Below are 114861 nucleotides of genomic sequence, written 5' to 3' on the forward strand. Positions count from 1 at the left end.
ATTGAGAACGGCGCGGACGCACTGGAGCTGGGCATCCCCTTCTCCGATCCGCTGGCGGACGGTCCTACCATTCAAAACGCCACGCTGCGCGCCTTCGCCGCCGGCGTAACGCCGAGCCAGTGCTTTGAAATGCTGGCGGCCATCCGTCAGAAGCATCCCGATATTCCTATCGGCCTGCTGATGTATGCCAACCTGGTGTTCCATAAAGGCATCGATAATTTTTATCAGCGCTGTGCCGACGTCGGTGTGGATTCGGTGCTGGTCGCCGACGTGCCCTTTGAAGAATCCGCGCCGTTCCGCGCCGCCGCGCTGCGTCACGATATCGCGCCGATCTTCATTTGTCCGCCGAATGCCAATGACGATCTGCTGCGCGAGATTTCGTCTCACGGGCGCGGTTATACTTACCTGCTGTCCCGCGCCGGGGTCACCGGCACCGAAAGCCGCGCGCAGCAGCCGCTGAACCACTTGATCAATACGCTCCGTGAATATCATGCCGCGCCTGCGCTACAGGGGTTTGGTATTTCAGAGCCGTCTCAGGTGCGTGAGGCCTTGCAGGCCGGTGCTGCCGGCGCGATTTCCGGCTCCGCCATCGTGAAAATCATTGAGCAGTACCAGCAACAGCCGGCAGAGATGCTCGCCAAGCTGGGCAAATTCGTCAGTGAGATGAAGGACGCCACCCGCGGCTGAACCTTGCTTTACCGGGTGCGCCCCACGCACCCGGCTTTAAGAATAACCTCATCATATTTCCCAATATCCGATTGACTAATCTGTCCTTTGTTTCACACTAATGATGGCTGCGGCAATCCGTACGCCAACGTAGTCTGTCGTTAAAAAAATAACATGGCATGGAGAGTAACTATGAAGCTATTTAAAACCCTTGCGGCACTGTGTATGGCCGGTGTGATGGCGCTGGCGGTAACGGCCTGCGCGCCGACGGCGAAATCAGAGGGAACTGGCGGCTATATTGACGACACAGTAATCACCACCAAGGTGAAATCGGCGCTGCTGGCGGATAAAAACATCAAATCGCGGGAGATCAGCGTCGAAACCTTTAAAGGGCGCGTGCAGCTAAGCGGTTTTGTCAGCACCAGCGCAGACGCCAACCGTGCGGTGCAGGTTACCCGCGGCGTCGCCGGCGTGAAGTCGGTAGAAAACGTGATGCAATTGAAGTAAAACCCAAGGAGGCGCCGCAAGGCGCCTCCCCGTGAAACACGCGCTGCTTAGAAACGGTAGCCGGCACCAAACATGAATACCCACGGATCCAGGCGCGTATCAATGCTGTGATGGCCGCCGGACGCATCGTCAAAGCGGGCTTTGGTTTCGATGTTCATCCACCACACTGACATGTTCAGCATCCAGTGCTCATCCAGGTTATAGTCCAGGCCAGCCTGCGCCGCAACGCCCCAGGAGTCTTTCAGGCTCAGGTTGCTCAGACCGGTGTCCTTGCCTTTCTGATTGAATTTTTCATCAAAGAAGGTGGTGTAGTTGACGCCCACGCCCAGATAAGGACGCAGCTTATCCTGACGGTCGCCAAAGTAATATTGCGCCATCAGCGTCGGCGGCAGGTGGTGCACGGTAGCGATATCGCCGCTGACCGCCTGGCCGCTGAGCGACACTTTATGGCGGAACGGGGTTGCCGCCAGCAATTCAACGCCGATGTTGTCCGTTACCATATAGCCGAAAGTCAGCCCAAGCTGGGTATTGTTACTGGCGTCGAATGAGCCCTGACCCAGCACGTCATCCGAACCGGTGGTCGGACGCACCGTCGCCGCGCCAGCGCGCAGCAGGAAATCCCCGGCCTGATGCGCATTTGCCGCCATTGGCACCATTGGCGCGACCATCGCCGCCAATACCGCTAAAGTAGTCTTCTTCATCATCATCCATTCCATATGTGTGGTTTCTAGCCCTGCCGAATATACCTATTACAAGGTATTTTTGATCGCATAGAGATCACATCTTATGTGTAAAACTATTAATTCGCACAAAAATCAGGGTTACCTAAGCGATTAATAAATCAAGAATTGATCTAAATCAAAAAAGGTCATTTGTTGTGAAAATGTAAACAAGTGAAATATCAGTTGCAGAAATGCGCGGCGCTGAGTAATTTTTTCGCTCCGTGTTGGTTTTGGTTGGTGACCGTTAGGAGATGGTGGCAATCAAGATGAGCGAAATTCTCAATCCCTGTGTTAGCTGTGGCGCGTGCTGCGCCTATTTTCGAGTGTCATTCTATTGGGCTGAAGGCGATGACGGCGGCGGCGTGGTGCCAAGCGCGCTCACCGAGCCGTTAACCCCGTTCCTGCGCTGTATGCAGGGAACCAACAGCAGGTCTCCGCGCTGCACCGCGCTCGACGGTGAAATCGGCCAGGCCGTATCCTGTTCTATTTACCTTAACCGGCCGACGCCGTGCCGCGAATTTGACGCCTCGGGCGAAAACGGGCTGCGCAATGAAGCCTGCGATCGCGCACGCGAACGCTACGGCCTGCCGCCGCTGCCCGTTCCTCAGCCGCTGGCGCTGCCGGAAACGATAATCGCTGAAGAAATCAGCGCCATAGCGCTTGCGGGGTGCCACAGCGAGCCGGAACAAGGTACAATCCACCACTGATTATCTCTGTTCCCGACGCCAAGGAGTCTGCATGTCCATCACGGCTAACACTGTGTACCGTGACAGTTTTAACTTTTTCCGCAACCAGCTGGCTACGATTCTGCTGCTGGCGCTGCTGACCGCGTTTATTTCGATACTGCTCGATCAGGCATTCCAGCCCGACGCCGAACAGCTCAAGATACTGGACGCCGCGTTTAATGAGCTATCTACATCCACCGGGATGGGGCTGCAGGAGTTTGTGGCGCAGATGACCCCGGAACAGCAAATGGTGATGCTGAAAAAATCAGCCGCGGCCACCTTTGCCGCGCTGGTGGGGAATTTACTGTTGGTCGGCGGTATGCTGACGCTGATCCGTCTGGTTTCTCAGGGGCAGCCGGTCAGCGCGCTGCGTGCGATCGGCGCTTCCGCGCCGGAGTTGCCGCGCCTGCTGCTGCTGCTGTTTATCTGCACCTTGCTGATTCAGCTCGGCCTGACGCTGTTTGTCGTGCCCGGGGTGATTATCGCCGTCGCATTTTCGCTGGCGCCGGTGATTTGCTCTGCAGATAAGCAAGGCGTGTTCGCGTCGCTGCGGCAGAGCGCCAAGCTGGCCTTTGCCAACGCCCGGCTGATTGTACCGGCCATGATGCTGTGGCTGGCGGCCAAGCTGCTGGTGCTGCTGCTGGTCAGCCACCTGTCGGCGCTGGCGCCAAGCGTTGCCGGCGTGGTGCTGACCGCGCTGAGCAATCTGGTGACCGCGCTGCTGCTGGTATATCTGTTCCGTCTGTATATGCTGCTGCGCAACTGATTACGGCCGTGGAACGCTTTAAGGGCACGCTTCGGCGTGCCCTTTTATTTTCACCGTCGCGCACGGCGTCCCATAAAGTGACAATGTCACTATAATCCTCCCCTCCACAACCCTGCCTCCTCCGACGTTCTGATGCCAACCACTTTCCATGGTAAATTATCAACGGACGCTATTGCGCCAGGTAGACAGCCGCGGGCGGGATGCCCTTTGGTAATTTTATGCAAATTCTTGCCCGGAAAGCGGAAATCCGCGGACAAAACGCCGATAATCAGCGCCCTCCGGCGGTACACAGATCCGGCCGAATCCGGTATAGTCGGCCGACGAACAGATGATGGATTGATTTATGAAGCAGTTTCTTGATTTTCTCCCGTTAATTGTCTTTTTTGCGTTTTATAAGCTTTACGATATTTACGTCGCTTCCGGCGCGCTTATCGTGGCGACCGCACTGGCGTTGGTGTTCACCTGGGTGAAATACCGCAAGGTAGAAAAAATGACGCTGATCACTTTCCTGATGGTGGCGGTATTTGGCACGCTGACGCTGGTGTTCCACAGCGATCTGTTTATCAAATGGAAAGTCACGGTGATTTATACGCTGTTCGCCATCGCGCTGCTGGTCAGCCAACTGATGCTGAAAAAACCGCTGATCCAGCGGATGCTGGGCAAAGAGCTGACGCTGCCGGACCGTATCTGGAGCAACCTCAATCTGGCCTGGGCGCTGTTCTTCCTCGCCTGCGGGCTGGCCAATATCTATGTGGCCTTCTGGATGCCGCAGAGCGTGTGGGTCAACTTTAAAGTATTCGGCCTAACCGCGCTGACGTTGGTGTTTACCCTGCTGAGCGGCGTCTATATTTATAAGCATATGCCGGAAGAACAGAAAAAATAGTTACAAAATTGTTAATGCCCGCGGCGGCAACTGCGGGCAATATAATGTGATCCACTTCTCAAAAAAATAAACGACTATGACACAACAACGACCTTTACCCAGCGGGGAGCTGGTGCTCCGCACGCTGGCCATGCCGGCGGATACTAACGCCAACGGCGATATTTTTGGCGGCTGGCTGATGTCGCAAATGGATATCGGCGGTGCGATTCAGGCCAAAGAGATCGCCGAAGGACGCGTTGTTACGGTGCGCGTCGACGGCATGACGTTCCTTAAACCGGTCGCCGTCGGCGATGTGGTGTGCTGCTATGCCCACTGTATCCGCACCGGCCGCAGCTCGATTACCATCAATGTTGAAGTGTGGGTGAAGAAGGTGTCCACCTCGCCGATTGGCCAACGCTATCGCGCGACCGAAGCGCTGTTTACCTATGTGGCGGTGGACGACGAAGGCAACCCGCGCGCGCTGCCGGACGGCAAGATGAACTTCCGCGTCGGCTTTGAAGAGTAAGCCGCAACAAACGCAAAAATAACAAGGGTCGCTAACTAGCGACCCTTTTTCTTTAGCTGTTTGCCGGCATTAATTCAGCGAGGCGGTGCCGTCCAGTTTGAACTGAATATTGACGATGCGGTCTTTCGCTGCTTTCGGTTCATAACGCCATTTACGCATCGCCTGTTTCACCTCACGCTCGAACATATTGCGCGGCTGGGCCGACAAAATGCGTACGTTGCTGATGCGGCCATCGCTGTCGACGTCGAACTGTACCCGCACTCTGCCCTCAATCTGCAGCGCCTGTGCACGCGGCGGGTATGATGGCGCCACGCGGCTCAGCGGCTTCGGCCCGGTATCGGTTGAACGCCCCTGCACCGGCGCTGCCGGCGCCTGCTTCACCGGCGCTTTATCGACCGGTTTGGCCGGCGCATCATTTTCAAACGGCGAAGGCTGACGCGGCTCGGCTTTCTTCGGCTCGCGTTTTACCGTTTTTTCCACCTTCGGCTTCGGTTTTGGCTTAGGCTTTGGTTTCGGCTTCACCGGTTCCGGCTTGGGAATCGCTTTCGGCACCGGCGGCGGCTCCGGGATCGGTTCAGGTTCCGGCTCTGGTTCTACCTGCGGCTCAGGCTCCGGCTCGGCAGGCGCCGGCGGCGGCGGTTCCGCCAGCGCGGCGGTATTGACCATCATGACGCTGATCGGCGCATCCTCTGGCTTGGGCGGCATCATCACCTCCTTGACGGAGGCATAGAGTAAAGCGGCCACCAGGGCGCTGTGTAAGCCAACGGAGAGGACAATCGGCACTGACAAACGGCGAATTGGGAACATCTTTTTTAGCAGCATAATGGTTCAGTTTCCTCTGGTTCGCCAAGTTTAAATGCAAATAGCAATCATATTCAATAACGAACGGCAAACTATCGCTGTAATCGGCATGATTCGTCACTTCCGCCGCCAAAAACGCAAAATGGTTAACTGACCGTTAGCCTTTATACGCCGCTGCTACACGTTTTTTTAACCTGTGTTTCTCCCGCCGGGCACAAAAAAACCGCATCAAGCCTGCGTATAAATGACGCAGGATGTAAAACCAATAAATTAACAGCTGCAGGAAATATGACGTTGTGGAGGGAACTGCAGATACCGTTGGTGTACGTCATTCGTGATGCGCGCCAAGTCGCAACGCATCACGAATCCGCGAACAGATAGGCCAGGTCAGCCGACCGTTTCATCTGGCGGCGAGAACCTGGCCGCCGCGCTCAACACCGCCAGTACCGAAGCAGTGACGATGTTCGCGTGTTGACCCACGCCAAAACGTGAGCCGGGCACGCCGGGCATGGCAGCCTCCACAATGGCCAGCGCCGCCGCACCGGAACCCGCGCCCAGGCAGCGCTCCTCATAGCTATCGATGCGTAACGATTGGCCTAACGCCGCTACCGTCGCGGCAATCGGGCCGTTGCCTGTCCCCTCGACCGTCTTGATATTGCCCTCCGCATCCGCCATTTCCAACGCGATACCTTGCCCGTCCGCGTGCTCGAACAGGCGATGCCCGCGATAAATGAAACGGGTCTGTTCCCATGTCGGGGCAAGATAAGTGCGTTCGAACACCGCCCATATTTGCTCGCTGGTCAGTTCCGTTTCGCTGCCGTCGGCCAGTGCCTGAACGATGGCGCTGAACTCCACCTGCATGCGGCGCGGCATGGTGATGCCGTGATCGCGTTGCAGCAAAAATGCGATACCGCCCTTTCCCGACTGGCTATTGACGCGCACGATGCTGTCGTAGGTTCGGCCCAGGTCTTTGGGGTCAATGGGCAAATAAGGCACACGCCAAATCGCATCACCCTTTTGCGCGTTCAGACCCTTGGCGATGGCATCCTGGTGCGAGCCGGAGAACGCCGTGAATACCAGGTCGCCCACATACGGATGTCGCGGGTGAATGGGCAGCGCGGTACACTCCTCGGCCACGCGGGCAATCGCCGCAATGTCGGAAAAATCTAACCCAGGCGCGATGCCTTGCGTATACAGGTTCAGCGCCAGCGTCACCACATCGAGGTTGCCACTGCGTTCGCCATTGCCAAACAGGCAGCCTTCGACCCGTTGCGCACCGGCCAGCATGGCTTGTTCGGCGCAGGCCACGCCCGTCCCCCGGTCATTATGCGGATGCACGGACAGCACAATGTGCTCGCGCCGTTCCAACCGCCGATCCATCCATTCAATCTGGTCGGCGAAGACGTTGGGCGTAGAGACTTCTACCGTGGTTGGCAGGTTGATGATCATCGCGCGCTGCGGCCCGGCATCCCAGGCACGAATAGCGGCGTTGCAGACGGCCAGTGAAACATCCAGCTCGGCCATGCAGAAAGTTTCAGGCGAGTATTGCAAGACCCATTCGGTTTCCGGATGGGCATCCGTCAGTTGCCTGAACAGCGTAATGTGGCGTTCTACCATTTCGATAATCTGCGGTACGCCCATGCCGAACACCATCTCGCGCCATGCGGGTGCGATGGCGTTGTAGAAATGCACGATCACGCGCCGCGCGCCTGCCACACTGCGCACCGTCTCGGCGATCAGATCATCCCGCAGTTGCGTCATGACCATCGGGGTGACGTCATCGGGGATCTGCCCTGCGTCAATAAGGTGGCGAACAATGTCAAAATCAGTGCGCGATGCGGCGGGAAAACCGACTTCAATTTCTTTGAAACCGATGCGCACCAATTTGTGGAACAAGCGCAGCTTGCGTTCGCGATTCATCGGCTCAAACAACGCCTGATTGCCGTCGCGCAAATCGGTGGACAGCCAGATCGGGGCCTGCGTCAGGGTACGTGATGGCCATTGACGCTCGGCAAGAACGACCGGTGAGATGGGACGGTATTTTTGGGAAGGATCGGTCAGCATAAAAACACTCCAGGGGAATCGTTGACACCCGATTCCCCTGGCTCGGAACAAGCTGACTATGGTCGGGGTCAGGGGGAATCAGGATGGGTCATGGCGCGAACGGGCGCGCGCAGACCCCGACCGGGAGCCAGTGTTAGTAGCCGTTGCAAAAGCCCAAGTGCGTGCATGAGTAAATAGTCCCGGTAGATTGCCTGCCTTCGATATTAGGCTTGCGCACCTCGGCCATCTACATAAAAATAGACATATTCTTTATTTATTTGGACAAACTGCAGCGATATGGGTTTTTCCTCTCCTGAAGACGGTGGTCACGCGCTCGACCTGAGCACCAAAGATACCTGCGGCCTGCCGGTATTTGGCGTAGCCGTGCGCTACCCTGCGGGCCATATCGTACCCTTGCATAAACATGCGTATGGTCATCTGATATATGCCAATCACGGTCTGTTACGTGTGGAAGCTGAAAGCGGGCAATGGCTGGTGCCGCCTACGGCGGCGGTCTGGCTGCGCTCTGGCGTGGCGCACCGTCTGGTTGCCCCCGTGGCGCTGCAAGCATGCGGCCTGTTCGTGCGCGAAGATGTCTGCCCCCGCCTGCCGGAGCGCGATTGCGTCGTCCATGTCTCCGGCCTGCTGCGCGAGTTGATCATGGCGCTGGCCCAGGCCGACCACCAGATCATACCGTCGAAACGTATACATTTGCTCGGTGAGCTTTTGGTTGAAGAACTACATACCCAGCCGGCGCTGCCGCTTCATCTGCCGTGGCCAACGGGCGATGCCGGCAACCCGGTGCAGCATGTATGCCAGGCGCTACTGGATAACCCAGGCGATAGCGCCACCGCCGTCGAGTGGGCAAACAGGCTGGCAATGGGCGACAAAACGTTCCACCGGCGTTTTCTTCAATCAACCGGTATGACCTTCGGCAAATGGCGTCAGCAACTGCGGTTGATGTCGTCGTTAACGCTATTGATGCAGGGAATACCGATCACGCAGGTGGCGCTGGCGAGTGGTTACGATAGCCACAGCGCCTACAGCACGGCATTCAGTAAGCAATTCGGCCGGCCGCCTTCGGTATTTGCTGCGAATCTATAATTCGCCATTCCCCGCCTCGTTCAGCCTGACAGAGCAGGATTATTCCTCGTCATCACCATAATACAGTACGCCCAACTTGATTAACGGGCGTCCCTGCGCTTTGCGGTGCAGGTTGGTATCGCGCAGCGAATAGACGCAGCCGCAATATTCCTGCTGATAAAAACGTTCGCGTTTGCTGATGTCGATCATGCGCGACGCGCCGCCCTTCTTGCGCCAGTTATAATCCCAATACGTCAGTTCAGGATATTTCTGCGCCGCGCGAATGCCGCAGTCGGTGATTTGCTGCATATTTTTCCAGCGCGAAATACCCAGTGAACTGGAGATCACGTCATAGCCATGCTCATAGGCGTACAGCGCCGTACGTTCGAAGCGCATATCGAAACACATGGTGCAGCGGATACCGCGTTCCGGCTCGTGCTCCATCCCTTTGGCGCGCGCGAACCAATTATCGGTATCGTAGTCAGCATCAATGATCGGCACCCCATGTTTCTCCGCAAAACGAATATTTTCCTCTTTGCGCAGCAGGTACTCTTTTTGCGGATGAATATTGGGGTTATAGAAGAAGATGGCATAATCGATACCGGACGCCTGAATCGCCTCCATCACCTCGCCTGAACAGGGTGCGCAACACGAGTGCAGCAGCAGTTTGCTTTTCCCCGCCGGCAGATTGAGTTTTTCCCGCACAAATTCCGTCATACTTTCACCTTAATTCTTCTCTCGTCCCGATGCGGGCCGCACTATACGAATAAAAACTAGCGCCTTCAAGGCATTAACGCCAGTCTCCGCAAAAATCATTTCTTTGCCGATGCTTTTAGGCTACTTTGGTTTACCCCTGATATAACGATGATTTTAAAGGTGAAACATGCTGTATCTGATCTATGCGCAAGACCTGCCCGGCACGCTGGAAAACCGTCTGGCGGTGCGCCCGGCGCACCTCGCCCGCCTGCAGGCGCTGCGCGATGAGGGCCGTCTGGTGGTGGCCGGGCCGAACCCCGCCATCGACAGTAACGATCCCGGCAGCGCCGGCTTTACCGGTTCGACGGTGATCGCCGAGTTTGAGTCGCTGAGCGATGCGCAGCAGTGGGCGCAGCAGGATCCCTACGTTGCCGCCGGCGTGTACGGCGACGTGGTGGTCAAACCCTTCAAACAGGTATTTTAGGCAAAAAAAAGCCAGCGCGGAGTCGCTGGCCAAGTGGGTTCTTCGAGGGAATATGTTGTGGTGTAAACATACTCCGCCGCGCCGGGCATCGCCATCTATCGGTGCGATAGGCGATGCCGCCGCGTTATGACGCCGACTGCGTATCCAGAATATAGCGCTGCATATCGGCAAACATGGATTCCCACTCCTGTTCCGAGATATCCATCAAACCAAAGTAACGCAGCATAAAGGCACCTTCAGTGGCCAGGAACGCCAGCCGGGCGCGTTTATCCTCTTCGCAGGCCAGATCGAGGCCGTCAATCCGCTCGCGGTACCACTCCCGACTGCTCTGCAGATGTTCCGGCGTTTGTATCAGGGTCGCCATCAGGCCTGCCGCCTTGGCGCTGGAGGTGTGATCGGAGTTGCAGGTCGCCAGCATATGCGCCCGCACCCTGGTCAACGGTGCAGGGTCGTCGCCAGCAATCTGGTCGAAAACGTTATCATACGCCTTGCCCCAGCGGTCAAACATGGCGTCAATCAGCGCATCCTTACTGCCGAAACAGTACTGTACGCCGCCCTTCGAAATCCCCATTGCCTTCGCCACAGAATCAATCGTCAGGCCGGATGCCCCTTGCGTTGCAATGATTTCTTCCGCCGCATCCAACACTCGATCGCGATCGATACTTCGCTGTCGCCCCATTGCATTCCCCTTTTCAATACGAACGTATGGATTTATAGTATGCGCGTTAACCCCACCAAAACTTGGGGATAGGTTACGGCGGCGTTTCGCCGCCCCGTTTCTATTTAGGATGTCATTATGCACGCAAATAACCGCTGGTTGATCCTGGCAATGATCTCCAGCGCGCTTTTTTTAATTATCATTGATATGACCGTGCTGTACACCGCGCTGCCGCGGCTGACGACGGCGTTGGAAGCCAGCGCATCGGAAAAATTATGGATCGTTAACGCCTATCCGCTGGTGGTCGCCGGTCTGCTCCCGGGCGCCGGCATGCTCAGCGACCGTATCGGCCACAAAAAAATGTTTATCGCCGGTCTGCCGATGTTTGCCGTCGCCTCGCTGTGCGCCGCCTTTGCCCCCAGCGCCGCAATGCTGATTGCCGCCCGCGCCTTTTTGGCCGTCGGTGCCGCCATGATGATGCCAGCGACGCTTTCTATCGTACGCCACGTATTTACCGAGCCAAGCGAACGGGCGCTGGCGATCGGCATCTGGTCGGCGGTCGCCTCCGGCGGCGCGGCGGTCGGGCCGGTAGTCGGCGGCATCTTGCTGGAATACTTCTGGTGGGGATCGGTATTTCTGATCAACGTTCCGGTGGTATTGGTCGTGCTGCCGCTGGCCTGGCGGCTGATTCCCCAGTGCGGCGGCAACAGCCAGCGTCCCTTTGACATGGCGGGTTCGCTGCAGATTATGGTGGGGCTGGTCAGCAGCATTTATGCGTTAAAAGAACTGAGCAAGACCCAGCCGTCACTGCCGATTCTGGCGCTTTCCGCTACGTTGGGGCTGCTGTTTTTAATCCTGTTCGCGCGTCGGCAGCGTCGGGCGGCATCGCCGATGATTGATTTCTCGCTGTTCAGCAACCGGCTGTTCGCCAGCGGCGTCACCGTGGCGGTGATCTCGATGATCGCGCTGGTGGGCATTGAGCTGGTATTGAGCCAGCGCCTGCAACTGGTCAGCGGCCTGACGCCGCTGCAGGCCGGGCTGTTTATCCTGCCGATTCCGCTGGCTTCCGCCCTTTCCGGCCCGCTGGCGGGGCTGCTGCTGCCGCGCTGGGGAGAGCGGCCTCTGATACTGGGCGGTCTGCTGCTGACCACGCTGGCCATCGCCGGACTGATTGGGTGTTATCACGGTGCGCCGCTATGGCAACTGGCGCTGCTATTTGCCGCCGGCTTTGGTCTGGGTGCCGCCATCACCGCCGCATCCACCGCCATTATGCTCAATGCGCCGGAAGAAAAGTCCGGTATGGCGGCGTCGATTGAAGATGTGGCCTATGAGTTGGGCAGCGTTTTGGGCATCACGCTGCTGGGTGGCCTGATGACCGTGGTTTACAGTTACAGCCTGCTCCTGCCTGCCGATCTACCGGTGACGCAGTTGGCCTATGACAGCCTGGATGAGGCGTTACGCCAGGCCGGTGAACTGAGTGCGGATCAGGGAGCGACGCTGATTAAACTGGCGCGCGCCTCCTTTGACCAGGCCTTTATCGCCGTGCTGGCCGCCGCTGCCGCCCTGATGGCCATCGGCGCCGCTGTGCTTTCCCGCGCGATGAAAAAGTAACGCCCCAACGAAAAACAGTCCCGTCAGGGACTGTTTTTATCGCTCTCGCCGTCGCTTCACCATTCGCAAGACACAGTAAACAGCAAGGCTCGCCGGTGCTGATTATCCAGGAGCCGCCGCACCTGCATAATATGCCGATACCCTCTCGACTGGCGTTCCAGCCAACGGTGCCTGCGCCGCTGATTCTGTCGCATCATCCGCCAACGGGCCACTTCATTTCTACTGCGTCTCATAATTTTACCACTTATACGTCATTGCCAAACGCGGGGCATTATATACCTTTCGCCCCCCCGGCTGCACCCCGTCTGGCCGGCAGTGATGCAATGAAACAGTAATAAACGGCGCGTTATGCCAAATAAAAAGTTATTTCCACGCTGTACATCCCGTTTCTCTTCGACACATTTATGTCACTTAAGATCCGGGAAAAGGTTTCCCCTTTGATGATCTGTGCGTACACTCATCGTTGGTGGTTTGCGAACGGGATTTTTCGCCTTTATGACAACATTTTATACCGTAATCAGTTGGCTGCTGGTGTTCGGCTACTGGCTACTTATCGCCGGTGTTACCCTGCGTATTTTGATGAAACGTCGCGCCGTGCCTTCGGCTATGGCCTGGCTGTTGATTATCTACATTCTGCCGCTGGTCGGCATCGTCGCCTATTTATCCTTTGGCGAGCTGCATTTGGGGAAACGTCGCGCCGAGCGCGCCAAGGCCATGTGGCCTTCCACCGCGCGCTGGCTGAATGAGCTGAAGGAAAGCCGTCGTATTTTCGCCACGCAATACAGTGAAGTGGCGCGGCCGCTGTTTCAGCTCTGCCACCGGCGTCAGGGCATCGACGGCGTCAAAGGCAACCAGCTGCAGCTGCTGACCACCACCGACGCCACGCTGAAGGCGATGATTCGCGATATTGAGCTGGCGCGCCACAATATCGAGATGGTGTTCTATATCTGGCAGCCCGGCGGGCTGGCCGATCAGGTTGCCGAGTCGCTGATGGCCGCCGCGCGCCGCGGCGTCCACTGCCGGGTGATGCTCGACTCCGCCGGCAGCCTGCAGTTCTTCCGCAGCCCTTATCCGAACATGATGCGCAACGCCGGCATCGAAGTGGTCGAAGCGCTGAAGGTGAATCTGTTCCGCGTATTCCTGCGTCGCATGGACCTGCGCCAGCACCGTAAGGTGGTGCTGATCGACAATTACATCGCCTATACCGGCAGCATGAATATGGTAGACCCGCGCTATTTCAAGCAGGACGCCGGCGTCGGTCAGTGGATCGATCTGATGGCGCGTATGGAAGGCCCGGTTGCCACAACAATGGGGATTGTGTACGCCTGCGACTGGGAGATTGAAACCGGCAAGCGGATATTACCGCCACCGCCGGATATGAATATTATGCCGTTCGAGCAGGAAAGCGGCCATACCATTCAGGTGATAGCCTCCGGCCCCGGCTTCCCGGAGGAGATGATCCACCAGGCGCTGCTGACGGCGGTCTATTCTGCGCGCGAGCAGCTGATTATGACCACCCCCTACTTCGTGCCGAGCGACGACCTGCTGCATGCCATCTGCACCGCCGCGTTGCGCGGCGTTGAGGTCAGCATTATCGTACCGCGCGATAACGACTCGATGATGGTGCGCTGGGCCAGCCGGGCCTTCTTCTCCGAGCTGCTGGAGGCCGGGGTGAAAATTTACCAGTTCGAAGGCGGCCTGCTGCATACCAAGAGCGTGCTGGTCGACGGCCAGCTGAGCCTGGTGGGCACCGTGAATCTGGATATGCGCAGCCTGTGGCTGAATTTTGAAATCACGCTGGTGATCGATGATGACGGTTTCGGCAGCGATCTGGCCTGCGTTCAGGACGATTATATCGCCCGCTCCAGACTGCTGGAGTCCAAAGAGTGGCTGAAACGGCCATTCTGGCACCGTATCCTTGAGCGCGTATTTTACTTTTTCAGCCCGCTGCTGTAATTAGCGCCGGGCATGGTTTACTATTTGCCACATCATTTATGACTGGAATTTTTTATGGATTTGAATAACCGCCTTACCGAAGATGAAACGCTGGAACAGGCATACGATATCTTCCTCGAACTGGCCGGCGACAATCTGGATCCGGCGGATATTCTGCTGTTCAACCTGCAGTTTGAGGAGCGCGGCGGCGCCGAGCTGTACGATCCGTCGGAAGACTGGCATGAGCATGTCGATTACGACTTAAACCCGGACTTCTTTGCCGAAGTGGTGATTGGCCTGGCGGAAAGTGACGGCGAACCGATCAACGACGTGTTTGCCCGCGTGCTGATCTGCCGCGAGAAAGACCACAAGCTGTGCCATATTTTGTGGAAAGAGTAACCACAAGGTACTGATAAAAAAACCTGCCAAACGGCAGGTTTTTTTGTTTTTCCGCCGTTAGTTACAGCGGGTCCACCTTCAGGCAGGAGACCGCATGGCGGAAACTGCCCTCCAGCAGCGGACGCGTTTTGGCGCACTCCGGCCCGGCAATCGGGCAGCGCGTACGGAATACGCAGCCGGAAGGCGGATTAATCGGCGAAGGCAGCTCCCCTTCCAACAGCTGGATTTGCTTGTCCTGCTCTTTATCCGGATCGGGCACCGGCACCGCCGACATCAGCGCCTTGGTATAAGGATGCTGCGGGTTGTGATACACCTCGTCATAGGTGCCCAACTCCACCGCATGGCCGAGATACATCACCAGCACGCGGTCGGAGATATGCTTCACCACCGCCAGGTCGTGGGCGATAAAGATCAGCGACAGCCCCATCTCACGCTGCAGTTGCTGCAGCAGATTGACCACCTGCGCCTGAATGGAGACGTCCAGCGCCGATACCGGCTCATCGCAAATCACCAGCTTCGGCTCCAGAATCAGCGCGCGGGCGATGCCGATACGCTGACACTGGCCGCCGGAGAACTCGTGCGGATAACGGTTGACCAGGTTCGGCAGCAGGCCGACCTTCATCATCATCGCCTTGACCTTGTCCCGCACTTCCTGGCGCGGCATCTTCGGATAGTAGGTGCGCAGCGGCTCGGCGATGATGTCGCCGATGGTCATGCGCGGGTTCAGCGACGCCAGCGGGTCCTGGAAGATCATCTGGATATCGCTGCGCGCCTTGCGCCAGTCGGTGTCGCTCATGCCGAGCAGATCTTTGCCCAGCCAGGCCACCCTGCCGCTGGTGGCCTTGACCAGGCCGATAATCGCCCGGGCAAAGGTCGACTTGCCGCAGCCCGATTCCCCCACCACGCCCAGCGTCTCCCCTTCAAACAGGCGCAGCGTCACGCCGTCTACCGCTTTCAGCGTTTTCGATGGCTGCCAGAACCACTTTTTGTCATCATTAATATCAAAGTGCACCTTTAAATCGGCCACCTCGAGCAGAACGTTCTTTTCGGTTGCTGTCGTCATACCAAGGCCTCCACCGGCTTGAAACAGGCGCGCAGGCGCCCTTCACCAAACGGCTCCAACGCGGGAGCGCTCGCACACTGATCCATGGCATACGGGCAGCGCGGCTGGAACGGGCAGCCTTTCGGCAGCCGCAGCAGGTTCGGCGGATTGCCGGGGATGGTCAGCAGCGATTCCCCTTCGGCGTCAAGACGCGGCACCGCATTGAGCAGGCCAATCGAGTACGGATGGCTCGGCCGGTAGAACACGTCGCGGGCGCTGCCGTACTCCATGGTGCGCCCGGCATACATCACCAGCACCTTGTTGCAGATGCCGGCAACCACGCCCAGATCGTGGGTAATCATCACGATCGCGGTATTGAATTCGCGCTTCAGCTCGTTCAGCAAGGTCATAATCTGCGCCTGTACCGTCACATCCAGCGCGGTGGTCGGTTCATCGGCAATCAGCAGTTTCGGCCGGCACAGCAGCGCCATGGCGATCATCACCCGCTGACGCATCCCGCCGGAAAACTCATGCGGATACATGCGCATGCGCTTGCGCGCCTCCGGCATTTTAACCGCATCCAGCATCCGCACCGACTCTTCAAACGCCTGGCTTTTGCTCATGTTCTTATGCAGCATCAGCACTTCCATCAGTTGTTCGCCCACGCGCATATAAGGATTGAGCGACGTCATCGGATCCTGGAAGATCATCGAAATCTCTTCGGCGCGCAGTTTGTTGAGCTGCTTCTCCGGCAGGTTGAGAATTTCCCGGCCGTTAAAGCGTGCCGAGCCGCCGATACGGCCATTGGCCGCCAGCAGTCCCATCAGGGCGAACGCGGTTTGCGACTTGCCGGAACCGGATTCGCCGACAATGCCCAGCGTTTCACCGGCGCGCAGGTCGAAGTTGAGATCGTTAACCGCCGTCACGTCGCCGTCCGGCGTCGAAAACGTCACGCGCAGATCGCGCACGTCCAGCAGCGGCGCGCCGTCGGCCGCCTGTGCGGCCGCAGCTTGCGGATATTCAAGGGTAGTCATGATGGCGCTCCTTAACGATCTTTCGGGTCGAGGGCGTCACGCAGGCCATCGCCGATAAAGTTGAAACAAAACAGGGTGACCACCAGGAAACCGGCCGGGAACAGCAGCAGCCACGGTGAAACCTCCATCGAGTTGGCGCCGTCGCTGAGCAAGGCGCCCCAGCTGCTTAACGGCTCCTGCGTCCCTAACCCCAGGAAGCTGAGGAAAGACTCAAACAGGATCATGCTGGGCACCAGCAGCGAGGCATACACCACCACCACCCCCAGTACGTTCGGCACAATATGGCGCAGTACGATGTTGCGGGTGGAGACGCCGCACACCAGCGCCGCTTCGATAAACTCTTTACGCTTCAGGCTCAGCGTCTGGCCGCGTACGATACGCGCCATATCCAGCCACGACACCATGCCGATCGCCACGAAGATCAGAAAAATATTCTGACCAAAAAAGGTCACCAGCAGGATCACGAAGAACATAAACGGGAAGGAGTTGAGGATCTCCAGCAGGCGCATCATCACCGAGTCGACTTTGCCGCCCAGATAGCCGGACAGCGAGCCGTACAGCGTACCGACCACGACGGCCACCAGCGCCGCCGCCACACCGACCATCAGGGAAATACGCCCGCCGATGGCCACGCGCACCAGCAGGTCGCGACCGGAGGAGTCGGTGCCGAAATAGTGGGCGGACTCCAGATCCGGCGGCGCCGACATCATCCCCCAGTCGGTGTCGTCATACGCAAACTGCGACAGCCACGGCGCGATAATCACAAACAGGGTAATCAGCGCCAGCACGATCAGGCTGCCCAGCGCCGCGCGGTTATGCATAAAGCGCCGACGGGCGTCCTGCCACAGGCTGCGCCCCTCGACCTCCAGCTTTTCGCTGAAGTTTTCCAGAGCTTCGCTGTTCTTTTTGGTCAACATCATTGGCGTGCTCCAGATTAATAGCGAATTTTCGGATCGATAACGGCATACAGCACGTCAACAATCGCATTGAACAGAATCGTCAGGCCGCCGACCAGGATCGTCAGGCTCAGTACCAGCGAGTAGTCGCGGTTCAGCGCGCCGTTGACGAACAACTGCCCGATGCCCGGCAGGCCGTAGATGGTTTCAATCACCATCGAGCCGGTAATGATGCCAACAAACGCCGGGCCCATATATGACAGCACCGGCAACAGCGCCGGTTTAAGCGCATGGCGGAAAATAATGCGCCGCATCGGCAGGCCTTTGGCGCGCGCGGTACGGATAAAGTTGGAGTGCAGCACTTCAATCATCGAGCCGCGGGTAATACGCGCGATGCTGGCGATATAGGCCAGCGACAGCGCCACCATCGGCAGGACCATAAATTTGAAGGCGCCGCCGTTCCAGCCGCCGCCCGGCAGCCACTTCAGCGTGATGGCGAAGATCAGCACCAGCAGCGGCGCCACCACGAAACTGGGTATCACCACCCCGGTCATGGCGAACCCCATCACCGTATAGTCCCATTTGGTATTTTGCTTCAGCGCCGCGATCACCCCGGCGCTGACGCCCAGGATCACCGCCAGCAGAAACGCCGCCGCCCCCAGTTTGGCCGATACCGGGAATGAACCGGCCACCAGATCATTCACCGAATAGTCTTTGTATTTAAACGACGGGCCGAAATCCCCTTTTGACAGCTGCAGCAGATAATTGCCGTACTGTTTCCAGATGGGATCGTTGAGATGATATTTGGCCTCGATATTCGCCAGCACTTCCGGCGGTAACGCGCGCTCGCCGGTAAACGGGCTGCCGGGCGCCAGGCGCATCATAAAGAATGAAATAGTAATAAGGATAAATAGTGTCGGGATCGCCTCTAACAGGCGTCGAAGTATAAATTTCAGCATTGCCCTAACCCTGTGCTACAGCCTGATAACGGCTTATTATTTTGACCGGGCCAGTGACAACGTCACCGGCCCTTACCGTATCAATGTTTAATGATGTACAGATTTTTATCGTACACGTTATCAAGCGGGTCTTTACCGGTATAACCGCCCACGTAAGGTTTCACCAGACGGGCGTTCACATAGTAATAGACCGGCACGATGGCTGAGTCTTTATCCAGCTGCACTTCCGCCTTCTGGTAGAGAGCAGCGCGCTCATCTTTGCTTTTCGCCGTCAGCACATTGGCCATCAGCTTATCGAAGGCTTCGCTCTTATAGTGCGGCGTGTTACTGCTGCTGTCGGACAGCATCATATTCAGGAAGGTGCTCGGTTCGTTATAGTCAGCGCACCAGCCGGCGCGCGCCACGTCATAGTTGCCCTGATGACGGGTATCGAGGAAGGTTTTCCACTCCTGGTTAACCAGCTTGACGTTGACGCCCAGATTTTTCTTCCAGATGGACGCGGCGGCAATGGCCAGTTTTTTATGCAGATCCGAGGTGTTATACAGCAGGCTGAAGGTCAGCGGCTTATCCGGGCCGTAGCCGGCTTCCGCCAGCAGTTTTTTCGCTTCTTCGTTGCGTTTGTCCTGCGTCCAGCCGAACCACGCCGGCGGCGTCAGTTTCGCCCCGTCGGTATACGGCGGCGTAAAGCTGTAGGCCGGCAGATCGCCCTGGTTCTTCACTTTATGCACGATAATGTCGCGGTCGAGGCCCAGTTTCAGCGCCTCACGCACGCGCGCATCGGTAAACGGCGCTTTCTGGTTGTTGATTTCGTAGTAGTAAGTGCACAGATAAGGATCGACGTGCACCTCTTTCGGCCGCTCTTTTTTCAGTTTCTGGAACAGTTCGATCGGCATATTGTTGTAGGTCATGTCGATCTCGCCGGTGCGGTAACGGTTAACGTCGGTCACCTCGGAAGAAATCGGCAGGAACGTCACTTTATTGATGATGGTTTTGGCGTCGTTCCAATACTCCGGGTTGCGCTCCAGCACGATGCGTTCGTTAACCACCCAGTTCTTCAGCTTATACGCGCCGTTGCTGACATAGTTTTGCGGTAGCGTCCACTTCTCGCCAAACTTCTCCACCGCCTCTTTATACACCGGCTTCATGGCGTAGTGCGGCGTCATTTCCACCAGATAAGGCACCGGTTCGGTCAGCGTCACCTGGAAGGTATGGTCGTCCAGCGCCTTCACGCCCAGGGTCGATTTATCTTTTTTACCGGCGATAATGTCATCGACGTTTTCAACGTGCGCGTACTGCAGGTAGCTGGCATATGGCGAGGCGGTGTTCGGGTCCACCAGACGCTGCCAACTATAGACGAAGTCCTGCGCCGTTACCGGTTTGCCATTCGACCATTTGGCGTCTTTGCGCAGGTGGAAAGTCCATACCTTATAATCCTTGTTGTCCCAGCTTTCCGCCACGCCCGGCTCAATGCCGCCGTCCGGCGTATTGTTGGCCAGGCCTTCCATCAAATCGCGGGTGACGTTATTTTCCGGCACCCCTTCAATTTTATGCGGATCCAGCGACTGCACCTCAGAGCCGTTATTTTTAACGATCTCCTGTTTGTCAGCCAGTTGAACCCCCGCCGGCACCTCGGCGGCGAACGCGCCGGCGCTGATGCCTAGCGCGGCCATAATCCCCGCGGCCAGCAGGCTTTTCTTTGTGATGTTGGTCATATTATCCACTCCAGTTTTTTATTATCACCGGCTCGATGTCGAGACGGCGTGGCCCGTTATGCGGGCCGTGTATCCAGCCGTCGCGGAACGACTGCGGCGGCTGGCTTCTCCCCCGTATTACCCGCCGTTGCCGGCATGGTGTAATACCCATTACTGCTTGATCATGTACAGATTTTTCACATCGATATAATCGAGCGGATCTTTACCGGTGAACCCACCCACCGTCGGCTTGATCAGGCGCGCACTGACGCGGTAATAAACCGGCACCAGCGCTGAATCTCTATCCAGCTGCGTCTCCGCCTGCTGATACACCGCGGTGCGCGCGGCGGCGTCCGGCGCCTGCAGGCTGGCGGCCATCAGCGCGTCAAAGTGTGCATTTTTATAGAACAGGGTATTGTTGCTGCTGTTGGAGAGCGCCAGATTCAGGAAGGCGCTCGGTTCGTTGTAATCGCCGCACCAGGTGGCACGTGCAACGTCAAACTCCCCCTGATGGCGACTTTCCAGTGACGTTTTCCACTCCTGGTTTCTCAGGGTAACGTCTGCGCCGAGGTTCTTTTTCCACATCGACGCAGCGGCTATCGCCTGCTGTTTGTTTTGATCGGAAGTGTTGTACAGCAGCGAGAATTTCAGCGGGTTATCCGCACCGTAGCCGGCTTCGCTCAGCAGTTGCCTGGCGCGTTGATTGCGCTGGGCCTGTGTCCATGTCGCCCACTCAGGCACGGTGAAGTTGCCACCCTCGGTAAAGGTTGGCGTAAACCCGTAAGCCGGGATCTGTCCCTGCCCCATAATTTTGTTGGCGATGATGTCGCGGTCCAGCGTCAGCTTCACCGCTTCACGCACCCGCGGATCGGTAAACGGCGCCTTCTTATTATTGATTTCGTAATAGAACGTACACAGGTAAGGATTGACGTGCAGTTGCTCAGGGATTTCACGTTTCATCTTGCCAAACAGCGTTGGCGGAATGGCGCTGTTACTGATATCGATCTCACCGCTGCGGTAGCGATTAACGTCGCTGACTTCTGAGGCGATCGGCAGGAAGGTGGCTTGCTCAATCACCGACGCCGCATTGTTCCAATAGGTGTTGCTGCGTTCCAGCACGATGCGCTCGTTAACCACCCACTGCTTCAGCCGGTAGGCGCCATTGCCGACGTAATGCTGCGGCAGCGTCCATTTATCGCCAAACTTCTCTACCACCGACTGCTTGACCGGTTTCATCGAGGTATGCGTCAGCATACTGAGCAAATAAGGCACCGGCTCGCTCAGCGTCACCTGCAGGGTGTGTGCGTCAAGGGCTTTCACGCCCAGGTCCTGCGGCGGCTTTTTACCGCTCAGAATCGCGTCGGCATTGGCAATCTTGGCGTACTGCAGGTAGCTGGCATAAGGCGACGCGACGTTAGGATCCGCCAGACGACGCCAGCTATAGACGAAATCTTCCGCAGTCACCGGGGAGCCGTCGCTCCAGCGTGCCGTATTACGCAGATGAAAAGTCCAGACTTTAAACTGCTCATTCTCCCAACGCTCCGCAACCGCCGGCACCACATGGCCGTTGGCGTCGGAACTCACCAGCCCTTCCAGTAAATTGAGAATTATGTTGCTTTCCGGGTTGCCCTCTACTTTATGCGGATCGAGCGACGCCACTTCCGAACCATTATTCACCACAATAGTTTGCTGCGGTGCCAGTTGAATACCGGCAGGCACCTGAGCCGCCTGGCTGACATTCAGCGCAGAAAAAAACAATCCGGTAATAAAAACGGCTAAAGGCGTACGCGTTACGACTTGCTGCATAGTCGGGGGCTCCTCGCTATCAATAAGCATGACTTATGGAATTTTGTGAAATGCTTATAATTATTTTAAATAAACGGATACCAGCAAAAATCATTCCTGTTTGTCAGCGACGCGTGCAAACAGCGCGGAAAAGTTGCTCGGAAATTAGCAGATGCCAAAATCCACCGCCAATAAATTTTATAAAAATGTTAAGCAATTCTCTTTTGTTAGCGGCATCCTCAGCGCTTCCCATCAGGTCCCCATAGAGAAAAGTCACATTATCACAATGATTTTACTGATAAAACCAACAAAGATAGCCATCCGGCACACCGCCAACACGTCGCGCGCCACCTAAAACAAACATTAAATTAACAAATAGAACATTCAAAGAATAAACATCTGGCAATGCGAGCCTAGTCACTAATATCACCTGGATGAGGCCGAGACAAGCCCCACAGAATGATGTGATTAAATTAACAACAAAAGTTCACCAGATAATCAAAAACAGCGGGGAAGGCGCAAATAAAGGTTAAAAAAATAACGTGATGGGTACTTTATCGCCAAATAAAGTGAGAGCTATGCCACAAAATAGTGCATTGGTATAAAAAACGGACGCATCGTGCACCCTATTAATGCATTAATTAAATAAGTTTAAAGTTTAAAAATAATTTGAGCCGAAAATGACGCTTCCGGCTCAAATTACACCCTCAGAGTAAACCGGGGAAAATAGCCTTCACGCCGGTAACAATAAATTCAATGCCCAACGCCATCAGCAACAGGCCCATAATGCGCGTGATTACATTGATGCCGGTCTGCCCCAATAGACGGACTAATAAAGGCGCGGCGCGAAAAAGCAGCCAACAGCAGAAGGCAAACAGCGCGATCGCCAGCGTAAACCCCAGCAGGTTCTGCCAACTGTGGTAGCGGGAACTCCAGACAATGGTCGAACTGATGGCGCCCGGCCCGGCCATCAGCGGCAGCGCCAACGGCACCACGCCAATGCTTTCGCGAATCGCGCTTTCCGACTTCTCCTGCTTGTTCTGTTTATCTTCCCCCAGCTTGCCGCTGATCATTGACATGGCGATGGTCACCACCAGAATCCCGCCGGCAATACGAAACGAATCGATAGAGATACCGAACAGGCGCAAAATCCCCTCGCCGATAAACAACGACGTCCACAGGATAATCGCTACGGAAAGGTTGGCGGTGAGATTGGTTTTATTACGTCCGGCTTCCGCCTGGTAGCTGGTCATACTGATAAAAACCGGCAAAATCCCCACTGGATTCACCAGCGCAAACAGGCCGACAAAGAATTTGATATAGCCGGAAAAATCCAACAATGATTGCCCCACAAGAACTCCGCATTAATCGCTGTATTAGGGCGCACTGCCCCATGCGCGCTAATGTAATGGAAATAGTACGGCTAATCCATCCGCCGAAGACAGCATTTTTCTTTCAGACAAGGTTTGTAATAACCACCTTGCCAACATGTTATCGCAATGTGTTTTTTAGTGGTTTTTATGTTTCAAGAAGACAGCAATGCGCTTCAAATAAGAATTTTCTCGATAACGCCAAGCTGAAAGGTGTCAGCTTGCACTTTTTGTGATTTAAATCATAAAAACACTACCCAAGAGTAGTTAAGCTTTTAGTCGTAGTCAGACAGCGTGCAACTTCCGCCGTTGCCTGAGCGACATCAAGTTCCTGAGCAAAGCTCTTTAAGCAAATCAGCATCATAGGTAGCTGACCAGTAAAGAAAACCGACGTTTTCCATGGTGTTCCGATACCTGACTATACTTGCTGCTTACACGGCTTATTTACTGAAAGAGTTTAACATTATCAGGAGAGCATTATGGCTGTAACAAATATCGCTGAATTGAACGAGCTTGTTGCACGTGTCAAAAAAGCCCAGCGCGAATACGCCAACTTCACCCAGGAACAGGTTGACGCTATCTTCCGTGCTGCTGCCCTCGCCGCTGCCGATGCGCGTATTCCGCTGGCCAAAATGGCCGTTGAAGAATCCGGTATGGGGATCGTTGAAGACAAGGTGATTAAAAACCACTTTGCCTCCGAGTATATCTACAACGCGTATAAAGATGAAAAAACCTGCGGCGTGCTGTCCGAAGACGATACTTTCGGCACCATCACCATTGCCGAGCCTATCGGTCTTATCTGCGGCATCGTGCCCACCACCAACCCGACCTCTACGGCCATTTTCAAAGCGCTGATCAGCCTGAAAACCCGTAACGGCATTATTTTCTCGCCGCACCCAAGAGCCAAGAACGCCACCAACAAAGCTGCAGATATCGTGCTGCAGGCGGCAATCGCCGCCGGTGCGCCTAAAGACATCATCGGCTGGATCGATCAGCCTTCCGTCGAGCTGTCCAACCAACTGATGCACCACCCGGATATCAACCTGATTCTCGCCACCGGCGGCCCGGGGATGGTCAAAGCGGCCTACAGCTCCGGTAAACCGGCCATCGGCGTCGGCGCCGGCAATACGCCGGTGGTGGTCGATGAGAGCGCCGATATCAAGCGCGTCGTCGCCTCTATTCTGATGTCGAAGACCTTTGACAGCGGCGTGATCTGCGCCTCTGAGCAGTCCGTGATCGTTGTCGATGAGGTGTATGACGCGGTGCGCGAACGCTTCGCCTCGCACGGCGGCTACCTGCTGCAGGGTAAAGAGCTGAAGGCGGTACAGGATATTATTTTGAAAAACGGCGGCCTGAACGCGGCCATCGTCGGCCAATCGGCGCCGAAAATTGCCGAAATGGCGGGGATCAGCGTACCGGCCAGCACCAAGGTACTGATCGGTGAAGTCAAACTGGTGGACGAATCCGAGCCTTTCGCCCATGAAAAACTCTCACCGACGCTGGCGATGTACCGCGCCAAAGATTTTGCCGACGCCGTCGACAAGGCGGAAAAACTGGTGGCGATGGGCGGCATCGGCCATACCTCCTGCCTGTACACCGACCAGGACAACCAGGCGGAACGTATCGCCTTCTTCGGCGATAAGATGAAAACCGCCCGTATCCTGATCAACACTCCGGCCTCGCAAGGGGGCATCGGCGACCTGTACAACTTTAAACTGGCGCCTTCGCTGACGCTGGGCTGTGGCTCATGGGGGGGCAACTCCATCTCGGAAAACGTCGGTCCAAAACACTTGATCAACAAAAAAACCGTAGCGAAGCGAGCAGAAAACATGTTGTGGCATAAACTTCCGAAATCTATCTACTTCCGCCGTGGCTCTCTGCCTATCGCGCTGGAAGAAGTGGCGGCCGATGGCGCAAAACGCGCGTTTATTGTCACCGACGGCTACCTGTTCAATAACGGCTATGCCGACCAAATCACCAGCGTGCTGAAGTCCCACGGCATTGAGACAGAAGTATTCTTTGAAGTGGAAGCCGACCCGACGCTGAGTATCGTGCGTAAAGGCGCTGCACAGATGAACGCTTTCAAGCCGGACGTGATTATCGCGCTGGGCGGCGGTTCGCCGATGGATGCGGCCAAAATCATGTGGGTGCTGTACGAACATCCGGAAACCCACTTCGAAGATCTGGCGCTGCGCTTTATGGACATCCGTAAACGTATCTACAAGTTCCCGAAAATGGGCGTGAAGGCGAAGATGATCGCCGTTACCACCACCTCCGGCACCGGTTCTGAAGTTACGCCATTCGCCGTGGTGACCGATGATGAAACCGGCCAGAAATACCCTCTGGCGGACTATGCCCTGACCCCGGATATGGCGATTGTCGATGCCAACCTGGTGATGAACATGCCGAAATCGCTGTGTGCCTTCGGCGGCCTGGATGCGGTAACCCACGCGCTGGAAGCCTATGTGTCGGTACTGGCGAACGAATATTCCGACGGCCAGGCGCTGCAGGCGCTGAAACTGCTGAAAGAGTATCTGCCGGTCAGCTATAAAGAAGGCGCGAAGAACCCGGTGGCGCGTGAGCGCGTGCATAACGCGGCGACCATCGCCGGCATCGCCTTCGCCAACGCCTTCCTCGGGGTCTGTCACTCCATGGCCCATAAACTGGGCTCTGAGTTCCATATTCCGCACGGTCTGGCTAACGCCATGCTGATCAGCAACGTCATTCGCTATAACGCCAACGACAACCCGACCAAGCAGACGGCCTTCAGTCAGTATGACCGTCCGCAGGCTCGTCGCCGTTATGCAGAAATCGCCGACCACCTGGGCCTGAGCGCTGCGGGCGACCGTACCGCACAGAAAATTGAGAAGCTGCTGGCATGGCTGGACGAGCTGAAGACCGAGTTGGGTATCCCCGCCTCTATCCGCGAAGCGGGCGTACAAGAGGCCGATTTCCTGGCGAAAGTCGATAAGCTGTCCGAAGACGCATTTGACGACCAGTGCACCGGCGCCAACCCGCGCTATCCGCTGATTGCCGAGCTGAAACAAATCATGCTGGATACCTTCTACGGCCGTGAGTTCAGCGAAGCTGAAGAAGCCGTAAAAGCGCCGGCCGCCGCCAAGGCGGAGAAAAAAGCCAAGAAGTAATCTTCCGCGGCTAAACACAAAAACCCGCCGTCAGGCGGGTTTTTTTATGCGATATCACGCTGCAGATTAATCCTCCGCGTGCATCGCCTCTTTGTAATGTTTGCGGCACACCGACACATAGCTCTCATTGCCGCCAATCACCACCTGAGCGCCCGCCTGCATCGCTTTGCCGTGTTCATCAAGCCGCAACACCATATTCGCCTTACGGCCGCAGTGGCAGATGGTTTTCAACTCCACCAGCTTATCCGCCCATGCCAGCAGGTACTGGCTGCCGATAAACAGTTCACCGAGAAAATCGGTACGCAGACCGTAACACAATACCGGAATATCCAGCTGATCAACCACGTCGCACAGTTGCTCGACCTGCGCTTTACTCAGGAACTGACTTTCGTCCACCAGCACACAGTGTACCGTCTGTTGCTGGTGCTCCTGATTAATCATGGCAAACAGCGACGTGTCATTATTATACAGCTGCGCCTGTGATGAGAGACCAATCCGCGAACTTACCTTCCCGACGCCAAAGCGGTGGTCAATCTCTGCAGTGAACACCAGCGTACGCATACCACGTTCTTGATAATTATATGAAGATTGCAACAGCGCGGTGGATTTCCCCGCATTCATTGCCGAGTAATAAAAATAAAGTTGAGCCATGAGCCAGCAATTCCAGGTGGTATAAGAAATATTCAGATATCGATTCTGAGAATCAAGTGTATCACAAGCTGACGATGCGCCAGTATCGATAACCGCGTAGCGTAAAACGCCCTGCTGTCCCTCCCCCCCTTTAGGCTATTTACCGCCGGAGGATGGCCCACACACTATTAATTAATGCTAATGGTTTGCCCTGAGATAAAAGATACGGGCTACCCATTACGTTTAGATGTAACGCCGTATAGCCCAGACACCATCCTTGTTAGCTAAATAAATTACCCACAGGGCGCGAACTGCTATTTATAGTTCGTCATCCTCAAACATCACATCCTGACAAAATCTTTACGCATATACCCCTATTGTTTACATACCATCATGTCGGATTGACTCGTCAATGCAGAGGCTAATATCGATATAAAATGCAATTATTTCCCGGCAATGAAAGCCTGCAGCTCACAAACATGCACAATTGCTGTTGAAAAATTGGCTTAAAAAGCCCACCATTAAAACCGAACATAAAGCGGTGTAATAACCCGGACTGTTCCGAGTAATGGTTTTTAAATGGCATATTTGGGGACTCTTCGCAATTTGGCTATTGCAGAAAAGAAAAGAGCACTCTATTATTATCCAGACGCCCCCACCAATATAAATTGAGACTAGGACAATGAGCGAAGCCTTAAAAATTTTGAACAACATCCGTACTCTGCGCGCGCAAGCCAGAGAATGCAGCCTGGACACTCTGGAAGAGATGCTTGAGAAACTGGAAGTTGTTGTGAACGAACGTCGCGAAGAAGACAGCCAGGCTCAAGCAGAAATCGAAGAGCGTACCCGTAAACTACAGCAATACCGTGAAATGCTGATTGCAGACGGTATTGATCCTAACGAACTGCTGCAGACCATGGCCGCTAAATCCGCTGGTAAAGCAAAGCGTGCTGCACGTCCGGCTAAATACCAATATAAAGATGAAAACGGCGAAACCAAAACCTGGACTGGCCAGGGCCGTACTCCAGCCGTGATCAAGAAAGCTATCGAAGAGCAAGGTAAATCTCTGGAAGATTTCCTGCTGTAATAGCGCTGCTTAATCGCATTAAAAAGGCTCCTGCGGGGGCCTTTTTGCTGTCTGTCGCCCTCTCGCAATATCACGTTTCGTTACGTGAAATGAGCCAGGCATGTCAAATGATGCCATAAGCGGAAATAGAAAAAGGGGCCGTAGCCCCTTTAATTTTCGCAGTAAGCAGCTTGTTTACTGCACGTGATAAAACGCTTTATACCAATCGACAAAACGCTTCACCCCTTCCTCGACGCTGGTCGCCGGCTTAAAGCCAATCGTGCTATACAGCTCCTTGGTATCTGCACTGGTATCCAAAACGTCGCCAGGTTGCATCGGCAGCATATTTTTATGCGCCGTCACGCCTAACGCATTTTCCAGCGCGCTGATATATTCCATCAGCTTAACCGGTGAACTGTTGCCGATATTATATACATGGTATGGCGCGGAACTGGTGGCCGGAGACCCCTGCTCAACGCTCCACTCGGCGTTCGGTTGCGGAATGATATCCTGCAAACGCACTATGGCTTCGGCAATATCATCGATGTAGGTAAAATCACGATGCATCTCGCCGTGATTATATACATCGATACTTTCACCGGCCAATATTGCCTTGGTAAACTTGAACAGCGCCATATCAGGGCGCCCCCACGGGCCATAGACGGTAAAGAAACGCAGGCCTGTGGTAGGTAAGCCATATAAATGCGAGTAGCTGTGTGACATCAGCTCATTGGCTTTTTTCGTCGCTGCGTACAGAGAAACCGGATGATCGACAGAATCCTCCGTAGAGAACGGCAGCTTGCGATTAAGGCCATAAACCGAACTGGAAGACGCGTAAAGCAAATGCTCAACGTTATTATGCCGACACCCTTCCAATACGTTTAAATGACCGATCAAGTTGGAATCGGCATAGGCCATTGGATTATCCAGCGAATAACGTACCCCGGCCTGAGCGCCAAGGTGAATCACCCGCTGAAACTGGTGTTCGGCAAACAATGTTGCGATCCCTTCACGGTCCGCCAGGTCCAGCTTGATAAACTGAAAGGCCGGATACCCGGCCAAAAGGTCAAGACGCGCGACTTTCAGGCTGACGTCATAGTAGTCATTCAGGTTGTCGATACCGACAACCTGATGCCCTGCGGTCAACAAACGCTCGGCAACGTGATAGCCAATAAACCCAGCGGCGCCTGTAACCAAAAATTTCATACTCACCTCTTAAATGACCGGCTGCACCGATGCACCACGGCCAATCGCATAGTATGTGAAGCCACGGTTTTGCAGACGCTCAGGATCGTACAGGTTACGGCCATCGAAGATCACCGGTTCCTTCAATGCGCCTTTAATCGCGTCAAAGTCCGGCGCGCGGAAGTTCTGCCATTCGGTGCAAATGACCAGTGCATCGGCGCCTTTCAGCGCTGCTTCTTTGGTCCCCATCAGTTTCAGATCGTCGCGGTCGCCATAGATGCGCTGCGTTTCGTTCATCGCTTCAGGATCATAAGCCTGCACGCTGGCGCCTGCTTCCCACAATGCTTCCATCAGTACACGGCTGGAAGCTTCACGCATGTCGTCGGTGTTCGGCTTGAACGCCAATCCCCACAGTGCGAAGGTTTTACCACGCAGATCTTCACCGAAGTAGTGTTTGATAAACTGCACCAGTTTGCTCTTCTGCTGGTAGTTCACCTGCTCCACCGCCTGCAGCAGTTTCGGCTGGTAGCCAATATTTTCAGAGGTGCGGATCAGCGCCTGCACATCTTTCGGGAAACAGGAACCGCCGTAGCCGCAGCCCGGGTAGATAAAGTGGTAGCCAATGCGTGAGTCGGAACCGATGCCCTGACGCACTTTTTCAATATCGGCACCCAGCAGTTCCGCCAGGTTAGAGATTTCATTCATGAAGCTGATTTTGGTCGCCAGCATGCAGTTAGCCGCATATTTGGTCAGCTCGGCGCTGCGGATATCCATCAGAATCATACGATCGTGATTGCGGTTAAACGGCTCATACAGCTCACGAATCGGCTCGATAACATCTTTGTTATCCGTACCGATAACGATACGCTCCGGACGCATACAGTCGGCAACCGCCGCCCCTTCTTTCAGGAACTCAGGGTTGGAAACCACGTCGAAGGTCAACGTGCTGCCACGTTTTTCCAGCGTCTCGGCCATTACCTGGCGCACTTTATCTGCAGTGCCGACCGGCACGGTAGATTTGTCAATCACCACTTTATGATCGGCCATATGTTCTGCAATGGTACGGGCTACTGCCGTCACATATTTCAGATCGGCAGAGCCGTCTTCATCCGGCGGCGTACCTACGGCGATAAACTGGATGATGCCGTGTTCAATACCGGCTTTGGCATCGGTAGTGAAGTGCAACCGGCCAGCTTCATAGTTCTGCTGCACCAACGGGGTCAGGCCCGGTTCAAAAATAGGGATGTTCCCTTTCTTCAAGTTTTCGACTTTGCGCTCATCAACGTCAATACACATTACGTCATGACCAACCTCAGCCAGCACCGCAGCCTGTACCAAGCCTACGTAGCCAATACCAAAAACGGTTACTTTCATGGGAAATCCTAGTTTTTCAAATTAAGACGGAAAATGGATCAGATCTTTTCAGCGGCGGCAAACTGCTGCAACCACTGGGAAAATTCTTTGCCCAGGCTGGCATGGCGCAGCCCGTACTCGACAAACGCCTGCATATAGCCCAGTTTATTGCCGCAATCGTGGCTTTTACCCTTCAGGTGATAAGCCTCAACCGACTCTTTACGCATCAGCATATCGATAGCGTCAGTCAGCTGGATTTCATCACCGGCTCCCGGTGGGGTGTGAGCCAGCAGCGCCCAGATATCGGCAGACAACACATAGCGCCCGACGATCGCCAGGTTGGACGGCGCCTGCGCCGGCGATGGTTTTTCTACCACGCTGACCATTGGCGCGCTTTCACCCGGCTGCAGATCGTAACCTTTACAATCGGCCACGCCGTAGCTGCCGACGTTTTCCTGCGGTACCGGTTCAACCATAATCTGGCTGGTGCCGCTCTGTTCGAAACGCGTCAGCATGTCATGCAGATTGTCTTTGGTCAGATCCGCGCTGTATTCATCCAGAATGACATCCGGCAGCACCACCGCTACCGGCTCATCACCGACCAACGGATAGGCGCACATGATCGCGTGGCCCAAGCCTTTCGCAACCCCCTGACGTACCTGCATAACCGTTACGCCTGGCGGACAAATAGACTGAACCTCGTCAAGCAACTGGCGCTTCACGCGTTTTTCCAGCATGGCTTCCAGTTCAAAGCTGGTATCAAAATGGTTTTCGATAGAGTTTTTAGAGGAGTGCGTTACCAGAACGATTTCGTTGATCCCAGCGGCAATACATTCATTGACGACGTATTGGATCAGAGGCTTATCCACCAGCGGCAGCATCTCCTTCGGTATCGCCTTTGTTGCCGGTAACATCCGTGTGCCTAATCCAGCCACCGGGATCACTGCTTTTCTGACTTTCCGATTTAAAGCAGACATTATTCCTCTCTTAAACTACGCTCAATTTATGAGCTTTTATCCGTTATACAAAACTCTCGGAGTATACCAGCTAAATAGCAGCGAGCATTACCCCTTATTGAAATCGGGAGAAATTAGGACAATTACCCAAGTACCGGGTTTACGATGATTATTAACCCTTAATTGCGTGGTAAATTATGTCGAATATATGGACACAATTGCGTATTCATTCCGCACTGAGCATCAAGCGTAATCGGCCGCCCGTCCCCCACACCTGACACTGCCAAGCCGCGCAGCGCTGGCTGATTTGGTTCATGTAGGCCGCGCCCAGGGTGCCCAGCGGCACGCCGTTGCTCAGTTGTATTTGATTATCACCGGTATTGACGTTGGCGTGCAGGCCGGCAGAAACCAGAATCAGGTTTTTATATTCGGCATGGTAGTAACCAAGAAGCAGGGGAAATTGCCCATCCAATTTCCCCTGACGCAATAATTGATTAACTTGTTTTAACAGTGTTGACATTTGCGGCAGACGGTGACGCTGATTAGCTAAATGATCTTGTAACAAGCCATTAAATAAAGCGCGCAATAATAACGCGGCCAGCACGCCATTATCGCCGGCGCGAGTGACATCCAGACAATAAAACGCCAAATCGTTCTCTGACAGCGCCGCGATATCCAATACCAGGCCGGGATTCTCACCGGTGGTCAACTGACGGTAATTTATACGACAATGGGCAATCGTCTGTTGAACCGGCGGCTGCAGCTGCTTCAGCAAACGCGCCGCCTCGGAAGGGTTCTTACTCAGCGCATCCCAGTCCTGCAGCAGGTCGGCTTCCTCTAACGCCGGTGAGGTGAACATATTGGGGTATAGGCAGGCCAGCACCGCTTCGCGCAGGCGATTAAGATCGGTTAACGGCTTCAGTAGTACATCCTGGACGCCCAGACGCAGCACTTTAGCGATATCCGCCATTTTATCGGTGGCCGAAATCACCAGAATCGGGATCTTGTCCCCTTGCAGACGCAGATGCTCAACAAACTCGATCCCGCCCATTTCCGGCATCGCCAGATCGCACAGAATCAGATCGGGCTGCACATCCTCAACGGCACTCAGCGCCTGTAACCCATTACTGGCCTCATGCGATTGCGCGCCCAACGATTTCAGATAGCCGACAAGCACCGAACGAAAGACCTGTTCGTCTTCAACAATCAAAATGCGCTTGCCTGTCAGTGGTAGTGCCATTAGCCGAGCCTCTTCCCTTTTCATGTTGTAATAGTGGCTCAAAATGGCCACTTGCGCCTGCCGGAAATCAGCCTGACGTTGCGTTTTGCCGTGAATCGCGGTAACTATTTTTGTTTTATCAACGGCAACAGCTGCTCAAGCTGTTTTTCCACCGCCAGGCTTCCCGCGGCGATAGCTTCCTCCGCCCGATGAAAATCCAGCGTGGATATTTGCGGACAGTAAGGTTGGATCAGGACATCCGGCGGATCGCCCGCCATACGGTTTCGTTTCAGACGATTCTCTAACACTTGAATCGATGTGCTCATGATTTCCATCGCGGTCGGCGTAAAGTTGGTTTTTTTGATGCGCATTTTACCGATACGCTCACGCAACCGTCCGCGCCAGTTATCCGCCATCGCCACCGGCTCCTCCGCTTCGCTGCGTACCGAAAACAGATCCTGCTGCATTAGATGCGCATCATGCTGCAAATCAACCGCGATGACGATATCCGCCCCCAGCGCACGGGTCAACGAGATAGGCACCGGGTTCACCACCGCGCCGTCCACCAGCCAGTAACCGTCGAACCAAACCGGCGACAGCAACCCCGGCATACTGCACGACGCCCGCACGGCCTGATGAATATCCCCCCGGGTTAACCATAATTCGCGGCCGGTGCTGAGGTTGGTGGCCACCGCGCCAAATTTCAGCGCACACTGTTCAATGTCGTTAATATTCAGCAGTTGCCCCACCGCATTAAAGACCCGTTCACCGCGCAGCAGGCCGCCGCGCCGCCAGGACAGATCCATCAGACGAATCACGTCCCAGTAGCTGAATGAGCGTACCCATTTCTCCATCGCCGGCAGCCGGTGACAGGCATAAGCCGCACCCACCAGCGAACCGACGGAACAACCGGCGACAATATCAGGCTCGATCCCCATTTTCTTCAGGGCATTGATGACGCCGATATGCGCCCATCCTTTGGCCGATCCCGCCCCTAACGCCAGTCCAATTTTGATTTGTCGCATGATCGTCCGCCTTCTGCCGGTGAAATTGTTTTGCACATTGTCTTAAAGGGTACATTGTCACCAATAAATATTGTTAGGTAACATATGCGCTCAATGTGTCTGAATATCGGCCAGTATCGACAATGGCCGCAGGTTTTAGGAGTTATTTTGTCTGAATTATGCCCCTGCGGCAGCGGCGCCGGGTACAACGCCTGCTGTGAGTCTTATATCAGCGGCGTTGCAACCGCACCAACGCCAGGCAAGCTGATGCGCTCGCGCTATACGGCCTATGTCAAGCAGCAGGTCGATTACCTGATCGCCAGCTGGCATCCGGATTGCAACGCCGCACAGTGGCGCGACGCTATCGTCGAAAGTTTTCAAACCACCCGCTGGCTGGGCCTAACGATTGTGGCGGAACAAAACGGCCGAGACGACGATGAAGGCTTCGTCGAGTTTATAGCCCGCTTTACCGACGGCGACCATGCCAGCCCTCAGGCCATGCATGAACGCTCCCGCTTCCTTCGCCAGGAGCAACGCTGGTACTATATCGACGGCACCCGGCCGCAACCGGGACGAAACGACCCTTGCCCCTGCGGCTCGGGGAAAAAATATAAAAAATGCTGCGGGCGTTAAGTTCGCGGTGAAAAGTACGCTGACGCCGGCAATGACCGGCGCTTCAGTATCAGACAGGATCCTCATCCATGCCACACCAAAATATACAACGTAAAGTATTACGCACTATCTGCCCTGACTCGAAAGGGCTGATCGCCAAGATCACCAATATTTGCTACAAGCATCAGCTCAATATTGTGCAAAACAATGAGTTCGTCGACCATCGCACCGGGCGTTTCTTTATGCGCACCGAACTGGAAGGCATCTTCAACGACAGCACGCTGCTGGCCGACCTGGACGACGCACTGCCGGAAGGCTCAGCGCGCGAATTGCACAGCGCAGGACGCCGCCGCATCGTGGTGCTGGTCACCAAAGAAGCCCACTGTCTGGGCGATTTGCTGATGAAAAGCGCCTACGGCGGCCTGGATGTTGAAATCGCTGCGGTGATCGGCAATCACGATACCCTGCAAACGCTGGTGGAGCGCTTCGACATTCCTTTCCATCTGGTAAGTCATGAGGGGTTGACGCGCGAGCAGCATGACCAGCAGATGATCGCCCAGATCGATCAATATCAGCCCGACTACGTGGTGCTGGCCAAATATATGCGCGTGCTGACGCCGGCATTCGTCCAGCATTACCCTAATCAGGTCATAAATATCCACCATTCGTTCCTGCCGGCGTTTATCGGCGCGCGCCCTTATCACCAGGCCTACGAGCGCGGGGTTAAAATCATCGGCGCCACGGCACACTATGTGAACGATAATCTGGATGAAGGCCCAATCATCATGCAGGACGTGATCCACGTCGACCACACCTATTCTGCCGAAGACATGATGCGTGCCGGGCGCGACGTAGAGAAAAACGTTCTCAGCCGCGCGCTGTATCACGTGCTGGCGCAGCGGGTGTTCGTCTACGGCAACCGAACCGTTATTCTGTAATCGTTACCCCGCCATCTCCTGCCGCTTGGTCGGCGGCGGGAGATTGCATAAAAACATCGCACTCTGTTCACAGATGCAGCGCCAAGAATAAAAAAACGGCAAACAATTCATTTTCTGCATTTCAATGCTTTACACCGGCGCTTCATTTGATATGATGCGCCCCGCTTACCGAGACAGCGCTTACGCAGCCAAGGTAGCAAGGGAAGTCGGTCAGCTTCCTGGTAGTTTAAAATTCGTAAAATCCACGAATTTCGTGGTGGGGTTCCCGAGCGGCCAAAGGGAGCAGACTGTAAATCTGCCGTCACAGACTTCGAAGGTTCGAATCCTTCCCCCACCACCATCTTCCTCTTTTCAAGAGGATGCTTAGCAAGCATTATGATGCAGTGCACTCATGTGCGTTACACCTTCTATGTTTGCATCTACAATTTGTAAATCCATGAATATCATGGTGGGGTTCCCGAGCGGCCAAAGGGAGCAGACTGTAAATCTGCCGTCACAGACTTCGAAGGTTCGAATCCTTCCCCCACCACCATCTCTTCAAAGCTCTCAACGCATACCAGCGTCTCAAAAGCCACATAATTCTCCGCACTGGGGAAGGATGAGAAGCTTCGACAAGGTTCGCGACGCGCGCTGTTTTGCGTGCCAAACATCGCGAAACGGCAATATCCTGACCACTTTCCTACGCCCAAACTTGAACTCCCCGGCGCAATTAGCTATACCACATGCTTCTTTTACGCAGTAAGGAAAGGAAAAGTGCATGCGTCATAATATTTGCGTTTTTTGCGGCGCCAGTGAAGGCGTTAATCCCGATTATGCCGAGCACGCCCGCAAGCTCGGACACGCTTTAGCCACTCAGGGACGACGTTTAATCTATGGTGGCGGCAAGAAAGGCTTGATGGGCATTGTCGCGGATGCGGTACTGGAGGCGGGAGGAGAAGCCATTGGCATTATCCCTGAGCGTTTGGTCGAAGCGGAAACCGCGCATCGCGGCCTGACCAGCCTGGAAGTGGTGCCCGATATGCATACCCGTAAGGCGCGCATGGCCGCACAGGCGGACGCGTTTATCGCCCTGCCGGGCGGCATCGGCACGTTGGAAGAACTGTTCGAAATCTGGACCTGGGGCCAAATCGGCTATCACAATAAACCCGTCGGGCTGCTGGATATCAATGGCTTCTACCGCCCTTTAAATCACTTCCTGCAGCACGTTGCCGATCAGGGCTTTATGCGCCATGACTATCTCGGCACCCTGCATACCAGCGACTCAGCGTCTACATTGCTGCAGCAGTTCGATGACTACCAACCGAAAAATTACGATCGCTGGGCAAAATAATGGCCGACGGCCAGCGGCGGCGGTCGCTGGCTTACGTTACATTTAGCGCCAAACTCTGCTACTATCACAACACATTTTTCTCGTGAAAACGGCACCGCTCATGAAGTTTGTCTCTTTTAATATCAATGGACTGCGCGCGCGTCCCCATCAGTTGGCCGCAATTATCGAACAGCACCAGCCCGACGTGATCGGCCTGCAGGAAACCAAAGTTCACGATGACATGTTTCCGCTGGAAGAAGTCAGCAAACACGGCTACCACGTGTTCTACCACGGTCAGAAAGGCCACTACGGCGTCGCCCTGCTGACCAAAGAGGCGCCTATCGCCGTACGTCGCGGTTTCCCGACCGATGAAGAGGATGCGCAGCGCCGCATTATCATGGCCGATCTGGCCACGCCGCAGGGCACGCTGACGGTGATTAACGGCTACTTCCCGCAGGGCGAAAGCCGCGACCATCCGGTAAAATTCCCGGCAAAAACCCGCTTCTATCAAGATCTGCAAGACTATCTTGAACAGCAGCTGTCGGTAGAGAACCCGGTGCTGATTATGGGCGATATGAATATCAGCCCAAGCGATTACGACATCGGTATCGGCGAAGAGAACCGTAAACGTTGGCTGCGCACCGGCAAATGCTCCTTCCTGCCGGAAGAACGCGAGTGGATGGCGCGTCTGTTGAACTGGGGCCTGGTTGATACCTACCGCCATGCCAATCCAGAGCGCAACGATGAGTTTTCCTGGTTCGACTATCGCTCCAAAGGTTTCGATGACAACCGCGGCCTGCGCATCGATCTGCTGTTAGCCAGCACGCCGCTGGCGGCACAGTGCGTGGCTACCGGCATCGATTATCAGATCCGCGGTATGGAAAAGCCATCCGACCACGCGCCCGTATGGGCCGAGTTCTCGCTGTAATCATCCCACCCCGGTAACTTTGCCGGGGTCTTATTCAAAAAAAGTATGAAAACCATAGACGTGGTTGCGGCCATTATTGAACGCGACGGCAAAATTCTGTTGGCACAACGCGATGCGCAAAGCGATCAGGCCGGCTTATGGGAGTTTCCCGGCGGAAAGGTCGAGGCCGGCGAGAGCCAGCCGCAGGCGTTAGCCAGAGAGCTGGCGGAAGAACTGGGCATTGAAGCGGTTATCGGCGACTATGTCGCCAGCAATAACTGGCAGACGGGTGAACGCCTTATTCGTCTGCATGCCTGGCGGGTTGGTGCGTTCAGCGGCGAATTGCAGCAGCGCTGTCATTCGGCGCTGGTTTGGGTAGAGCCGCAACGGGCCGGCGCCTACCCGCTGGCGCCGGCGGACATTCCGCTGCTGGCTGACTATCTGCGCGGCGAAACGCCACATCACTCGTGACACCGTCACTTGCTCAGGCGCACCCAAATCAACGAATGGGTGCCTACCTGTGTTTTATCACGCTGACACTGCAATAACTCACCCTCAACCTTCAGCAGCGCCCCTTCCGAATAGTTCTGATCTTGATATATACAGCAGCGCAGGCATGGCGCAGGTGCCGCCGTACTCTTCGCTGCGCCCCAGATCTCCGGCGCGACCGGCAGCACCACGTCTACGTCGCCGCGGTGTGCCCCGGCCATTGAGGAAAACAGCATGCCAGCGACGGCGATCGCCAACGGCATCGGGTAATTCATTCGCTTTTCCCCCGCGCCTTGGCGGCGCTTTTTTTGCGTTTTTTACCACCGGCGCTGGCCGGCGGCGGCAACCCGCGAAACGCCAGGCTGGCTCTGCTCTGTTTAGCCTGATAAATCAGCTCCTGCAAGGTACCCTCCAGCGGCTGCATAAAATCCTGGTAGCGACAGGATTTCTCACTAATCTGCGTCAGGGTTGCCTCCCAGTGCGCGGTCATATCCGGCCTCGCCGCCAGCTCCGGTAAAGAGTGAATCAACGCCCGCCCGGTTTCCGTCGAATGGATATAACGCCCCTTTTTATACAGAAACGAGCGCTTGAACAGCAGTTCGATAATACCCGCACGCGTGGCTTCAGTACCTAAACCATCGGTCGCCCGCAGGATTTTCTTTAACGCTTTATCCTGTACAAAACGCGCGATGCCGGTCATCGCCGATAACAGGCTGGCGTCGGTAAAGGGTCGCGGCGGCTGGGTCTGCCGCTCCACCACTTCGCCGCGTTCACACAGCAGTTCATCACCTTTGGCAACCACCGGCAGCGGCGCGCCCTCGTTCTCCTCATCCCGCTCTTTACTGCCTAACAGGGTACGCCAGCCGGCCTCGGCCAGAAAACGCGCCTTAGCAACAAACTTGCCGCCGGCAATGTCCAGTTCGATCACGCATTTACGGAATACCGCATCCGGACAGAACTGCAGCAGATACTGTCGTGCCACCAGCCCGTACACTTTCAGCTCGTCAGTGCTGAGGTTGGCCTTACTGGCGCGCGCGGTAGGAATAATCGCGTGGTGCGCATCGACTTTTTTATCATCCCAGCAGCGGTTGCGGCGTTCGCTGTCGATCACCTCCTGAGGGTAGAGATCCGGCTGGTGAACGCTGATGGCGTTCAGCACCGCATGGCGGCCGGCAAAATGCTCCTCCGGCAGGTAGCGGCAGTCGGAGCGGGGATAAGTGATCAGTTTGTGGGTTTCATACAAGCGTTGGCAAACGTCCAGTACCTGCTGGGCGCTGAGGCCAAAACGCTTCGCTGCTTCAATCTGCAGGGTAGAAAGCGAAAACGGCAGCGGTGCGATATCGGACTCACGCTTATCGTTATAAGCGGTAACCAGCACCGGCTGTCCTTCAATGCGCTTCACCACGTGATCGGCCAGCGGACGGTGCAGTAAGCGCCCCTCTTCATCCTGGTATGGCTCACAGGATTCGCTCGGCTGCCACAGGGCGACAAAACGCGCTTCCTGCGGCGTGACAATATGTGCTTTTACGTCGAAGAAGTCTTTCGGTACAAAGTTTTCAATATCTTCGTCACGGCGTACCACCAGCCCCAGTACCGGTGTCTGCACCCTGCCTACCGACAGCACGCCGTCGTAGCCGGCATTACGCCCCAGCAGCGTATAGGCGCGGGTCATATTGATGCCGTACAGCCAGTCGGCGCGTGAGCGCGCCAGCGCCGACACGCACAGCGGGATAAAGTCCCGGTTATCGCGCAGACGCTCAACCGCCCGTTCAACCGCCTGCGGGTTAAGATCGTTAATCAGGCAGCGGCGCACCGCCTGACGCTTTTCCGGCGTCAGCGCCAGATAGTCCAGCACCTCGTCCACCAGCAATTGCCCTTCGCGATCCGGGTCGCCGGCGTGTACTACTTCATCCGCCTCCAGCAGCAGCTTTTTAATCGCATTCAGCTGCTTGCTGACCGACGGGCGCGGCTGCAGCTGCCATTTTTCGGGAATGATCGGCAAGTCTGCCAGCGACCAGCGCGCAAAGCGGCTGTCGTAGGCATCAGGCTGGGCCTGTTCCAACAGGTGGCCGACGCACCAGGTGACCACATCATTCTTGCCACAGGCGATAAAACCATCGCCGCGGCGGTGGGGTTTGGGTAACACATCAGCAATGGCGCGCGCCAAACTCGGTTTCTCGGCTATAAACAGTCGCATTATTCACCGTTTTTCTGGCTATACGTCATCAGGAATTCTCTTACTTCAGCATAGTTGCCGCGGAACACAATCCGCCGGGCTTTCTTTTCCAACTGGAAACGGTACATCGGGTCGTAATAGTACTGCAGCAACGGCACTAGCCACTCCTGGTGGGCGTTACTGCTGCCGCTGGCTAGCTGGAACTGCAGCGCCCATTCCAGCCGCTGCGTCAGCAACTGGTAGCGCTCCATGCCTAAACGACGCCGAATGGCGAACAGCCCGTGGTGGAGATATTCGCCGTAGCGCTGCCAGCCGTCCTGTTCGCCGTAGGCCTGGGTAAATGCCTGGCGCATATCGTCAATATACTCCGCCTGCAGACGCGCCAGACGCACGTCGAACGGGTCGTCAATCACCACGACCGGCGCCTGCTGCATACGATTGAACATCGGCAGCGGTATGCTGTTGGCGCCAATCAGGCGGCTCTCATCTTCCAGCACCCACTGACCGCAGCCACCATGCTGTTTTTTCAGCAATAACACAGCCAGACGATTCTCAAAATCGATCTGTGCACTTTGCCCGGTCAGCGTGCGGCCAAATGATGACCCGCGATGGCGCGCCAACCCTTCCAGATCGATACCGGTCGACAGCTCATTCACCATCAGGGTTTTGCCGCTGCCGGTATTGCCGCCGACGATCACCATCGGCAGCTCGGCGCTGTATTCGAGGATATTCAGCAGATAGTGGCGTAACGCCTTATAGCCGCCGACAATGCGCGGGTAGTCAACGCCCGCTTCGTGCAGCCATTGCTGCACCAACTGTGAGCGCAACCCGCCGCGGAAGCAGTAAATATAACCCGCCGGCCGTTCGGCGCAGGCGGCCAGCCAGGCTTCGGTTCGCGCCTGGCGGAGTGCGCCGTTCACCAGGCTATGGCCCAAGGCAATCGCCTGCTGCTGGCCATGCTGCTTATAACAGGTGCCCACAGCCTGCCGTTCCCGGTCATTCATCAAAGGCAAATTCACCGCCTGCGGGAACGCGCCGGCGCTGAATTCAACCGGTGCGCGCACGTCAATCAGCGGCACATCCTGCAGGAAAATCTGGCGGTAGTCGTTGCAATCCGCCCTGCTTTGTACCGTCACCGCTACTGAACCTCGATCATCGGTTTACCGGCCACCGCGTCGTGCAGTTCGCCAACTGCTTCCAACCGCAGATCGTGGCGCGCGGCAATCGCCTGCACCTGCGCTTCGCCCTCCGGCATCACCGCCAGCAGCAGTCCGCCTGAGGTCTGCGGATCGCACAGCAGCTGACGCTGTACGTCGCTCATCGGGCCTATCAGGTGGCCGTAACTGTCAAAGTTACGGCCGGTGCCGCCCGGTACGCAGCCTTCGGCGATATAGCGTTCAACGTCCGGCAGCTTCGGCACCCGGTCAAACCAGAGCGTCGCCTGTAGCCCGGAGCCCTGACACATTTCGCTCAGGTGGCCCAACAGACCAAAGCCGGTCACATCAGTCATCGCACTCACGCCGTCGACCTCGGCAAATTCAGCGCCCGGCAGGTTCAGCCGGCACATCACCTCGGTCGCCAGCCCAGCGTGTTCTGGCCGCAGCTGGCTTTTCTTCTCGGCGGTGGTGAGCACGCCGATCCCCAGCGGTTTGGTCAGGAATAATCTGGCGCCGGCCTGCGCAGCGCTGTTCTTTTTCACCCGTTCGGTGCTGACGATGCCGGTGACCGCCAGGCCAAAGATCGGCTCCGGCGCATCGATGGAGTGGCCGCCGGCCAGCGCAATCCCCGCCTGCCGGCAGGCATAACGTCCGCCGTCGATCACCTGCTGCGCCACTTCTGGCGGCAGTTTGTCCACCGGCCAGCCAAGAATGGCAATCGCCATGATCGGTTTGCCGCCCATGGCATACACGTCGCTGATGGCGTTGGCCGCGGCGATACGGCCGAAATCAAATGGATCGTCGACGATCGGCATAAAGAAATCAGTCGTGCTGATCACGCCGGTGCCGTTGCCGATATCGTAAACCGCCGCATCATCGCGGGTTTCATTACCCACCAGCAAACGCGGATCGACGAATTTGGCCTGTTCGCTGTGCAGAATAGTTTCGAGTACTTGCGGAGAAATCTTGCAGCCGCAGCCAGCACCGTGGCTGTACTGGGTCAGGCGGATGGTTGGCGATGTCATAGTCCACTTCCTTCGGTTAACAGCCTTCAAGATAACATATATGCCGCGATGCCAGCCCGGTGCATCACCCGGCTGAAGGCGCATTGATATGCCACCTGGGTACAACTTCAATCAATTGGAATATAGGGTAGCGCTTGCCGGAGGGATTGATAAGAGCAAGCCGACGATAATGCGTCGACCTGCTCATAAACAGTACAAAAACACAGGGTATTGCGCGTTTTTTGCGTCTCGCCCGGAAAAATTTAGAAGTAGCTGACGAACGGCGCGCTATCCGGCGCGACAACTTTGCTGGCCGCCTTCAGCTGCGGCGTGCCCAGATACAGGAAACCGACGATTTCGTCCTGCTCACGGCAGCCGAACGCTTCACGCACCTGCGCATGCGCGGTCCAGGCGCCGGTGCGCCAGATACCGTTAAATCCTTGCGCCAGCGCGGCCATCTGCATCGCCTGCACTGCGCAGCCGGCGGACACCACCTGCTCCCATTGCGGTACCTTGGGGTTGTCGCTGCAATGGGCGATCACGGTAATAATCAGCGGCGCGCGGAACGGCGCCTGTCTGGCCTTGTCAATCGCCGCATCGTCCAACCCATCCTGTCTGGCGGCCGTCTGCAACAGCTGGCTGAAACGCTCGAGCCCCTGCTCTTCAATCAGCACGAAACGCCAAGGCTGCAGCGCGCCGTGGTCGGGCGCGCGTAAACCGGCATTGATAATATTTTGCCGTACTTCACCACTCGGCGCAGGGGCCGCCAGGCGAGCGGCCGAACGGCGGTTCAACAACAGATCCAGCGCATCCATCACAAACTCCTGATAACAATTTTCATTTTCATCACGGTAGCACAGCTAAACAGCAAGTTACAGCATTGACAATAACGGCTGTCGACAGTGATTTAAAGCTGACATTTGGCTGGCCGCTCATTAGGATAACGGGACATCCTCAGCCCATGTTTGGAGAAAACATGCATACTTTGTGGCGTATTATTGCCGGAACGTTCAGGTGGACATGGCGTCTGCTGAATTTTGTCAGAGAGTTTATTCTCAACCTGTTTTTAATCGTGCTGATTTTGATCGGCGTCGGCATCTATTTTGCCTTCCAGAGCACCCCGCCGGCTGAAAGCACCCGTGGCGCACTGTTGGTCAACCTGAGCGGCGTGGTGGTCGATCAGCCCAGCATGAAAAACCGTCTGCTGCAACGCAGCCGCGAATTCCTCGGCGCCTCCGCCAGCGAGCTGCAGGAGAACTCTCTGTTCGATCTGGTCGACAGCATCCGCAAGGCTAAGGACGATAAAAACATTACCGGGTTGGTACTGCAGCTGAATGATTTTGCCGGTGCCGATCAGCCATCGCTGCAATATATCGGCAAAGCGCTACGGGAGTTCCGCGACAGCGGCAAACCGATCTACGCCATTGGCGATAGCTATAACCAGACGCAGTACTATCTGGCCAGCTACGCCAACAAGATTTACCTGTCGCCGCAGGGCAACGTCGACCTGCACGGTTTCGCCACCAACAACCTGTATTACAAGACACTGCTCGACAAACTGAAGGTCAGCACCAATATCTTCCGCGTCGGCACCTATAAATCGGCGGTTGAGCCGCTGCTGCGCGACGACATGTCGCCGGCCGCGCGCGAAGCGGACAGCCGCTGGATAGGCAACCTGTGGCAGAACTACCTGGACACCGTGGCAGCCAACCGCCAAATTACGCCGCAGCAGCTGTTCCCCGGCGCTGCCGGCGTTCTCAGCGGTTTGCAGGCCGCCCAGGGCGACACCGCCAAGTATGCGCTCGACAACAAACTGGTGGATGAGCTGGCTTCACGCACAGTAATGGAAAATAAGCTGGTCAAGGCCTTTGGCTGGAATAAACAGACCAACGATTTTAACGCCATCAGCATTTACGACTACCAGCCTGCGCCAACGCCGGAGCAAGGCGGCCAGATCGCCGTCGTGTTCGCCAATGGCGCCATTATGGACGGCCAACAGACGCCGGGCACGGTCGGCGGCGACACCACCGCTGCGGAACTGCGCCAGGCGCGTCTGGACCCGAAAGTAAAAGCCATCGTACTGCGGGTTAACAGCCCGGGCGGCAGCGTCAGCGCTTCCGAGGTGATCCGTTCCGAACTGGCGGCCGCCCGCGCCGCCGGCAAACCGGTGGTGGTCTCGATGGGCGGCATGGCGGCCTCCGGTGGTTACTGGATCTCTACGCCGGCGAATTACATTATCGCCAGCCCAAGCACCCTGACCGGCTCGATCGGCATCTTCGGCGTGATCAATACCTATCAGGACACGCTGGGCAGCATCGGCGTGCACACCGATGGCGTGGCGACCTCACCGCTGGCCGATCTGGCGGTAACCAAAGCGCTGCCGCCGGAGTTTGCGCAGATGATGCAGCTCAACATTGAGAACGGCTACAAGCGCTTTATCGGCCTGGTGGCGGACTCGCGCAAAATGACGCCGGAACAGGTGGATAAAATCGCACAGGGCCACGTCTGGACCGGCAGCGACGCCAAAACCAACGGTCTGGTCGATCAACTGGGTGATTTCGATGACGCGGTGAAGAAAGCCGCCGAGCTGGCCAAACTGAAGCAGTGGCAGTTGAACTGGTTTGTTGACTCGCCGAGCATGGCGGATATGGTGCTCAGCCAGTTTGGCGTCTCCATCCACGCCATGCTGCCTGCCGCCATCCAATCCATGCTGCCGGCGCCGTTGGCTTCGGTGGCGATGGCGATGAAAGAGCAGCCGGGATTGTTCAATAACATGAACGATCCGCAGAACCGCTACGCCATTTGTCTGACCTGCGGCGAAGTCCGATAAGTCATTAATCTTCAGCCCGGCGCAACGCCGGGCTTTTTTTCTGGATTTATCGTCCTATAATTCAGCCCATCTTATTCTCTACCGATTCCCTGCCATGCAAAAAAAATCCATTTACGTCGCCTATACCGGCGGCACCATCGGTATGCAGCGTTCCGAACAGGGCTATATCCCCGCCTCTGGCCACTTACAGCGCCAGCTGGCGCTGATGCCAGAGTTCCATCGCCCGGAAATGCCTGACTTCACCATTCATGAATATGCGCCCCTGATCGATTCCTCCGATATGACCCCGGAAGACTGGCAGCATATCGCCGACGATATTAAAGATAACTATCACCGTTACGACGGCTTTGTGATCCTGCATGGCACCGACACCATGGCGTTCACCGCTTCCGCGCTCTCCTTTATGCTGGAGAATCTGGATAAGCCGGTAATAGTGACAGGGTCACAAATTCCACTGGCGGAACTGCGCTCCGACGGGCAAACCAACCTGCTGAACGCGCTGTATCTGGCCGCTAACCACCCGGTGAACGAAGTCAGCCTGTTCTTCAACAATAAGCTGTTCCGCGGCAACCGCACCACCAAGGCGCATGCCGACGGCTTTGACGCCTTCGCCTCGCCCAACCTGCCGCCGCTGCTGGAAGCCGGTATCCACATCCGCCGTCAAAGCGGCATCGCGTCGCCGGCCTGTCATGGTGAGCTGAAGGTGCACAATATTACGCCGCAGCCGATCGGCGTGGTGACCATTTACCCTGGCATCTCCGGCGCGGTGGTGCGTAATTTCCTGCTGCAGCCGGTCAAGGCGCTGATTTTACGCTCCTACGGCGTTGGCAACGCGCCGCAAAAAGCTGAACTGGTCGATGAACTGCGCGCCGCGTCCGAACGTGGCATCGTGGTGGTCAACCTCACCCAGTGCATGTCCGGCCGGGTAAATATGGGCGGCTACGCCACCGGCAACGCGCTGGCGCATGCCGGCGTCATCAGCGGTTTTGATATGACCGTCGAAGCCGCGCTGACGAAACTGCACTATCTGCTGAGCCTGCCGCTGACGCCCGCCGAGATCCGCCAGCAGATGCAGCAAGACTTGCGCGGCGAACTGAGCGCCGCGGGCTAAAATACCGGGAGAGACGATGAACAGCGCCCTGTTATTGATTGATTTGCAAAACGACTTCTGCCCCGGCGGCGCATTGGCGGTCACAGATGGCGATGCCGTCATCGCAGTGGCCAACCAGGCGATCGCCGCCAGCCACGACCGCGGCGACTGGGTGGTTGCCAGTCAGGACTGGCATCCGATGCAGCATCGCAGTTTTGCCGTTAATTCATCAGGGCTGGTCGGCGAATTGGGTGAGCTGGAAGGATTGCCGCAGGTCTGGTGGCCGGTTCACTGCGTCCAGGAAAGCGCCGGCGCCGAGTTTCATCCGCGCCTGCAGCAGCGGCAAATCGATGCGGTATTTCGCAAGGGACAGGATCCGGCCATCGACAGCTACAGCGCGTTTTTTGATAACGGCCACCGAGCAAAAACCGCGCTGGATGATTGGCTGCAACAACGCAACGTCAGCACGCTGACGATCATGGGGCTGGCAACCGACTACTGCGTAAAGTTCAGCGTGCTGGACGCCCTGCAGCTGGGTTACGCCGTTCAGGTCATTAGCGACGGCTGCCGCGGCGTCAACCTGCAGCCCGATGACAGCGATCGGGCGCTGCAGGCAATGCAGCAGACCGGCGCGCAATTAGTGACCTTGTCACAATTTCTGCAGCGCTAAACGACAAACGGGCGATCTGACATCGCCCGTTTGCACACTGCGCCCTGCCCGCCGCTTACTGCGGTTTCAGCTTAATCAGCGGCTCTGCGGCGAACTGCTGCTTCAACTCTTGCTTGCTCTTCATCACGATCTGGCCGTCGGTGCCGATGCTCATATGTTGCGGATCGTGGTTATGCATTGCCTGCCACAGCATCACCGCCTGCAGGCTGTTTTCTTTCTGTTCCGGCGTCAGCGCCACGCCGTCCGGCCATTTACCCAGCTCAACCGCCTGCGCCAGGCGCTGGTAAATCTCCGGCGTCATCGCCGCAACCAAATCCTTCACGTCCATCAGGGCCGTCCTTCACTTATTCCTACTGCCGTTGAATAATAGCTGAATCGATTTTTCTAAAAAATTCGCTCAGCCTGCCGTCTTCTCGCCGTTGGCGGCGTCGGTAAAACTCAGCGAGGCGGAGTTAACGCAATAACGCTCGCCGGTCGGCTGCGGGCCGTCGGGGAACACGTGGCCCAGGTGCGCATCACAGTTACCGCAGCGAATCTCAACTCGCTGCATATTATGTGAATTATCATCAAGATAGCGGATGGCATCGTCGGACACCGGCTCATAGAAACTTGGCCAGCCACAGCCGGAGTCATACTTGCTTTCGGAATAAAACAGCGGCGCATTACAGCAGAGGCAATGGTAGAGACCATCGCGTTTGTTCTGCAGCAATTTGCCGGAATACGGCGCTTCCGTACCGTGTTCCTGGGTCACATAACGTTGTATTTCATTCAGTTCCGTGACCGGGGTGTGGGGGGCGTGATCTTTGCTCATAGATGCGATTCCCGAAATATGGATAATGTCAACGAAAACAATGATTAATGATAACAAAAAATTAACAGCGCTGCAGGCCTTTTTAGCCTAAACTGTAGCGCATAAAGTCCACGCCGGGGCGTTATGTGATGGCGATCACATATCTGACCCAAGCGCTCTTTAAACTCGGCGGTTTGCCCCCATTTGTCCCAATGAGGCCGAACGCAAACGGAATGTACAATAAGCGTGCAAACTCAGCTCTCAGCTTTGACTTGCCGCAAGAATTGACACGATTCCGCTTGACGCTGGGTAAGGTTTTTGTAATTTTACAACCAACCTTTTATTCACTAACAAATAGCTGGTGGAATATATGACTATCAAAGTAGGTATCAACGGTTTTGGCCGTATCGGCCGCATTGTTTTCCGTGCTGCTCAGGAACGTTCCGACATCGAAATCGTTGCAATCAACGATCTGTTGGACGCGGAGTACATGGCTTACATGCTGAAGTATGACTCTACCCACGGCCGTTTCAACGGTACGGTAGAAGTTAAAGACGGCCACCTGGTTGTTAACGGCAAAACTATCCGTGTTACCGCAGAGAAAGACCCGGCTAACCTGAAGTGGAACGAAGTGGGTGTTGACGTTGTTGCTGAAGCCACCGGTATCTTCCTGACCGACGAAACCGCACGTAAACACATCACCGCAGGCGCGAAGAAAGTTGTGCTGACCGGCCCTTCCAAAGATGCGACCCCAATGTTCGTACGCGGCGCCAACTTTGAAAAATACGCTGGCCAGGATATCGTTTCCAACGCATCTTGCACCACTAACTGCCTGGCTCCGCTGGCTAAAGTCATCAACGACAAGTTCGGCATCGTTGAAGGCCTGATGACCACCGTTCACGCTACCACCGCAACGCAGAAAACCGTTGATGGCCCGTCTCACAAAGACTGGCGCGGCGGCCGCGGCGCATCCCAGAACATCATCCCTTCTTCTACCGGCGCAGCAAAAGCGGTAGGCGTTGTTCTGCCTGAACTGAAAGGCAAACTGACCGGTATGGCGTTCCGCGTTCCGACTCCAAACGTATCTGTGGTTGACCTGACCGTGCGTCTGGAAAAATCTGCCACTTACGAAGACATCAAGAAAGCCATCAAAGAAGCCGCTGAAGGCGAGCTGAAAGGCGTTCTGGGCTACACCGAAGACGACGTGGTTTCTACCGACTTCAACGGTGAAGTGCTGACTTCCGTATTCGATGCCAAAGCAGGTATCGCGCTGAACGACAACTTTGTGAAACTGGTTTCCTGGTACGACAACGAAACTGGCTACTCCAACAAAGTACTGGATCTGATCGCTCACATCTCCAAATAATGGCGTGATGTACAGCTGATTGACGAGGGCGACATTAATGTCGCCCTTTTTTATTGGTTTTTCTCCCCTGCTCAGCAAGAGTATATGGCGATAGATAAGGTGACTCGATGAACGAAAAAGTTTTCACCCTGCCCATTAGCAAACAGATTTCTCCGTATATCAGCCAACGACAGCTGGACGAGTTAAGCGTCGTGGTGGTGTCTCACCCCAAAGTTCGCGCGGCGGTAACGCTGCAAGGCGCGCATCTGATCGGCTGGCAGCCGAGCGGCGAACGGCCCGTCATCTGGTTGAGCGAAAACACGCCGTTTAAAGCCGGCAACGCCATCCGCGGCGGCGTACCGATCTGCTGGCCATGGTTCGGCCCGGCCGGCAAGCCTTCGCACGGCTTTGCGCGTAATCAACCCTGGCGCCTGACCGCACATGACGAAGATCAGGATGGCGTCATCCTCACTTTTACGCTGCAGGATAACGAACAGACCCGCAAGCTGTGGCCGCACGCCTTTACGCTAATCGCCCGCTTCAAGCTGGGGGAGAGCTGTGAAATCGAGCTGGAATCACACGGCGACTATCAGGCCACTGCAGCGCTGCACAGCTATTTCCAAATCGGCGATATCGCCAGGGTCAGCGTTGCCGGGCTTGGAGAAACGTATCTGGATAAAGTGGCAAACGGCGCTGAAACCCGCCAGAGCGGCGATGTGACCTTTAGCGGCCAGACCGACCGTATTTACACCCAGCCGACGACATGCAGCCTGATCAAGGATCCGGCGCTGCAACGCACGATTGAAGTGCAACACCACTATATGAGCGATGTGATCGCCTGGAATCCGGGCGCTGAACTCTCCTGCAGCATGGCGGATATGGCCAACGACGGCTACAAAACCATGGTGTGTGTTGAAACCGGACGACTCAGCAAGCCGCTGCTGGCGCAGGGCGAACAGCCGGCCCGTCTGGCGGTGACCTTCCGCTGCCGCAAAGACGCCTAAGTCCGTGCCGGACGGCAGATAAGCAAAAGGGGCGATAGCGCCCCTTTTCTCTTGGCGTACAGCCGCCGTCAGAAGGTATACGTGACACCGCTCCACAGCATGCCGTCGTAAGACGAGTCCACCATCGGGCTGTCTTTAACTTCATCAGACAGGCGCACGTAGCGTCCCATAAAGAAGGCGTTCCAGCTCTTGTTGATCTGATAGTTCGCCGTCAGCTCCAGGTATGGCGCCCAGCTGTCGCTTGGCTTGTAGCTGTTCAGGCCGCTGCGGCGCGACTCGTTGTCGCTCACGCCGTAGTAGTATTTATTCTGGTTTTTGCTGCTCCAGGTCACGCCGACGCCCGGGGCCAGGCTCCAGTCGCCCAGCTGGAACTTGTACAGATAGGCCAGATCGCCGACCAATCCATTGCTGTTATCCAGCGTATCGCCGCTGAAGGCCGCACGCAGCGTGCCCCACTCGGCATTATGCGAATAGGCCATCCCAGCCATCAGCGTGCCGCGACGTTTGTCCAGCCGTTTCATGCTATCGTCATCGCTGTCGCCGGGCTTAAAGTGCAGCGGTGAATAGTACGCCATCACGCTGAGTTTGTTGACCTCATCGTTCCACAGGTAATAACCGGCGGTCAGCGTATGGAAGTAAAAATCCTCGCTGTCATAGTTGATCACCGGCACCGGATACAGGCGGGTGTTGTTGCCCTTGTAAGGGTCCGGCGTCAACAGCGCCGATGCCCCCAGCGACCAGGTTCCCGCCTGAGCACCCTGCGCGCAAAGCAGCGCACCGGCGATTGCCAACGTTTTGAATTTGAAAATTTTCACCCGTTCGATTCCCCTCGTTGTTCTTGTATAAACACGTTGCGTCGCCAGCCCGGCAACGCGCTCCCCGATACAGACGTCCCTAGGCCATCCGTGATACTGCGTTGTCATGCCATGCTCGGATCGGAGCCGTTAAAATAGCGTCATATTCTAGGTGAAATTTTAGTGACGCGCTTTATCTTTACATGTTAAATCACGCCGGATCGGCAACATTAATGTTGAAATATGTATAAGGCATGTCAGAAACATGACGTTTCCCCCCTCAGGCCGCAGCCAATAAGGCCCTCCGTTGACCCTGAAATAACTGAGTCATTGATATGACTTAAAAAAAGCTTTTTCGCTGACAGGAAATTTTCCGCTATGCCAACTAAGCTTAAATCAGAAGCTGAAATTACCCTGAGCCCAGTGGCAATACAGCGCAACTCGCGATAATAAGCGCAACAGGTTGGCATACGGGTTGCTGTACTCAGGTTTTAACTTCTTCTTTCGGGGGCCGGAATGGGTACTCAATGTTATTGAGTTGCGGCGCTACGGCCACAGTCTCAATCCCAACGGGTCTATCACCTGCTCCCTTTAACCTGTGCTAATAACGAAAGGACGGGCATCGCCATGAACATATTTGACCACTATCGCCAGCGCTATGAAGCTGCCAAGGACGAAGAGTTCACACTGCAGGAATTTCTTACCATTTGCCGGGAAGATCGCAGTGCCTACGCCAATGCCGCGGAACGTCTGCTGATGGCTATCGGTGAACCGGTCATGGTCGACACCGCGCTTGAGTCCCGCATGTCGCGCCTGTTCTCCAACCGCGTGATCGCGCGCTATCCGGCCTTTGAAGAGTTCTACGGTATGGAGGAGGCTATCGAGCAGATCGTCTCTTACCTGAAACACGCCGCACAGGGCCTGGAAGAGAAAAAACAGATCCTGTATCTGCTGGGGCCGGTCGGCGGCGGTAAATCCTCGCTGGCCGAACGGCTGAAAGCACTGATGCAGCTGGTGCCTATCTATACGCTAAGCGCCAACGGCGAACGCAGCCCGGTCAATGATCATCCGCTGTGCCTGTTCAACCCGCAGGAAGACGCCGGCATCCTGGAAAAAGAGTACAACATTCCGCGCCGCTACCTGGGCACCATTATGTCGCCATGGGCGGCGAAACGCCTCAATGAATTTGGCGGCGACATCACCAAGTTCAAAGTGGTGAAAGTGCGTCCGTCGATTCTCGAACAGATCGCCATCGCCAAAACTGAACCCGGCGATGAAAACAACCAGGACATTTCCGCTCTGGTCGGTAAAGTGGACATCCGTAAACTGGAAAACCACGCGCAGAACGATCCCGACGCCTACGGTTATTCCGGCGCCCTGTGCCGGGCCAACCAAGGGCTGATGGAGTTCGTCGAGATGTTCAAGGCGCCGATCAAGGTGCTGCACCCGCTGCTGACCGCCACGCAGGAAGGTAACTATAACGGTACCGAGGGCATCTCCGCCCTGCCGTTTAACGGCATCATTCTGGCCCACTCCAACGAATCGGAATGGGTGACGTTCCGCAACAACAAAAACAACGAAGCCTTCCTTGACCGTGTCTATATCGTCAAGGTGCCGTACTGCCTGCGGGTGTCGGAAGAGATAAAAATCTACGACAAACTGCTCGATCACAGTGAACTGACCCACGCGCCGTGCGCGCCGGGCACGCTGGAAACGCTGGCGCGCTTTACCGTGCTGTCACGGCTGAAAGAGCCGGAAAACTCCAGCCTCTACTCAAAAATGCGCGTTTACGACGGTGAAAGCCTGAAAGATACCGATCCGAAGGCCAAGTCGTATCAGGAATACCGCGACTATGCCGGCGTGGACGAAGGGATGAACGGCCTGTCGACCCGCTTCGCCTTCAAAATTTTGTCACGCGTGTTCAACTTCGATCATACCGAAGTGGCGGCCAACCCGGTGCACCTGTTCTACGTGCTGGAACAGCAGATAGAACGCGAACAGTTCCCGCAGGATCTGGCGGAAAAATACCTGGAGCATCTGAAAGGTTATCTGATCCCGAAATACGCCGAGTTTATCGGCAAAGAGATCCAGACCGCCTATCTGGAGTCCTACTCCGAGTACGGTCAGAATATTTTCGACCGCTACGTGACCTATGCGGACTTCTGGATTCAGGATCAGGAATACCGCGATCCGGATACCGGCCAGCTGTTTGACCGTGAATCCCTTAACGCCGAACTGGAGAAAATTGAAAAACCTGCCGGCATCAGCAATCCGAAGGATTTCCGCAACGAAATCGTCAACTTCGTGCTGCGCGCCCGGGCAAACAACAATGGCCGCAATCCTAACTGGACCAGTTATGAGAAGCTGCGCACGGTTATCGAGAAGAAAATGTTCTCGAATACCGAAGAACTGCTGCCGGTCATCTCCTTTAACGCGAAAACCTCCACGGACGAGCAGAAGAAACACGACGACTTTGTCGATCGCATGATGGAAAAAGGCTATACCCGTAAGCAGGTGCGTTTACTGTGCGAATGGTATCTGCGGGTCAGAAAATCCTCCTGATAACGCGCTGCGAGTGACGTCGTAGAGGGATGCCTTAATAAGCCCGCGGGCTGCGGTTCGCGGGCGCCAGGGCATAGAAAGTTGGCAATGGTTGGGGGAACTATGGCTTATTTCATTGATCGACGGCTGAACGGCAAAAACAAAAGCATGGTGAATCGCCAGCGCTTTTTGCGCCGCTACAAGTCGCAAATTAAACAGTCGATCGCCGAGGCCATCAACAAGCGTTCGGTCACCGACATAGACAGTGGCGAATCCGTATCGATTCCCAACGCCGATATCAACGAACCGATGTTTCATCAGGGGCGCGGCGGCACGCGCCATCGCGTCCACCCCGGTAACGATCATTTCGTACAGAACGATCGCGTCGAACGGCCACAGGGCGGCGGTGGCGGCGGCAGCGGTCAGGGCAACGCCAGCCAGGACGGTGAAGGTCAGGATGATTTCGTTTTCCAGATCTCCAAAGACGAATATCTCGACCTGCTGTTTGAAGATTTGGCGCTGCCGAACCTGAAAAAAAATGAGTACAAACAGCTCACCGAATTCAAAACCCATCGCGCCGGCTTCACCGCCAACGGCGTGCCCGCCAACATCAGTATCGTACGCTCCCTGCAAAACTCGCTGGCGCGGCGTACGGCAATGACCGCCGGCAAACGCCGCGAACTGCGTCAGTTGGAAGAGCAACTGACCACCATGGAAAATACCGAACCGGTGCAACTGCTGGAAGAGGAGCGGCTACGTAAAGAGATTGCCGAACTGCGGCAGAAAATCGAACGCGTTCCCTTTATCGATACTTTCGATTTACGCTACAAGAATTATGAACGCCGTCCGGAGCCATCCAGCCAGGCGGTGATGTTCTGCCTGATGGACGTTTCTGGTTCAATGGATCAGGCGACGAAAGATATGGCCAAGCGTTTTTATATCCTGCTCTATCTGTTCCTTAGCCGTACCTACAAAAACGTCGAGGTGGTGTATATCCGCCACCATACGCAGGCCAAAGAAGTCGACGAGCAAGAGTTCTTCTACTCGCAGGAAACCGGCGGCACCATCGTTTCCAGCGCGCTGAAGCTGATGAGCGAAGTGGTGGAGGAGCGTTACAACCCGGCGCAGTGGAACATCTACGCGGCGCAGGCGTCGGACGGCGACAACTGGGCCGATGACTCCCCGCTGTGCCATGAGTTACTGGCGAAAAAACTGCTGCCGATCGTGCGCTACTACAGCTATATCGAAATTACCCGCCGGGCGCATCAAACTCTGTGGCGTGAATATGAAAACTTACAGGCCAGGTTCGACAACTTTGCCATGCAGCATATTCGTGAACCGGACGATATCTATCCGGTATTCCGCGAGCTGTTCCACACCCAAACCGCCTGAAGGCCGTCTCTCAGGGCCGGGTATTCCCCGGCCCTCCTCTTCCATCAGGAATCTTTGGTCTGCACCCAAAACGCATGAATCAGGCCCGGGAAATATCCCAGCAACGTCAGAATAATATTCAAAATAAATGCGCCGCCTAATCCTTTGCCCAGCAGCACGCCCAGTGGCGGTATAAGGATGGTAAATACGATACGCCAAAAGCCCATAATGCCTCCTCAGTGTGCTTGTTCCCTGCCAACATATTATATCTGCTTAATATTTTCAAAAAGTTATCAGCACTGTATCTCTTTTTCGGCGTAGTCTTACGCCCGGTGATAGCTTGTTGTTTATAGGGATATATGACCCCAGGGAATAACGCGCGCCATGATTAGTCGGCGCTGGTCGTTGATTATACGTGGCGATACTCCTAAAATGCGCGCTGAGAAATATTACTGGAATGGGTTTCATGTCGTCGCTGTGGGTTGCAACACAATATTTTTATTTGTTTGGCTTTTTATTCTCTGTGGTTTTTACTTATCTGGTCAGCCGGGATACGATTAAAATTCGCTGTCTCAGCGCCCTCACCATCGGCCTCACCTGGCCGCTCAGTTTACCGGTCGTGCTCATGTTTTCCCTGTTCTGAGCACCCGCCGAGATCGCCGCGCCGTCCATCCATGCCGGCACGGCGATGCCCATCAGAAGTCGTAACCGACCGTCGCGACCACGCTGCGTTCCTGCCCCCAATAGCAATAGCTGGTGCCGTAACAGGCCGCAACATACTTTCTGTCCGCCAGATTATTGACGTTCAGCTGTACGTACGCCCCTTTCAGGCTCGGCGCCACCTGCGCCAGGTTCATACGTACTGATGCGTCCAGCAAGGTCACGGACGGAATGCGTTGGGTATTTTCATTATCCGCCCACTGCTTGCCGATATAACGCACGCCCGCGCCAAGATTCAGCCCGTAGCCCGCATCATATTGTCCCCACAGCGTCGCCATTTGGTTCGGCGCCAAATATGGCGTATTGCCGTTATTGCCGTCGATGGCGTCTTTAAATTTCACCTTGTTATAGGTGTAACCCGCAATCACATTAAGGCGATCGGTCACCTGGGAACGCGCTTCCAGCTCAATCCCCTGCGAATGCACCTTACCGGCAGGTTCATAATAACTTTGCTGCACCACCCGGTTCGCCACGTCCTTTTGCGTGAGGTCATACAGCGACACGCTGTACAACGATGTGCTGCCCGGCGGCTGATACTTCAGGCCGACCTCATACTGCTTGCTGGTGCTGGGTTTCAGCATATGGCCGTCATTATCCGCCAGCGCCTCTGGGGTGATCGCCGAGCTGTAGCTGGCGTACGGCGAGAAGCCGCTGTCGAAGTGATACAGCAGCGAGGCACGACCACTGAAGTGGTGATCGTTACGCGAATCGGTGCTGTCGGCGGTCAGATTGGTATTTTTACTCTCCAGGCGATCGTAACGGCCGGCCAGGTTGAGATACCAGTTGTTCAAGGCGATCTCATCCTGCAGGTAGACGCCGGTCTGCTGATAGTGACGGCGCGAGTCGGTGCGCACCACGTCGGTCAGCAACGGCTCCCCCGCTACGCCGGTATAGGGATTCAACGGTGACGCTCCGCCGCTTTCATCCCACAGATTATTGCGGAAGCGCTGGTAGTCCAGCCCCAGCAACACTTTATGGTCCAACGGACCGGTGGCGAACTCGGCTTCCAGCTGGTTATCCACGGCATAGGCGTCCAGTGAGGTGCTGGATCCGCTGTAATAGCGATTCAGCAAGGTATGCTCTTCATTCCAGCCCGCCTGATACACCTGCTCCAACTCGACGTTCGAATGGGTGTAGCTGGCGTTTTGGCGGAACGTCCAGACGTCATTAAACCGGTGCGAGAAGGCATAGCTGTAGATCTGCTCCCAACGCTTGAATACGTTATGGCGGCTGTCGCCGTCAAAGAACCCGCGCCCCAGTTTGTCGCCCTGACTGGCATACAGGCTGCCGTCCGCCGGCACCGCACTGTGATAGCCGCCGGACGGATCTTTTTGCAGGTAGGCCTTCAGCAACAGCGAGGTATCTTCACTCGGTTGCCATAACAGCGACGGCGCAATCGCGTAGCGTTCTTCACGTTGGTGGTCATACATGGTATCGCTGCTGCGCGTCATGCCCGTCAGGCGGTATGCCCATTGATCCGACAGCGCACCGGTCACGTCAAACGCGCCGCCCTGGGTATGGTGATTGCCGCCCGTCAGGGTGAGGTGCCCTTCGGTGGCAAACTGCGGCCGCTTACTGGTCAAGGCCACCAGACCGCCAGGAATGCTTTGGCCGTACATTACCGAAGACGGCCCTTTAATCACGTCAACCCGCTCCAGGAACCAGGGATCAACCTGCAATGCGTTGTAACTGCCGCTGTCGCTCAGCAGCCTCAGCCCGACCAGAAAAGTGTTATTCACATCGCCGCCGTGAAAGCCCCGCAGCGCAATGGTGTCATAACGCGTCGCCCCGCCGGCAAAGTTGGTGAACACACCCGGCGTATACTTCAACGCATCATTGACCGTTAAGGCATTTTGGTCGGTCATCTGCTGACGCGTCACCACCGATACTGCCTGCCCGGTTAAAATCAGCGGTCGGTCGGTTTTTGTCGCCCCCTGGCTGGTGCCGGCGGTATAACCATGAGTTGCCGAATCCGCCGTGTCCGCCGGCTTGGCGGTCACCAGCAGCGTATCCTCCGCCCAGGAGGACAGCGGTAAAAACAGGGCAATAGCGCATAACAGACGGGAGCGTTTGACAGGAAAAATCCCAGACATAGCCGTAATTCCTATTGGAAGCCGTAAAATGTACACCGCAACAAGACAAGACAATTTCGATGACAGTCTGGTCAGAACGTGATGCGGTGCGCTGGTGTTAAGAAAATGAAAATATTGGTAAAGATAATAACAATGATAATTATTATCTTTTATAGGTAGGGAGTTCAAGTACGCCTGGCGTTTGCCATCAGAAAATTACGAGGACTATCGCAGTAAAATCAAGGTGAGGAACAAAAGGCAGGCGATTACTTCGCCGGATGTGGCGGCGTTTTGGAGATATGTGGTTCAGAGATATCCACCATGCGGCAGATTTTGCTGTAGTTGCTGTAACCTTCGCAGACTTTGTCTGCCACAAAGGTGCCCAGATACCCCAGCACCAGCGCATACCCCAACATGCAACAAATAAAGATCAGCGTTCTCACTCCGGCAGCCACCTTCAACAAAACCTATGCGTATCATACCGTGATTCGCCCTTTTTCGCCTGCCTGGAATTGACGCTGCGCGGCAATGCCGGCTTTGTAGTATCCTGTCACTCTCTTTTGGCGAGCAGAGAAACCTGATGCACCATGTGATGTTGGATATAGAAACGCTGGATGTGAAGCCAAGCGCGGTCATTCTGGTGGTTGCCGCCGTATTTTTCGATCCCAAAACCGGTCAGTTGGGCGAGGAATTTGAAGCGGCCGTCAGCCCGCAGAAGGAGCAAGACGGCAGGACAATAAGCTTGGACACCGTCGCCTGGTGGGCCAAGCAATCCGATGAGGCGCGTAAATTGGCCTTTGGCGGCAGCGACAGCTTAAAACGCGTGCTGACCAACCTGAGCCGCTTTATTCATATGCACAGCAGCGACACGGTAAAAGTCTGGGGCAACGGCAAAGAGTTTGACTGCGCCATCCTGGAGCACGCCTTCCAGCAACTGACGATGCCCTGCCCGTGGAAGTTTTGGCACACGCAGGATGTCCGCACCCTGGTGACGCTGGCAGAACTGCACGGCTTTAACCCCAAAAAGGCACGGCCGTTTGAAGGTACGCCACACCGGGCGCTGGACGATGCCAAGCATCAGGCCAGATATGTCGCCGACGTGGTGGCCAACTGCTATTTCCGCCACGATGCCGCACTGCTGCCCTGATCCGGACAGGCGCTGTTCCGCTGCCGGCATCGCGCCTGCCGCTCTCTCTGTATAACAACCTGGTGCACCGCCCTTTCCATTTCACTGCGAAGGCACTACCCTAAGCCACTTTGTCACTTGGATGTGCTATTTTTCATTATGCAAAAATTTCTCCTTCTCCTGCTGAGTCTGGTCTTGCTGGGCCCGTTAGGCATCGACCTCTATCTGCCGGCGATACCGGCCATCGCGCTGGGCCTGAACAGCAGCGAAGCGGTGATCCAATCCACCATTTCGCTGTTTATTCTGGTGCTAGGACTGGGGCAGATCGTCGCCGGGCCGCTGGTCGACAACTACGGACGCAAGCCGGTCGCGCTGGCCGGCATTATCCTGTATATGATCGGCGCCGCCATGGCCGCGCTGGCCAACAGCCCGGCGCTATTTATCGCCTCACGCCTGCTGCAGGGCATCGCGGTATGCTGCACCGCCGTAGTGGCGTTTAGCGGCGTGCGCGACCGTATGAACGGCGACGATGCCGCGCGCGCCTTTGGTTTCCTCAACGGTACGCTGAATATTATCCCGGCGCTGGCGCCGCTGTTGGGCGGATTACTGGCGGAAGCGTTTGGCTGGCGCGCCCCTTTCTGGTTCCTGGTCGGCTACGCGCTGCTGGTCTTCGTGCTGATCGCTCTGCGCCTGCCGGAAACCCGACCGGCAGATACGCGGCCGGTCAAAGGGCTCCCCGTACGCCAGTACGCACAGATCCTGCGTCAGTCACGCTTTCTCTCTTTCGCCGTGGTCAATGCCGGGGCCATGGGCATGGCGCTCACCTACGTGTCGCTGGCGCCTAATGTGCTGATGGGTACCGCCGGCCTGACGCCGCTGCAATTTTCCCTGGCGTTCGGCGCCAACGGTTTCTGGATTATGCTGGTGAGCTTCTTCGCCAACCGGGTGATTCGCAAGGTCGGCCGGCCGTTTTGTCTGGCAACCGGCGGTGTGCTGATGGGGCTGGGGTGCCTTGCCCTGCTGTTTGATATCACCTTCCTGACGGCCGATGCGCAAACCCACTGGCTGGCCTATATGCTGCCGGTTGCCATCGGCTGCGCCGGGCTGGCGTTTGTGATGGGCCCGGCCACCAGCTATGCGCTGGAGCCGTATTCCAACGAGGCCGGAGTAGCCTCGGCGCTGGTCGGTTTCGTACAGATGGCCGGCGGCGCTGCGCTGGGACTGCTGGCGATGGCGCTGCCTCTGCAACCGAAAATGGCGCTGGCGCTGGTGATGGCGGCGGGCTGTTTACTGGCGCTGCACGCCCGGCAGCGCAGTAAACAATTAAAGGGACAGTTAAACCGGATCGGCTGAGCTTATGCGCCGGCTTCCACCGGCACCCGCGGCGTCAATGCCGTCAGCAGCTCGTACCCCAGGGTACCGGCTGCGGCGGCCACGTCATCCACCGGCAAATGCCGCCCCCACAATTCCACCTCGGCACCGATAGTCGCCTGCGGGCACGGCGTCAGGTCCACCGCCAGCATATCCATCGATACCGTACCTACGGTGCGCGTCAATACGCCGTCAACCCAGATAGGCGTGCCGCTCTGCGCATGGCGCGGATAACCGTCGGCATAGCCGCAGGCGACAATGCCGATCCGCTGTACGGCACTGGCGGTATAGCGCCAGCCATAGCCGACGCTGTCGCCGGATTTTAGCGTCTGCACCGCGATAATCTCACTGCGCAATGACATCGTCGCCTGTAGCCCCGTCGCGGCAATATCCGCCGAGTTGCCGCTCGGCGATGCGCCGTACAAGATAATGCCCGGCCGCACCCAACTGCCGTGCGTATCCGGATGCCACAGCGTAGCCGCCGAATTGGCCAGACAGCGCGGCAGCGGCAGTTCCGCCGCCGCGCGATCAATGGTCGTCATTTGCTGCGCTACGCCACGCGCATCATCGGCAGTCGCGAAGTGGCTCATCAGCGTCATAGCGCCGATATTGGCGATGCCCTGCGCCCGTTGCCAGACGCTGCGTATCCGCTCGGGCGCAAAGCCCAGCCGGTTCATGCCGCTATTCAGCTTCAGATAAATATTCAGCGGCGCCGCGAGCCGTGCCTCGGCGATCGCCGCCAGCTGCCAGTCGCTGTGTACGGCGGTGGTCAACTGATAGCGGTCAATCAGCGCCAGGTCCTGCGGCTGAAAGAACCCCTCCAGCAGCAGGATCGGCCCCTGCCAGCCGGACTCGCGCAGCAGCACCGCCTCCGCCAGATCCAGTAACGCAAAGCCGTCAGTATTCGCCAGGCTGCGCCAGACGTGTTTAATACCGTGGCCATAGGCATTAGCCTTCACCACCGACCAAACCTTCGCAGCGGGCGCATGGCGGCGGATAACCTGTAGATTGTTGTCGAACGCCGCCAGGTGCAGCGTTGCGGTAATTGGGCGGGGCATGGGCTCTCCTTCAGCCGGTTTGACGCCGGCCGCAGTCTGCCGCTGCGGCCGGCGATGAGGATTAACGCGCCGGATGCACGTCGTTCAACGGTGCACGCCGCGAATGGGTCACACCACCGCTGTAACGCGCCACGGAGAGATCGTCAAATGGGATCGCCGGCGTGATGCCGGAGATCAGGTCGGCAAGCAACTGGCCGGAACCGCAGGCCATCGTCCACCCCAGCGTGCCGTGGCCGGTATTGAGGTACAGGTTCTTCAATGAGGTGCGGCCGACAATCGGCGTACCGTCCGGCGTCATCGGCCGCAGTCCGGTCCAGAACGTAGCCTGTTCAACCCGGCCGCCGTTGGGGTACAGATCGCGCACCACCATCTCCAGCGTCTCGCGTCGCTTCTGCTCCAGTTCGGTATTAAAGCCGACGATTTCCGCCATACCGCCAACGCGAATGCGCTGGTCAAAGCGGGTAATAGCGACTTTATAGGTTTCATCCAGCACCGTTGAGTACGGCGCCGCCGTCTCATCGGTAATCGGGATGGTCAGCGAGTAGCCTTTCAGCGGATAAACGGGGATCGCCACCAGCCCGCGCAGCAGCGCGGTCGAATAGGAACCGAAGGCCACCACATAACTGTCCGCCGTCAAAGTCTGCCCGCCGCACTGCACGCCGGTAATTTTATCGCCATCCACCAGCAGGCGATCGACGTGCTGGTCATACAGGAAGGTCACGCCCGCCTGCTCCGCCATTTTGGCCAGGCGCTGTGTAAACAGCTGGCAATCACCGGTTTCATCATTCGGCAGTTGCAGACCGCCGGTCAGCTTGTGCGCCACCTGCGCCAAAGCCGGCTCCGCCGTGGCCAACTGGCTGGACTCCAGCAGTTTGTAAGGCACGCCGGCGTCTTCCAATACCGCAATATCTTTCGCCGCATTCTCAAACTGCTGCTGCGAACGGAACAGTTGCAACGTGCCGCGCTGACGCCCTTCGTATTCGATACCGGTGTCCTGACGCAACGCCTTGATGCAGTCGCGGCTGTACTCCGCCAGACGCACCATCCGCCCTTTGTTGGTGGCATAATGGGACGTATTGCAGTTTTTCAGCATCTGCCACATCCAGTTGATCTGAAAGCCGGTGCCGTCCAGGCGGATAGCCAGCGGCGCATGGCGTTGGAACATCCATTTGATGGCCTTCAGAGGTACGCCGGGCGCGGCCCATGGCGCAGCATAACCCGGCGAGATCTGACCGGCGTTGGCGGCGCTGGTTTCCAGCGCCGGCCCTGGCTGACGATCAACCACCGTCACTTCATGCCCGGCTTTCGCCAGATACCAGGCGCTGGCTACGCCAACCACTCCACTACCTAAAATCAAAACTCGCATCACTGACTCCAGCCCGAGGTTTAACAAAGCATAATCTTCTGTTGACGGCAAATTAACTCAGTAGAAAAAACCATCCAACAAATTAGTTTTTAATCGTGACAGATTTCACAATTAATTTATCGTTCAAGCCGCTTCCTTTTGCAATAGCCGGATTTAAATAGCGATAACCTGCGGTGAAAGCCGGTTTCTGGAGAGAATAGCGCCCCCTCATGCAATCAATGACTGCATTGAAGTCACTAAAAATCGCCCTCATGTGCAACAGGTTGTTAACAGAATATAAAATCAACCCTGCCATACAAAACAAAATATTAATCTACAAAAAACGCAAAACATCAACATATCCTGCGAGGAAACATCGGCGGCAAAACAGCAGAAAAAACTCACCCGCTATCCGCTCCTCCCGTTAAGTTCAGACAGGACGTTGAATTTTTAGGCTTTATAACCCCCTCGCCCCGTTCTTTTTTGAGCTACGATTGATTAAGGGCCGCCGTAATGAGCCTGGCCCGTACAAAACGAGGGTGCGCTGATGACAACTTCAACACATGATCAAATTATGGATGAAAAACGTCTGAGCGATGGACCAGACTGGACGTTTGAGTTGCTGCAGGTCTATCTGGAGCAGATTGACCGCGTCGCCAAACATTACAAACTGGATACCTATCCGCACCAAATTGAGGTCATCACCTCTGAGCAGATGATGGATGCGTATTCCAGCGTCGGGATGCCGATTAACTATACGCACTGGTCATTCGGTAAAAAATTTATCGAAACCGAACAGCTCTACAAACATGGGCAGCAGGGGCTGGCCTATGAGATCGTCATCAACTCCAATCCTTGTATTGCTTACCTGATGGAAGAGAACACCATCACCATGCAGGCGCTGGTGATGGCGCACGCCTGCTACGGGCACAACTCATTCTTCAAGAACAACTACCTGTTTCGCAGCTGGACCGACGCCAGTTCGATCGTCGATTACCTACTGTTCGCCCGCCATTACATCAGCGAATGTGAAGAGCGCTACGGCGTAGAAGAGGTAGAAAAACTGCTGGATTCCTGCCACGCGCTGATGAACTACGGCGTGGACCGCTATAAACGTCCGCAAAAAATTTCACTGCAGGAAGAGAAAGCCCGTCAGAAGAGCCGGGAGGAGTATCTGCAAAGCCAGGTGAACTCGCTGTGGAAAACGCTGCCGCGCGTCGAACGCGAAGACGCGCCGGAGCAAGAACGTCGTTACCCCAGCGAGCCGCAGGAAAATATTCTCTACTTTATGGAAAAAAACGCCCCGCTGCTGGAGCCGTGGCAACGGGAAATCCTGCGCATTGTGCGCAAGGTCAGCCAGTATTTCTACCCGCAAAAGCAGACGCAGGTGATGAACGAAGGCTGGGCCACCTTCTGGCATTACACCATACTCAACCATCTGTATGACGAGGGCCGCGTCAGCGAGCGCTTTATGCTGGAGTTCCTGCACAGCCACACCAACGTGGTGTATCAGCCGCCTTACAACAGCCCCTATTACAACGGCATTAACCCGTATGCGCTGGGCTTCGCCATGTTCCAGGATATCAAGCGCATCTGTCAGTCGCCAACGGAAGAAGATCGCTACTGGTTCCCGGATTTTGCCGGCAAAGACTGGCTGGAAACGCTGCATTTCGCCATGCGCGACTTTAAGGACGAAAGCTTTATCAGCCAGTTCCTGTCGCCGAAACTGATGCGCGACTTCCGCCTGTTCACCGTGCTGGATGACGACCGCAACAACTATCTGGAGATTTCGGCCATCCACAATGAGGCGGGATATCGGGCGATTCGCCAAGAGCTGTCGGCACAGTACAACCTGAGCAATCACGAACCCAACATCCAGGTCTGGAACGTTGATCTGCGCGGCGATCGTTCATTGACGCTACGCTATGTGCCGCAGGAACGCGCGCCGCTGGATAAAAGCCGCCGCGAGGTGATGAAACATGTGTACCGGCTGTGGGGGTTCGACGTGATTCTGGAACAGCAAAACGAAGACGGCAGCGTCGAACTGCTGGAACGCTGCCCTCCGCGCCCCAGCGCGCTGTAACACGCAGCAAAAAGGGCGCATGATGCGCCCTTGTTTTTTACCAACGCGACGCCGCCGTTAACGGCGCGCTTCGGTCAGATCGCTCGGCATGGTGCCTTGCATGCTTTGCCAGATCGCGCCGCTCTCCTTGCCATAATTACGCACGGTATCCATCACCTGGTCGTACATTTTCTCATGGCACAGCATCGACAGCTTACTGTAGAACGAACGCGCCAGCTTGCGCGCTTCCGGGTTGGAGAAGTAGTAACGGCCAACGCGGGTATACAGCCCTTTCAGACCGTTGAAAATCAGCCCGTAAATCGGGTTGCCGGACACGAAGGCCAGACCGCGGAAAATTTCATAATCCAGCGTATTGAACGCCTCGGCCTGATCTTCAACCTCCGACGCCTTCGCCAGGACGGCCTGCGCTTCCTCAGGGTGGTTACGCACCGCAGAGCGGATAAAGATAGAGGCAATATTGGTGCGCACCGACAATAAATTATCGATCAACTGCGGGACGCTGTTATGATCGAGGCGCGCCAGCGTTTCCAGAATGTTGAGGCCGGATGTTTCCCAAAAGTTATTCACTTTGGTCGGCTTGCCGTGCTGAATCGTCAGCCAGCCATCTCGCGCCAAACGCTGTAAAACCTCGCGTAACGTGGTGCGCGTGACACCTATCAGTTCAGATAGCTCACGCTCCGCGGGCAAAATAGAGCCAGGAGGGAAGCGATTATTCCAAATACTTTCAATAATGTACTCTTCCGCAAAACCGGCTGGACTCTGTGCCTTAATGACCATGTGTTTGACGTTCCGTTGCAACGATATCAGTAATAGTAGTCCGCTGATCATACCAGATCATGCTGGTATGACATAGTGCGAGCGGGAAACTATAAACGAAAGTGTGCATAACCTGGCAAAAAACAGCCGAAAACGGCGAAACCCATGAATTTTAGGTTGAAATTTCTGCCGCAGTTGCATCGCAACCGCCGGCGTTGGTAGGGTAGCAACAATTTTTCTTCAAGGTAGTAAGACATATATGGAAATGACAACACGCAGCGCCGTTGTGAAAAATTTTCTCGGCCAATCCCCTGACTGGTATAAATTAACCATCCTGATATTTTTGGTTATCAATCCGCTGGTCTTTTTCCTGATAAGCCCCTTCGCTGCCGGCTGGCTGCTGGTCGCGGAATTCATCTTCACCCTGGCGATGGCGCTCAAGTGCTACCCGCTACAGCCCGGCGGCCTGCTGGCGCTGGAGGCGGTAGCTATCGGCATGACCAGCCCGGCGCACGTCGGTGAAGAGATCGCCAACAATATTGAAGTGCTGCTGCTGCTGATCTTTATGGTGGCCGGCATCTACTTTATGAAACAGCTGCTGCTGTTCGTATTTACCAAGCTGCTGCTGAACATCCGCTCCAAAATGCTGCTGTCGCTGGCGTTCTGTCTGGCTGCGGCGGTGCTCTCGGCGTTTCTTGACGCCCTGACGGTCGTCGCCGTGGTAATCAGCGTCGCCAGCGGTTTTTATTCTATCTACCACAATGTCGCCTCCAACCAGCCGGAAGACGCGCATAACGTGAACGACGACAGCGGCATCGACGGCGATGACCGCAAACAGACGCTGGAACAGTTCCGCGCCTTTCTGCGCAGCCTGCTGATGCACGCTGGCGTCGGCACCGCGCTCGGCGGCGTGATGACCATGGTCGGCGAACCGCAGAACCTGATTATCGCCAAAAGCGCCGGCTGGGGCTTTATTGATTTCTTCCTGCGTATGGCGCCGGTTACCCTGCCGGTCTTTGTATGCGGCCTGGTGGTGTGTCTGCTGGTGGAGCGCTTTGGCGTTTTCGGCTATGGTGCGCAACTGCCTGAGCGCGTGCGCGAAGTATTGACCGAGTTTGACCGCCAGGCCAGCGCCAAGCGCAACCGCCAGGAAAAAGTCAAACTGGTGGTGCAGGCGCTGATCGGCATCTGGCTGGTGGCGGCGTTGGCTCTACATCTGGCGGAGGTCGGTCTGATTGGCCTGTCGGTCATTATTCTCGCCACCTCGCTGTGCGGCGTAACCGACGAACATGCCATCGGCAAGGCCTTCCAGGAAGCCCTGCCGTTCACCGCCCTGCTGACGGTATTTTTCACCGTGGTGGCCGTAATCATCGAACAGCATCTGTTTAGCCCGGTTATCGCGTTTGTGCTGCAGGCCGAGCCGTCGGCGCAGCTGATGCTGTTCTACGTGTTTAACGGCTTGCTGTCGGCGGTTTCCGATAACGTCTTTGTCGGCACGGTCTATATCAACGAAGCCAAAGCCGCCCTCACCAGCGGCGCCATCTCGCTGAAGCAGTTTGAAATGCTGGCGGTGGCGATCAACACCGGCACCAACCTGCCTTCGGTCGCTACGCCAAACGGCCAGGCGGCGTTTCTGTTTCTGCTGACCTCGGCGATCGCCCCGCTGGTGCGCCTTTCCTATGGGCGTATGGTCTGGATGGCACTGCCATATACCATCGTTCTGGCGCTGGTCGGGCTGCTGTGCGTTGAGTTTACCCTGGCGCCCGTGACCGACCTGCTGACGCAGTGGCACTGGCTCACGCTGCCGCATCTGGAGGCTGCGGGGCACTGATTCAGCCCCCGTGACGTTGCCAGCCATACTTTGTTACCTCGAAAAGGGTCTCTGATGGCTGGCAACACGGTTGAATTGTGGTTTACACTGCCGGTTCAATTGCTTACTGCATGGAAGACTCAAAATATGTTGCGATTCTTTAAGCGCTGCTCACAAGGACGCCGCGCCTGGCTGTTGATGGCTATCACCGCGCTGGCGCTGGAACTGACTGCGCTCTATTTCCAGCACGTTATGCTGCTGCAACCTTGTGTGATGTGTATTTATGAGCGCTGCGCGCTGTTTGGCATTCTGGGCGCTTCACTGCTAGGCGCTATCGCGCCGAAAACGCCGCTGCGCTATGCCGCCATTCTGCTGTGGATCTACAGCGCCTGGGAAGGGCTGCAGCTGGCGTGGAAACACACCATGATTATGCTGCACCCTTCACCGTTCAATACCTGCGACTTTTTCGTCAGTTTCCCTTCCTGGCTGCCGCTGGACAAGTGGATGCCGGCCGTATTTCATGCCTCCGGCGACTGTTCGGTGCGCCAATGGCAGTTCCTGACGCTGGAAATGCCGCAGTGGCTGGTCGGCATCTTCGCCGCCTACCTGCTGGTCGCCGCGATCGTGCTGCTCAGCCAGATAGTGCGTTCACGTCAGTAAAGCTGACGCAGAGTAAAACGTATCGGTATCAATCTGAAAGGCGCCTGACGGCGCCTTTTTTATAGGGGCTATTCTGCACGATGAGACGGCGGAAAAATCACATAAAGAGAAGCGATGCCCCACGGGGCGTATGGTTTGTCGGGTTTTATCGTCCGTGATGCAAGACGGCGTACAACGATGATTAGCATTATTGTTTTAGTGTTTCCCTGGTAAATGCAGCTCTTTATCTTTTTGGACACGGCCAAGGATGATCCAGACCGAAAAACGATAATCCAAACGTCAGTACAATATAGGCAAGCAATACAGCAAACATCAGAACAGCCATTTTCTCCAGCAGATTAAGACGTTTATCATCAGTCATACTTCACATCTCCTTGTAACTACCCACAATAAACACGCCTTTAAAACTTAGGCAACTATGCCTTCCACTTCAATAGCCACACATAAAATGAAACATTATTAATAAGATTGGTTAATGGTTTGTACATATTTACACCAACCGGCATGCTCCCCCGCGTTGTTGTAAAGTATTTACTCTTGCCGATTAGCCGGGTATGTTGCGCCATCGTTTCCGCCTGAGTGGCAAACCGCACCTTATCTGACGACGTTGATAGGCGTCTGGCACCGTCGGGCAAGCGCATAACTCTTGGTTATCCAGCAACAGATACTATGAACAGAATTGAAATTGCCTTGGTGGTAGTCTGCATCATTCTCACCACCCTACTGTTTTCCAAATCGGGTGACGTCATGCGACGCAGCAGAAGCCGTTATGAGGTGATCGCCGAAGAGCCGGTGTACAGCTCCCGTATAAAACTGCGTTGACCCCCGACTCAACGCGACCGACCATACCTGCTACGTTCAGTATATCCAGCAAAATATATAGTCCGGAAACAACATCAGTGGCTCTGCACCAGAGTGAAATAAAATAGGAAAAATTATTAGCGCAAGACAAATCGCGCCCTCTCAGGTTTGAGTCGTTTTGCGCTAATGTTTACTCTATAGATGTCACAGACTGAGACTACATTAAGCGAATAGCATTATAGTAAAGCGTTCTGGTTGACCCGGAGCTCTGGCTTAACATTATTCTGTGATTTTCAGTTGTAAGAGTGACATATCCAGAATTCTCGCTGATGAGCTTGGCAAAGCTTGAGGTATTGGCCACGGTAAACTCACCATAGATATTGCTGTCCGTGCTGGTAACATAGATTTTCCACATCGACACCGGCGTATTTGAACCAGAGTTTAGCGATAATGCCCATACCGGCGTATTATGCTGAACCACCACATTCCCCGCCGTCCCCTGTAATTTGTTTGTGCTGTTGATTGTCAGGTTTTTATTTAGTTGGAAATCGCTGTCCGTCACCGCGGCAAAAGGCAACCTGACATTATGCTGTGTCGAATACATCTCTAACTTAGATGCTGTACCACCAACGCCTAAGCCACGATACGACATGTTTCTAACGTTTTGTGCAGAGCTTGGCCCCCAGATATCGCTGGTGAACAGGTTGTGTCCGAAGATACCACCGACATAATCAGCAGCTACGCGAACCTTGCTAAAATCGCCCTTTCTGTTGCTGATAATAATATCCATATAGATAGTGGTCTTTTTGCTTGGCACTGTGATCTCTGCAACCGTTGCAGAAAAACCTGGCGCCGTGATCACATCACCAACAGCAAATTTGGATTCCCCATCGGTGATATCGGAGTCCTCGGCAACAACGAGCTGCCATTTGTTTTCATATCCCCGCATGATGCTCGATAACGCAACCGATTTTTTAGTACCACTCACAATATCATAACCAAACTCAACGCTATATGCGTCCTCGGTCACAATATCGCTCAGGGTAAGAACGGATGTGTACTTACCGTTATAATCATAAGTACCATTGTTTATATTCGCGTATTGGCTGCGATCCTGTAGTGAAATACCACCAAATCTATGCGTTGCACACCAGGTAATATCAATATTGTGGCATTCACTGTTCCCGCCACCTTTACCACTACCACCAATCAAGCAGGCGATATACCCGGTCTGCCAGTTTTTTCCCCGAATTTTATTCATACCGGATTGTTTTTCTGGATCCAGATAATTTTTAAATCCGATAATATGCCCGCGCATTTCATCACATGAGATAGTACTTGTAGATAGCCCTTTGCCTTGAACTTTAAAAAACGTTGCTCTGAAGTTACCGAAGAACTCACTCACATTTAAGTTAAAATTCTCCGTTGAACCGCTCCCAGCAGAATAGAATGCCCCCTCGGCATCCCACCATTTTTCTGGTAAGGCCGGGAATTTATCACCAACAATGACGACATTTAACGTAAGATTAAAGCCGAAGCGGTACATTGTGCCATTATCATTCTTATTAAGACCAGAGAGACAAGGAATACCCTTATCAATCCGGTAAATACCATCACCACGCACCGCATTTATACCAGTATTGATTGCATGCTTCATTGCATCGATAATGGCACCAGCATCATCAGCGCTGCCATCACCCACTGCGCCAAACATTTCCGGCGTAATGTACTTTACAGCGTCTTGTACCGTACCACCCTGATCCAGAATAACTGATTTCGCGTTAATATCTTCCACGTTATTTCTCCTGTCTTATGCAGATAAATAAAATGACGAACGAGTAACCGGATACTTACCGTATAAATAATCGATTCGCTGCGTTCTGTGTAAGATATTAATCATTGTCAGCATTGATAATAAACCGAAACCCGTTGTGCCATTGCTCAGCGCATTTTTTACGCGTATCTTTACGAACGTACGTAACTTTATTTCTTTCCATTCGGGAAGATAACGGTGTGGCAAATGTACAGGGGCTTTAATCAAGACGTGGTCGAGTGGCGGAATAGCCGATAAAAATGGGGAGAGATCTGCCCGAACAGGGCAAAACCCCAATGCGCGCATGCGCACAGCGGGGTTATCAGGATTACAAATGCAGATGGCCGGTAACACGACCTGCTGACGATGTCAGACACTATTTCCGCGTCGGCGATATCCATGTCTTGGGCGCCAACCTCGTCAGTTCACGCCTTTCAATACGGTCAATCAACGCGCCCAGTCCGGTTTATTGAGGATATGGTCCTGCCAATCCACCACCTCACTCTCGCGCACGGCAATATGGCGTACGGTAATACGCTCACCATGCATCGCTGCCTTTGAACCGCTGATCAGCGGATGCCAAGGGTATAGAGGCTTGCCTTCGCCGATCAGACGATAGGCGCAGGTTGGCGGCAGCCAGTCGAAAGTCACCAGATTTTCCCGCGTCAGTTTGATGCAGTCTTCTTCCAGTTCGAAACGTCGTTCATAGTTGCGGCACTGGCAGGATTTAATATTCAGCTGGTTGCAGGCAACGTTGGTAAAATAGATTTCGTCGGTATCTTCGTCGATCAGTTTATTCAGACAGCACTGCCCACAACCGTCGCACAGCGATTCCCACTCTTCTTCTGACATTTCCGCCAGCGTTTTGCTCTGCCAAAAAGGACGTTGTGACATGTTGAAATCCGGTATAACCCCTTAATACCTTCAGCCAGCCCGGCATGCTTGCCCGAGCCGCGCGATCGGCGATTAAGGATGAGTAAATGAATGTTAGCCTGCATACAGACTGCGAGGGGCACTATATAGACATTTTAGCCTGCAGATGCAAGCCTTGCCGCCGTTTTTACACGACGGCCGGCAGGATCAGATCACGCGCGTAGTCAGCGTCTTGTCGTTCAGAGAGATTGTCAGCATATCGCCCGAGGCCATCGGCCCGACGCCCTGCGGCGTGCCGGTGAGAATGATATCGCCGGCGCGCAGCGTGAAGAAACGGCTCATGTAGGCGATCAACGGCAGGATCGGTGTGATCATATCGCGCGTATTGCCCTGCTGGCGGATCTCGCCGTTAACGTTCAGCGTCAGTTCAGCATTTTGCGCGTCGCCAAACTCGGCGACCGGAATAAAACCGGAGAGAGGGCAAGAGCCATCGAAGCCTTTGGCCTTTTCCCACGGCTGGCCGGCTTTCTTGAACCCCGCCTGCAAATCACGCAGCGTCAGATCCAGCGCCACGCCGTAGCCGGCGATCGCCCGCGCCACGCGATCTTCATTGGCCTGCTTCAGCGGCGTACCGATCAGCACCGCCAGTTCAACCTCGTGGTGCACCGCGCCAAGATCTTTCGGGATCGCCACCGGCTGGCGGATATCGCACAATGCGGTTTCAGGTTTGATAAACAGCACCGGCTCGGCGGATTTGGCGCTGCCCATCTCCTTGATGTGATCGGCATAATTGCTGCCGACACACACCACTTTGCTTACCGGAAAATCCAGCAATGCCCCCTGCCAGTCTCGATGTTGATACATTCCGTTTCTCCCTACAAATCATGTAGGGGCTCAGCCCGCAGGCCAGGCCCGTTGTCGTTACAGTAGCGCCGTATCGCTGACGGCCCGCCGGTGCGGCTTATTGGCCAACGGCATCCGCCATCATACCCACGCTGATGGCAAAATAATATGAACGGTTCCAGTGCATGATGGTACGGAAATTATCATACACCAGGAACGCTCGCCCCTGCGCATCGTCCGGCGTAATGACCCAGCTGCGTAGCGTAGCATCCGGCAGCGCGGCGCCGTCAGGCTGCGTGACGCCCATTGCCGCCCACTGATTAACCGTGCGTCCGCGGGTTTTCAGCCCCAGATCGGCAGCGCTGAAACCTGCCGGCAGTTTGACTTCACGCCCCCAGCTGCTGCCTGCCTGCCAGCCTTCTGTCGACAGGTAATTGGCCGTCGAGGCAAAAACATCATCGACATTGTTCCAGATATCAATGCGTCCATCGCCATCGCCGTCAGCGCCATAGGTCAAGAATGAGCTGGGCATAAACTGGCTTTGCCCCATCGCACCCGCCCAGGAGCCTGTCAACTGTCCGGCCGTCACGTGTCCCTGCTCAATAATCTGCAACGCCGCCATCAGCTGCTTGCGGAAAAACGCCTCTCTGCGCCCTTCAAACGCCAGCGTCGCCAGCGCGGAAACCACATCTTCCTTACCCTGAATCTTGCCGAAATGACTTTCCATCGCCCACAGCGCCACGATATAGCGCTCCGGCACGCCGTAACGCGCCGTCGCCCGTGCCAGCTGCGGCTGGTATTTACGCATCATCTCGCGCCCCTGCCGCGTTTTACTGGCCGACAGCACGCGCTGCAGATAAACGTCCAGGGTTATCTTCTTTTCCAGCTGATTGCGATCGGATTTAATCACCCTATCGACAAAATGGATATTGACAAAGGCGCTGTCGACCGTTTTCCGGCTCAGTCCCTGCGCTAATGCCTGACTTTTAAGTTGTTCAACATAGGCGGGAAACTGCGCCGGGTCGCGACCGGTAGCGGCCAGCGTATTCGCAGCCGGCGCTCCGGGACTGCCGGCCGCAGGCTTCAGCATCCCTCCCGACGCAGGCGGCGTGGCGGTTGGCGCCGCTAGCGCCTGGTTCTTATGGCTGGCACAGCCGGCCAGTATCAAAGCCGTCAGTGTCAAAGCCGTGGTCGACAATCTCATCGCGGTGTCCTTTTCTGCAACTCAATTCCGCCCCGCTCAACATGCGGGGCAGACGACAATTATTTCCCGCCGCCCAAATGCTGGCTCAATAAATTCTCAACCGGCGGCGGCACCTGCAGATAAAACCCTTCTTCCTTCAGGGCCTCTCTCACCTTGTCAATATTCGCATTGGCTAATCTTTTCCGTTCATCAAGATTAAGCAACATAGCGAACTGCGGCGCGCCAAAACTTTTCAGCAAATCCTCCGGCACGCGCGAGAAGTCGTCTTTTTTTTCGACATAAAGATAAGTTTGATCGCGTTTTGAACTTCTATAGATCACACAAAGCATATTTTTAACTCTATTTAATTGGGGCAGTGTCTTGCCTGGATATAACTCTGACTATAACATGCTTCTAGTACATCGGAATATCGCACCCCGAGTGGAATTCCGGGGATTTAAAGTTGCTGAAACTGAGTCAGGATAGATGTCACAATCGCCAATTGAGCTAAAAGGCAGCAGTTTTACCCTATCGGTTGTTCATTTGCATAATTCGGAACCCGAGGTAATTCGCGAGGCGTTGCAAGAAAAAGTGGAACAAGCTCCCGCTTTTTTGAAAAACGCCCCTGTTGTTATCAACATTGCAGCGCTTAACGGCGACGCAAACTGGAAAGAACTCCAACAGGCGGTCGCAGCGGCAGGTCTGCGGGTGGTTGGCATCAGCGGTTGCAAAGATGAGCGGCAAAAACGGGCGGTTGCCCGTGCCGGTCTGCCGTTGCTGAGCGAAGGAAAAGGCCACAAAGTGGCCGCTGCCGAGGTGCCGGCTCCGGCTCCCGAGCCGGCAGCCGACAACGCTCCCGCCAAAACACGCGTCATCAGCACACCTGTCCGTTCCGGCCAACAGATTTATGCCCGTAACTGCGATTTAATCGTAACCAGCAGCGTCAGCGCCGGTGCAGAAGTGATTGCCGACGGCAATATTCACATCTACGGCATGATGCGCGGTCGTGCGCTGGCTGGCGCATCCGGCGATGCCTCATGTCAGATTTTTTGCACGCATCTGGCCGCTGAGCTAGTCTCTATCGCAGGGCAGTACTGGTTGAGCGACCAGATCCCGTCCGACTCGTTCGGGCAGGCAGTACGACTCAGCCTGTTGGATAACGCTTTAACCATACAACCTTTAAATTGAGCCCTTTTGACAAGGAACCACTTCATGGCACGCATTATTGTTGTTACATCGGGTAAAGGGGGGGTTGGTAAAACCACCTCGAGCGCAGCCATCGCGACCGGTCTGGCCAAACAAGGCAAGAAAACCGTCGTTATCGACTTCGATATCGGTCTGCGTAACCTTGACTTGATTATGGGCTGTGAGCGTCGCGTGGTTTATGACTTCGTTAACGTAATTCAGGGTGATGCCACGCTGAACCAGGCGTTAATCAAAGACAAACGCACCGAAAACCTCTACATTCTGCCCGCATCTCAAACGCGCGATAAAGACGCGCTGACCCGCGAAGGCGTTGAGAAAGTGCTCAACGAACTTGGCAAGATGGACTTTGACTTTGTGGTGTGCGACTCACCAGCCGGTATTGAAACCGGTGCGCTGATGGCGCTGTACTTCGCGGATGAAGCCATCATCACCACCAACCCGGAAGTGTCTTCGGTACGCGACTCCGACCGTATTCTCGGCATTCTGTCCTCCAAATCGCGCCGCGCCGAACAAGGCAAGGACCCGATCAAGGAGCACCTGCTGCTGACCCGTTACAATCCGGGCCGCGTCAGCCGCGGCGACATGCTGAGCATGGAAGACGTGCTGGAAATTTTGCGCATTCCTCTGGTCGGGGTTATCCCGGAAGACCAGTCCGTACTGCGCGCATCCAACCAGGGTGAACCTGTGATTCTGGATCTCGAGTCCGATGCCGGCAAGGCATATGACGATACCGTTAACCGCTTGTTAGGAGAAGAACGCCCCTTCCGCTTCATTGAAGAAGAGAAGAAGGGCTTCCTGAAACGCCTTTTTGGGGGATAAACCATGGCTTTGTTAGACTTCTTTCTGTCCCGCAAAAAAAGTACAGCCACTGTAGCCAAGGAGCGGCTGCAAATTATCGTCGCAGAGCGTCGTCGGGGAGACAGTGAACCCCCGTACCTGCCCGATATGAAGCGTGACATCCTGGCGGTCATCTGCAAGTACATTCAGATTGACCCTGACATGCTGCACCTTCAGTTTGAGCAGAAAGGAGACGATATTTCGGTACTGGAACTCAACGTCACGTTACCGGAGTCAGAAGAAGCCGCTAAATGATCGCGACGCAATAAATATCCCCCTGTATTTTTTGCAGGGGGATACTGTATATGCGTCCAGGCATTGAACGGGAAAACAGCAAAATATCTATTTTTACCGTTTGAGATTAATCCCAATTAATCTGGTGGTAATGTTATTTAAACTTAATACTGGCGCCAGTATTATCTGAAATTAAATCCATCCCACAATAAACGGAGCAGTTTCCTTTTCCCCTGCCCCGCATCCGCTTCTGTTCTATTAATAACCCTGTAGGATTGCCAATAACGGCTCGGCTAATAACTCCGCACGCCACCCGTTGATTAATTCCGGCTGGCAGTCGCTGTTTTTCAGTTTCCAATGCCAATTCAGCAGCTGATTAATTTGCCGGCGCGATGCCAGCAGTTCACTGCTTAAACCGCTTTGCTCACTGACGGTAACGATCGCCGCCTTGATATCCTTGAAGACCTTTTTGTAACCCGGGTGCTCTACCAGATTGGCCACCGGTGCCGGCAGCTCGGCTTCATCCAGCGCGTTAGCCTCAGCAACCAGCGCCAGCAGCGTTTTACCGTGGAACCGGATCTCCGGGCCACTTAGGCCCAGTGCGTCCAACTCGCCCATTGAAGACGGCATATGGCGCGCCACCGCCCACAGGTTTTCTTCCCGCACCACAAAATTAACCGCCAGATCGCGTTGCCGCGCCTGCTGCAGTCGCCAGGCGGCCAGTTTTTGCAAACAGCCCAGCTGGCGCGGGCGCAGCTGCCAGGCATTATTGATTTCGCGGTAGGCCAGCTCCGGCGCCAACGTTTCGCTACGGCGTTGGCACAGCAGCAGGCACTCATTGCTCGCCGCATCGGTCCAGCCGGCCTGCTCGACTTCCTGCACCAGTTGGCCGGCCATCGGCAACAGATAGAACACATCGGCCGCCGCATACTGACACTGACGCTCGGTCAGCGGCCGGGCCAGCCAGTCGGTACGCGATTCGCTTTTGTCCAATTCGACCTGCATATAGGCAGCAACCAGCGTGGCGAACCCGCACGACAGCGGCCGACCGGTGAATGCCGCCAGGATCTGGGTATCCACCAGCGGCGTCGGCAAGGTTTGGAAAGCGTTCAGGAATACTTCAAGATCTTCGCTGCCGGCATGCAGATATTTCACCACGGCCTTGTCGCTCAGCAGGTCAATAAACGGCTGCCACTGTGTAATCGGCAAAGGGTCAATCAGGGAGAGTTGTTCACCATCGTATAACTGGATAAGGCCAAGCTGCGGGTAATAGGTGCGCGTTCTGACAAATTCGGTATCAAGCGCGATTTGAGCATGTGTTCTGGCCTGTTCGCAGACCTGCTGCAATCCGGCATCGGTAGTGATCAACGTATAATTCAAAACTTCATTCTCTTATTTCATGAGCCAAACACAACAACGCCGGCATTCACCGGCGCTGTTGATAAGTAAGTGTGACCGGACAACATCAGGCGGCATCGGCCGCCTTGGCATTTGTCTGTTCGTCACGCAGTTCGCGTCGCAGAATTTTGCCGACGTTCGATTTCGGCAACTCGTCGCGGAACTCAACAATTTTAGGCACTTTATACCCGGTCAGGTGCCGACGGCAATGGGTCAGCAACTCGTCCTTGGTCAGCGAAGGATCCTTCTTCACCACGCAAATTTTCACGCTCTCGCCGGAGGCTTCGCTCGGCACGCCAATTGCCGCGCACTCCAGCACTTTAGCATGCTGACTGACGACATCCTCAATTTCATTCGGATAAACGTTAAAACCCGATACCAAAATCATATCTTTTTTACGATCGACGATGCGAATAAAGCCTTGTTCATCCACCGTGACGATATCGCCGGTCGCCAGCCAGCCGTCTTTCAGCACTTCATCCGTGGCGTCGGGACGTTGCCAATAGCCTAACATAACTTGCGGCCCTTTGACCCACAGTTCACCCGGTTCGCCCATGGCAACGTCTTCCCCCTGCTCATCCACCAGGCGCACATCGGTCGACGGTACCGGTAACCCGATACTGCCGCTGTAATGCTGCAAATCATACGGGTTGCCGGCCACCAGCGGCGCGCACTCGGTCAGGCCATAGCCTTCCAGCAGGTGCTTCCCGGTGGTCTGCTCCCACTTATCCGCCACCGCCTTTTGCACCGCCATACCGCCCCCCACCGAAAAACGCAGCGTCGAAAAGTCCAGTTTGAGGAACTCCTCGTTATTCAGCAGCGCATTGAACAGGGTATTGACGCCGCTCAGCGCGGTAAACGGGTATTTGGCCAGCTCTTTAACCAGGCCGGGGATATCGCGCGGATTAGTGATCAACAGGTTACGGCCGCCAAGATCGATAAACAGCAGGCAGTTCACCGTCAGCGCAAAAATGTGATACAGCGGCAGCGCGGTCACCACCAGCTCTTGTCCGGCACGGAACAGCGGCGCATAAGCCGCCTTGGCCTGTTCGAGATTGGCCTGCATATTGCGGTGGGTCAGCATCGCGCCTTTCGCCACCCCGGTGGTGCCGCCGGTGTACTGCAAAAAAGCCAAATCGCTGTTAATGATGTCCGGTTTTACATATTGCAGACGTCGGCCGCGCTGCAGCGCCGTACGGAAAGAGATGGCGTCCGGCAGGTCGTACTTCGGCACCAAGCGTTTGACATACTTCACCACAAAGTTGACCAGCGTGCCTTTGGCCGCCGAGAGCTGATCCCCCATCCGCGTCAGGATCACATGCTTAACCTGGGTTTTGAAGACCACCTTTTCCAGCGTATGGGCAAAGTTGGAGACGATGACAATAGCGCTGGCGCCGCTGTCGTTGAGCTGATGCTCCAATTCGCGCGGCGTATACAGCGGGTTCACGTTAACCACCACCATGCCGGCCCGCAGAATGCCGAACAGCGCAATCGGGTACTGCAGCAGGTTTGGCATCATCAAAGCGACACGGTCGCCTTTATTCAACCCCAGCTCATTTTGCAAGTAGGCGGCGAATGCCCGGCTGCGCTCTTCCAACTTGCGGTAGGTCATCACCTCGCCCATATTGATAAATGCTGGTTGATCCGCATAACGCTGTACGGCATTTTCAAACATTTCAACCAAAGACGGATAGCGATCGGCGTCAATCTCTGCTGGCACATCTGCCGGATAACGTTTTAACCAGACCTTTTCCAAGGTATTACTCCCGAAATCATTTCTCATTATCATCGCAGCCCCTAAATGCGCAGCCAGGTTATAACAATATTTTAACTCAGCAGACCAGTTTAGGTTTTAAACAATTTGCAGGTTGCGATGCGTGTCACTAATTACCGGCGCTTCCCTACGCCAAAAGAAAAGGCGGCTCATAAGCCGCCTTCACAATCTATTGAATTTTCGCGTAACTTACTCGGTAACGATCGTTTGCACCTGTGCCGGGCCAGGGCTGTACCAGCCGTACCCCGGGCCCCAGTCAGGTCCCCACGGGCCGCCACGCCAACCCCAAGGGCCCATTGGCGCTGGAGGCATCATTACCTGCTGCGTCACCCGCCAGCGTTTAAAGCCGCTGACGTTCATCGTAACGAATTTATACGGCGTCGCACCGATTTTGCCAGGCTGCACGCCGGTTATCGAACCGACTACGGTGACCAGATGCCCCTTGAAGTCCGTCGGTTCAAGGAAACCGTTTACCGTCGCCAGCACTCGCCCGCGCGATGGTTCACCGAGAATCGGCCGCGCGCCATCGTCCAGCGGCACTGCGGCGATTTCCAGTACCGTCTTGCCCTGCTCGTTCGCCACATTCACCACTTTACCACCAAAGCGGGCCTCCGCACCGTTAAACAGGCTTGGCGCGTTTTGCACCGACGCCAGCTCGGTGACCGGCGTTGGGGATGAGCCTTTAATCGCATCAGGGACGGTGACGCAGCCGGACAGCATCAGAACGCCGCCGGCCAATGCCGGCAGCGTGAATCGTTGAATTACGGTACGGATTAACATGGTCGCAATCTCCTGAAATATCTGTCACTTCGACTGTTATTTTCGCCGCAAGTTGCAGAACGTTTCATCCCTGTCACGTATAAAGCGCACATAACGTGCAAAGGGCTATTCGCGCCCCGGTAACTTCTTCCAGGTGACTTCATTACGCAGATACGTCGGTTCAGCCTGTTCAACCGGGCAAGCCTGCCCCTGCTGCCAGGCATGCAGCGCCAGCGGCAGCATATCTTCCGCTCGCGGCAGCAATATCTGACCATCATGCAGAGTAATCGGCGCACCGGCAACCAGCTGCGGGTAGGTTTGCCAGCCGGTGCCTACCTGCGCCCAGTCGCCTTGCAGGCCCTGCGCGCGCGCCAGCGCCTGCTCGGGCGACAATACCGCCTCACCTTCGCTTTCCAGCCATTGCCCATCGGACTGACGCTCAAACTGGCCCCAGTAAACCTCGCCCATACGGGCGTCGATCGCCGCCAGCACGCGCTGCGCGCCGGTCATACGCCAGGCGCCCTGCGCCATGGTCTGTAGGGTAGAAACGCCCAGCATCGGCAAATCGGCGCCTAACGCCAGTCCCTGCGCGATACCAATGCCGATACGCACGCCGGTGAAACTGCCGGGGCCACGCCCAAAGGCCAGCGCATCAAGCTCGGCGAGCGTCACGCCGGATTCGGCCAGGACCTGCTGCACCATCGGCAGGATACGCTGCGTGTGTTCACGCGGGCACAGTTCAAACAGGGCGTGGGTTTCGCCTTGATTCCAGAGGGCAACGGAACAGGCTTCCGTTGCGGTATCGATCGCTAAAATTCGCGTGGACATGCCAACCTCAGGCGGGAAATATCAGTATTTTTTACAGGGCGCGCATTGTAGCACAGCCCCGATTACCGGCATAGCCGCAGCCACACGGGCGCGGCTCCCCGGTTATTCCTGCTGCAAAAAGGCGATCGCCTTGCTCAGATCGCGCGTGCGCGGCGTAGGCGGCAGGCTATTGAGAAAGACTTCGCCATAGGGACGCATCACCAGCCGGTTGTCGCAAATGACCAGCACGCCGCGGTCATCCGTATCGCGGATCAGGCGGCCGACACCCTGCTTGAGGGTAATCACCGCATCCGGCAGCTGTACCTCATTAAACGGATCGCCGCCGCGCAGGCGGCAATCTTCAATGCGCGCCTTGAGCAACGGATCGTCCGGCGAGGTAAACGGCAGTTTATCGATAATCACGCACGACAGCGCATCGCCGCGCACGTCCACCCCTTCCCAGAAACTGCTGGTCGCCACCAGCAGCGCGTTGCCCGCTTCGACAAACTGCGCCAACAGCTGCCCCTTACTGGTTTCCCCCTGCACCAGTACCGGCAACGTCATCGACGTGCGAAACTCTTCGGCCAACTCACGCATCATCTGGTGCGAGGTACACAGGAAGAAACAACGCCCCTGGTTGGCCTCAATCATCGGACGCAGCATCCGCGCCAACTGGCGCGCTCCACCCGGCTGATTCGGTGACGGCAGAAAACGTGGCACACACAACAGCGCCTGGTTGGCATAGTCAAACGGGCTGGGTAACAGCAGCGTCTTCGCCTTGTTCAGCCCCAGCCGTTCGGTAAAGTGCCCCATCTGTTCATTCACCGACAACGTCGCCGAGGTGAAAATCCAGCTGCCCGGTTTATCATCCAGCAGCTCACGGAAACGTTCCGCCACCGTCAGCGGCGTCAGCGCCAGCACGAAATTGCGCGCATTACACTCATACCAATAGCTAAAGCCGGGTTCATTGACCGATTTCAGGCGTTTAAGGCGGGTGCGATACTGGCTTGCGCGCTCAAACGCGGCATCCAGCAGCGCCGAGCGCCCGAGCGACAGTTTCATCACGTCGTAACACAACTCCAGCGCATCATCGAGCAACAGCAAAGCACGCTGTACATTGGGCTGGTTCACCACGTCGCGCAGGTTGCCGCGAAAGCCCGGTTCCCCCAGCGCCAGCCGAAAATCCTGCGTACTCATGCTTAAGCGATCGGCGCTCTTTTGCAACTGAGCCGCGTCGCGCACCTCGGTGCGGTAAGCGATGGTGATATCTTTCGCCAGATCCATCAGCTGACGGCTGGTCAACTGTTTGCCAAAATACTGGCTGGCGATATCCGGGATCTGATGCGCTTCATCGAAAATCATCACATCCGCCTCGGGGATCAGCTCGGCAAAACCGCTTTCCTTCACCACCATATCCGCCAAAAACAGGTGATGGTTAACCACCACCACGTCAGCGTCCATCGCCTTACGGCGGGCTTTGACCACGAAGCAGTCCTGATATTGCGGACAATCGCTGCCCAGGCAGTTGTCATTGGTGCTGGTCACCAGCGGCCAGACGAAGCTGTCTTCAGCCACGTCGCTGCAACTGCTGATGTCGCCTTCCACGGTCTGCGACGACCAGCCGCGCAGCTGCACCAGATCGATCAGCGTCTGCCCCGCCAGTTCGCCGCCGGCCAGCGACTGCTGCTCCAAACGCTCCAGGCACAGGTAATTAGAGCGCCCTTTCAGCAACGCCAGTTTACCCTTGAATTGCAACGCTTTGGCGATAGTCGGCAGATCGCGCGCGTACAGCTGATCCTGCAACGCCTTGGAACCGGTAGAGATAATCACTTTTTTATTCGAACGCAGCGCCGGCGCCAGATAGGCAAACGTTTTACCGGTTCCGGTTCCCGCTTCCACCACCAGTTCCTGTTTAAAATTGATGGCCTCGGCGACCGCTTCGGCCATCAGCCGCTGCGCTTCGCGCGGTTTAAACCCTGTAATTGCCTGCGCCAATGCGCCGTCTGTTGCGAAATCGTCTGCCACGCTGCCTCACCGCCGAAAAAATTCAGCTGTGATTATATACACATTCCGCAGCGCCGTGCAGATGGCAGCAACGGACGCTATGCTGTGCTACCCTAAGCGAGCCAACAATATGGAGATAACTGAATGAATATCGAACGCATTGATCCTGAACAGCGCTGGTCGGAAGCCGTGGTGCATAACGAAACCATCTATTACACCAGCGTGCCGGAAAATCTGGATGAGGACGCGACGGCGCAGACCGCAAACGCCCTGGCGGCGATTGACGTCCTGTTGGCGCGCGTAGGCTCAGACAAAAGCCGCGTCATGGACGCCACCGTGTTTCTCGCCGACGCGGCGGATTTTGCCGCCATGAACGCCGCCTGGGACGCCTGGGTGGTGCCCGGTAGCGCACCGGTGCGCTGCACCGTGCAGGCGAAGCTGATGAATCCGAAATACAAGGTTGAAATCAAAATCATCGCCGCCCAATAATTGTCATGCCGCGGACCTTACAGACCGCGGCATAATGGCCATGGCGCCGCCACGGCGCCTTTATGCCAGCTTAATCAGCACCATTCCCGTCAACAACAGCGTAACGCCCAACCAGCCTTTGCCATTGAGACGCTGACCGAACAGGATCCAGCCGGCGGCCACGGTGGCGACAATACCAAAACCACCCCACAGCGCATACGCAACCGACAGGTCTATCCCCTTAACCGCCTGCGCCAGCGCACTAAAGGCGGCCAGTACCGACAGCAGCGACAGCAACCCCAGCCACACCCTGCGGAAACCGTCTGACATTTTCAGAAAAATGTTGGCGACAATCTCCAGCGCCGTAGCCAGCACCAGAAAACCGATATGAACCCACTCAAGCTGTTGCATGCTGCGCACCTCGCTCATCGTCAGACTTCGGCGTCTTACGGGTGCCGGACTTCACCAACATAATGCCCGCAATCAACGTCGCCAGACCCAATACCTTCAGCAGGGAAATCGGTTCATCGAACCACAGCACGCTGAACAGAGTAATAAACAAAATGCCGATGCCTTCCCACAGCGCATAGGCCACACCCAGGGCGACACGCTTGACCGCAACGGACAGCAAAATATATGACGTGGTAATCATCACATACATCACCATATGCCCCAGCATGCCCCCACTGACGCTGGCATATTTCATCGACAAGGTGCCGATAATTTCAGTAACGATAGCCAAACCTAAAAACAGCCAATAAATCATGATTTCTCTCCCAAACGGCGAATAACGCACGCAAAGGTATATTTATCCCGATTTATCTCGTCCGAGCGGCATTTCACCGCATCGGGACGTAGAGATCCCTGGGGATAAACTGACCCAAATGTTGTAAAAACAGAGTGTCCGGTTATGCGGAGATAAAGCTTGAAAAACGCAGCCTTATCGCAACCGGTTAAGGGAGAAAGGTGCTATAGCTCACTGCACCAGTGGTGTTCACTGGCAAGGATGGCAGACAGGAAAAGCTGACAGGTTGAGGTTCTAAGGGGGTTTTTATTTGTAGTCATCATAGTTATCTCGCTATCTTCAGCCGTACATATCACAAAACCCGTACGATTCGCTCAATATCCTCATTATGGAAAAGTTTAACGGAGATAGTTGTACCATAGGCTTTAAAATAAAGCAAACCGCCATTTTGATAAACAAATGACAAAAAATAAGTTAAAAATAAGAAAGTTATATAAATAGAAAACTAAAAAAGGCTCAATCAATGATTGAGCCTCTGAGTAGCATGCCTTGTACAAGGATGCGGCAAACTCAGGCGCGACAAGGCTTAGCCACGCGCACCATCCACCGCTTCACGCGCCAGTTTGGTAATACGCGCATAGTCGCCCTGCTCCAACGCATCGCCAGGAACCAGCCAGGAACCGCCGATGCACAGCACGCTTTTCAGCGCCAGATAATCACGATAGTTACCCGGCGAGATCCCGCCGGTAGGGCAGAAGCGCACCTGCGGGAACGGACCGGCGATCGCCTGCAGCGCTTTCACACCGCCGTTGGCTTCCGCCGGGAAGAACTTGAACTCACGCAGGCCGTAATCCATCCCCAGCATCAGTTCAGACACGGTGCTAATACCCGGAATCAACGGAATGCTGCCGGCTGTCGCCGCCTGCAGCAGATCGGCCGTCAGCCCCGGGCTGATAGCAAACTGTGCGCCTGCCTCGGTCACCGCCTGCAGCTGCTGCGGGTTGATCACCGTACCGGCGCCGATAATCGCCTCAGGCACTTCATTGGCAATAGCTCGGATAGCATCCAGCCCGCACTCGGTACGCAGCGTCACTTCCAACACGCGCACGCCGCCGGCGACCAATGCCTTCGCCAACGGCACCGCATGTTCCAGCTTGTTAATCACAATAACCGGCACAACCGGGCCCGCGGTCAGAATCTGCTGCGCGCTGGTTTTCCAGTGATTCATCGTCATTTTCTCCACATTGAGGTTGGTGTATGGCACGCCCCTGCCACAGGGCCTTCAGATCATGGTCTGAAAAGTCCGGCCGTACCCTCAGCCTGATCGACAGGCAAAAAAAAGCCGGCAGACTCGCTGCCGGCGTAACAACTTATTCGAACTCGTTCCAGGAACGGCCGTCGCGGGTGATCATCGCCACCGATGCCACCGGCCCCCAGGTACCCGCCTGATAAGGCTTAGGCGCGTCATTGTCGGCTTTCCATGCGTCCATGATGGAATCGACCCACTTCCAGGCCTCTTCCACCTCATCACGGCGGACAAACAGCGCCTGAATACCGCGCATGCTTTCCAGCAGCAGACGCTCGTAGGCGTCGGCTACGTGCTCCTGGTTGAAGGTTTCCGAGAAACTCAGATCCAGCTTAGTGGTTTGCAGATGGTGCTTATGGTCAAGGCCCGGCACTTTATTCAGTACCTGGATCTCAATCCCTTCATCCGGCTGCAGGCGGATGGTCAGCTTGTTCTGCGGCAGCTGCTGATATGAGTCGCTGAACAGGTTAAGCGGCGGGTTTTTGAAGTACACCACCACTTCGGAGCATTTAGCCGGCAGACGTTTGCCGGTACGCAGATAGAACGGCACGCCGGCCCACTGCCAGTTATCGATATCCACGCGGATGGAGACAAAAGTCTCCGTATTGCTGCTCTTGTTGGCGCCCTCCTCCTCCAGATAACCCGGAACCTTACGCCCCTGCACGAAGCCGGAGGTGTACTGGCCGCGCACCGTCGTTTCACGCACGTTGCGCTGATCGATACGGCGCAGAGAACGCAGCACTTTCACCTTCTCGTCGCGAATACGGTCGGTGGTCAGATCCGCCGGCGGCGACATGGCGATCATGGTCAGTACCTGCAGCAAGTGGTTCTGAATCATATCGCGCATCTGACCGGCCTGATCGAAGTAACCCCAGCGCCCTTCAATGCCCACTTCTTCCGCAACGGTGATCTGCACCGAGTCAATGGTGCGGTTATCCCAGTTGGAGGCGAACAGCGAGTTGGCGAAACGCAGCGCCAGCAGGTTCAACACCGTTTCCTTGCCCAGATAGTGGTCAATACGGTACACCTGACTTTCATTGAAGAACTCGGCAACCTGATCGTTGATCAGGCGTGAAGAGGCCAGATCGGTGCCCAGCGGTTTCTCCATCACTACGCGCGCCGGCTCTTTGTTCAATTTGGCCTGGCCTAGCCCTTTGCAGATCGCGCCGAAGGTGCTTGGCGGCATCGCAAAGTAGTTGATGGTGGTACGGTTTTCCTGATCCAACATTTTGCCCAGTTTGGCAAAATTTTTGCTGTCGTTGACATCAAGATTACAGAAATCTAATCGCGCGCTGAGCGTAGCCCACAGTTCGTCATCCAGCTTTTCCTTCATAAAGGTTTCAAGCGCTTCTTTGACGATCTTGATATAAGCGTCTTTATCCCACTCTGCACGGCCCACCCCGATAATGCGGGTGTCCGGGTGGATATGACCGGCTTTTTCTAATTGGTACAGGGAAGGCAGCAGCTTACGGCGCGCCAAATCCCCCTTCGCGCCGAAAATAACCAGGTCGCACGCCTGGGCTGTAGAGGTTACCGCCATGTTCATCTCCTCGTTGCAGGATATTTGTAATTTTCTTACATTACTAATGTACTCTCTTTACCTACGGCCAGTAAACCCGGATTAAAAGCAGAAAAACGCCAGAAACTTTGCGGCTATACGTTGAAAGTCTGCCGATACCGCCAACGTTAGCCAAAATTGTAATTTTCTGTCTTTTTTGTCGCTCTTTTACCATTATGAAAGTTAGACACAGCTCATATTCTGGTGAAAAATCCCAGCAAACGCTCTGTCGAGACTGCCAACGGTTACCAGCACGTAGTATATTTTCACTAAACCGGCATTGATTTCTCCTTTGATTGAAATCGATATACCCAATTGATTTCTCGTTGCATCCTGGCGCAGGCCGGCCACTCGCGCCGCCCCGTAGATATCAGGCGCGTTTTTTACGCACCGGCAACCGGAAATATGCAGGGTAAAAAACCATGAGTGACACCCGTTATATGAATACGCTGGAAAAAATTCAGAGCCATTTAGAACAGCTGAGCAAATCCGAAAGAAAAGTCGCCGAAGTGATCCTCGCATCGCCGCAGACGGCGATCCATTCCAGCATCGCCACGCTGGCGCGTATGGCCGACGTCAGCGAGCCAACGGTAAACCGCTTTTGCCGCCGTCTTGATACCAAAGGTTTTCCCGATTTTAAACTGCATCTGGCGCAGAGCCTGGCTAACGGTACGCCTTACGTCAATCGCAACGTCGAGGAAGACGACAGCGTCGAGGCTTACACCAGTAAAATTTTTGAATCGGTGATGGCCAGCCTGGATACAGTAAAGGCAAATTTGGATATTGCCGCAATAAATCGTGCGGTAGACCTGCTGACCCAGGCGAAAAAAATCTCCTTCTTCGGCCTCGGCGCCTCTGCGGCGGTAGCCCATGACGCCATGAACAAGTTCTTCCGCTTCAATATCCCGGTCGCCTACTTCGACGACATTGTGATGCAGCGTATGAGCTGCATGAACTCCGGCGAAGGCGACGTGGTAGTGCTGATTTCACACACCGGCCGCACCAAGAATCTGGTGGAAATGGCGCGTCTGGCGCGCGACAACGATGCCGCGGTGATCGCCGTCACCTCGCATGATTCGCCACTGGCGCGTGAAGCGACGCTGGCGCTGCTGCTCGACGTGCCGGAAGATACCGACGTCTACATGCCGATGGTATCGCGCATCGCGCAGCTTACGCTGATTGACGTATTGGCGACCGGTTTTACCCTGCGCCGCGGGGATAAATTCAGAGATAACTTGAAGCGGGTCAAGGAAGCGTTGAAAGAATCGCGCTTTGATAAAGACGTAGAGATCCCCAACAGTTTCGAGTCATAATCGAAATGGCCCTCTTTCGCCGCCGGACAGCCTCTGCGAGGCGATTTGATCGGCGGCACTATAGGTTGTACCGTGTAACACGTTCCTGCGGATAACCCGGGTGTGACGCCAGCGTAATGAAACGTGGCTATGGTAACGTTTCACGCTGGTTCGCGTTATCCGATGCTTATCGCAACACTTTTTTTATTTGCTTCACCAGTCAACGGAGTAATACATGTCCAGACGGCTCAGAAGAACCAAAATCGTTACTACACTGGGTCCGGCTACCGACCGCGACAATAATCTGGAAAAGATCATTGCTGCCGGCGCCAACGTAGTCCGGCTTAATTTTTCCCATGGCAATGCGGAAGACCACCAGGCTCGAGCGGATAAAGTGCGTGAAATCGCCGCGAAGCTGGGTCGGCACGTTGCTATCCTCGGCGATCTTCAGGGGCCAAAAATTCGTGTATCCACCTTCAAGGAAGGCAAGGTCTTCCTGAACGTTGGTGATAAATTCCTGCTCGATGCCGAAATGGCGAAAGGCGAAGGCGATAAAGAAAAAGTCGGCATCGACTATAAAGGCCTGCCTGCCGATGTGGTGCCGGGCGATGTGCTGCTGCTCGACGACGGACGCGTGCAGCTGAAAGTGCTGGAAGTCAAAGGCATGAAGGTGTTTACCGAAGTGACCGTCGGCGGCCCGCTGTCCAACAACAAAGGCATTAACAAACTGGGCGGCGGTTTGTCTGCCGCGGCATTGACCGAAAAAGACAAGGCCGACATCATCACCGCCGCCAAAATTGACGTTGATTACCTGGCGGTCTCCTTCCCGCGTACCGGTGAAGACCTGCACTACGCACGCCGTCTGGCGCGTGATGCGGGCTGTAATGCCAAAATCGTTGCCAAGGTTGAACGTGCGGAAGCCGTCTGCGATGAAGAAGCGATGGACGATATCATCCTGGCGTCCGACGTGGTGATGGTGGCACGCGGTGACCTGGGAGTGGAAATCGGCGATCCGGAACTGGTAGGCATTCAGAAAACGCTGATCCGCCGCGCCCGTACGCTGAACCGTGCGGTCATCACCGCTACCCAGATGATGGAGTCGATGATTACCAACCCGATGCCAACCCGTGCGGAAGTGATGGACGTGGCAAACGCCGTGCTGGACGGCACCGATGCCGTAATGCTGTCGGCGGAAACCGCTGCCGGCCAATACCCGGCGGAAACCGTTGCCGCCATGGCGCGCGTGTGTCTCGGTGCGGAGAAGATCCCTAGCATCAATGTTTCCAAACACCGTCTGGACGTGCAGTTTGACAACATCGAAGAAGCAATCGCCATGTCTTCGATGTACGCCGCCAACCACCTGAAAGGGGTCACGGCAATTATCGCCATGACCGAATCCGGCCGCACCGCGCTGATGATGTCCCGCATCAGCTCTGGCCTGCCGATTTTCGCCATGTCACGCCATGAGCACACATTAAACCTGGCTGCTTTGTACCGTGGCGTCACGCCGGTCTATTTCGACAGCCACACCGACGGCGTTGCCGCCGCCAATGACGCCATCAACCGTCTGCGCGACAAAGGCTACCTGCTGTCCGGCGATTTAGTGCTGGTCACGCAGGGCGACGTGATGGGCACCGTCGGCACCACTAATACCAGCCGTATCCTGCGAATCGAGTAATCTTATACTCAATTGACCGGCCTGCCCTGAGCAGGCCGGTGTTCTTTTACCAATGATGGAACCCTTCAACGTTGTCCTAACCATAAGGAAAGTACGGCGTGCTGCATCAACATACCCCGCATCTTGATACAAATCGCTCCGTAAATTTAGAACTGGACGGTCAACAGCTCGACCAGCTTGATGCCGCCATGCTGGCAGGATCGGGGCTGCGTAAAATAAGCCTCTATAACAACCAACTGAAAGTATTTCCGCCGGAGATCGTCAACCACAGCCAACTGCAAGTGCTGAACATATCCGTGAATCAGTTAACTGCTGTGCCGGATGAAATTGTTCAACTGCGGCAATTGGAAATGCTCGATCTGGGACACAACCAACTTAGCGTGATCCCTGACGAAATCGGTCAGCTCGACAAGCTGAAATACCTTTACCTCAGCGACAATCAACTCAGCGATTTGCCGGTATCCTTGTCCGGGCTAACAGCGCTACGCTATCTGAACGTTACTGACAACCGCCTGACCACCCTGCCGGACTTCCTTTGTCAGCTCACGTCGTTGCAAGAGCTCAGGCTTTACCATAATCAGATCGCTCATCTGCCTGAATCCGTCCATCGGCTGTCACTGCTGCGGGAATTACATCTGATGCACAATCAGTTAACGTCATTGCCGGCCAGCTTTGGTGAGTTAGGCACGCTCAACATATTGGATGTCTCCAACAACGTCATTACCCACCTGCCGGATACGTTCTGTCAGCTTTCCCAACTGTGTGAGCTTAATTTGCGCTTTAATCAGCTCACTCACCTGCCTGAAAACATAGGACAGCTGAGCAAGTTGCAAACTCTGGATCTGCGCGCTAATCGGCTCACGACGTTACCGGCCAGTCTGGCCGAGATGAAAAGTTTGCGCCGGCTTGATTTACGCTGGAATGATTTCACCCGCTACCCTGCGATTCTCGATCTGCTGATCGAACGAGGGTGTATGGTGCACGCGTAAATAACAAAAGGCGCCATTTGGGCGCCTTTTTACATTATTTCACCTACGCATCAGCGGTATAAATCATCGCGCGAATAGGGTTCAATCTCCCCTTCCTTACGCGTCTTCAACAGTTTGAGGATCCAGGTGTACTGCTCAGGGTTCGGCCCCACCAGGTTCTCCACCTCTTCATTCATCCGCCGGGCAATGCGGTTGTCGTCAGCCTGAGCCAGATCGTCCATCGGTTCGCGGATATAGATATCCAACATGCTGGTTTTACCGTCATACACCGGGAATAACGGCACGATCGCCGCGCGGCACACTTTCATCAGGCGTCCGACCGCCGGCAGCGTTGCCTTATAGGTAGCGAAGAAGTCGACAAACTCGCTGTGCTCTGCACCATGGTCCTGATCCGGCAGATAATAGCCCCAGTACCCTTGGCGAACTGAACTGATAAAGGGTTTAATGCCGTCGTTACGTGCATGCATGCGGCCGCCAAATTTGCGTCTTACCGCATTCCACAGATAGTCCACCAGTTGGTTACGCTGGTTATGGAACATCGCCGCCATCGGCTGACCACGCGCCGCCATCAGCATCGCCGGCACGTCCACCGCCCAGCCATGCGGTACCAGGAAAATAACGTTGCGCCCTTCTGCGCGGATCTTATCCAGCACCTCTTCACCGTGCCAGCGCACGCGCTTCAGTACCCGCTGCGGGTTAGTACAAGCCAGCTCCGCCATCAGCACCATCGACTGTGGCGCGGTGGCGAACATTTCATCAATGATATGCTCGCGATCGCTTTCCGGCACGTCCGGCAGGCAATACAACAGATTAATACGGGCGCGACGACGGGCGCCTTTTGCCACCCGACCGGCCAACCGGCCCAAGCCGCCCAGCAGCGGATCGCGCATCCGCGCAGGTATCAGCGAGACGCCGGCCATCAGCCCCGTCCCCAGCCAGACGCCCCAGTAGCGCGGATGGAAGAAGGCTTTTTGAAACTGCGGGATAAATTCTACGTTCGACTTTTTTTCGTTTTGCATGCACCAACTCTTAACTTAGCGATTCGGCTATTATCCCAGACATTACGCGCTGCACGGCGATTTCCCACTCGCGCGCGATTCAAAGGCTATTGGGTATAATAATTGCAGATGATGAATTTGCAATTCGCCACGGCGAAACGCCAAATAAGGAAAAGGCCCGATCGCGGATCGGGCCAATGAATAAATTTTAACGGCGGACTCAGTCCAGCTGCAACTGCGGCACCACTTCCTTCACCTGCGCCAGGTATTCACGGCGATCTTTACCGCTCAGGCCTTCAGAACGCGGCAGTTTGGCCGTCAGCGGATTCACCGCCTGCTTGCCAACCCAGAACTCATAGTGCAGGTGCGGCCCGGTAGAACGGCCGGTATTGCCGGAAAGCGCAATGCGATCGCCGCGTTTTACTTTCTGACCTGGCTTCACCAGCAGTTTCTTCAGGTGCATATAGCGCGTGGTGTATTGGCGGCCGTGACGAATAGCCACATAGTTGCCCGCCGCGCCGCTGCGCTTGGCGATAACCACTTCTCCATCGCCCACCGCCAATACCGGCGTCCCGACCGGCATCGCAAAGTCGACGCCTTTATGGGGCGCAATACGACCGGTGACCGGGTTAACACGGCGCGGGTTGAAGTTGGAGGAGATACGGAACTGCTTCATGGTCGGGAAACGCATAAAGCCGCGCGCCAGGCCGGAACCCTGACGATCGTAGAATTTGCCGTCCTCGGCGCGAATTGCATAGTAGTTTTTACCGCCGGTACGCATACGCACGCCCAGCAGTTGGCTTTGCTCGCGCTTGCCTTCAAAGTGCTCACGCGACATCAGCACCGCAAACTGGTCGCCTTTGCGCAGCTTACGGAAGTCCAGCTGCCACTGCAGCGCCTTGGTCACCGCGCTGATTTCAGCACGGCTCAACCCGGCGGAGGAAGCGCTGGCGACAAAGCTACCGTTCAACCGGCCGCTGATAACCTTGTTGCTCCACACGCCCTCTTGGGTTTCTTCGCTGGATTTGAAATTGTTGCCTACGCGCTCATAGGTGCGGGTCTCGCGGCGGGATACTTCCCAGGTCAGCGTTTGCAGATCGCCGGCCTCGTTCACCGTCCAGGAGAGCTGCTGGCCGATTTTTAAATTACGCAGATCGCGGTTTTGCGACGCCAGCAGCGCGACATCCGACATGTCAATGCCGTACTGTGTCAAAATGCTGCTCAGGGTATCGCCGGTAGATACAACATATTCATGCACCCCTTCCTCGCCGGCGACCTTTTGGTCCAGCTCATCCTGCGGGATTTCATCATCTGGGGTGGGTTGATCAATATCGATAGGTTCGCTGGCCTCAGGCAACAGCGAATGTAGCTGGCTGGATTCTAGTTCGACGTTCTTAACGATGGGGTTATGGTCTGGGTGATAAACAAAAGGCCGCCAAACAGCAACGGCCAATGTGACGACTGTCAGCGACCCCAGCATGACGCGATGGGGCCGAGGCAGGTTGTTATACGCCAGAGCGATAGTTCGGACTATCTGCTGCACTCTTGGATATCCTCATAAGCTTTACTTCAGGCAGCTCACGTATTGGTTCGACAGCGCTGTCAGGAAGTTCCCGTAGCTGTCCTTCCCCAATGCGATGCCGCTACCCAACGGGTCCAGCGTTCCAGAACGCACCTTGGTACCCTTGGCAACGGCAGTGATTACGGCCGGCCTGAATTGTGGCTCAGCAAAAACGCATACTGCTTTCTGCTCAACCAACTGTGTTCGAATTTGGTGTAAGCGCTGTGCTCCAGGCTGAATCTCAGGGTTAACGGTAAAATGGCCCAGTGGACTCAAGCCGTAGTGTTTTTCAAAATAACCGTAAGCGTCATGAAAAACAAAATATCCCTTGCCTTGCACAGGCGTAAGCATCTTACCAACATTTTTGTCAGTTTGCGTCAGCAGATTCTCGAACTGACGCAGGTTCGCGTCTAGTTTGTCTTTATTTTGCGGCATAAGTTCCAACAATCTGTCATGAATCGCGATCGCAGTCACTTTTGCCATCTCCGGAGACAGCCAGAGGTGCATATTGTATTCGCCGTGATGGTGACCGTGTTCGTGCTCATCGTCATGCCCTTCATGATGATGTTCGCCCCCTTCGGCATCCTTCAGCAGCAGCGGTTTTATCGCCGGCAGCGCGGCCACGGACAGCTGCTTTTGCGCATCAATCGGCTGCAGCGGCTTGCTGAGGAACGCCTCTAGCTCCGGGCCGACCCACACCACCAAGTCAGCCGAGCGCAGACGGCGCAGATCGGAGGGACGCAGCGCGAAGTCATGGGGCGATGCGCCGTTCGGCAGCAGAACTTCGGTTTCCGTCACGCCATCGGCGATGGCGGAGGCAATAAACCCTAGCGGACGAACCGATGTCACCACCGCCGCCGTCGCACTACCGGCCATCATCAGCGCGCTTGCCAACAGCGCACGCTGCAGCCATTTTTTTTTCTGTATCATCGTGTGTTATCCCGTCGTGTTTGTCAGCGAAGCGTGATATTATAACATTCGGTAAGTCCTGCAAGATGTAATCAGAAATGTCTACACTGACAACGTTAAAAAATATCTCCGTTTCGTTCGGCAGCCGCAATGTGCTGTCGAATATTTCTCTCAGCCTGCAACCTGGCCGCATACTAACGCTGCTGGGGCCGAACGGTGCGGGTAAGTCGACGCTGGTGCGCGTGGTGCTCGGCCTTATTGCGCCGACCAAAGGCGACATTGAGCGCCAGCCGGGCCTGCGTATCGGCTATGTGCCGCAAAAGCTGCATCTGGATGCCACCCTGCCCCTGACGGTCAGCCGGTTTATGCGGCTCAAGCCCGGGGTCAAAAAGGCAGATATTCTGCCGGCGCTCAAACGGGTACAGGCGGCGCATCTGTTGGAACAGCCGATGCAAAAGCTGTCCGGCGGCGAAACACAGCGCGTGCTGCTGGCCCGGGCGCTGCTAAACCGCCCGCAGTTGCTGGTGCTTGATGAACCGACGCAGGGCGTCGACGTCAACGGCCAGTTGGCGCTGTACGATCTGATCGACCAACTGCGCCATGAGCTGGACTGCGCCGTGCTGATGGTTTCCCACGATCTGCATCTGGTGATGGCAAAAACCGACGAAGTACTGTGTCTGAATCAGCATATCTGCTGTTCCGGTACACCTGAGGCGGTGTCGACACATCCCGAATTTATTGCCATGTTCGGTAACCGCGGCGCAGAGCAACTGGCTATTTACCGCCATCACCATAATCACCGTCACGATTTAAAGGGACGTATCGTATTAAAGAAAACCGGGAGTCGTGACGCATGATCGAACTGTTATTCCCCGGCTGGCTGGCTGGCATTCTGCTGGCCACCGCCGCCGGCCCGCTGGGCTCGTTTGTCGTCTGGCGCCGGATGTCCTATTTCGGCGATACGCTGGCGCACGCGTCGCTGCTGGGCGTCGCCTTCGGCCTGCTATTGGACATCAATCCGTTTTACGCGGTAATCGCCGTTACCTTGTTGCTGGCACTGCTGCTGGTATGGCTGGAACGGCGTCCTCAGCTCTCTCTGGATACCCTGCTGGGCATTATGGCACACAGTGCGCTGTCGCTCGGCCTGGTAGTGGTGGCGCTGATGTCCGATGTGCGTGTCGATCTGATGGCCTACCTGTTTGGCGATCTGCTGTCGGTGACCACGGATGACATTGCGATGATTGCCGTCGGCGTGGCGATCGTCCTGTTGGTGCTCTACTGGCAGTGGCGCAATCTGCTATCGATGACCATCAGCCCGGAAATGGCGCACGTTGACGGCGTCAATCTGGCGCGCACGCGCATCGTGCTGATGATGGTGACCGCGCTGACCATCGGCCTGGCAATGAAGTTTGTCGGCGCGCTGATTATTACCTCGCTGCTGATTATCCCGGCAGCCACCGCGCGCCGATTTGCCCGCACGCCGGAGCAAATGGCCGGCATCGCCGTACTGGTCGGCATGCTGGCGGTAACCGGCGGCCTGACCTTCTCGGCGTTTTACGATACGCCGGCCGGCCCGTCGGTGGTGCTGTGCGCAGCCATTTTGTTTGTCTTCAGCCTGTCGAAAAAACAGCAAGCGTAATCGCCGTTAGCCAGCAAAAAGGGTCGCTTACGCGACCCTTTTTTCGTCAATTCTTCCTGTCACTCTTCGCGCTCAATACCGAAATGCTTATAGGCATGGTTGGTCGCCATGCGTCCGCGCGGCGTGCGCTGAATAAAGCCTTGCTGAATCAGAAACGGCTCAATCACGTCTTCAATCGTTTCACGCTCTTCGCCAATCGCCGCCGCCAGGTTATCCAACCCTACCGGCCCGCCGGTAAACTTATCGATAATCGCCAGCAGCAGCTTACGGTCCATATAGTCGAACCCTTCCGCATCCACATTCAGCATATTCAGCGCCTGCGCCGCGACTTCGCCGGTCATCTGGCCGTCGGCCCGCACCTCGGCGAAATCCCGCACCCGGCGCAATAAGCGGTTGGCGATACGCGGCGTACCGCGCGCCCGGCGCGCCACCTCGTGTGCGCCGTCCGGCGACAGCGTCAGCCCCAGGCAGCTGGCGCTGCGCGAGACGATGTGCTCCAGATCGGCCACCTGATAGAACTCCAGCCGCTGGACAATGCCGAAGCGATCGCGCAGCGGCGAGGTCAGCGAGCCGGCGCGGGTGGTGGCGCCGACCAGGGTGAAAGGCGGCAGATCGATTTTGATCGAACGCGCCGCCGGCCCTTCGCCGATCATAATATCCAGCTGATAGTCTTCCATCGCCGGGTACAGCACCTCTTCCACCGCCGGCGACAGCCGGTGAATCTCATCGATAAACAGCACGTCGTGCGGTTCAAGGTTGGTGAGCATCGCCGCCAGATCGCCGGCCTTTTCCAGCACCGGACCGGAGGTAGTGCGCAGGTTGACACCCATTTCATTGGCGACGATATTGGCCAATGTGGTTTTCCCCAGCCCCGGCGGCCCGAAAATCAGCAGGTGATCGAGCGCGTCGCCCCGCAGTCTGGCCGCCTGAATAAAGATTTCCATCTGCTCGCGAACGTGCGGTTGGCCCACGTACTCCGCCAGCATTTTGGGGCGGATGGCGCGATCGATCACCTCTTCTTCCGTGATCGGCTCGGCTGAGATCAGGCGGTCGGCTTCAATCATTTCTTATCCTTATCCCGGCGGTTACAGGGCCGCGCGCAGCGCGTCGCGGATCAGGGTTTCACAATCAGCGCCCGGCTTGGCCACTTTACCGACCATACGGCTGGCTTCCTGCGGTTTGTATCCCAGCGCCACCAGCGCCGCAGCGGCCTCGGCTTCAATATCCGCTTCCGATGCCTTGCCGGCGTTGGCCGGCAGGTTGATCTCACTGCTGTTGGCAAACAGGTCGCCGTTAAGCCCTTTAAAGCGGTCTTTCATTTCCACCACCAGACGCTCGGCGGTCTTTTTGCCCACGCCCGGCAGCTTCACCAGCGCGGTGATTTCCTCACGCTCTACCGTGGTGACAAACTGTTGCGCCGACATGCCGGACAGGATCGCCAACGCCAGCTTCGGCCCTACGCCGTTAACCTTAATCAGCTCGCGAAACAGCGCGCGTTCCTGTTTATCGTTAAAACCATACAGCAGCTGCGCGTCTTCACGCACCACGAAATGGGTAAATACGATCGCTTCCTGCCCCAGCTCCGGCAGTTCGTAGAAGCAGGTCATCGGCATATGCACTTCATAACCGACACCGTTCGCTTCCAACAACACCAGCGGCGGCTGTTTTTCCAGGATATTACCTCTGAGACGACCTATCATTTACCCTCCAGCTTCAATTCTTGTTCACGGCCCGCGGCCATGCCATGCTGCTAAGCTTATAACATAAAAAAGGCTGGATGAATATCCAGCCTGCCCGTTACCCGCCCGCAATCTCTCCGCAGCCTGATAACGCTTATTTTAAACGCCCGCGCGCCATGCTTAACCGCCCTTCGCTCATCCGCAGCACATTCTGGCTGAGGTGGCAGTGGGTGATGGCGATAGCCAGTGCATCGGCGGCGTCCGCCTGCGGACTGGCGGACAGTTTAAGCAACGAACGCACCATATGCTGCACCTGCGCCTTCTCGGCCGCGCCGGTGCCGACCACCGTCTGTTTGACCTGACGGGCGGCGTACTCAAACACCTCAAGATTCTGGTTGACCGCAGCAACGATCGCCACGCCGCGCGCCTGCCCCAATTTGAGCGCCGAGTCCGGGTTCTTGGCCATAAACACCTGTTCGATGGCGAAGAAATCCGGCTGGAACTGCGTAATAATCTCGCTGACGCCGGCATAAATCAGCTTCAGCCGCGTCGGCATATCGTCCACGACGGTGCGGATGCAGCCGCTGGCGATATACGACAGCTGACGCCCCTGCTGACGAATCAGGCCATAGCCGGTGATGCGCGAACCCGGGTCAATACCGAGGATAATCGCCATTATGTCATCCGCTCCGTCTTGCCCGCCAACGGCGTCAGGCGCTGCAGCCGCACAGCGCCATATTCACCACGCATTACAGCGTAGCCGCCACCTCGTCGGAGATCTCACCGTTGTGGTAAACCTCCTGCACGTCGTCGCAGTCTTCCAGCATATCGATCAGACGCAGCAGCTTCGGCGCGGTTTCCGCATCCATATCGGCTTTGGTCGACGGGATCATCGACACTTCCGCCGCTTCGGCGGTAAAGCCGGCGGTCGCCAGCGCGTCTTTCACTTCGCCCAGGTTTTCCCACGCGGTGTAAACGTCGATCGCGCCGTCATCATAAGTCACGATATCTTCCGCACCGGCTTCCAGCGCCGCTTCCATCACGCTGTCTTCATCCAGGCCCGGCGCAAAGGTGATCACGCCTTTTTTGGTGAACAGGTACGCCACGGAGCCGTCGGTGCCGAGGTTGCCGCCGCACTTGGTGAAGGCGTGACGCACTTCCGCCACGGTGCGGTTGCGGTTGTCACTCAGGCATTCGATCATGATGGCGGTGCCGCCCGGACCGTAACCTTCATAGATGATGGTTTCCATGTTGCTGTCGTCTTCACCGCCGACGCCGCGGGCAATGGCGCGGTTCATGGTGTCGCGCGTCATGTTGTTGGACAGCGCCTTATCCATCGCCGCGCGCAGACGCGGGTTGGCGTCGGGATCGCCGCCGCCCAGTTTGGCCGCGGTGACCAGTTCACGAATAATTTTGGTGAAAATCTTACCGCGTTTGGCATCTTGCGCCGCTTTACGGTGTTTTGTGTTGGCCCACTTACTATGACCTGCCATAAAAAATCTCCAAAAAAAACTACTGGACTGAATTAATCACAAACTCTTCAATCGCCTGCTGGTTGCTCCATGACTTGGTCAGTTTGACGGCTTCCGCCGCCTCAAGCCACCGATAGGCGTGATGCTCGGTAATCACCGGATCGCGCTCTGCGGGCAATGCCAGACAGAACCAGTGCTCTTTATTGCGCGTGGTTCCCGGCGCATAGCGATGTCGCAAGTGGACAAAGAGTTCAAACTCCACGCAGCGCTGGCAATCGAACAGCGGCAGATTCTCCGCCACCACATCGATGCCGACTTCTTCTTTGATTTCACGCTGCGCAGCATGCAGCGGCGATTCATCCGCCTCCAGGCTGCCGGTCACCGACTGCCAGAATTCGGTATCGTCCCGCCGCTGTAACATGAGCACCCGGCCGCTGGAACGCGCATAAATCACCACCAGAACCGACTCGGGGCGTTTATAGTTCATCACGCGTTCTCTGAGTTAGCGTCGTCCGCCGCGCCCTTTTTCACCACGCTGATGGACAGCTCCTGCAGCGACGCCGGGTTGGCGAAGCTCGGTGCGTCGGTCATCAGACAGGCGGCAGCGGTGGTTTTCGGGAAGGCGATCACGTCGCGGATATTTTCCGTGCCGGTCAGCAGCATCACCAGGCGATCCAGGCCGAAAGCCAGGCCGGCGTGCGGCGGCGTGCCGTACTTCAGCGCGTCCAGCAGGAAGCCGAACTTCTCACGCTGTTCGTGTTCGTCGATGCCCAGAATGCTGAACACCGTCTGCTGCATTTCGCTGCGGTGAATACGCACCGAGCCACCGCCCACTTCGTAGCCATTCAACACCATGTCGTAGGCGTTGGCGATGGCTTCGGTCGGCGCCTGCGCCAGCGCTTCCGGCGAGGAGTCACGCGGAGCGGTAAACGGATGGTGCATCGCCGCCAGACCGCCTTCGTCGTCTTCTTCGAACATCGGGAAATCAACCACCCACAGCGGCGCCCAGGCGTCCAGCTTGGTCAGCTGCAGATCGCGGCCCAGCTTCAGACGCAGCGCGCCCATCGCATCGGTGACGATTTTGCTGCTGTCAGCGCCGAAGAACAGAATATCGCCGCTTTGTGCGTCGGTGCGCGCCAGCATCGCTTCCAGCACGTCCGCGCTGAGGAATTTGGCGATCGGGCTTTGTACCCCTTCCATCCCGGCGGCACGGTCATTCACTTTCAGCCACGCCAGCCCTTTGGCGCCGTAGATGTTAACGAATGCGCCGTATTCGTCGATCTGCTTACGGGTCAGCTGCGCGCCGCCCGGTACGCGGATTACCGCCACGCGGCCTTTGGCATCATTGGCCGGGCCGGAGAACACTTTAAATTCGACGTCTTTCACCAGATCGGCCACGTCCACCAGCTCCAGCGGGTTACGCAGATCCGGTTTGTCGGAACCGTAGCGGCGCATCGCTTCGGCAAAGGTCATGATCGGGAAGTCGCCCAGATCCACGCCCTTCACATCCTGCCACAGTTCACGCACCAGCTGTTCCATTACGGTGCGCACTTGCTCGGCGCTCATAAAGGACGTTTCGACATCGATCTGGGTGAATTCAGGCTGGCGATCGGCACGCAGGTCTTCGTCGCGGAAACATTTGACGATCTGATAGTAGCGGTCAAAACCGGACATCATCAGCAGCTGTTTGAACAGCTGCGGCGACTGTGGCAGCGCGTAGAACTTGCCTTTATGTACGCGGCTCGGCACCAGATAGTCGCGCGCGCCTTCCGGCGTCGCCTTGGTCAGCATCGGCGTTTCAATATCCAGGAAGCCATGGTCGTCCATAAAACGACGGACAAAACTGGTGATCTTGGCGCGGGTCTTCAGACGGTCGGCCATTTCCGGGCGACGCAGGTCCAGGTAGCGGTATTTCAGACGCGCTTCTTCGCTGTTGGTCTGGTTGGCGTCCAGCGGCAGCGGCTCGGAACGGTTGATAATCTCGAGCGCATGGGCGAACACTTCCACTTCGCCGGTGGCCATATCTTTATTGATTTGGCTGTCCGGACGCGCGCGTACGGTGCCGACGATCTGGATGCAGAATTCGTTGCGCAGTTCGAACGCTTTGTCGAACGCCGCTTTTTTATCCGGGTCGAAGAACACCTGCACGATGCCTTCGCGATCGCGCATATCAATAAAGATCAGGCCGCCCAAATCACGGCGACGGTTTACCCAGCCGCACAAAGTCACTTCCTGGCCCACGTGGGACAGATTCAACTGCCCGCAATATTCAGTACGCATACGCTATCCTTTTACTCAGCCGATGCCGCGCCGGACGGGTTGCCCTGGGCGCCGCTGTTATCTGATGAACTCTTGTTGCCCGGTTTAAAATCAGTCGCGTACCAGCCGGTGCCTTTCAGCTGGAATCCGGCTGCGGAGATCAATTTTGTCAACGCAGGCTGCCCACACGCCGGACAATCCGTCAGCGGCGCATCGGAAAATTTCTGCAATTTCTCTAATCGATGAGTGCAAGCACCACATGCATATTCATAAATCGGCATAGGTCGTTGGATTAAAGAGAGTTGAAAAAAGGCGGTCATTATAAAGGAAATTCATCCGCCCGATAAGTGCGAAGCGCGTATTGTTCTGCGACTAAATGCTGCCTTTTTGTCCGAACCACACATTGATTAACAAATTTCCCGTTAACAGCGGCGCAAATGTTCACGTAGCCTAGGTTTACGCTTGATTGTTACAAACCCGGCGGCAAACCGCCCAACCCCCTTTTCGCAATGAGACAACGCCATGCTGAAACTTGATACCTCAACCACCGCTCTGGTACTGATTGACCTGCAACAGGGTATTTTACCCTTTGCCGGCGGCCCGCACAGCGCTGAACAGGTCGTCACTCACGCCGCCCATCTGGCGGGACGCTTCCGCGCACTTGGCGCACCGGTGATTTTGGTACGCGTCGGCTGGTCCGCAAGCTTTGCCGAAGCGCTGCAACAGCCGGTTGATCAGCCTTCTCCACCGCCGGTCGGCGGCCTGCCCGATAACTGGTGGACCTTCCCGGAAACGCTGGCGGTCAGTGATGACGATATTCTGGTCACCAAACGCCAGTGGGGCGCCTTCTACGGCACCGATCTGGAGCTGCAGCTGCGCCGCCGCGGCATTAAAAGCATCGTGCTCGGCGGCATCGCCACCAATATCGGCGTAGAATCCACCGCGCGCGACGCGTGGGAACGCGGCTTCAACCTGGTGATCGCCGAAGATATGTGCAGCGCGCAGAACGCGGACATGCACCAGTTCGCCTTCCAGAATATCCTCCCGCGCCTAGCGCGCGTACGCAGCACCAGCGAAATTCTTGCCGCGCTGTAAGCGACGGGTTAACGTAAGCACTTTCTATTTTGCGCTGCCCGCCCGCCGGGCAGCCGATAACTTGCGAAGGAACGGATGTATATCGGATTACCGCAATGGCACCATCCCGCCTGGAACCGCATCGGACTGCGGGATCTGGCGGACTACAGCCGCTATTTTAACTGCGTCGAGGGCAACACCACCTTTTATGCCCTGCCGAAAGCTGAGATCGTGCAGCGCTGGCGAGCGATGACCCACGACGATTTTCGCTTCTGTTTCAAATTCCCCGCTGAAATCAGCCATAAGGCGGCGCTGCGCCATTGCGACGCCGACGTGCAGGCGTTTTACCAGTGCCTGGCGCCGCTGGAGCAGCGTATCGGCCAGCTGTGGCTGCAACTGCCGGCGGCCTTCGGTCCGGCGGAACTGCCGGCGCTGTGGGCGTTTTTCGACACCCTGCCCGGCGCATTCACCTACGGCGTCGAAGTGCGCCACCCCGCCTTCTTCGCCAAAGGCGAAGAAGAGCGTCTGCTGAACCAGGGGCTGCACCAACGCGGCATTAACCGGGTGATCTTAGACAGCCGACCGGTGCACCACGCCGCGCCGAACAGTGCGGCGGTACGCGATGCCCAGCAAAAGAAGCCGAAGCTGCCGGTACACGCTCTGGTTACCGCTGACAATCCGCTGGTGCGTTTTATCGGCGGCAACGTACTGGGCGACAACCTGCGCTGGTTCGATGCCTGGCAACATAAGCTGGCGGATTGGCAACAGCATACGCCTTATCTGTTTATCCATACGCCGGATAACGGTGATTCGCCGCAGCAGGCGCAAAAGATCTGGCAGTTGCTGCGGGAAAAGATACCGTCGCTGCCTGCTGCACCCGACTGGCCCGAACAGGATTCACTGTTTTAACCAATTAATCTGGCGTATTACATCAGATTTTTCTCCGCGACAGCCAAACAAATGGCGGCTATTATGCAGGGGCCAGTTTTTGGTTAGGGAATGGAGTTAAAAATGGTAAGCGCGCTCTATGTGGTGCTCGGCGCATTGTTGTTAATCAAACTCTCTTATGACGTAGTCAAACTCAGGATGCAGTACCGCGTCGCTTACGGCGACGGGGGCTTTTACGAGTTGCAGACCGCCATCCGCGTACACGGCAACGCCGTAGAATATATTCCGATCGCCGCCGTACTGCTGGTGCTGATGGAGATGAACGGCGCAGAAATATGGCTGATTCACCTCAGCGGCCTGATGCTGATCGCCGGACGTCTGGTGCATTTCTATGGCCTGCGCAACCGCGAAGTCCGCTGGCGCCGTTCAGGTATGGCCGCCACCTATATCTCCCTGGTGCTGATGGTGCTGGCGAATACCTACTATCTGCCATGGGAACTGATCTTTTCGCTGCACTGAACCCTCGCTTTCCAGGCGGCGATGCCGCCTGTTTCCGCATCGATAATGTGATCTCTCACGCCGATATCTGTTAGAATACGCCCCTTCGAATTCTGACCTGATTTTTTTGCCGCTATGCCAAACCGCGATACTCTGTTTTCCGCCCCTATCGACAAGCTGGGCGACTGGACCTTTGACGAACGCGTTGCTGAAGTGTTCCCCGATATGATCCAGCGCTCCGTGCCCGGCTACTCCAATATTATTTCCATGATCGGCATGCTGGCGGAACGCTTCGTGCAGCCGCACAGCCAGGTCTATGATCTGGGGTGTTCACTGGGTGCGGCCACGCTGTCGATGCGGCGGAATATCAGCGTGGCGGACTGTAAAATCATTGCGGTGGACAACTCGCCGGCCATGGTCGAGCGCTGCCGTCGCCATATCGACGCCTTTCGCGCCGAGACGCCGGTCGAGGTGATTGAAGCCGATATTCTCGACATCAAGATCGAGAACGCCTCGATGGTGGTGCTGAACTTCACCCTGCAATTTCTCGAACCTGCCGACCGCCTGCGCCTGTTGCAACAGGTTTACCGTGGGCTGCGCCCGGGCGGCGCGCTGGTGCTGTCGGAGAAATTCAGCTTCGAGGACGCGCCGGTCGGCGAGTTGCTGTTCAATATGCACCACGACTTCAAGCGCGCCAACGGCTACAGCGAGCTGGAAATCAGCCAGAAACGCAGCATGTTGGAAAACGTCATGCTGACCGACTCGGTCGAAGCCCATAAAGCGCGCCTGCAGCAGGCCGGCTTTGAACACGCGGAAGTGTGGTTCCAGTGCTTTAACTTCGGTTCGCTGATCGCCCTGAAAGCGGGAGAAAGCGCATGATCGAGTTCGGCGATTTTTACCAGCAAATAGCCAAAAGCCCGCTCAGCCACTGGCTAGACACCCTGCCCGCACAGCTCAGCGCCTGGCAGCGCGAATCGCTGCACGGCAAATTCAAACAATGGTTCAACGCGGTGGAACACCTGCCGCTGCTGACGCCGGAGCGGCTTGACCTATTGAACGGCGTGCACGCCGATATGAACCAGCCGCTGTCCGCCGGCCGGCTTGAGGGCATTGAAACCATGCTGCGCACGCTGATGCCGTGGCGTAAAGGGCCGTTCTCCCTGTACGGCATCGATATCGAAACCGAATGGCACTCCGACTGGAAGTGGGATCGCGTGCTGCCGCATATCTCGCCGCTGGCGGGCCGCACCGTGCTCGACGTCGGCTGCGGCAGCGGCTACCACATGTGGCGGATGCTCGGCGCCGGCGCGCAGTTTGTCGTGGGTATCGACCCGATGCAGCTGTTCCTGTGCCAGTTTGAGGCGGTGCGCAAGCTGCTGGGCGGCGACCAGCGCGCGCATCTGCTGCCGCTCGGGATCGAACAGCTGCCGGAGCTGGCTGCGTTCGATACCGTCTTCTCCATGGGGGTGCTGTATCACCGTCGCTCGCCGCTGGATCACCTGTATCAGCTGAAAAATCAGCTGGTGCGTGAAGGCGAACTGGTGCTGGAGACGTTGGTGGTGGAAGGCGATCGCCATCAGGTGCTGGTGCCGGGCGACCGCTACGCGCAGATGCGCAACGTTTACTTTATCCCGTCCACCGAAGCGCTGAAGGGCTGGCTGGAAAAATGCGGTTTTGTCGATGTGAAGGTGGCCGACGTCTGTGTCACCAGCCTTGAAGAGCAGCGCCGCACCGGCTGGATGACCAGCGAATCGCTGGCCGACTTCCTCGACCCCGACGACCCGACGAAAACCCGTGAAGGCTACCCGGCGCCGCGCCGCGCCGTGCTGGTGGCGAGAAAGCCCTGATACTTTCTCCGCGGCGTATCCAACGATACGCCGCATCAATCAGCGTTAAGACGCCGTCCGCTGCTGCGCCAGCTGTTCCGCGCGCTGCAGCACCGCCTGCAGATCGTCTTCATCAATATCCAGAAATTCGCCGTCCATCAGCGCCTGATGCAGATCGGCGCGGGTAATCGGCACATCAAGCGGCACCGGTTCCGGCTTCGCTTCGGCGGGCGATAGCGCATGCGGGTAGCGTCTGCCCATCAAGTTATTAAACACTATTGCCAGCAGCGCCATCAGCACGGAGTTGAGTAACACCGGCGACCAGACAAACGCATAGCCCAGCTGTTTAACGACATCGCCGCCGAGGATCGCCGTCAGCGCCACCGCCCCGCTCGGGGGATGCAGGCAGCGCAGCTTAAACATTATCCCAATCGCCAGGCACGCGGCCACGCCGCAGGCAATGCCCGGATCGCCGATCAGTTTGCCGCAGCTGACGCCAATCAGCGCCGCCACCAGATTACCGCCGACAATCGACCAGGGCTGTGCCAGCGGGCTGGCCGGTACGGCAAACAGCAGCACCGCCGAGGCGCCCATCGGCGCGACAAACCATAAATTGACGCTGCCCAACATCCAGTGGCTGACCCAGCCGGCGACCATCAGCCCCAGACCCGCGCCAAGGCTGGCGAGCGCAATCTCTTTATTCCCTGCGGCTAACGGATGCGGCCACAAACGCGCGCCCCCTACTTTCAACTTCGTTACTATCGGGTTAATCATGTTGCCTAATAATGTAAAAATTAACGTTGCGGCGGGAATATATCACAGGAAAAATCTTAGTTAAGCTTTTATAGAAGGTAAAAAACCCGGCGAATGCCGGGCGAGAGAGGATTTGTGTAGATTCAGTCTCGGTAACTAGGCGCTCTGCGCCAGCGGGTCGACCAGCTCCAGCGCGCCTTTCATCGCTTCCACCATTTCACCGTCAACGCAATAATGGCTGAACTCGTCGAATTCATTATCAGCGCACATGGTAACACCGGCCTTGCGGTAGCGCATGGTGGACGGCACGGTATGGCCGGAAGAGCTGTGCAGCTCCCGAATGCCGATATCGACAAACTTGTGCAGATTACTTAAGCGCACGCCGGCACCGGCCATAATCACCGGCCCCTGGCTGGCCTGCAGTAAATCACGCAGCAGCGGCAACCCCAGCTCGGCATTCTGCTGCTGGCCGGAGGTCAAAATGCGCGCCACGCCCAAGTCGGTCAGCTGTTGCAGCGCCTGCATCGGGTTCTGGCACATATCAAACGCCCGATGGAAGGTCACCGCCATATCACCGCACAGCGCCATGACTTCCCGCATGCGCGGCAGGTCGATGTGGCCCTCTTCGTCCAGCATGCCAATTACCACGCCGGGGAAGCCCAGCTCGCGCACCTGCGCCACGTCGTTTTTCATCACGCTGAAATCAACGGCGCTATAGCAAAAATCGCCGGCGCGCGGCCGGACGATGGGATGCACCGGAATCGCCAGCCTCTCCCGCGCCAGCGCCAATGATCCATAGCTGGGCGTCAGGCCCCCTTCGCTTTGGCTGGAGCATAATTCAATTCGATCCGCTCCTGCGCGTTCAGCCGTCAGCGCGCAATCGACGCTATAGCAACAAACTTCCAGTTTAATCATTATCACCTCCAGATGACGGCCAGCTCACTACCCGTCTTGTTTATCCGCATACTTGTCGCGTAGGCTGCAAGTATCAGCGAAAAACAGTTCAGGGAGTAACTATGGCATTCAATTTTGATCAATGGATAGACCGCAGTCACAGTGACAGCGTGAAATGGGATAAATATCACGATCGCGATATTATTCCGCTGTGGGTGGCCGATACCGACTTCCAGTCGCCGCCGGCGGTGATCGAGGCGCTGCACCAGCGAGTCGCACACGGTGTGTTCGGCTATGGTCACCCTTCTCCCGCGCTGATCGCGCTTTTCGTTCAGCGTATGGCGGAACGTTACCAGTGGCATATCCGGCCCGAATGGCTGGTGTTCCTGCCCGGACTGGTCTGCGGCCTGAACCTGTGCGTGCGCGCGTTTACCGCTGAAGACGAAGGCACTATTGCGCCTTCCCCCATTTATCCGCCATTTCGCAAAGCCGCGCAGTTTGCCGAACGACGCCAGCTGTCGGTGCCGATGCGCATGCAGAACCGGCGTTGGCTGCCAGACCTGCCGTCGCTCGCCGCGCAGCTTGACGGCCGGGAAAAACTGATGCTGTTGTGCAACCCGCACAATCCGGGCGGCACGGTGTATCGCCGCGATGAACTGCTGGCGCTGCAGCAGTTTGCCCGGCAACATGATTTGATCGTCTGTTCCGACGAGATCCACTGCGACTTACTGCTGGAGCCAGGTCTGCAACATATTCCGTTTGCCGCGCTGAATGAGGACGCCGCCCAGCGCAGCGTGACGCTGATGTCTCCGTCGAAAACCTTTAATATCGCCGGACTTGGCGCATCAATGGCGATCGTTCCCAACGATCGTCTGCGCCGCTCGCTGTGTCGCACGCGTCGCGGTCTGGTGCCGGAGGTCGACGTGCTGGCGCTGGTCGCCGCGCAGGCCGCCTATCAGCACGGACAGCCGTGGCTTGACCAGCAGCTGGATTACCTGCGTGCCAACCGCGATCTGGTGATGACGCGCATCAATGCCCTGCCGGGTCTGCATCTGTCGCCGGTTGAAGCCACCTATCTGGCATGGATTGACTGCAGCGGGCTGCCGGTCGATAACCCGCATGCCTTCTTTGAGCAGGCCGGCGTTGGTCTGAGCCCCGGGTTGGACTTTGGCGACCGCCGCTTCGTACGCTTAAACTTCGGTTGCCAGCGCGCACTGCTGATACGCGCGCTGGAGCGTATCGAGCATGCAGTGCATGCTTTGACCGGCTAATCGCGCTCGCTGGCGACGATCTCGCGAATGGCGTAAGGATGGAATTTGATGGTGACGCTGCCGTCGGTAATCGCCAGCGTCGGGTTCGGCAAGCGCTCACCTTCCCCCTGCGGCGCGCTCTGCTTCAGCTTAATGCCCGGCGCAAGCAGGGCTTCGTCCGGTAACAGCGCCAGCGCGCGCGCATACAGGGTTTGCGGATCGCCGGCGATCACCAGCTCCACATGCTCCCACCCCTCATGCGGGTAACGCTTGTTACCGGGAAACGGCAGTTCAATACAATCAATTTGCCACGGCCCCACCTGCAACGGCTGATGCAGGTCGAACAGATAAATCGGCCGACCGTTGATGATGGCGTCGGACATCACGTCAGCGCATTGCCGGAAGCCACTCAGCCAGCGTTCCGCCGTAGCGTTTTGGTGGCAGCGTACCGAAATATGGTCGGCATCAAACTGCGCCAGATCAAGCTGTAGCTTCTGGGCGAACTGTGCCAGAGTTTGTTCGTAACGGGGTAAGTCCAGCGCCAGATCCTGCAATTCGGCGATGGTTGAGAAAGGATTCATAGTATTGTTGTCCGCTAAAGCTGTTTTTAGGGGCGTAATTTACCGCGCCTGAGCGACGAGGGCTACATCTGCCGGCGCGGAAATCATCACATGACCGCCGATGGGCAATATGGCGGGCGTAGGAAAGAGAAAGTACGGCCCGTAGAATTATTTTTCTCCCCGTTAACTATTCGTGCCACTTATATTTTTTAGGATTTATCCCATAAGAAAAATAGTGTAATATCTGAGAAATAGAATATTCACAGTTTGCATGCAAATTAAACTAATAAAAATATCTTTATTGCTGTTTAAACCAGGTTCTACAATAGTATTTCACTGAGGCAACCCCTGCGCCACGAGCGCTTATTATTTGTACCAAAACCAATCTATCCGACTGTTTAAACAGTTATTTACTGAACACACATCCTGAGACTTATCTTAAATCAATCATCGTTAATTGATTCAGCATAGTAATTAAGTTAGCTTGAGACCATGTTATAGCTGAGAAAATGATTATGTTTCTTTTAACGATATCTGTAGTACTCATCGTTATTGCCGTTTATGCAATTTTACGCCATTTCAAAACGCGCCGTGGCAGTGCGTTCGATGGTCGTCGTCGCAAGAAGTAACGGAATCTCTCCCGTACTCTTTTTATCATCCAGATAACAACACCTGTGAATCCGTCCACCCACTTGCGGAAGCTGTGGGTGACGTCCTTCGTTTTCCGTCCCCTTTTCTCTTGCAGACTTTATATCTCGCCACCGCCGCAACTGCTGACGTGACGTCATCAATCGGTTACAATTATGGGCTGTTTTGTGGTTGGCTGCGGACGTGAGTCCCCCTATAGAGCCACCGTTGAATCCGCAGGGGCGCAACAGGCGTCTTTGCATTTGTCATTTAAGGTATCCCGGTGAATATTCAGGCACTTCTCTCAGATAAAGTCAGCCAGGCGCTGATTGCCGCAGGCGCGCCTGCCGATTGCGAAGCACAGGTCCGTCAATCTGCTAAAGCGCAATTTGGTGATTATCAGGCCAACGGCGTCATGTCCGTTGCCAAAAAGCTTGGCATGCCGCCACGACAACTGGCAGAAAAAGTCGTCGCACTGCTTCAGTTGGACGGCATCGCCAGCAAGGTCGAAATCGCCGGTCCGGGTTTCATCAATATCTTCCTTGACGCCACGTGGGTCGCCCAGCAGGCCGACGCCGTGCTGCGCGCGCCAAAACTGGGCATTGCGCCGGTCGCGCCGCAGACTATCGTGATCGATTACTCGGCGCCTAACGTAGCGAAAGAGATGCACGTCGGTCACGTGCGTTCCACCATTATCGGCGACGCCGCCGCCCGTACTCAGAGCTTCCTCGGCCATAAAGTGATTCGCGCCAACCACGTCGGTGACTGGGGCACGCAGTTCGGCATGCTGATTGCCTATCTGGAAAAAATGCAGAATGAAAGCGCCAATGAGATGGGGCTGTCAGATCTGGAACAGTTCTACCGCGAAGCCAAGCGTCACTACGACGAAGACGCCGAGTTTGCGGAGCGCGCGCGCGCTTACGTGGTTAAACTCCAGGGTGGCGACGACTACTGCCTGAAAATGTGGCGCAAGCTGGTGGACATCACCATGGCGCAGAACCAAATCACCTATAACCGTCTTAATGTCACGCTGACCGAAGATGATGTCATGGGTGAAAGTCTGTACAACGCCATGTTGCCGGGTATTGTGGCCGATCTGAAAGCCAAAGGGCTGGCGGTGGAAAGTGAAGGCGCTACCGTGGTGTTCCTGGACGAATACAAAAACAAAGACGGCGACCCGATGGGCGTCATCATCCAGAAAAAGGATGGCGGCTACCTGTACACCACTACCGATATCGCCTGCGCCAAATACCGTTACGAAACCCTGGGTGCCGACCGCGTGCTGTACTACATCGACTCCCGCCAGCACCAGCACCTGATGCAGGCCTGGACCATCGTGCGCAAAGCCGGTTACGTGCCGGATTCGGTATCTCTCGAACACCATATGTTCGGCATGATGCTGGGTAAAGACGGCAAGCCGTTCAAAACCCGCTCCGGCGGCACCATCAAGCTGTCCGACCTGCTGGATGAAGCCATTGAGCGCGCTGGCAAGCTGATCGCCGAGAAAAACCCGGATATGCCGGCCGATGAACTGCAAAAAGTGGTCAACGCCGTCGGCATCGGCGCGATCAAATACGCCGACCTGTCAAAAAGCCGCACCACCGACTATATCTTTGACTGGGACAACATGTTGTCCTTCGAAGGCAACACCGCGCCTTATATGCAATACGCCTATACCCGCGTGGCCTCGGTGTTCAAACGCGCCGGCGTCGACGAAAGCGATCTGACGCTGCCGCTGGCGATGACCGAAGAGCGTGAGATTGCGCTGGCAACCCGCCTGCTGCAGTTTGAAGAGACTATCACCGTGGTGGCGCGCGAAGGCACCCCGCACGTGATGTGCAGCTATCTGTACGATCTGGCCGGCCTGTTCTCCGGCTTCTATGAGCACTGCCAGATCCTTAACGCCGACAGCGAAGAAGCGCGCCAGAGCCGCCTGAAACTGGCGCTGCTGACCGCCAAGACGCTGAAAACCGGTCTGGATACTCTGGGGATCGAAACCGTCGAGCGGATGTAATTGCCGAACACCGCATAGCAAAAGGGTCGCCAAAGGCGACCCTTTTTTATTGTCCCGTCAGCGCGGGCTAAGGCGCGGCGTGCCGCGCCCATGATGCCGCATCAGGCGACGCGGCGGGCAAAGTCGCGCGGCCGGAAGCCCAGCACGCCCAGCACGCCGAAGTAGGCCACCACGCCGGCCACCACCACCGCCGCCAGGCGCAGCAGGCGCTCCAGCATATTGCCGTTATCCCAGGCCGGCATCAGCCACAGCATACCGACCAGCACCGCCGACATCACCAGCACCGCCACCACCAGCTTGGTGAGGAACAGCGCCCAGCCCGGCTGCGGACGGAAAATATCCTGCTTACGCAGCTGCCAGTACAGCAGCGAGGCGTTCAGACAGGCCGCCAAACCGATCGACAGCGACAGCCCGGCATGTTTCAGCGGACCAATAAAGGCCAGGTTCATTACCTGCGTCATAATCAGCGTGACAATGGCGATTTTCACCGGCGTTTTGATGTCCTGACGCGAATAAAAGCCGGGAGCCAACACCTTCACCACGATCAGCCCCATCAGGCCGACAGAGTAAGCCACCAGCGCACGCTGCGTCATCGCCGCATCAAAGGCGCTGAATTTGCCGTACTGGAACAGCGATACGGTCAGCGGTTTAGCCAGAATACCCAGAGCAATCGCGCTCGGCAGCGCCAGCAGGAAGCACAGGCGCAGCCCCCAGTCCATCAGGCGGGAATACTCATCGTGATTGCCGCTGGCGAAGCTTTTTGCCAACGACGGCAACAAAATGGTGCCCAGCGCCACGCCCAGCACCCCGGAAGGAAACTCCATCAGGCGATCGGCGTAATACATCCAGGAAACCGAACCAGACACCAGGAACGAGGCGAAAATGGTGTTGATAATCAGTGAAATCTGGCTGACCGACACCCCGAGGATCGCCGGCCCCATCTGACGCATCACCCGCCATACGCCGGCGTCGCGCCACTTGATGCGCGGCAGCACCAGCATACCGATCTTGCGCAGGTGCGGCAGTTGGTAACCCAGTTGCAGTACGCCGCCGACCACCACCGCCCAGGCCAAAGCCAGCACCGGCGGATTGAAATAAGGCGCGGCGAACAGGGCGAAACCGATCATGCTGACGTTAAGCAGCGTCGGCGCAAACGCCGGTATCGAAAAGCGGTTCCAGGTATTGAGAATCGCCCCCACCAGCGACGCCAGCGAAATCAGCAAAATATAGGGGAACGTAATGCGCAGCAGCGACGAGGTTAAGGCGAATTTGTCCGGCGTATCCGTAAAGCCCGGCGCAGTGATATAGATCACCCAGGGCGCCGCCAGCATCCCGGCCACCGTCACCAGCGCCAGCACCAGCGTCAGCAGGCCGGAGACATAGGCAATAAAAGTACGCGTCGCCTCTTCCCCCTGCTGGCTTTTATATTCGGCGAGGATCGGTACAAACGCCTGAGAGAACGCGCCTTCGGCAAAGATACGGCGCAGCAGGTTCGGCAGTTTGAACGCCACGAAGAAGGCATCCGTCGCCATCCCGGCGCCAAAAACGCGTGCGACAATGGCGTCACGCGCAAAGCCCAGCACCCGGGAGAACATCGTCATCGAGCTGACGGCCGCCAGTGATTTTAGTAGGTTCATGTGGTTTTTCTGGTGAGTACTACGTGTAAATATCAACGCCTGCAACAGCAGGCGTCAGTCAAGAAACGGCTTCAGTTTACGCATCCGCGGCAGAATAGCCAACGCCATATGTTACATGGGGTTACCCGGCAAATCCGCGTCGCGCAGTATCTGTTCAATCATCCGCTGGGCGTAAAGTGCCTGTTCACCTCCGGTCTGCGGCGGCGTCTGATTTGCCACCGACTGAATAAAGTGACGCACCGCCCCCTCAAAACCTCGCTGGGCCAGCGTGGTCTGCCAGCCGGGCGCCGGTTGCTCCAGAACGCCGTCGCGGTCTTCACGCCGCCACTGGCGCATATCGTCCAGTTGATACACCGCGCCGCGGGTCACCGCCTGCACGCTTTCCCGCTGGCTGCCCGCCTGGCGGTGCATGCTGGTGGTCACCATTGTCTCACCGCAGCGGAAATGATGCTCGGCATACAGCATTTCACCGGCGTCATTAGCGCTCAGCCGGCCGCCCAGCAGTTTGCCTTCGCCACCGGCCAGCCACAGCGCGGTGTCCACCACGTGCAGATAGTCATCCAGCAGGGTGAAGCGCAGCAAATTCGGCCCTACGCTGTCGGCACGGTGCTTATCCATACGGATCGACGCCGGCTGGCGCATCTGCTGCTGCAAATGCCCGTACAGCGGCGCAAAACGGCGGTTGAAGCCGACCATCAGCGCCTTACCGCGCGCCTGCGCCAGTTCCAGCAGTTGTTCGCCCTGCTCCAGCGTCTCCGCCAGCGGTTTATCAACGTAGACATGCACGCCCTGCTCCAACAGGCTTTTCACTACGCTGAAATGGCTGGCGGTGCTGCTGTGTACGAAAACCGCATCGCACTGCTGCGCCAGTTCATCCAGGCGGGAGAAACAGGCCATCCGGTAGCTGTCGCACAGCGGCTGTGCCTTCTGGCGGTTCGGCGAAAAGCCGCCCACCAGTTGCCAGTCGGCCGCGTGGCTGAGGATCGGCAGATACGCTTTTTGCGCGATGCCGCCCAGGCCGACCACACCAATACGTAGCTTAGTCATCCCGCCCCTCCGCCGTCAGTTGCTGCAGTTGCTGCGTCAGCGCCGCGACCTGCTGTTCCAACACGGCGACGCGCTGGCTTAATGACATATTTTCCTGCTCATCTTCGACGGCGGCGGTCGCTACCGCCTGTTCGGCGCCGAACAAATGCGCAAAGCGGCTTTCACGCTTGCCCGGTTCACGCGCCAGGCGCTGTACAAACGGGCCGTCTTCCCGCCCGGCCAGTTGCTGCAGCAGTTGTTCTACCTCGGCGACATCGTTGAAATCATATAGCCGCGCGGCGCGCGTACGCAGCTCGCCCGGCGTCTGAGCACCGCGCAGCAGCAAGGTGGCGACCAACGCCAGTTCCGCGTCGCTGAGCTTCAACTGACCGAATTCGGAATTGCAGAAACGCTGCTCATATTTCACCACCCGGTTGCCAAAACCGCTTTGCGTGCGCAGAAAGTGTTTTTTCACCAGTTCGTCCAGCACCTCCTGAACCTCGCCTTCACTCAACGCCATCACCGGCTCACGGTTGGTTTTCTGATTACAGGCTAATGTGATGGCGTTCAATGACAGCGGATACTGCTCCGGCGTCGTCACCTGCTTTTCCAGCAGACAGCCGATCACCCGCGCCTCTTGCGTGCTTAATTGATATTTCATTATCGTTATCTCAACGTGGCGGAAGCCATTCTTTATTGGTTAACGCAGTCAGCACGTGATCCTGCCACGTGCCGTCGATCAGCAGGTAGTCCTTGGCGTATCCTTCACGCTCAAAGCCCAGACGCGCCAACAGCGCGCCGCTGCGCTGATTATGCGGCATATAGTTCGCCATAATGCGGTGCATTCGCTGCTGACGCATCATATAGCGGTTCGCCGCCTG

The 114861-nt window shown here is 56.1% G+C and carries 112 protein-coding genes and 2 tRNA genes (2 of these 114 cut by a window edge); 49 read left to right on the forward strand and 65 right to left on the reverse strand.

Annotated elements, in window-relative coordinates; genetic code table 11:
• Both trpA and CLM71_RS12670 read left to right on the forward strand, forming a co-directional pair.
• Positions 1-687, forward strand: the 3' portion of a protein-coding gene (gene trpA, locus CLM71_RS12665; RefSeq protein WP_105231326.1) for a tryptophan synthase subunit alpha. The gene continues 120 nt to the left of window position 1, outside the view; only the last 687 of its 807 coding nucleotides appear in the window; its start codon lies off the left edge, out of view; the stop codon is at positions 685-687.
• A 171-nt stretch (positions 688-858) separates the two neighbouring features.
• Positions 859-1173 (forward strand): BON domain-containing protein, encoded by a 315-nt coding sequence (locus tag CLM71_RS12670; protein WP_105231327.1) that lies wholly within the window; start codon positions 859-861, stop codon positions 1171-1173.
• Positions 1174-1220: 47 nt separating this feature from the next.
• On the opposite strand, the gene ompW is transcribed toward CLM71_RS12670, so the two are convergent.
• Positions 1221-1874, reverse strand: a complete 654-nt coding sequence (gene ompW, locus CLM71_RS12675; protein ID WP_145961170.1) for an outer membrane protein OmpW — start codon at positions 1872-1874, stop codon at positions 1221-1223.
• A 287-nt stretch (positions 1875-2161) separates the two neighbouring features.
• On the opposite strand from ompW, the gene CLM71_RS12680 reads away from it, so the two are divergent.
• The 4 genes from CLM71_RS12680 to yciA all read left to right on the forward strand — a co-directional run bounded on the left by CLM71_RS12680 (position 2162) and on the right by yciA (position 4774).
• Positions 2162-2602 carry a YkgJ family cysteine cluster protein gene (locus CLM71_RS12680; protein WP_105233374.1) on the forward strand — a complete coding sequence of 147 codons (441 nt, stop codon included), beginning with the start codon at positions 2162-2164 and terminating at the stop codon, positions 2600-2602.
• A 31-nt stretch (positions 2603-2633) separates the two neighbouring features.
• Positions 2634-3386 (forward strand): YciC family protein, encoded by a 753-nt coding sequence (locus tag CLM71_RS12685; RefSeq protein WP_105231329.1) that lies wholly within the window; start codon positions 2634-2636, stop codon positions 3384-3386.
• Between the two features lie 343 nt (positions 3387-3729).
• Entirely contained in the window at positions 3730-4269 is a 540-nt protein-coding gene (locus tag CLM71_RS12690) for a septation protein A (RefSeq protein ID WP_105231330.1), read from the forward strand.
• Positions 4270-4345: 76 nt separating this feature from the next.
• On the forward strand, positions 4346-4774 hold the full coding sequence (gene yciA / locus CLM71_RS12695; protein WP_105231331.1) for an acyl-CoA thioester hydrolase YciA: 429 nt from the start codon (positions 4346-4348) through the stop codon (positions 4772-4774).
• Between the two features lie 69 nt (positions 4775-4843).
• On the opposite strand, the gene tonB is transcribed toward yciA, so the two are convergent.
• On the reverse strand, positions 4844-5596 hold the full coding sequence (gene tonB, locus CLM71_RS12700; RefSeq protein ID WP_105231332.1) for a TonB system transport protein TonB: 753 nt from the start codon (positions 5594-5596) through the stop codon (positions 4844-4846).
• A gap of 366 nt (positions 5597-5962) precedes the next feature.
• A complete protein-coding gene (locus CLM71_RS12705; RefSeq protein ID WP_105231333.1) occupies positions 5963-7639 on the reverse strand; it encodes a 2-isopropylmalate synthase in 1677 nt (558 codons plus the stop codon).
• A 276-nt stretch (positions 7640-7915) separates the two neighbouring features.
• Between CLM71_RS12705 and CLM71_RS12710 the strand changes: the two genes are divergently transcribed.
• Positions 7916-8722 carry a helix-turn-helix domain-containing protein gene (locus CLM71_RS12710; RefSeq protein WP_105231334.1) on the forward strand — a complete coding sequence of 269 codons (807 nt, stop codon included), beginning with the start codon at positions 7916-7918 and terminating at the stop codon, positions 8720-8722.
• Between the two features lie 39 nt (positions 8723-8761).
• On the opposite strand, the gene CLM71_RS12715 is transcribed toward CLM71_RS12710, so the two are convergent.
• The gene (locus CLM71_RS12715) at positions 8762-9418 is read right to left on the reverse strand and encodes an epoxyqueuosine reductase QueH (RefSeq protein WP_105231335.1); all 657 of its coding nucleotides are present in this window, start codon (positions 9416-9418) and stop codon (positions 8762-8764) included.
• Positions 9419-9584: 166 nt separating this feature from the next.
• Between CLM71_RS12715 and CLM71_RS12720 the strand changes: the two genes are divergently transcribed.
• On the forward strand, positions 9585-9881 hold the full coding sequence (locus CLM71_RS12720; protein WP_105231336.1) for a YciI family protein: 297 nt from the start codon (positions 9585-9587) through the stop codon (positions 9879-9881).
• A gap of 124 nt (positions 9882-10005) precedes the next feature.
• On the opposite strand, the gene CLM71_RS12725 is transcribed toward CLM71_RS12720, so the two are convergent.
• Positions 10006-10560, reverse strand: coding sequence for a TetR/AcrR family transcriptional regulator (locus CLM71_RS12725; protein ID WP_105231337.1), 555 nt, complete (start codon positions 10558-10560; stop codon positions 10006-10008).
• 117 nt (positions 10561-10677) lie between these two features.
• Between CLM71_RS12725 and CLM71_RS12730 the strand changes: the two genes are divergently transcribed.
• On the forward strand, positions 10678-12150 hold the full coding sequence (locus tag CLM71_RS12730) for an MFS transporter (RefSeq protein WP_105231338.1): 1473 nt from the start codon (positions 10678-10680) through the stop codon (positions 12148-12150).
• A 56-nt stretch (positions 12151-12206) separates the two neighbouring features.
• Here the strand turns inward: CLM71_RS12730 and CLM71_RS23975 are convergent, their stop codons facing one another.
• Positions 12207-12383 carry a YciY family protein gene (locus CLM71_RS23975; RefSeq protein ID WP_145961123.1) on the reverse strand — a complete coding sequence of 59 codons (177 nt, stop codon included), beginning with the start codon at positions 12381-12383 and terminating at the stop codon, positions 12207-12209.
• A gap of 262 nt (positions 12384-12645) precedes the next feature.
• Between CLM71_RS23975 and cls the strand changes: the two genes are divergently transcribed.
• The gene (gene cls / locus CLM71_RS12735; RefSeq protein ID WP_105231339.1) at positions 12646-14106 is read left to right on the forward strand and encodes a cardiolipin synthase; all 1461 of its coding nucleotides are present in this window, start codon (positions 12646-12648) and stop codon (positions 14104-14106) included.
• Between the two features lie 54 nt (positions 14107-14160).
• A complete protein-coding gene (locus tag CLM71_RS12740) occupies positions 14161-14484 on the forward strand; it encodes an HI1450 family dsDNA-mimic protein (protein WP_105231340.1) in 324 nt (107 codons plus the stop codon).
• A gap of 61 nt (positions 14485-14545) precedes the next feature.
• Here the strand turns inward: CLM71_RS12740 and oppF are convergent, their stop codons facing one another.
• From oppF to CLM71_RS12780, 7 genes are all read right to left on the reverse strand, one after another.
• Positions 14546-15547 carry a murein tripeptide/oligopeptide ABC transporter ATP binding protein OppF gene (gene oppF, locus CLM71_RS12745; protein WP_105231341.1) on the reverse strand — a complete coding sequence of 334 codons (1002 nt, stop codon included), beginning with the start codon at positions 15545-15547 and terminating at the stop codon, positions 14546-14548.
• Positions 15544-16560 carry an ABC transporter ATP-binding protein gene (locus CLM71_RS12750; protein ID WP_105231342.1) on the reverse strand — a complete coding sequence of 339 codons (1017 nt, stop codon included), beginning with the start codon at positions 16558-16560 and terminating at the stop codon, positions 15544-15546. The genes oppF and CLM71_RS12750 overlap by 4 nt, the downstream gene beginning before the upstream one ends.
• An 11-nt stretch (positions 16561-16571) precedes the next feature.
• On the reverse strand, positions 16572-17480 hold the full coding sequence (gene oppC / locus CLM71_RS12755) for an oligopeptide ABC transporter permease OppC (RefSeq protein WP_105231343.1): 909 nt from the start codon (positions 17478-17480) through the stop codon (positions 16572-16574).
• Between the two features lie 14 nt (positions 17481-17494).
• A complete protein-coding gene (oppB, locus tag CLM71_RS12760) occupies positions 17495-18415 on the reverse strand; it encodes an oligopeptide ABC transporter permease OppB (RefSeq protein WP_061323594.1) in 921 nt (306 codons plus the stop codon).
• 80 nt (positions 18416-18495) lie between these two features.
• Positions 18496-20127 carry an oligopeptide ABC transporter substrate-binding protein OppA gene (gene oppA / locus CLM71_RS12765; protein ID WP_105231344.1) on the reverse strand — a complete coding sequence of 544 codons (1632 nt, stop codon included), beginning with the start codon at positions 20125-20127 and terminating at the stop codon, positions 18496-18498.
• A 150-nt stretch (positions 20128-20277) separates the two neighbouring features.
• The gene (locus CLM71_RS12770) at positions 20278-21912 is read right to left on the reverse strand and encodes an ABC transporter substrate-binding protein (RefSeq protein ID WP_105231345.1); all 1635 of its coding nucleotides are present in this window, start codon (positions 21910-21912) and stop codon (positions 20278-20280) included.
• Between the two features lie 686 nt (positions 21913-22598).
• Positions 22599-23243, reverse strand: coding sequence for a YchE family NAAT transporter (locus CLM71_RS12780; RefSeq protein ID WP_015672549.1), 645 nt, complete (start codon positions 23241-23243; stop codon positions 22599-22601).
• Positions 23244-23740: 497 nt separating this feature from the next.
• On the opposite strand from CLM71_RS12780, the gene adhE reads away from it, so the two are divergent.
• The gene (adhE, locus tag CLM71_RS12785; protein ID WP_105231347.1) at positions 23741-26407 is read left to right on the forward strand and encodes a bifunctional acetaldehyde-CoA/alcohol dehydrogenase; all 2667 of its coding nucleotides are present in this window, start codon (positions 23741-23743) and stop codon (positions 26405-26407) included.
• Positions 26408-26473: 66 nt separating this feature from the next.
• On the opposite strand, the gene CLM71_RS12790 is transcribed toward adhE, so the two are convergent.
• Complete coding sequence (locus tag CLM71_RS12790; protein WP_105231348.1) at positions 26474-27058, reverse strand: thymidine kinase; 585 nt, start codon at positions 27056-27058, stop codon at positions 26474-26476.
• Between the two features lie 661 nt (positions 27059-27719).
• Here CLM71_RS12790 and hns point away from each other — a divergent pair.
• On the forward strand, positions 27720-28124 hold the full coding sequence (hns, locus tag CLM71_RS12795; protein WP_105231349.1) for a histone-like nucleoid-structuring protein H-NS: 405 nt from the start codon (positions 27720-27722) through the stop codon (positions 28122-28124).
• Between the two features lie 174 nt (positions 28125-28298).
• On the opposite strand, the gene CLM71_RS12800 is transcribed toward hns, so the two are convergent.
• The 5 genes from CLM71_RS12800 to rssA form a co-directional block, all read right to left on the reverse strand.
• Entirely contained in the window at positions 28299-29309 is a 1011-nt protein-coding gene (locus tag CLM71_RS12800) for an NAD-dependent epimerase (RefSeq protein ID WP_105231350.1), read from the reverse strand.
• A gap of 9 nt (positions 29310-29318) precedes the next feature.
• Positions 29319-30662, reverse strand: a complete 1344-nt coding sequence (locus CLM71_RS12805; protein WP_105231351.1) for a UDP-glucose/GDP-mannose dehydrogenase family protein — start codon at positions 30660-30662, stop codon at positions 29319-29321.
• Positions 30663-30700: 38 nt separating this feature from the next.
• The gene (gene galU, locus CLM71_RS12810; protein WP_105231352.1) at positions 30701-31618 is read right to left on the reverse strand and encodes a UTP--glucose-1-phosphate uridylyltransferase GalU; all 918 of its coding nucleotides are present in this window, start codon (positions 31616-31618) and stop codon (positions 30701-30703) included.
• A gap of 205 nt (positions 31619-31823) precedes the next feature.
• On the reverse strand, positions 31824-32837 hold the full coding sequence (gene rssB / locus CLM71_RS12815) for a two-component system response regulator RssB (protein ID WP_105231353.1): 1014 nt from the start codon (positions 32835-32837) through the stop codon (positions 31824-31826).
• Between the two features lie 104 nt (positions 32838-32941).
• Positions 32942-33841, reverse strand: coding sequence for a patatin-like phospholipase RssA (gene rssA / locus CLM71_RS12820; protein WP_105231354.1), 900 nt, complete (start codon positions 33839-33841; stop codon positions 32942-32944).
• Between the two features lie 147 nt (positions 33842-33988).
• Here rssA and CLM71_RS12825 point away from each other — a divergent pair, with 147 nt between their 5' ends.
• The 7 genes from CLM71_RS12825 (at position 33989) to CLM71_RS12855 (ending at position 38057) form a co-directional block, all read left to right on the forward strand.
• The gene (locus CLM71_RS12825) at positions 33989-34453 is read left to right on the forward strand and encodes a YchJ family protein (protein ID WP_105231355.1); all 465 of its coding nucleotides are present in this window, start codon (positions 33989-33991) and stop codon (positions 34451-34453) included.
• A gap of 68 nt (positions 34454-34521) precedes the next feature.
• On the forward strand, positions 34522-35370 hold the full coding sequence (gene purU / locus CLM71_RS12830) for a formyltetrahydrofolate deformylase (protein WP_105231356.1): 849 nt from the start codon (positions 34522-34524) through the stop codon (positions 35368-35370).
• A 255-nt stretch (positions 35371-35625) separates the two neighbouring features.
• Positions 35626-35710 (forward strand) — tRNA-Tyr (locus tag CLM71_RS12835).
• 107 nt (positions 35711-35817) lie between these two features.
• Positions 35818-35902: transfer RNA gene (locus tag CLM71_RS12840), tRNA-Tyr, on the forward strand.
• 225 nt (positions 35903-36127) lie between these two features.
• Complete coding sequence (locus tag CLM71_RS12845; RefSeq protein WP_105231357.1) at positions 36128-36700, forward strand: TIGR00730 family Rossman fold protein; 573 nt, start codon at positions 36128-36130, stop codon at positions 36698-36700.
• A 100-nt stretch (positions 36701-36800) separates the two neighbouring features.
• Positions 36801-37607: an exodeoxyribonuclease III gene (xthA, locus tag CLM71_RS12850; protein ID WP_105231358.1), complete on the forward strand. Its 807-nt coding sequence runs from the start codon at positions 36801-36803 to the stop codon at positions 37605-37607.
• A gap of 45 nt (positions 37608-37652) precedes the next feature.
• Positions 37653-38057 (forward strand): pyrimidine (deoxy)nucleoside triphosphate diphosphatase, encoded by a 405-nt coding sequence (locus CLM71_RS12855; RefSeq protein ID WP_105231359.1) that lies wholly within the window; start codon positions 37653-37655, stop codon positions 38055-38057.
• 5 nt (positions 38058-38062) lie between these two features.
• Here CLM71_RS12855 and CLM71_RS12860 read toward each other — a convergent pair whose 3' ends face one another.
• From CLM71_RS12860 to CLM71_RS12880, 5 genes are all read right to left on the reverse strand, one after another.
• Positions 38063-38350 carry a DUF1496 domain-containing protein gene (locus CLM71_RS12860; RefSeq protein WP_105231360.1) on the reverse strand — a complete coding sequence of 96 codons (288 nt, stop codon included), beginning with the start codon at positions 38348-38350 and terminating at the stop codon, positions 38063-38065.
• Positions 38347-40272, reverse strand: coding sequence for a DNA topoisomerase III (locus CLM71_RS12865; RefSeq protein ID WP_199776384.1), 1926 nt, complete (start codon positions 40270-40272; stop codon positions 38347-38349). Before CLM71_RS12865 ends, CLM71_RS12860 begins: the two co-directional genes overlap by 4 nt.
• Positions 40272-41387 carry a tRNA 2-selenouridine(34) synthase MnmH gene (mnmH, locus tag CLM71_RS12870; protein ID WP_105231362.1) on the reverse strand — a complete coding sequence of 372 codons (1116 nt, stop codon included), beginning with the start codon at positions 41385-41387 and terminating at the stop codon, positions 40272-40274. The genes CLM71_RS12865 and mnmH overlap by 1 nt, the downstream gene beginning before the upstream one ends.
• A 2-nt stretch (positions 41388-41389) precedes the next feature.
• A complete protein-coding gene (gene selD / locus CLM71_RS12875; protein WP_105231363.1) occupies positions 41390-42433 on the reverse strand; it encodes a selenide, water dikinase SelD in 1044 nt (347 codons plus the stop codon).
• A 242-nt stretch (positions 42434-42675) separates the two neighbouring features.
• Complete coding sequence (locus CLM71_RS12880; RefSeq protein WP_105231364.1) at positions 42676-43227, reverse strand: NAD(P)H nitroreductase; 552 nt, start codon at positions 43225-43227, stop codon at positions 42676-42678.
• Between the two features lie 161 nt (positions 43228-43388).
• Here CLM71_RS12880 and sppA point away from each other — a divergent pair, with 161 nt between their 5' ends.
• The 3 genes from sppA (at position 43389) to pncA (ending at position 47002) form a co-directional block, all read left to right on the forward strand.
• Complete coding sequence (gene sppA, locus CLM71_RS12885; RefSeq protein ID WP_105231365.1) at positions 43389-45242, forward strand: signal peptide peptidase SppA; 1854 nt, start codon at positions 43389-43391, stop codon at positions 45240-45242.
• Between the two features lie 94 nt (positions 45243-45336).
• The gene (ansA, locus tag CLM71_RS12890; protein ID WP_105231366.1) at positions 45337-46353 is read left to right on the forward strand and encodes an asparaginase; all 1017 of its coding nucleotides are present in this window, start codon (positions 45337-45339) and stop codon (positions 46351-46353) included.
• A gap of 16 nt (positions 46354-46369) precedes the next feature.
• Positions 46370-47002, forward strand: a complete 633-nt coding sequence (gene pncA, locus CLM71_RS12895; RefSeq protein ID WP_105231367.1) for a bifunctional nicotinamidase/pyrazinamidase — start codon at positions 46370-46372, stop codon at positions 47000-47002.
• Positions 47003-47057: 55 nt separating this feature from the next.
• Here pncA and CLM71_RS12900 read toward each other — a convergent pair whose 3' ends face one another.
• Positions 47058-47330 carry a YeaC family protein gene (locus CLM71_RS12900; protein ID WP_015672571.1) on the reverse strand — a complete coding sequence of 91 codons (273 nt, stop codon included), beginning with the start codon at positions 47328-47330 and terminating at the stop codon, positions 47058-47060.
• 69 nt (positions 47331-47399) lie between these two features.
• Entirely contained in the window at positions 47400-47813 is a 414-nt protein-coding gene (gene msrB / locus CLM71_RS12905) for a peptide-methionine (R)-S-oxide reductase MsrB (RefSeq protein ID WP_105231368.1), read from the reverse strand.
• Positions 47814-48162: 349 nt separating this feature from the next.
• Here msrB and gapA point away from each other — a divergent pair, with 349 nt between their 5' ends.
• On the forward strand, positions 48163-49158 hold the full coding sequence (gapA, locus tag CLM71_RS12910; protein WP_015672573.1) for a glyceraldehyde-3-phosphate dehydrogenase: 996 nt from the start codon (positions 48163-48165) through the stop codon (positions 49156-49158).
• 107 nt (positions 49159-49265) lie between these two features.
• Positions 49266-50141 carry a D-hexose-6-phosphate mutarotase gene (locus CLM71_RS12915; RefSeq protein ID WP_105231369.1) on the forward strand — a complete coding sequence of 292 codons (876 nt, stop codon included), beginning with the start codon at positions 49266-49268 and terminating at the stop codon, positions 50139-50141.
• Positions 50142-50209: 68 nt separating this feature from the next.
• Here the strand turns inward: CLM71_RS12915 and CLM71_RS12920 are convergent, their stop codons facing one another.
• A complete protein-coding gene (locus tag CLM71_RS12920; RefSeq protein ID WP_269655670.1) occupies positions 50210-50956 on the reverse strand; it encodes a MipA/OmpV family protein in 747 nt (248 codons plus the stop codon).
• Positions 50957-51562: 606 nt separating this feature from the next.
• Between CLM71_RS12920 and yeaG the strand changes: the two genes are divergently transcribed.
• Positions 51563-53497: a protein kinase YeaG gene (yeaG, locus tag CLM71_RS12930; RefSeq protein ID WP_105233378.1), complete on the forward strand. Its 1935-nt coding sequence runs from the start codon at positions 51563-51565 to the stop codon at positions 53495-53497.
• 102 nt (positions 53498-53599) lie between these two features.
• Complete coding sequence (locus CLM71_RS12935; RefSeq protein WP_105231370.1) at positions 53600-54868, forward strand: YeaH/YhbH family protein; 1269 nt, start codon at positions 53600-53602, stop codon at positions 54866-54868.
• 44 nt (positions 54869-54912) lie between these two features.
• On the opposite strand, the gene CLM71_RS12940 is transcribed toward CLM71_RS12935, so the two are convergent.
• The gene (locus CLM71_RS12940) at positions 54913-55074 is read right to left on the reverse strand and encodes a YqaE/Pmp3 family membrane protein (protein ID WP_072186051.1); all 162 of its coding nucleotides are present in this window, start codon (positions 55072-55074) and stop codon (positions 54913-54915) included.
• A 239-nt stretch (positions 55075-55313) separates the two neighbouring features.
• On the opposite strand from CLM71_RS12940, the gene CLM71_RS12945 reads away from it, so the two are divergent.
• Positions 55314-55490 carry a GhoT/OrtT family toxin gene (locus CLM71_RS12945; RefSeq protein ID WP_105231371.1) on the forward strand — a complete coding sequence of 59 codons (177 nt, stop codon included), beginning with the start codon at positions 55314-55316 and terminating at the stop codon, positions 55488-55490.
• 52 nt (positions 55491-55542) lie between these two features.
• On the opposite strand, the gene CLM71_RS12950 is transcribed toward CLM71_RS12945, so the two are convergent.
• Complete coding sequence (locus CLM71_RS12950) at positions 55543-57660, reverse strand: TonB-dependent siderophore receptor (RefSeq protein ID WP_105231372.1); 2118 nt, start codon at positions 57658-57660, stop codon at positions 55543-55545.
• A 245-nt stretch (positions 57661-57905) separates the two neighbouring features.
• Positions 57906-58082 (reverse strand): hypothetical protein, encoded by a 177-nt coding sequence (locus tag CLM71_RS24140; RefSeq protein WP_172606275.1) that lies wholly within the window; start codon positions 58080-58082, stop codon positions 57906-57908.
• Positions 58083-58219: 137 nt separating this feature from the next.
• Here CLM71_RS24140 and CLM71_RS12955 point away from each other — a divergent pair, with 137 nt between their 5' ends.
• Both CLM71_RS12955 and CLM71_RS12960 read left to right on the forward strand, forming a co-directional pair.
• The gene (locus CLM71_RS12955) at positions 58220-58786 is read left to right on the forward strand and encodes a 3'-5' exonuclease (RefSeq protein WP_105231373.1); all 567 of its coding nucleotides are present in this window, start codon (positions 58220-58222) and stop codon (positions 58784-58786) included.
• Between the two features lie 138 nt (positions 58787-58924).
• On the forward strand, positions 58925-60118 hold the full coding sequence (locus CLM71_RS12960; protein ID WP_105233380.1) for a multidrug effflux MFS transporter: 1194 nt from the start codon (positions 58925-58927) through the stop codon (positions 60116-60118).
• Positions 60119-60120: 2 nt separating this feature from the next.
• On the opposite strand, the gene dadX is transcribed toward CLM71_RS12960, so the two are convergent.
• The gene (gene dadX / locus CLM71_RS12965) at positions 60121-61194 is read right to left on the reverse strand and encodes a catabolic alanine racemase DadX (protein ID WP_105231374.1); all 1074 of its coding nucleotides are present in this window, start codon (positions 61192-61194) and stop codon (positions 60121-60123) included.
• 61 nt (positions 61195-61255) lie between these two features.
• Entirely contained in the window at positions 61256-62560 is a 1305-nt protein-coding gene (locus CLM71_RS12970; protein ID WP_105231375.1) for a D-amino acid dehydrogenase, read from the reverse strand.
• A 526-nt stretch (positions 62561-63086) separates the two neighbouring features.
• On the opposite strand from CLM71_RS12970, the gene CLM71_RS12975 reads away from it, so the two are divergent.
• Positions 63087-64622: a SpoVR family protein gene (locus CLM71_RS12975; RefSeq protein WP_105231376.1), complete on the forward strand. Its 1536-nt coding sequence runs from the start codon at positions 63087-63089 to the stop codon at positions 64620-64622.
• A 57-nt stretch (positions 64623-64679) separates the two neighbouring features.
• On the opposite strand, the gene fadR is transcribed toward CLM71_RS12975, so the two are convergent.
• Positions 64680-65399, reverse strand: a complete 720-nt coding sequence (gene fadR, locus CLM71_RS12980) for a fatty acid metabolism transcriptional regulator FadR (RefSeq protein ID WP_105231377.1) — start codon at positions 65397-65399, stop codon at positions 64680-64682.
• 238 nt (positions 65400-65637) lie between these two features.
• Between fadR and nhaB the strand changes: the two genes are divergently transcribed.
• Both nhaB and dsbB read left to right on the forward strand, forming a co-directional pair.
• Positions 65638-67209, forward strand: a complete 1572-nt coding sequence (nhaB, locus tag CLM71_RS12985; protein WP_105231378.1) for a sodium/proton antiporter NhaB — start codon at positions 65638-65640, stop codon at positions 67207-67209.
• 126 nt (positions 67210-67335) lie between these two features.
• On the forward strand, positions 67336-67848 hold the full coding sequence (dsbB, locus tag CLM71_RS12990; RefSeq protein ID WP_105231379.1) for a disulfide bond formation protein DsbB: 513 nt from the start codon (positions 67336-67338) through the stop codon (positions 67846-67848).
• A gap of 223 nt (positions 67849-68071) precedes the next feature.
• On the opposite strand, the gene CLM71_RS24145 is transcribed toward dsbB, so the two are convergent.
• From CLM71_RS24145 to CLM71_RS13015, 6 genes are all read right to left on the reverse strand, one after another.
• Positions 68072-68209 (reverse strand): hypothetical protein, encoded by a 138-nt coding sequence (locus CLM71_RS24145; RefSeq protein ID WP_172606274.1) that lies wholly within the window; start codon positions 68207-68209, stop codon positions 68072-68074.
• Between the two features lie 657 nt (positions 68210-68866).
• Positions 68867-70444: a hypothetical protein gene (locus tag CLM71_RS12995; RefSeq protein ID WP_105231380.1), complete on the reverse strand. Its 1578-nt coding sequence runs from the start codon at positions 70442-70444 to the stop codon at positions 68867-68869.
• Between the two features lie 465 nt (positions 70445-70909).
• Positions 70910-71356 carry a YcgN family cysteine cluster protein gene (locus tag CLM71_RS13000; protein WP_054304772.1) on the reverse strand — a complete coding sequence of 149 codons (447 nt, stop codon included), beginning with the start codon at positions 71354-71356 and terminating at the stop codon, positions 70910-70912.
• 186 nt (positions 71357-71542) lie between these two features.
• Complete coding sequence (locus CLM71_RS13005) at positions 71543-72199, reverse strand: fumarylacetoacetate hydrolase family protein (protein ID WP_105231381.1); 657 nt, start codon at positions 72197-72199, stop codon at positions 71543-71545.
• A 97-nt stretch (positions 72200-72296) separates the two neighbouring features.
• Entirely contained in the window at positions 72297-73382 is a 1086-nt protein-coding gene (locus CLM71_RS13010; protein ID WP_105231382.1) for a lytic transglycosylase domain-containing protein, read from the reverse strand.
• A gap of 59 nt (positions 73383-73441) precedes the next feature.
• Positions 73442-73711, reverse strand: coding sequence for a YcgL domain-containing protein (locus CLM71_RS13015; protein WP_105231383.1), 270 nt, complete (start codon positions 73709-73711; stop codon positions 73442-73444).
• 136 nt (positions 73712-73847) lie between these two features.
• Between CLM71_RS13015 and minC the strand changes: the two genes are divergently transcribed.
• From minC to minE, 3 genes are read left to right on the forward strand one after another with little or no spacing between them, the layout of a single operon-like run.
• Complete coding sequence (gene minC, locus CLM71_RS13020) at positions 73848-74549, forward strand: septum site-determining protein MinC (protein WP_105231384.1); 702 nt, start codon at positions 73848-73850, stop codon at positions 74547-74549.
• A 24-nt stretch (positions 74550-74573) separates the two neighbouring features.
• On the forward strand, positions 74574-75386 hold the full coding sequence (gene minD / locus CLM71_RS13025; protein WP_105231385.1) for a septum site-determining protein MinD: 813 nt from the start codon (positions 74574-74576) through the stop codon (positions 75384-75386).
• Between the two features lie 3 nt (positions 75387-75389).
• A complete protein-coding gene (gene minE, locus CLM71_RS13030) occupies positions 75390-75659 on the forward strand; it encodes a cell division topological specificity factor MinE (protein ID WP_105231386.1) in 270 nt (89 codons plus the stop codon).
• A gap of 237 nt (positions 75660-75896) precedes the next feature.
• Here the strand turns inward: minE and rnd are convergent, their stop codons facing one another.
• The 5 genes from rnd to CLM71_RS13055 all read right to left on the reverse strand — a co-directional run bounded on the left by rnd (position 75897) and on the right by CLM71_RS13055 (position 82401).
• A complete protein-coding gene (gene rnd, locus CLM71_RS13035) occupies positions 75897-77018 on the reverse strand; it encodes a ribonuclease D (protein ID WP_105231387.1) in 1122 nt (373 codons plus the stop codon).
• Positions 77019-77103: 85 nt separating this feature from the next.
• The gene (gene fadD, locus CLM71_RS13040) at positions 77104-78792 is read right to left on the reverse strand and encodes a long-chain-fatty-acid--CoA ligase FadD (RefSeq protein WP_105231388.1); all 1689 of its coding nucleotides are present in this window, start codon (positions 78790-78792) and stop codon (positions 77104-77106) included.
• Between the two features lie 207 nt (positions 78793-78999).
• Positions 79000-79590, reverse strand: a complete 591-nt coding sequence (locus CLM71_RS13045) for a Slp family lipoprotein (protein ID WP_105231389.1) — start codon at positions 79588-79590, stop codon at positions 79000-79002.
• Positions 79591-79695: 105 nt separating this feature from the next.
• On the reverse strand, positions 79696-80397 hold the full coding sequence (gene tsaB / locus CLM71_RS13050) for a tRNA (adenosine(37)-N6)-threonylcarbamoyltransferase complex dimerization subunit type 1 TsaB (RefSeq protein ID WP_105231390.1): 702 nt from the start codon (positions 80395-80397) through the stop codon (positions 79696-79698).
• Positions 80398-80499: 102 nt separating this feature from the next.
• Complete coding sequence (locus tag CLM71_RS13055; RefSeq protein ID WP_105231391.1) at positions 80500-82401, reverse strand: ATP-dependent DNA helicase; 1902 nt, start codon at positions 82399-82401, stop codon at positions 80500-80502.
• Between the two features lie 123 nt (positions 82402-82524).
• Between CLM71_RS13055 and CLM71_RS13060 the strand changes: the two genes are divergently transcribed.
• Entirely contained in the window at positions 82525-82869 is a 345-nt protein-coding gene (locus CLM71_RS13060; protein ID WP_105231392.1) for a RidA family protein, read from the forward strand.
• Between the two features lie 60 nt (positions 82870-82929).
• Here CLM71_RS13060 and mdtI read toward each other — a convergent pair whose 3' ends face one another.
• The 4 genes from mdtI to zwf all read right to left on the reverse strand — a co-directional run bounded on the left by mdtI (position 82930) and on the right by zwf (position 86439).
• Positions 82930-83259: a multidrug/spermidine efflux SMR transporter subunit MdtI gene (mdtI, locus tag CLM71_RS13065; RefSeq protein ID WP_105233382.1), complete on the reverse strand. Its 330-nt coding sequence runs from the start codon at positions 83257-83259 to the stop codon at positions 82930-82932.
• Positions 83246-83614, reverse strand: coding sequence for a multidrug/spermidine efflux SMR transporter subunit MdtJ (mdtJ, locus tag CLM71_RS13070; RefSeq protein ID WP_105231393.1), 369 nt, complete (start codon positions 83612-83614; stop codon positions 83246-83248). Before mdtJ ends, mdtI begins: the two co-directional genes overlap by 14 nt.
• Positions 83615-84179: 565 nt before the next feature.
• The gene (locus CLM71_RS13075; protein ID WP_105231394.1) at positions 84180-84821 is read right to left on the reverse strand and encodes a bifunctional 4-hydroxy-2-oxoglutarate aldolase/2-dehydro-3-deoxy-phosphogluconate aldolase; all 642 of its coding nucleotides are present in this window, start codon (positions 84819-84821) and stop codon (positions 84180-84182) included.
• Positions 84822-84963: 142 nt separating this feature from the next.
• The gene (gene zwf / locus CLM71_RS13080; RefSeq protein WP_105231395.1) at positions 84964-86439 is read right to left on the reverse strand and encodes a glucose-6-phosphate dehydrogenase; all 1476 of its coding nucleotides are present in this window, start codon (positions 86437-86439) and stop codon (positions 84964-84966) included.
• Positions 86440-86897: 458 nt separating this feature from the next.
• On the opposite strand from zwf, the gene CLM71_RS13085 reads away from it, so the two are divergent.
• The 3 genes from CLM71_RS13085 (at position 86898) to CLM71_RS13095 (ending at position 90416) form a co-directional block, all read left to right on the forward strand.
• On the forward strand, positions 86898-87770 hold the full coding sequence (locus CLM71_RS13085; RefSeq protein ID WP_054304816.1) for a MurR/RpiR family transcriptional regulator: 873 nt from the start codon (positions 86898-86900) through the stop codon (positions 87768-87770).
• Between the two features lie 214 nt (positions 87771-87984).
• Positions 87985-89427: a pyruvate kinase gene (gene pyk, locus CLM71_RS13090; protein WP_105231396.1), complete on the forward strand. Its 1443-nt coding sequence runs from the start codon at positions 87985-87987 to the stop codon at positions 89425-89427.
• A gap of 98 nt (positions 89428-89525) precedes the next feature.
• The gene (locus CLM71_RS13095; protein ID WP_234008574.1) at positions 89526-90416 is read left to right on the forward strand and encodes a leucine-rich repeat domain-containing protein; all 891 of its coding nucleotides are present in this window, start codon (positions 89526-89528) and stop codon (positions 90414-90416) included.
• Between the two features lie 50 nt (positions 90417-90466).
• Here the strand turns inward: CLM71_RS13095 and lpxM are convergent, their stop codons facing one another.
• The 3 genes from lpxM to znuA form a co-directional block, all read right to left on the reverse strand.
• Complete coding sequence (gene lpxM, locus CLM71_RS13100) at positions 90467-91435, reverse strand: lauroyl-Kdo(2)-lipid IV(A) myristoyltransferase (RefSeq protein WP_105231397.1); 969 nt, start codon at positions 91433-91435, stop codon at positions 90467-90469.
• Between the two features lie 199 nt (positions 91436-91634).
• Positions 91635-92957: a murein DD-endopeptidase MepM gene (mepM, locus tag CLM71_RS13105; RefSeq protein ID WP_105231398.1), complete on the reverse strand. Its 1323-nt coding sequence runs from the start codon at positions 92955-92957 to the stop codon at positions 91635-91637.
• A 21-nt stretch (positions 92958-92978) separates the two neighbouring features.
• A complete protein-coding gene (znuA, locus tag CLM71_RS13110; protein ID WP_105231399.1) occupies positions 92979-93905 on the reverse strand; it encodes a zinc ABC transporter substrate-binding protein ZnuA in 927 nt (308 codons plus the stop codon).
• A gap of 77 nt (positions 93906-93982) precedes the next feature.
• Between znuA and znuC the strand changes: the two genes are divergently transcribed.
• Entirely contained in the window at positions 93983-94741 is a 759-nt protein-coding gene (znuC, locus tag CLM71_RS13115) for a zinc ABC transporter ATP-binding protein ZnuC (protein WP_105231400.1), read from the forward strand.
• Positions 94738-95523 carry a zinc ABC transporter permease subunit ZnuB gene (znuB, locus tag CLM71_RS13120; RefSeq protein WP_105231401.1) on the forward strand — a complete coding sequence of 262 codons (786 nt, stop codon included), beginning with the start codon at positions 94738-94740 and terminating at the stop codon, positions 95521-95523. Before znuC ends, znuB begins: the two co-directional genes overlap by 4 nt.
• A 59-nt stretch (positions 95524-95582) precedes the next feature.
• Here znuB and ruvB read toward each other — a convergent pair whose 3' ends face one another.
• From ruvB to CLM71_RS13155, 7 genes are all read right to left on the reverse strand, one after another.
• On the reverse strand, positions 95583-96587 hold the full coding sequence (gene ruvB, locus CLM71_RS13125) for a Holliday junction branch migration DNA helicase RuvB (protein ID WP_015672617.1): 1005 nt from the start codon (positions 96585-96587) through the stop codon (positions 95583-95585).
• A gap of 21 nt (positions 96588-96608) precedes the next feature.
• Complete coding sequence (ruvA, locus tag CLM71_RS13130; RefSeq protein WP_105231402.1) at positions 96609-97223, reverse strand: Holliday junction branch migration protein RuvA; 615 nt, start codon at positions 97221-97223, stop codon at positions 96609-96611.
• A 133-nt stretch (positions 97224-97356) separates the two neighbouring features.
• Entirely contained in the window at positions 97357-97878 is a 522-nt protein-coding gene (gene ruvC, locus CLM71_RS13135) for a crossover junction endodeoxyribonuclease RuvC (RefSeq protein WP_015672619.1), read from the reverse strand.
• 73 nt (positions 97879-97951) lie between these two features.
• Positions 97952-98695: a YebC/PmpR family DNA-binding transcriptional regulator gene (locus CLM71_RS13140; protein WP_105231403.1), complete on the reverse strand. Its 744-nt coding sequence runs from the start codon at positions 98693-98695 to the stop codon at positions 97952-97954.
• Positions 98696-98714: 19 nt separating this feature from the next.
• On the reverse strand, positions 98715-99161 hold the full coding sequence (gene nudB, locus CLM71_RS13145; RefSeq protein WP_105231404.1) for a dihydroneopterin triphosphate diphosphatase: 447 nt from the start codon (positions 99159-99161) through the stop codon (positions 98715-98717).
• Positions 99161-100954, reverse strand: a complete 1794-nt coding sequence (gene aspS / locus CLM71_RS13150) for an aspartate--tRNA ligase (RefSeq protein ID WP_105231405.1) — start codon at positions 100952-100954, stop codon at positions 99161-99163. Before aspS ends, nudB begins: the two co-directional genes overlap by 1 nt.
• A gap of 11 nt (positions 100955-100965) precedes the next feature.
• On the reverse strand, positions 100966-101253 hold the full coding sequence (locus tag CLM71_RS13155) for a zinc ribbon domain-containing protein (protein ID WP_234008575.1): 288 nt from the start codon (positions 101251-101253) through the stop codon (positions 100966-100968).
• Between the two features lie 202 nt (positions 101254-101455).
• On the opposite strand from CLM71_RS13155, the gene CLM71_RS13160 reads away from it, so the two are divergent.
• From CLM71_RS13160 to cmoB, 5 genes are all read left to right on the forward strand, one after another.
• On the forward strand, positions 101456-102028 hold the full coding sequence (locus CLM71_RS13160) for a hydrolase (RefSeq protein WP_105231406.1): 573 nt from the start codon (positions 101456-101458) through the stop codon (positions 102026-102028).
• Between the two features lie 75 nt (positions 102029-102103).
• Positions 102104-102916: a DUF72 domain-containing protein gene (locus tag CLM71_RS13165; protein WP_105231407.1), complete on the forward strand. Its 813-nt coding sequence runs from the start codon at positions 102104-102106 to the stop codon at positions 102914-102916.
• A gap of 102 nt (positions 102917-103018) precedes the next feature.
• Entirely contained in the window at positions 103019-103414 is a 396-nt protein-coding gene (locus CLM71_RS13170) for an MAPEG family protein (protein WP_105231408.1), read from the forward strand.
• Positions 103415-103528: 114 nt separating this feature from the next.
• Positions 103529-104272, forward strand: coding sequence for a carboxy-S-adenosyl-L-methionine synthase CmoA (gene cmoA, locus CLM71_RS13175; protein WP_105231409.1), 744 nt, complete (start codon positions 103529-103531; stop codon positions 104270-104272).
• Positions 104269-105240, forward strand: a complete 972-nt coding sequence (cmoB, locus tag CLM71_RS13180) for a tRNA 5-methoxyuridine(34)/uridine 5-oxyacetic acid(34) synthase CmoB (RefSeq protein ID WP_105231410.1) — start codon at positions 104269-104271, stop codon at positions 105238-105240. Before cmoA ends, cmoB begins: the two co-directional genes overlap by 4 nt.
• Positions 105241-105285: 45 nt before the next feature.
• Here the strand turns inward: cmoB and CLM71_RS13185 are convergent, their stop codons facing one another.
• Both CLM71_RS13185 and cutC read right to left on the reverse strand, forming a co-directional pair.
• Positions 105286-105993, reverse strand: a complete 708-nt coding sequence (locus CLM71_RS13185) for an HPP family protein (protein WP_105231411.1) — start codon at positions 105991-105993, stop codon at positions 105286-105288.
• 135 nt (positions 105994-106128) lie between these two features.
• Positions 106129-106887, reverse strand: coding sequence for a copper homeostasis protein CutC (gene cutC / locus CLM71_RS13190; protein ID WP_105231412.1), 759 nt, complete (start codon positions 106885-106887; stop codon positions 106129-106131).
• A gap of 101 nt (positions 106888-106988) precedes the next feature.
• Here cutC and CLM71_RS13195 point away from each other — a divergent pair, with 101 nt between their 5' ends.
• Positions 106989-108137: a MalY/PatB family protein gene (locus CLM71_RS13195; RefSeq protein WP_105231413.1), complete on the forward strand. Its 1149-nt coding sequence runs from the start codon at positions 106989-106991 to the stop codon at positions 108135-108137.
• Here CLM71_RS13195 and CLM71_RS13200 read toward each other — a convergent pair.
• A complete protein-coding gene (locus CLM71_RS13200; RefSeq protein ID WP_105231414.1) occupies positions 108134-108697 on the reverse strand; it encodes a VOC family protein in 564 nt (187 codons plus the stop codon). The genes CLM71_RS13195 and CLM71_RS13200 overlap by 4 nt on opposite strands.
• 889 nt (positions 108698-109586) lie before the next feature.
• On the opposite strand from CLM71_RS13200, the gene argS reads away from it, so the two are divergent.
• On the forward strand, positions 109587-111317 hold the full coding sequence (gene argS / locus CLM71_RS13205; protein WP_105231415.1) for an arginine--tRNA ligase: 1731 nt from the start codon (positions 109587-109589) through the stop codon (positions 111315-111317).
• Positions 111318-111418: 101 nt separating this feature from the next.
• On the opposite strand, the gene murJ is transcribed toward argS, so the two are convergent.
• From murJ to rimJ, 4 genes are all read right to left on the reverse strand, one after another.
• Positions 111419-112954 carry a murein biosynthesis integral membrane protein MurJ gene (gene murJ / locus CLM71_RS13210; RefSeq protein ID WP_105231416.1) on the reverse strand — a complete coding sequence of 512 codons (1536 nt, stop codon included), beginning with the start codon at positions 112952-112954 and terminating at the stop codon, positions 111419-111421.
• A gap of 111 nt (positions 112955-113065) precedes the next feature.
• Positions 113066-114001: a Gfo/Idh/MocA family protein gene (locus CLM71_RS13215; protein ID WP_105231417.1), complete on the reverse strand. Its 936-nt coding sequence runs from the start codon at positions 113999-114001 to the stop codon at positions 113066-113068.
• A complete protein-coding gene (locus CLM71_RS13220) occupies positions 113994-114641 on the reverse strand; it encodes a DUF480 domain-containing protein (RefSeq protein WP_105231418.1) in 648 nt (215 codons plus the stop codon). Before CLM71_RS13220 ends, CLM71_RS13215 begins: the two co-directional genes overlap by 8 nt.
• Positions 114642-114651: 10 nt before the next feature.
• Positions 114652-114861, reverse strand: partial view of a ribosomal protein S5-alanine N-acetyltransferase gene (rimJ, locus tag CLM71_RS13225; protein WP_105233388.1) — the end only. 375 nt of this gene lie beyond the right edge of the window; the window shows 210 of its 585 coding nt (coding positions 376-585); its start codon lies beyond the right edge, outside the window; the stop codon is at positions 114652-114654.

The sequence above is a fragment of the Serratia sp. MYb239 genome, assembly GCF_002966855.1.
Lineage (GTDB): Bacteria > Pseudomonadota > Gammaproteobacteria > Enterobacterales > Enterobacteriaceae > Serratia_B > Serratia_B rhizosphaerae.

Excerpts from the sequence above, each read along its gene's own strand:
- CLM71_RS12670 (WP_105231327.1), top strand. The coding sequence starts at position 859 with ATGAAGCTATTTAAAACCCTTGCGGCACTGTGTATGGCCGGTGTGATG.
- ompW (WP_145961170.1), bottom strand. The coding sequence starts at position 1,874 with ATGAAGAAGACTACTTTAGCGGTATTGGCGGCGATGGTCGCGCCAATG.
- CLM71_RS12680 (WP_105233374.1), top strand. The coding sequence starts at position 2,162 with ATGAGCGAAATTCTCAATCCCTGTGTTAGCTGTGGCGCGTGCTGCGCC.
- CLM71_RS12685 (WP_105231329.1), top strand. The coding sequence starts at position 2,634 with ATGTCCATCACGGCTAACACTGTGTACCGTGACAGTTTTAACTTTTTC.
- CLM71_RS12690 (WP_105231330.1), top strand. The coding sequence starts at position 3,730 with ATGAAGCAGTTTCTTGATTTTCTCCCGTTAATTGTCTTTTTTGCGTTT.
- yciA (WP_105231331.1), top strand. The coding sequence starts at position 4,346 with ATGACACAACAACGACCTTTACCCAGCGGGGAGCTGGTGCTCCGCACG.
- tonB (WP_105231332.1), bottom strand. The coding sequence starts at position 5,596 with ATGCTGCTAAAAAAGATGTTCCCAATTCGCCGTTTGTCAGTGCCGATT.
- CLM71_RS12705 (WP_105231333.1), bottom strand. The coding sequence starts at position 7,639 with ATGCTGACCGATCCTTCCCAAAAATACCGTCCCATCTCACCGGTCGTT.
- CLM71_RS12710 (WP_105231334.1), top strand. The coding sequence starts at position 7,916 with ATGGGTTTTTCCTCTCCTGAAGACGGTGGTCACGCGCTCGACCTGAGC.
- CLM71_RS12715 (WP_105231335.1), bottom strand. The coding sequence starts at position 9,418 with ATGACGGAATTTGTGCGGGAAAAACTCAATCTGCCGGCGGGGAAAAGC.
- CLM71_RS12720 (WP_105231336.1), top strand. The coding sequence starts at position 9,585 with ATGCTGTATCTGATCTATGCGCAAGACCTGCCCGGCACGCTGGAAAAC.
- CLM71_RS12725 (WP_105231337.1), bottom strand. The coding sequence starts at position 10,560 with ATGGGGCGACAGCGAAGTATCGATCGCGATCGAGTGTTGGATGCGGCG.
- CLM71_RS12730 (WP_105231338.1), top strand. The coding sequence starts at position 10,678 with ATGCACGCAAATAACCGCTGGTTGATCCTGGCAATGATCTCCAGCGCG.
- CLM71_RS23975 (WP_145961123.1), bottom strand. The coding sequence starts at position 12,383 with ATGAGACGCAGTAGAAATGAAGTGGCCCGTTGGCGGATGATGCGACAG.
- cls (WP_105231339.1), top strand. The coding sequence starts at position 12,646 with ATGACAACATTTTATACCGTAATCAGTTGGCTGCTGGTGTTCGGCTAC.
- CLM71_RS12740 (WP_105231340.1), top strand. The coding sequence starts at position 14,161 with ATGGATTTGAATAACCGCCTTACCGAAGATGAAACGCTGGAACAGGCA.
- oppF (WP_105231341.1), bottom strand. The coding sequence starts at position 15,547 with ATGACGACAGCAACCGAAAAGAACGTTCTGCTCGAGGTGGCCGATTTA.
- CLM71_RS12750 (WP_105231342.1), bottom strand. The coding sequence starts at position 16,560 with ATGACTACCCTTGAATATCCGCAAGCTGCGGCCGCACAGGCGGCCGAC.
- oppC (WP_105231343.1), bottom strand. The coding sequence starts at position 17,480 with ATGATGTTGACCAAAAAGAACAGCGAAGCTCTGGAAAACTTCAGCGAA.
- oppB (WP_061323594.1), bottom strand. The coding sequence starts at position 18,415 with ATGCTGAAATTTATACTTCGACGCCTGTTAGAGGCGATCCCGACACTA.
- oppA (WP_105231344.1), bottom strand. The coding sequence starts at position 20,127 with ATGACCAACATCACAAAGAAAAGCCTGCTGGCCGCGGGGATTATGGCC.
- CLM71_RS12770 (WP_105231345.1), bottom strand. The coding sequence starts at position 21,912 with ATGCAGCAAGTCGTAACGCGTACGCCTTTAGCCGTTTTTATTACCGGA.
- adhE (WP_105231347.1), top strand. The coding sequence starts at position 23,741 with ATGGCTGTAACAAATATCGCTGAATTGAACGAGCTTGTTGCACGTGTC.
- CLM71_RS12790 (WP_105231348.1), bottom strand. The coding sequence starts at position 27,058 with ATGGCTCAACTTTATTTTTATTACTCGGCAATGAATGCGGGGAAATCC.
- hns (WP_105231349.1), top strand. The coding sequence starts at position 27,720 with ATGAGCGAAGCCTTAAAAATTTTGAACAACATCCGTACTCTGCGCGCG.
- CLM71_RS12800 (WP_105231350.1), bottom strand. The coding sequence starts at position 29,309 with ATGAAATTTTTGGTTACAGGCGCCGCTGGGTTTATTGGCTATCACGTT.
- CLM71_RS12805 (WP_105231351.1), bottom strand. The coding sequence starts at position 30,662 with ATGAAAGTAACCGTTTTTGGTATTGGCTACGTAGGCTTGGTACAGGCT.
- galU (WP_105231352.1), bottom strand. The coding sequence starts at position 31,618 with ATGTCTGCTTTAAATCGGAAAGTCAGAAAAGCAGTGATCCCGGTGGCT.
- rssB (WP_105231353.1), bottom strand. The coding sequence starts at position 32,837 with ATGGCACTACCACTGACAGGCAAGCGCATTTTGATTGTTGAAGACGAA.
- rssA (WP_105231354.1), bottom strand. The coding sequence starts at position 33,841 with ATGCGACAAATCAAAATTGGACTGGCGTTAGGGGCGGGATCGGCCAAA.
- purU (WP_105231356.1), top strand. The coding sequence starts at position 34,522 with ATGCCACACCAAAATATACAACGTAAAGTATTACGCACTATCTGCCCT.
- CLM71_RS12845 (WP_105231357.1), top strand. The coding sequence starts at position 36,128 with ATGCGTCATAATATTTGCGTTTTTTGCGGCGCCAGTGAAGGCGTTAAT.
- xthA (WP_105231358.1), top strand. The coding sequence starts at position 36,801 with ATGAAGTTTGTCTCTTTTAATATCAATGGACTGCGCGCGCGTCCCCAT.
- CLM71_RS12855 (WP_105231359.1), top strand. The coding sequence starts at position 37,653 with ATGAAAACCATAGACGTGGTTGCGGCCATTATTGAACGCGACGGCAAA.
- CLM71_RS12860 (WP_105231360.1), bottom strand. The coding sequence starts at position 38,350 with ATGAATTACCCGATGCCGTTGGCGATCGCCGTCGCTGGCATGCTGTTT.
- CLM71_RS12865 (WP_199776384.1), bottom strand. The coding sequence starts at position 40,272 with ATGCGACTGTTTATAGCCGAGAAACCGAGTTTGGCGCGCGCCATTGCT.
- selD (WP_105231363.1), bottom strand. The coding sequence starts at position 42,433 with ATGACATCGCCAACCATCCGCCTGACCCAGTACAGCCACGGTGCTGGC.
- CLM71_RS12880 (WP_105231364.1), bottom strand. The coding sequence starts at position 43,227 with ATGGATGCGCTGGATCTGTTGTTGAACCGCCGTTCGGCCGCTCGCCTG.
- sppA (WP_105231365.1), top strand. The coding sequence starts at position 43,389 with ATGCATACTTTGTGGCGTATTATTGCCGGAACGTTCAGGTGGACATGG.
- ansA (WP_105231366.1), top strand. The coding sequence starts at position 45,337 with ATGCAAAAAAAATCCATTTACGTCGCCTATACCGGCGGCACCATCGGT.
- pncA (WP_105231367.1), top strand. The coding sequence starts at position 46,370 with ATGAACAGCGCCCTGTTATTGATTGATTTGCAAAACGACTTCTGCCCC.
- CLM71_RS12900 (WP_015672571.1), bottom strand. The coding sequence starts at position 47,330 with ATGGACGTGAAGGATTTGGTTGCGGCGATGACGCCGGAGATTTACCAG.
- msrB (WP_105231368.1), bottom strand. The coding sequence starts at position 47,813 with ATGAGCAAAGATCACGCCCCCCACACCCCGGTCACGGAACTGAATGAA.
- gapA (WP_015672573.1), top strand. The coding sequence starts at position 48,163 with ATGACTATCAAAGTAGGTATCAACGGTTTTGGCCGTATCGGCCGCATT.
- CLM71_RS12915 (WP_105231369.1), top strand. The coding sequence starts at position 49,266 with ATGAACGAAAAAGTTTTCACCCTGCCCATTAGCAAACAGATTTCTCCG.
- yeaG (WP_105233378.1), top strand. The coding sequence starts at position 51,563 with ATGAACATATTTGACCACTATCGCCAGCGCTATGAAGCTGCCAAGGAC.
- CLM71_RS12935 (WP_105231370.1), top strand. The coding sequence starts at position 53,600 with ATGGCTTATTTCATTGATCGACGGCTGAACGGCAAAAACAAAAGCATG.
- CLM71_RS12940 (WP_072186051.1), bottom strand. The coding sequence starts at position 55,074 with ATGGGCTTTTGGCGTATCGTATTTACCATCCTTATACCGCCACTGGGC.
- CLM71_RS12945 (WP_105231371.1), top strand. The coding sequence starts at position 55,314 with ATGTCGTCGCTGTGGGTTGCAACACAATATTTTTATTTGTTTGGCTTT.
- CLM71_RS12950 (WP_105231372.1), bottom strand. The coding sequence starts at position 57,660 with ATGTCTGGGATTTTTCCTGTCAAACGCTCCCGTCTGTTATGCGCTATT.
- CLM71_RS12955 (WP_105231373.1), top strand. The coding sequence starts at position 58,220 with ATGCACCATGTGATGTTGGATATAGAAACGCTGGATGTGAAGCCAAGC.
- CLM71_RS12960 (WP_105233380.1), top strand. The coding sequence starts at position 58,925 with ATGCAAAAATTTCTCCTTCTCCTGCTGAGTCTGGTCTTGCTGGGCCCG.
- dadX (WP_105231374.1), bottom strand. The coding sequence starts at position 61,194 with ATGCCCCGCCCAATTACCGCAACGCTGCACCTGGCGGCGTTCGACAAC.
- CLM71_RS12970 (WP_105231375.1), bottom strand. The coding sequence starts at position 62,560 with ATGCGAGTTTTGATTTTAGGTAGTGGAGTGGTTGGCGTAGCCAGCGCC.
- CLM71_RS12975 (WP_105231376.1), top strand. The coding sequence starts at position 63,087 with ATGACAACTTCAACACATGATCAAATTATGGATGAAAAACGTCTGAGC.
- fadR (WP_105231377.1), bottom strand. The coding sequence starts at position 65,399 with ATGGTCATTAAGGCACAGAGTCCAGCCGGTTTTGCGGAAGAGTACATT.
- nhaB (WP_105231378.1), top strand. The coding sequence starts at position 65,638 with ATGGAAATGACAACACGCAGCGCCGTTGTGAAAAATTTTCTCGGCCAA.
- dsbB (WP_105231379.1), top strand. The coding sequence starts at position 67,336 with ATGTTGCGATTCTTTAAGCGCTGCTCACAAGGACGCCGCGCCTGGCTG.
- CLM71_RS24145 (WP_172606274.1), bottom strand. The coding sequence starts at position 68,209 with ATGACTGATGATAAACGTCTTAATCTGCTGGAGAAAATGGCTGTTCTG.
- CLM71_RS13000 (WP_054304772.1), bottom strand. The coding sequence starts at position 71,356 with ATGTCACAACGTCCTTTTTGGCAGAGCAAAACGCTGGCGGAAATGTCA.
- CLM71_RS13005 (WP_105231381.1), bottom strand. The coding sequence starts at position 72,199 with ATGTATCAACATCGAGACTGGCAGGGGGCATTGCTGGATTTTCCGGTA.
- CLM71_RS13010 (WP_105231382.1), bottom strand. The coding sequence starts at position 73,382 with ATGAGATTGTCGACCACGGCTTTGACACTGACGGCTTTGATACTGGCC.
- CLM71_RS13015 (WP_105231383.1), bottom strand. The coding sequence starts at position 73,711 with ATGCTTTGTGTGATCTATAGAAGTTCAAAACGCGATCAAACTTATCTT.
- minC (WP_105231384.1), top strand. The coding sequence starts at position 73,848 with ATGTCACAATCGCCAATTGAGCTAAAAGGCAGCAGTTTTACCCTATCG.
- minD (WP_105231385.1), top strand. The coding sequence starts at position 74,574 with ATGGCACGCATTATTGTTGTTACATCGGGTAAAGGGGGGGTTGGTAAA.
- minE (WP_105231386.1), top strand. The coding sequence starts at position 75,390 with ATGGCTTTGTTAGACTTCTTTCTGTCCCGCAAAAAAAGTACAGCCACT.
- CLM71_RS13045 (WP_105231389.1), bottom strand. The coding sequence starts at position 79,590 with ATGTTAATCCGTACCGTAATTCAACGATTCACGCTGCCGGCATTGGCC.
- tsaB (WP_105231390.1), bottom strand. The coding sequence starts at position 80,397 with ATGTCCACGCGAATTTTAGCGATCGATACCGCAACGGAAGCCTGTTCC.
- CLM71_RS13060 (WP_105231392.1), top strand. The coding sequence starts at position 82,525 with ATGAATATCGAACGCATTGATCCTGAACAGCGCTGGTCGGAAGCCGTG.
- mdtI (WP_105233382.1), bottom strand. The coding sequence starts at position 83,259 with ATGCAACAGCTTGAGTGGGTTCATATCGGTTTTCTGGTGCTGGCTACG.
- mdtJ (WP_105231393.1), bottom strand. The coding sequence starts at position 83,614 with ATGATTTATTGGCTGTTTTTAGGTTTGGCTATCGTTACTGAAATTATC.
- CLM71_RS13075 (WP_105231394.1), bottom strand. The coding sequence starts at position 84,821 with ATGAATCACTGGAAAACCAGCGCGCAGCAGATTCTGACCGCGGGCCCG.
- zwf (WP_105231395.1), bottom strand. The coding sequence starts at position 86,439 with ATGGCGGTAACCTCTACAGCCCAGGCGTGCGACCTGGTTATTTTCGGC.
- CLM71_RS13085 (WP_054304816.1), top strand. The coding sequence starts at position 86,898 with ATGAATACGCTGGAAAAAATTCAGAGCCATTTAGAACAGCTGAGCAAA.
- pyk (WP_105231396.1), top strand. The coding sequence starts at position 87,985 with ATGTCCAGACGGCTCAGAAGAACCAAAATCGTTACTACACTGGGTCCG.
- lpxM (WP_105231397.1), bottom strand. The coding sequence starts at position 91,435 with ATGCAAAACGAAAAAAAGTCGAACGTAGAATTTATCCCGCAGTTTCAA.
- znuA (WP_105231399.1), bottom strand. The coding sequence starts at position 93,905 with ATGATACAGAAAAAAAAATGGCTGCAGCGTGCGCTGTTGGCAAGCGCG.
- znuC (WP_105231400.1), top strand. The coding sequence starts at position 93,983 with ATGTCTACACTGACAACGTTAAAAAATATCTCCGTTTCGTTCGGCAGC.
- znuB (WP_105231401.1), top strand. The coding sequence starts at position 94,738 with ATGATCGAACTGTTATTCCCCGGCTGGCTGGCTGGCATTCTGCTGGCC.
- ruvB (WP_015672617.1), bottom strand. The coding sequence starts at position 96,587 with ATGATTGAAGCCGACCGCCTGATCTCAGCCGAGCCGATCACGGAAGAA.
- ruvA (WP_105231402.1), bottom strand. The coding sequence starts at position 97,223 with ATGATAGGTCGTCTCAGAGGTAATATCCTGGAAAAACAGCCGCCGCTG.
- ruvC (WP_015672619.1), bottom strand. The coding sequence starts at position 97,878 with ATGGCGATTATCCTCGGTATTGACCCGGGTTCGCGCATCACCGGCTAT.
- CLM71_RS13140 (WP_105231403.1), bottom strand. The coding sequence starts at position 98,695 with ATGGCAGGTCATAGTAAGTGGGCCAACACAAAACACCGTAAAGCGGCG.
- nudB (WP_105231404.1), bottom strand. The coding sequence starts at position 99,161 with ATGAACTATAAACGCCCCGAGTCGGTTCTGGTGGTGATTTATGCGCGT.
- aspS (WP_105231405.1), bottom strand. The coding sequence starts at position 100,954 with ATGCGTACTGAATATTGCGGGCAGTTGAATCTGTCCCACGTGGGCCAG.
- CLM71_RS13155 (WP_234008575.1), bottom strand. The coding sequence starts at position 101,253 with ATGACCGCCTTTTTTCAACTCTCTTTAATCCAACGACCTATGCCGATT.
- CLM71_RS13160 (WP_105231406.1), top strand. The coding sequence starts at position 101,456 with ATGCTGAAACTTGATACCTCAACCACCGCTCTGGTACTGATTGACCTG.
- CLM71_RS13165 (WP_105231407.1), top strand. The coding sequence starts at position 102,104 with ATGTATATCGGATTACCGCAATGGCACCATCCCGCCTGGAACCGCATC.
- CLM71_RS13170 (WP_105231408.1), top strand. The coding sequence starts at position 103,019 with ATGGTAAGCGCGCTCTATGTGGTGCTCGGCGCATTGTTGTTAATCAAA.
- cmoA (WP_105231409.1), top strand. The coding sequence starts at position 103,529 with ATGCCAAACCGCGATACTCTGTTTTCCGCCCCTATCGACAAGCTGGGC.
- cmoB (WP_105231410.1), top strand. The coding sequence starts at position 104,269 with ATGATCGAGTTCGGCGATTTTTACCAGCAAATAGCCAAAAGCCCGCTC.
- CLM71_RS13185 (WP_105231411.1), bottom strand. The coding sequence starts at position 105,993 with ATGATTAACCCGATAGTAACGAAGTTGAAAGTAGGGGGCGCGCGTTTG.
- cutC (WP_105231412.1), bottom strand. The coding sequence starts at position 106,887 with ATGATTAAACTGGAAGTTTGTTGCTATAGCGTCGATTGCGCGCTGACG.
- CLM71_RS13195 (WP_105231413.1), top strand. The coding sequence starts at position 106,989 with ATGGCATTCAATTTTGATCAATGGATAGACCGCAGTCACAGTGACAGC.
- CLM71_RS13200 (WP_105231414.1), bottom strand. The coding sequence starts at position 108,697 with ATGAATCCTTTCTCAACCATCGCCGAATTGCAGGATCTGGCGCTGGAC.
- murJ (WP_105231416.1), bottom strand. The coding sequence starts at position 112,954 with ATGAACCTACTAAAATCACTGGCGGCCGTCAGCTCGATGACGATGTTC.
- CLM71_RS13215 (WP_105231417.1), bottom strand. The coding sequence starts at position 114,001 with ATGACTAAGCTACGTATTGGTGTGGTCGGCCTGGGCGGCATCGCGCAA.
- CLM71_RS13220 (WP_105231418.1), bottom strand. The coding sequence starts at position 114,641 with ATGAAATATCAATTAAGCACGCAAGAGGCGCGGGTGATCGGCTGTCTG.